The sequence below is a fragment of the Nocardioides sp. LS1 genome (genome assembly GCF_003865225.1).
GTDB classification, from domain to species: Bacteria; Actinomycetota; Actinomycetes; order Propionibacteriales; family Nocardioidaceae; genus Nocardioides; species Nocardioides ginsengisegetis.
In genome coordinates this window covers 1292137-1405777 of record NZ_BIFF01000002.1, presented here as the reverse complement: position 1 = coordinate 1405777, position 113641 = coordinate 1292137, and the positions used below count along the sequence as shown (strand labels likewise).

Genomic DNA, 113641 nt, shown 5'->3' with positions numbered 1-113641 from the left:
CCCGAGACCCGCGGCCGCGCGTCACGCAGCACCGACGACGTGGTGCTGACGATCCGCGGCCTCGACGCCGTGACCCCGCAGCCCGGCCCGGTCAACCTGCTGTGGGTGATCAGCCACCCCGAGGACGTCACGGCGGCCGAGTGCGCGGCGTACGACGTCGCGTTCGCCGCCGGCACCGCGTGGGCCGCGCACCGCAGCCGCGAGTGGGGCCTTCCGATCACCCCGCTCCTCCAGTGCACCGACCCGACCCGCTTCCACCCGGGCCTCGCCGACCCCGACACGGGCCCCCGGCTCCTGTTCGTCGGCGGCTCGCGCGGCGTCCTGCGCCCCGTCGTCGCGGCGGCCCGCGAGACCGGCGCCGACCTCACGCTCTACGGCACCGGCTGGGCCGAGTGGTGGCCCGACGTCGCTGGCACGTCGGTGCCCAACGAGGAGCTCGGCCGGCTGTACGCCGGCGCCGGGCTGGTGCTCAACGACCACTGGGAGGACATGCGGACCGAGGGGTTCGTCTCCAACCGCGTCTTCGACGCGCTGGCCTGCGGGGCCCGGCTGCTCAGCGACGACGTGGCGGGGCTGAGCGACGTGGTGGGCGATTCGGTGCCGGTCTTCCGCGACGTCGACGACTTCCGGCGGCTCGCCACCGGCGACTTCGAGCGGCACTACCCCGATGCGGACGCACGCCTGGCCACCGCGCACCGGGTGGTGGCCGAGCACTCCTTCGACGCCCGCGCCGCCACGCTGCTCGACGCGGCGCTGCGGCAGCGCGCCGCCCGCTCGTAGACTCCCCCGCGTGAGCACCGACCTGCCGATGGACATCCCGCTTCCGCCCGGCCCGCTGCGCATGGGCGGCGCGCACTTCAAGAAGGACCAGGACTTCATCGAGGCCGGGATCCGCGACGTGCGGATGCTGCGTCGTACGGCGGGCCTGACCCGCCGCAAGACGCTGCTCGACTGGGGCTGCGGCGCGGGCCGCCTCGCCGTCGGCGTCAAGCACCTGCTCGGCCACGTGGCCGACTACCACGGCGTCGACGTCCAGCCCGAGCTGCTCAACTGGGCACGGGACCACCTCAGCGACGAGCACACGCGCTTCACGCTGGTGGACCAGAAGAACGCGCGCTACAACCCCGACGGCGACGAGACCTACGACATCCCGGCGGAGCCGGGCAGCGTCGACGTCCTCTACTCCTACTCGGTGTTCTCCCACATGCTCACCGAGGACATCGCCGGCTACGGCCGCACGATCGCCAGGATCCTGTCGCCCGAGGGCCGCGCGTGGATGACCGCGTTCGTCGAGGAGGACGTCCCCGACTGCGTCGAGAACCCCACCGACTACCTCAAGCTGGACTGGAAGGGCGCGCTGCACTGCGTGCGCTTCGACCGCCGCTTCTTCGAGGCGACGCTCTGGGACGCCGGGCTCGCCGTCGAGCAGTACGTCCACGGACGCGAGACCGACGGGCAGTCGATGTACGTCCTGCGGCGTCGATGAGGGACCTGTCCTACCTGTTCGTCATGACCTACGGCCGGTCGGGCTCCACCCTGCTCTCCGGCCTGCTGAACGCCCAGCCGGGCTGGCTCATCCGGGGCGAGAACCACGACGCCGTGCACCACCTCTACGACTTCCACCGGGCGATGGAGCGGGCCAGCGAGGCCGGCCCTACCGATGCCCTCCGGATGCGCACGCACCCGTGGTTCGGCGCCGCCGACTACCCGCGCCGCAAGGCGCTGGCCAAGACCCGCCGGCTCGTCCTCGACACGGTGCTGCGGCCCAAGGAGGACACCCGGGTCACCGGCTTCAAGGAGATCCGCTGGTACCAGCCGGACCTCCCGGAGTACGTCGCGTGGCTGCGTGAGGTCTTCCCCGGAGCCCGGTTCCTGGTCAACACCCGTGACCACGCCGACGTCCTCAAGAGCAAGTGGTGGGCCGACGGCGACAAGTCCGACCAGCTCGCCGGCATCGAGCGGCGGATCCTCGACGTCGCCGACGACCTCGGCGACGCGGCGTACCGCGTCCACTACGACGAGTACGTCGCCGACCCGTCGACGCTCGCCGGCATGTACGCCTGGCTCGGCGAGCCCTACGACGAGCAGCAGGTCCGCGCGACGATGGCCGTGCGGCACTCCACCTGATCGAGCACACTCGACGCATGACGTCCCAGGGCCGCGTGCGCGAGTGGCACCGCGACGACGGGTGGGGCGTCATCGACTCCGCGGCCACCCCCGGCGGCTGCTGGGCGCACTTCGGCGTGGTGCGGGTCCGTGGCTACCGCACGCTCGACGCCGGGCAGGACGTGGAGTTCACCTTCGAGACCGCCGACCAGGACGGCTACGCGTTCAGCGCCACCGCCGTGTGGCCCGCAGGCGCGGACCCGTCCCCGCCGGAGGAGTCGACAGAGCCCTCCGAGGCCTACCGCAGCTCGCTCAGGCTGGAGTTCGACGACACCCAAGCGGCCGACTGACGCAGGGCCTGGTGCGCCGCCGTCGGGTGCGGGTGGCCGCGCCTACGGCGCGGTTCAGAGAATTACGTGGTCACCGCGGGGCTCGCACGAGGTGCCTCCGGGCCCTGCTTGCCGGCTTTCGGTCGCCCGGCTCGACCGTCGTGATCAAGGTTCACAGAATTGGTCGTACGTCGGCCTATGTCCGCCTGGTGAAGGCGACCTTCCCGCCGGCCTGTTTGGTCATCGTGAACTTCGGGTCATGGGCCCGGGCGTGGTGGTGCGGGCAGAGCAGCATCCCGTCTTTGTTGGTCTCCCCGTCCTGGCTCCAGGGGATCGGGTGGTGCCCGTGACACAGGCCCGGCGGCCAGTCACACCCTTCGGCGTTGCAGCCGCCCTGCTCGATGGCCATCGCGATCCGCTGGGACTCGCTGTGGAAGCGACGCTTGCGTCCCAGGTCGAGCACCTGGGACTTCCCACCCAGGACGGCCGGGATGATCCCCGCCTCGCACGCGAGCCTCCTGGCTTGCCCGGCGGTGATCCGCTCACCGGTGTCCAACGACGCCGCCTTCAACCCACCCATCAACGTCGAGATGTCCATCGTGACCACGACCGTGGCGGAGACGCCGCCGGCCTTGGGGAGCAACTTGGTCGGGTAGCGCTCGATCAGCTCGCAGAACGCCTGCCCCCTCCGCTCCGCCGACGGACGACGTTCCCCAACTGAAGCGTCGACCGCGGCGCGGTGCTTGGGCGCGGCGAACGCCAGCAGCGCCTTCTTCAACATCGCGGCCTGCGCGGACGGCAACGTGAACCGTCCGTGCACCTTGCCGTGCCCGTCATCGGTCATCGTCAGCTTGGTCGACCGGGCGGCGTCGCGTTCCTCGTCCTCGAGCTGCTTCGCCTCATGCGCCTCGGCGGCCTCGGGGTCCAGGAAGTCCAGGATCCGCCGGCCCAGCACCTTCAACGCCTGCGCGTCGTGCTCGGCGGCGAACTTGATCAGCATCGCCTCGGCTTCATCGCGGTGCTCGGCCGGGAGCACCTCGACGGCGTCGACGATCACCCGCGCCTGATCGACCAGCACATCGCCCGCGGCGACCGCCGTCCGCAGCGCCAGCCGCGCCGCGAGCGCGACGGCGAGCCGCATCTTCCCGTGCGCCGCGGTCCGGGTCTGGTGGGTGGCGTGCGCCCAGAAGTTCGAGGTCGAGGTCGCCCCGACCGACTCACCGACGCCGACGGTCCTGGCGTGCTCGGCGACCCGCATCTCGATCTCCTGCGCCCGGGCGACCATCCGGGTGGCCTCAGCCAACGTGGCGGCTGTCTCCTCGGCCGACATCGACCACAGCGAGGAATCGGAGACCTCGTCGAACTGTGAATGGACAGCGGCAACAGCGCGCGACACCTGGTGGCTAGGCGGCTGCTGGACCATCGCTGTCATGGATCAATTCCAGCAGGGACCACCGACAAAACCGCAGGCCAGAGCCCCTATTTCGACCAGAGAAAGGTAAAGAATGAAGAGAAATCTTGAACCCTGATCACAGCGGTCGAGCCAAGTGACCGAAAGCCGGGAAGCAGGGCCCGGAGGCACCTCGTGCGAACCCTGCGGCGACCACGGAAATCAAAGTAAATACGCGCCGAAGGCGCGAGGTCCCGCACCCAACGTCGGCGCGCAAGCCCGCACATCCGGCAGTTGCGCCGACTCGGCTACCCGACCGACTTGGTCTGCGCCGCGATCGTGTCGGCGTACCACTGGAACGAGCGCTTCGGCGTGCGCTTCTGCGTCTCGTAGTCGACGTGGACCAGCCCGAACCGCTGCGTGAACCCCTCGGCCCACTCGAAGTTGTCGAGCAACGACCACGTGTAGTAGCCGCGCACGTCGACGCCGCGCTGGACGGCGGTTGCGACGGCGCGCAGGTGGGCGTCGAGGTAGTCGATGCGGGGCTGGTCGTCCACCACACCATCGGCGTCGGGACCCATGCCGTAGGAGCAGCCGGACTCGGTGATCATGATCGGCGGCAGGGCGGCCCGGAAGCGGGCGCGGAAGGTGATCAGCCACTCGCGCAGCGCGTCGGGGACGACCGGCCAGCCGAAGTCGGTGGTCGGGTAGCCGAGCAGCTCACCCAGGAGGAACGGCATCTCGGAGTCCTCCGGGGCCGCCGCGACCTTCATGGGGTTGTAGTAGTTGACGCCGTAGAAGTCGAGGGGCTGCCGGATCGTGGCCATGTCGCCGGGCTCGATGTTGTTCGCGAGCAACGGCTGGAGGTCTGCCGGGTAGCGCCCGAGCAGCATCGGCTCGAGGAACATGCCGTTCCAGATCGCGTCGAAGAGCTTGGTCGCCCCGACGTCCTCGGGCAGGTCGCTGGCCGGCCACATCGGGGCGTGGTTGTTGGCGCAGCCGATGCTCGTGGCGCCGGCGGCACGCAGCGCGATCGCGGCGCGTCCGTGGCCGAGGAGCAGGTGGTGGGCGACAGGCAGGGCGTCGAACATCAGGGTCCGGCCCGGCGCGTGCACCCCGGTCGCATAGCCCATCATCGTGACGACGTTGGGCTCGTTGATCGGGATCCAGTGCTCGACCCGGTCGGCGTAGCGCTCCCCGACGATGCTGGCGAAGTCGGCGAAGCGGTCGATGGTGGCTCGGTTGATCCAGCCGCCGTCGTCCTCGAGGGCCAGCGGCAGGTCCCAGTGGTAGAGCGTGACCATCGGCTGCACGCCCGCGTCGAGGAGCGTGTCGATCAGCCGGTCGTAGAAGTCCAGGCCCTTCTCGTTGGGCCTGCCGGCGCCCGTGGGCTGGATCCTCGGCCAGGACAGCGAGAAGCGGTAGCCGCCGACACCGAGCTGTTTCATCAGCGCGACGTCCTCGGCGTACCGGTGGTAGTGGTCGCAGGCCACCTCGCCCGTGGACCCGTCCTTGATCCGTCCGGGCTGCGCGGCGAAGGCGTCCCAGATGCTGGGGCCCTTGCCGTCCTCGTGGGCGGCGCCCTCGATCTGGTACGCCGCGGTGCTGGTGCCGAAGCGGAAGCCGGGAGGGAGCTCGGGGTGGCTCTCGGGGTGAGGCGGGGGCACGCGACAATCATGCCCGTGACTGTTGAGATCCGTCGGGCTACCCAGCGATTCCGTACCCGAGATCGGGGACGGGACACCCGCCACTCGTTCGCCTTCGGCGAGCACTACGACCCCGAGAACCTGGGCTTCGGCGCCCTGGTCTGCCACGACGAGCACCTGCTCGGCCCGGGGGTGGGCTTCCCCGAGCACCGGCACTCCGACCTCGAGATCGTCACCTGGGTCCTCGACGGCGCGGTCGAGCACACCGACTCCACCGGCGCGGCCACGCTCGTGCGCCCCGGGATGGTGCAGGTGCAGTCGGCCGGCACGGGCATCACGCACGCCGAGGTGGCCGCGACCGGCGTCGGGCCGACCCGCTTCGTCCAGGCCTGGCTGCGCCCCGAGACGTCGGGCGGCGAGCCGTCCTACGACGTGCATGAGGTGGCGCTGGTGTCCGGCGAGCTGGTCGAGGCGGCGGCCGTCGCCGGCGGACGCTTCCTGGTCGCCAGGCTCGCAGCCGGCGACACGCTGACCCTCCCGGACGACCCGCTGCAGCACGTCTACATCGGCAAGGGCGCGCTGATCCGCTCGTCGCTGGCCGAGCCGCTGTCGCAGGGCGACGCGTTCCGGTTCACCGACGTGCCCGGGGTCGAGGTGACCGCGGCCGTGCCGACCGAGCTGCTCGTCTGGACGTTCCCCGGATAGGACGTTCTCCGGATGGACGTCAGGCGATGACGGCCAGCGCCCCCGGCAGCACCTCGACGGTCGCCGGCTGGTCGGTCAACCCCGGCAGGTGACCCAGCGGCTCGCCGTCACCGCCGACGGGGATCGGCGTGCGGGCGCGGCCGCGGATCTCGACGCGGCGGCCGGTGAGGATGGTGACCTCGGGCCGGTCGACGTGCGCGCCGTCGTACACGGTCGGCAGCGAGCGCATCAGCTCGAGCTTGGACGCGGCCTCGATCACGACCACGTCGAGGATGCCGTCCTCGACGGAGGCGGACGGCGCGATCTTCATGCCCTTGCCGTAGTAGGCGGAGTTGGCGACGACGACGGTGGCGGCGGAGTACTCCCGCTCGACGCCGTCGACGCTGACGCGGTAGCGGCCGGGCTGGTAGGCCGCGAGCGAGCGCAGGGCGGCGTAGGGGTACTGCAGCTTCCGCGGCAGCCAGTGCGCCCGGTCGACGATCTCCGAGGCCCGGGCGTCCACGCCGGAGTAGACCGAGCCCGCGACCAGCCGCGGCTCGGCGCCGGGGAGGGTGAGGGCGAGCAGGTCCACGCGGCGTACGTCGCCCTCGAGCAGCAACCGTGCCTGCGCGTCGGGGGCGTCGGGCAGCCCGAGCATCCTCGCGAAGTCGTTGCCGCGACCGGCCGGAAGCACGGCCAGGGTGCCGCCGCCCGTGGAGACGGCGCCGGCCAGCGAGGAGAGCATCCCGTCGCCGCCGACCGAGACGACCACGTCGCCGCGCTCGATGGCTGCGGTGACGATGGCGCCCATCGCCCGAGGGCCGGGCGAGTAGGTGACGTCGACGGTCGAGCCGGCCTCGCGGAGCAGCCGCGCGACGGGCACGACGGCGTCCGGGGCGGCCCCGCCGCCGGACGCGGGGTTGACCAGGAAGGTGAACGAGCGGGTCTGGAGGCTCACGGGATCAGGACCCCCGGGTTGAGGATGCCGGTCGGGTCGAGCTCGGCCTTGACCGCGCGCAGCACCTGCACGCCCACCGGTCCGATCTCCTGGGCCAGCCACGGCTTGTGGTCCGTGCCGACGGCGTGGTGGTGGGTGATCGTCGCGCCCGCCGCGATCATCGCGTCGCTGGCCGCGACCTTGGCGGCCTGCCACTGGGCGAGCGGCTCCTCGGCCTCCTTGGTGGCGACGGTGAAGTAGAGCGAGCAACCGGTCTCGTAGACGTGCGAGATGTGGCAGAGCACGATCGTGCCGGCGCCGAGCGAGGTCTCGAGGGCGGACTTCACGCTGGTGTAGAGGGTGTCCATGTTGGACCAGAACGTCGCGGTCTCCAGCGTCTCGACCAGGACGCCGACGTCGAGCATGGAGTCGCGGAGGTAGGGCGCGTTGAAGCGGCCGTGCGCCCAGGCCTCGCCCGGGCCCTCGCCCAGGGCGGTGCCGCCCAGCCCATCCAGGACAGCCGTGACGGCGGCGCGCTTGGCGTCGACCGCGGCCTGCTCGCCCTCGTAGCCGGTGATCATCAGGCACCCGCCGGCGGCCTCGCCGCCGATCTCCTCGGGGCGGGCAAGGTTGATCGCGGTCTCGGACTCGTCGGAGAGCCGGATGACCGTGGGCAACATGCCGGTCTGCGCGAGGGTCCGCATCGCGGCGGCCCCCTCGGCGAAGGAGGCCCAGCGCCAGCCCTCGTAGAGCTTGACCTCCGGCAGCTTCCGGACCCGGACGGTGACGGCGGTGATCACGCCGAAGGCGCCCTCGGAGCCCAGCAGCAGCTGGCGCAGGTCAGGGCCGGCCGCGTTGGCGGGCGCCGAGCCGAGGGTCAGGTCACCGGTGGGGGTGGCCACGGTCAGGCCCACGACGAGCGCGTCGAAGCGGCCGTAGCCGGCGCTGGACTGGCCCGAGGAGCGGGTCGCGGCGAAGCCGCCGATCGAGGCGTACTCGAACGACTGCGGGTAGTGGCCCAGGGTCAGGCCGTGCTCGGCGAGCAGCGCCTCGGCCTCGGGTCCGCGCAGGCCGGGCTCGAGGGTGGCGGTCATCGAGACGGGGTCGACCGCCAGCAGCGACTTCATCCGGACCAGGTCGAGCGAGACGAGCCCGGCGTAGCCGTCGCGGCGCGCGGCCAGGCCACCCGTGACCGACGTACCGCCGCCGAAGGGGACGACGGCCACGTGGTGCTGCACGGCCCAGGCCAGCACGGCCACGACGTCGGCGTGGCCGCCGGGGCGCACGACCGCGTCGGGGGCGTCGGACAGGTCGCCGGTGCGGGCGCGGATCAGATCGGGGGTCGACTTGCCGCGGGTGCGGAGCCGGCGGGTCTCGTCGTCGGTGAGGACGTGCTCGGCCCCGACGACGTCGCGCAGCCCGTCGAGCAGGGACGGCTCGATCGCCGGAGCGGGCAGCGCCGGGGACTCCAGCGCGGGCCGCTCGTCGACGCCGAAGGCCATCTCGACCAGGCCGCGCGCCGACTCGGGCAGGGCGGCCGCGCGGTCCGGGCTGCCCCAGCGCTGGGGGTGCATCTCGGTCTGCTCGAAGGGCAGCCCCGGGGCTGCTGCGGGGGAGGTCGTCGAGTCCGTCATGTGTTACAGTGTGACATATGACGTCACTTCGTCACAACAGCGGATCGGAGAGCGATCCCCGCGACGCCTACCTCGACGCCGCCCGCGCCTGCATCCTCGACGTCGGCTGGCGTCGTACGACGCTCACCGAGGTCGCGCGCCGGGCCGGCGTCTCGCGGATGACGATCTACCGCTCGTGGTCGGACATGCAGCAGCTGCTCGGCGACCTGATGACGCGCGAGTGGTCCGGCGTGGTGACCGCGATCGTGGCCGACGAGGACGCTTCCGCGTCGCCCGTCGACCGGCTGGTCTCCGACATCGTCGGGACGGTCCGCACGCTCCGCGAGAACGAGCTGTTCCTCCGGATCGTGGAGCTCGACCCCGAGCTGCTGCTCCCCTACCTGCTCGCGCGCCGCGGCCGCTCGCAGGACGCGATCCTCGCGCTCACGACCGAGGCGATCCGGGCCGGCCAGGCCGAGGGCCGGATGCGCGGCGGCAACCCCGTCGCGATCGCCCGCGGCCTGCTGCTGGCCGCCCACGGCTTCGTCCTCTCCGCCCACACCATGGTCGACGGCGACGCCTCCGAGGACGAGCTGGACGCCGAGCTCACCACCCTGCTGACCCGGAGCCTCACGCCATGACCGGACCCGCCACCCTCATCACCCCCGGGCTCGCCGACGCCCCCACCGACGTCGACCTCGTCGTCATCGGCCTGGGCATCACCGGCGTCGGGGTCGCGCTCGACGCGGTCACCCGCGGCCTGACCGTGCTGGCCGTGGACGCCCACGACCTGGCCTTCGGCACGTCGCGCTGGTCGAGCAAGATGGTCCACGGCGGGCTCCGCTACCTCGCCCAGGGGCAGGTCGGCGTCGCCCACGAGAGCGCCGTCGAGCGCGGCATCCTCATGGAGGTCACCGCCCCGCACCTCTCCCACGCGATGCCGATGCTGGTGCCCCTCAACTCCAGCGTGACGACGTTCCAGGCCGCCGTCACCCGTGCCGGCCTGATCGCGGGCGACGTGCTCCGCCGCGGCGCGCGCACCTCGGCCGAGACCCTCCCCCGGCCCCGCCGCGTCTCGGCCACCGAGGCGCTCGCCCTGGCGCCGCCGCTGCGCCCGTCCGGCCTCCGCGGCGGCCTGCTGTCCTGGGACGGCCAGCTCGAGGACGACGCCCGCCTCGTCACGACCATCGCCCGCACCGCCGCCCAGCACGGCGCGCACGTCCGCACCCGCGCCCGCGTCCTGTCCGCCACCGGCAGCCAGGTGCACCTGCGCGACGAGCTGACCGGCGCCACGTCCACCGTCACCGCCCGGGCGGTCGTCAACGCCACCGGCGTCTGGGCCGGCGAGCTGGTGGAGGAGGTCACCCTCCGCCCCAGCCGCGGCACCCACCTCGTGCTCCGCGCCGAGAGCCTCCCCGGCCTCCAAGTGAGCGTCTTCGCCCCGGTCCCCGGCTCGACCAGCCGCTTCGTGCTGGTCCTGCCCCAGCCCGACGGGACGGTGTACGTCGGCCTCACCGACGAGCCGACCGACGGCGACATCCCCGACGTGCCCGAGCCCACCGAGCCCGAGATCGGCTTCCTCCTCGACGTCGTGTCGGCCGCGTTCGCCCGGCCGTTGCGCCGCGACGACGTGGTCGGCGCCTTCGCCGGCCTGCGCCCGCTCATCGACGCCGGCGACGGCTCGACCGCCGACCTGTCCCGGCAGCACGCCGTCCTGACCTCGGCCTCCGGCGTCGTCACGATCGTCGGCGGCAAGCTCACGACCTACCGCCAGATGGCCGAGGACGCCGTCGACGCCGCGGTCGCCCAGGGCCACCTCGGGGCGGGCCCCTGCCGCACCCGCAACCTGCCGATCAGCGGCGCCGACACCCGCGCCCGGCTCGCGCTGCTCGAGCAGCCGGCCCGGCTCGTGCGCCGCTACGGCACCGACGCCGAGCTGGTCCTCGCCAACGCCCGGGAGGTCACCGGGCTCCCCGACGAGGAGCTGCTGGCCCCGGTCAGCGACCGGGTGCCGGTCACCCTGGCCGAGCTGGTCTTCGGCGTCACCCACGAGGGTGCGGCCGACGTCGACGACCTGCTCGACCGGCGCACCCGCGTGGGCCTGGTCCCCGAGGACCGGGCCACCGCGCTGCCCGCCGCCGTACGCGCCCTGGAGCTGGTCGAGGAGCACCGCGCCGGGCACCGATGAGTCCGGCCCGTTCCGCTGGTCTGTCCCACGAGGCAGACTGGACGAGGACGAGGGAGCGACCATGACCGCGGGCACGAGCACCACCAGCACCACCACCAGCACCACCACCAGCACGGACGAGCTGCAGGACTTCCCCACGCTGACGGCGCGCTACCAGCGTGAGCTGCTCGCGCACTGCTACCGGATGAGCGGCTCGGTCCACGAGGCCGAGGACCTCGTCCAGGAGACCTTCCTGCGGGCGTGGAAGGCCTCGGCCGACTTCCAGGGCCGGTCCTCGGTCCGCACCTGGCTGTACCGGATCGCCACCAACGTCTGCCTCACTAACCTCGAGGGCCGACCCCGCCGCCCGCTCCCGACCGGCCTCGGCACCGCCGACGCGCTGCCCGGCGACGAGCTCCGGGAGAACGGCGAGATCGCCTGGCTGGAGCCGGTCCCCGACGCCGCCGTCGTGGTCGCCGAGCGCGACTCGATCCGGCTCGCCTTCGTGGCCGCGCTCCAGCACCTGCCCGCCCGCCAGCGGGCGGTGCTGATCCTGCGCGACGTGCTCCGCTGGACCGCCGCCGAGGTCGCCGAGGCCCTCGACACCACCGTCGCCGCGGTCAACTCCGCGCTGCAGCGCGCCCACGCCCAGCTCGCCGCCCGCGGACTCACCGAGGACACCGTCCAGCCCGACCTCACCCCCGAGCAGCGCGAGCTGCTGGACCGCTACGTCGAGGCCTTCTGGCGCAAGGACGTCGACACGATCGTCTCGATGCTGACCGCCGAGGCGGTCTGGGAGATGCCTCCGTTCACGAGCTGGTACGTCGGCCCCGACCACATCGGCGACCTGATCGGCAACCACTGCCCGGGCGGCAGCTTCGACATGCCGATGCTGGAGACGTCCGCCAACGGCCAGCCGGCGTTCGGCCTCTACATGCGCACGCCCGAGGGCGACTTCGCGCCGTTCCAGCTCCAGGTGCTCGAGCTCGACGACACCCGCGTCCGGCACGTCAGCGCCTTCTTCGACACCAGCCTGTTCGCCACCTTCGGCCTCCCCGCCCGGCTGCCGGCCGACTTCCGGGACGCCGCGGACCACCGGTGACCCCGCGGCTCGAGGCCGCGGTCGAGCTGCTCGGGCGGTCCCTCGTCTACACGCGCGGGGCGCTCGAGGGCGTGGGCCCCGACCTCCTCGACCGGCCCACGCCCTGCTCGGCCTGGACCCTGGACCAGCTGCTCAGGCACATGGAGGACGCCCTCGACGCGTTCACCGAGGCCGCGGGCGGCGCGGTCTCCGTCCGGCGTCCCGCGAGCCCCGTGCCCCGGGTCTCGACCCTGCAGGACAAGGCCTGCGCGCTCCTGGGCGCCTGGTCGCACGCGGCGCGGGCCACGGGGTCCGACGTGGTCGTCGGCGACGTCGGGGTCGCCAGCGAGGTGCTCGTGTCCACCGCCGCCCTCGAGATCACCGTCCACGGCTGGGACGTCGCCCAGGCCACGGGACGCCGTACGCCGATCCCCGCCGATCTCGCCGCCGACCTGTTGCCGGTTGCGCACCGGGTGGTCGACCCGACCGACCGCGGCCTGCGCTTCGACCGGGCCCGGGCCGCCGCGGACGACGCGGGGGCCGACGTCCACCTGCTGGAGTTCCTGGGCCGACACCTATCTGGTCCAGCTCGGCAAAATCGCGACGGAACGAGCCCGCATCCGGACGCCGCTTCCTAACCTTCGAACATGCAGGCCCCGGACGCGACCGAGACCGACGCCACCCGCGTCACCGCGGTCATCGGGCTGGCCCGGGCCGGGCAGGTCACCGAGGCCCTGGCCGAGCTGGACGCGCTCCGGGCGTCCGGACCGCTGCCACCCCGCGAGCAGGTCATGCTGCTGGCCATCGGCCTGGAGTGCCGGCTCGCCCGCGGGGACGTCGGGGACGCGCTGGCGCTCGGGGAGGAGCTCGGGGACTTCCTCGAGGCGACCGGCCCGGTCGGGGCCATCGCCCACCACGCGCGGGGCGAGCTGGCGTCGGCGCTCAACGAGCTCGAGTCCGCCCTGCACCACTTCGAGGAGGCGGGTCGCCGGATCGGGCCGGACGACGACGACCCCGAGGTGCTGCCGTGGCGGGCCGGCCTGGCGCTGGCGTCCCTCCGGCTCGGACGGCGCCGGGACGCCGCCGAGCTGGCCCTGGAGCACCTCGGGCAGACCCGCCCGTCGGGGTCGGCGTACGCCCGGGCGCAGGCGCTGCGGACCCTGGCCACCGCCGACGCCGCCGGCGACCGGGTGGCGCTGCTGCGCGAGGCCCGCGCCGTGATCGACGGCACCGGTGCGCGGCGGCTCGGCGCCCAGATCGACACCGACCTGGCGGGTCTCCTGCTCCTGCAGGGCAACACCCACGAGGCCGAGGCGCTGGCACTGCTCCGCTCCGCCGAGGAGTACGCCGGACGGCAGGAGCTGTGGCCGCTCCAGGGTCGCGTGCGTCGGCTCCTCGAGCGCCTCGGCGAGACGCCGCGCCGCGTGCAGGGCGAGGCGCTCGCCGCGCTCACCATGTCCGAGCGGAAGGTCGCCCGGCTGGCCGCCCAGGGGCTGACCAACCGGCAGATCGCCGAGGAGCTCGTGGTCACCGTGAAGGCGGTGGAGTGGCATCTCTCCCACGTCTACCGCAAGCTCGGGATCCGCTCCCGGACCCGGCTCGCGGCCACGCTCGGCAGCCTCGGCTGACCGGAGCGGTCTAGCCGAACCACCGCATCGACCGGCCGTGGCCGTGCGTCCACGCCACCACCTGCCCGTCGACGCCGAGCACGAAGGTCGGCCGCTCCGCGGCCACGTCCGGGCCGGTCGCGGTCACGCGCGGCAGCACCCGCTTGCCCTCGTTGGAGACCCAGTGGCAACGGCCCTCGGCCACCAGCCCGGTCATCAGGTCGTGGAAGCGCTCCCGGTCGTCCGGCTCGAGGTAGGCGATCACGGCCGAGTGGAACACCACGACCGGCGCGTGCGCGGCGGCGCGCTCGACCAGCGCGGGCAGCTCCTCGAGGAGGTCGCCGCGGACCAGCTCGGGCGGGTCGGTGCGGGCCATCTCGATGGCCGTGACCAGCCGCTCCCGACGGTCGTCGTGCTCGGGCCAGACCAGGGTGGTCAGCCAGCCCATCTCGTCCTCGTCGGTGACGTCGAGCGGGTTCAGGTCGATGCCGCCCCGCCACGCCACGGACGGGATCCCGACCGGACCGGTGAGGTCGCCCTTCACCCGGCAGGACAGGCGCGGGCCGACGCCGGCCTCGACCACCTCGTCGACCTCGCCCTCACCGACGGACCAGGCGTAGGACCAGCGATCCGGGTAGAGGCACAGGCCCGCGCTCGCGCCCACCTCGAGCAGCGCCACCGGACGACCCCGCGCCACCCGCGCGAACGCCGGCACGAGCGTCGCCAGCCGGCCGACCTCGTTGGTCTGGGTGGCGCGCGCCAGGATCGTGGCGCGGATCGAGCCGTCGTCGCCGAGCAGGGCGTCACGGAGGCCGGCGTACGGGCCGGGGGCGGGGACGCCGTGCCAGCGCGCGGCGGCGAAGACCAGGTTGGGCTGCTGCTTGATCTGCGGCAGGCCGCCGATCCAGGCGAGCACGTCGGGATCCTCGACCACGCCCCGGGCCCACGCCTCGAAGCACGGGGAGTCCCCGGCGTACGACGCGAAGTCGGCGTACTGATCGGCCACCTCGGCCCACAGCTCCATGGCGCCATCCTGCCCGGGGGCCGGCCTCAGCCGGCAGGCAGGTTGACGTACGTCGTCTCGAGGTACTCCTCGATGCCCTCGAAGCCGCCCTCGCGCCCGAACCCGCTGGCCTTGACGCCCCCGAAGGGTGCCGCCGGGTTGGAGACCAGGCCGGTGTTGATCCCGACCATGCCGTAGTCCAGCGACTCCGCCAGCCGGATCGTGCGGGCCAGGTCGCGGGTGTAGGCGTAGGACGAGAGGCCGTACTCGGTGTCGTTGGCCCGCGCGACGGCCTCCTCCTCGGTGTCGAAGGTGGTGATGGGCGCGACCGGCCCGAAGATCTCCTCCGCGTTGATCGCCGACTCGGCCGGCACGTCGAGCAGCACGGTCGGGGGGTAGAAGAAGCCGGGGCCGTCGGGGGCCTGGCCGCCGCAGACGACGGTCGCCCCGTCGTGGATCGCGTCGGTGACCAGCTGGCTGACCGACTCGACCGCCTTCTCGTCGATGAGCGGACCGACGTCGACGCCGTCGTCCTGGCCGCGGCCGACGGTCAGCGCGCCCATCCGCTTGCCGAGCTTCTCGGCGAACTCCGCGGCCACCGAGCGGTGCACGAGGAAGCGGTTGGCGGCCGTGCAGGCCTCGCCCATGTTGCGCATCTTGGCCAGCATCGCGCCGTCGACGGCCGCGTCGACGTCGGCATCCTCGAAGACCAGGAACGGCGCGTTGCCGCCGAGCTCCATGCTGACCCGCAGGAGCTGCTCGGCGGACTGGCGGACCAGCACCTTTCCGATGCCGGTCGAGCCCGTGAAGCTGACCTTGCGCAGGCGGTCGTCGGCCATCAGCGCCTCGCTCACCCCGGCCGCGTCGGTGGTCGGCACGATGTTGAGCACGCCGTCGGGCAGGCCGGCCTCGGCGAGCACGCCGGCCAGCGCCAGCATCGTCAGCGGCGTCTGGTGAGCGGGCTTGACCACCATCGTGCAGCCGGCCGCGATGGCCGGGCCGATCTTGCGGGTGCCCATGGCGAGCGGGAAGTTCCAGGGCGTCACGAACAGGCACGGTCCGACCGGCTTCTTCAGGGTCAGCAACCGGCTGCCGCCCGCCGGGGCCTGCATGTAGCGGCCGTGGATGCGCACCGCCTCCTCGGCGTACCACCGGAAGAACTCGATGCCGTAGGCCACCTCACCGCGCGCCTCGGCCACGGTCTTGCCCATCTCCAGGCTCATCAGGGCCGCGAACTCGTCGGCCCGTGCCGTGACCAGCTCGAAGGCGGTCCGCAGGATCTCGCCACGCTCGCGCGGCGGCGTCCGGGACCACGAGCGCTGGGCCGCGACGGCCGCGTCGAGGGCCTCGATCGCCTCACCCGCCGAGGCGTCGGCGACGGTCGTGATGACCGACCCGTCAGCGGGGTCGATGACCTCGAACCGGTCGCCGCTGTCGGCCTCGCGCCAGCTGCCGCCGATGAGGATGCCGCGCTGGTCCGGAGCCAGCAGGTCGAGTGCAGGAGTGTGAGCGGTCATGGGGCCACCCTTGCACCCCAGAGGTTGGCCGAAACAGGGGACAGCGTCGGCGGGTTCGTGGGATTCTTCGGTTGTCGACCTCGGAGGGAGCACCCTGTCGTCGGCAATGAACCCCTTGCTGACCCCATGCAGCGAGGGGTTCACCCTCGCTCGGCCCCGGGCACGTCCCCACGCATCCGGGCCAGCCATGCACGCACGCGGGGTCGACCGGCCGCTGCCCGGTCCCCCGCGTGCGTGTGCGTGCCCGCTTTCCCCAAATCCCCCCTTGCGCGCGGGCTCCAACAGGAGTTGCCTCGGAGACACGGCACCCGCACCCGGCCGGTGCCGGGTCGGAGGTGCGTGATGGCCGAGAAGGGAAGCTCCCGGAGAGCATCGGGCCACGATCTGGAGGCGAGCAGCCCCGATCGGATCCGCAACGTCGTGCTGGTGGGCCCGAGTGGCTCCGGCAAGACCACGTTGGTCGAGACCCTGCTCGCCGCCTCGGGCGCCGTCACCCGCGCCGGCTCGGTCCGTGACGGCACCACCGTCTGCGACTTCGAGGAGTCCGAGCAGGCCCACGGCCGCTCCATCTCCCTCGCCGTCGCTCCGCTCGTGCACGCCGGCACCAAGGTCAACCTCGTCGACACCCCCGGGTACGCCGACTTCGTGGGCGAGCTCCGGGCCGGGCTGCGGGCCGCCGACTGCGCGCTGTTCGTCGTGGCCGCCAACGAGGGCGTCGACGAGGCGACCCGCGTGCTGTGGGCCGAGTGCGCCGAGGTCGGCATGCCGCGCGCCGTGGTGGTGGCCAAGCTCGACCAGGCTCGCGCCGACTACGACGGCGTGCTCCGCCAGACCCGGGAGGCGTTCGGCGAGCGGGTGATGCCGCTCTACGTCCCCGTCCGCTCCGGCGACGAGGTCGTCTCCCTGACCGGCCTCCTGCCCCCCGGCGACGACGAGCACGAGGAGCTCCGCGGCGAGCTCATCGAGGGCGTGATCGAGGAGTCCGAGGACGAGACCCTGATGGACCGCTACGTCGGCGGCGAGGTGATCGGCGAGGACGTGCTGACCTCCGACCTCGAGCGGGCCGTGGCCCGGGCGACGTTCTTCCCGGTCGTGCCGGTCTGCTCGACCAGCGGGGTCGGCTGCACCGAGCTGCTCGACCTCGTGGTGCGCGGCTTCCCCTCCCCTGTCGAGCATCCCGCTCCGGAGGTCTTCACCCCCGCCGGCAAGGCCGCCGGCACCCTCACCTGCGACCCCGAGGGCCCGCTGGTCGCCGAGATCGTCAAGACCACCAGCGACCCGTACGTCGGTCGCCTCAGCCTGGTCCGGGTCTTCTCGGGGACCCTGCGCCCCGACCAGCCGGTGCACGTGTCGGGCCACGTGACCTCGTTCTTCGGCGACGGCCACGGGCACGAGGACCACGACGAGGACGAGCGGATCGGCGCGCTGGCGCACCCCTTCGGCCGGGCCCAGGTGCCGGCCGGCCGGATCATCGCCGGCGACCTGTGCGCGATCGGGCGGCTGACCCGGGCCGAGACCGGCGACACCCTGTCCCCCATCGAGGAGCCGCGGGTGCTGCGGCCCTGGACGATGCCGGAGCCGCTGCTGCCGGTCGCGATCGTGGCGCACAGCAAGGCCGACGAGGACAAGCTCTCCCAGGCGCTGGCGCGCCTCGGCGCCGAGGACCCGTCGCTGCGGATCGAGAACAACTCCGAGACCCACCAGCTCGTGCTCTGGTGCATGGGCGAGGCGCACGCCGACGTGGTGCTCGAACGCCTCACCTCGCGCTACTCCGTGCACGTCGACCAGGAGCCGTTCCTGGTCTCGCTGCGGGAGACGTTCTCCGGACCCGCCAAGGGCCACGGCCGGCACGTCAAGCAGTCCGGCGGGCACGGCCAGTTCGCCGTCTGCGACATCGAGGTCGAGCCGCTGCCCGAGGGGTCGGGGTTCGAGTTCGTCGACAAGGTGGTGGGCGGGGCGGTGCCGCGGCAGTTCATCCCGAGCGTGGAGAAGGGCGTCCGGGCGCAGATGCAGCGCGGGGTCCGCAACGGCTACCCCGTCGTCGACCTCCGGGTCACCCTCACCGACGGCAAGGCGCACAGCGTCGACTCCTCCGACATGGCGTTCCAGACCGCCGGCGCGCTCGCCCTGCGCGAGGCCGCCGCGACGACCACCGTCACGATGCTCGAGCCCTACGACACCGTGACCGTCGTGGTGCCCGACGAGCTGGTCGGGCCGGTGATGAGCGACCTGTCCGCACGCCGGGCCCGGCTGCTCGGGACCGACCAGGCGGCCGACGAACGCACCCAGGTGCTGGCCGAGGTGCCGCAGACCGAGCTGGTCCGCTACGCCGTCGACCTCCGCTCGGCCACCCACGGCGCCGGCACGTTCACCCGCACCTTCGCCCACTACGAGGCCATGCCCGACGACGTGGCGCGCTCGATCGGCCCCAAGTGATCGACTTCGGGGCGCCGGTGCAGTAGAACTGCCGGGTTCCCGGCGCCGTCGGGTCACCACCGCGTGTCCCTGGGGGGAGCTCGAATGTTCGGTTACGTCGTCAAGCGGATGCTCGCCGGGATGGTCGTGGTCGTCCTGGTCTCCATGGCGATCTTCGTGCTGTTCTGGTACGGCCCCTCGAGCCCCGCCCAGCCGATCTGCGACCGCGAGACCAGCAACCGGTGCACCCCGGTGCGGCTCGAGCGGTTCGAGCACTCGCTGGGCTACGACAACCCGATCTACGAGGAGTACGGCAGGTACGCCCGGGGCATCTTCGTCGGGCGCACCATCACGATCGGCCCCACGGCGTACACGTGCCCCGCTCCGTGCCTGGGCTTCTCCTACCGCACCAAGGTCCCGGTGTGGACCGAGATGAAGAGCCGGCTCCCCGCCACCTTCTCCGTGGCCGTCGGCGGCGGCTTCCTCTACCTCGCCTTCGGCATCCCGATCGGGGTGGCGGCCGCCCGGCGTCGCGGCAGCGTCGCGGACAAGGCGCTGGTCTCGAGCTTCCTGGTCATCAGCTCGATTCCCTACTACCTCTTCGCCCTGCTCGCGTGGCTCTACTGCACCGTCATCTTCGAGGTGCCGGGGTTGGGCAACCCCGGCTACCACCCGATCACGGCGAATCCCGCGAAGTGGTTCTCCGGCATGATCCTGGCCTGGGTGGCGCTGGGCATCTACGGCTGCACGGAGTTCACCCGCTTCAGCCGCGGCGCGATGGTCGAGGCGCTCAGCGAGGACTACGTGCGCACGGCCCGGGCGAAGGGCCTGACGCCGCGGAGCGTTGTCTACAAGCACGCCCTGCGGTCGGCGCTGGTGCCGGTCGTGACGATCTTCGGGCTCGAGTTCGGGGGGCTGCTGGCCGGCACGATCTTCACCGAACGGATCTTCGACATCCAGGGCATCGGCTTCTGGAGCGTCCAGGCGGTCGGCGCCCGGGACCTGCCGGTCGTGTCGGCCACCGCGCTCTTCAGCGCGGTGGTGCTGATCGTCTCCAACATCCTGGTCGACGTCGTCTACGGCATCCTCGACCCGCGCGTGCGGCTGTCCTGATCCCGCGGGTCGCCCGCGTCAGCGGGCGGCCCGGAGGAACGCCTCGAGGATCGGGCCGGCGGTGCCGGAGCCGGACTCGCCGATGTCGACGAAGACCGCCACGGCCAGATCGCCCTGGGCGGCGATCATCCAGGCGTGGGTGAGCACCTTGCCGCCGTCGGACTCGAACTCCGCGGTGCCGGTCTTGGCGATCACCGGCGGGCCGGGCACGTCGAGCAATCCGCGGCCGCTTCCGTTGAGCACCACGCCACGCAGCATGGACTTCAGCGCGGCACCCTCCCCGGACGTCAGCTTCTCAACCCCGTCGGGCGGCGCCACGTCGACCGACTCCACCAGCCGCGGCACCACGAGCCGGCCGGACTGGACCGAGCCGATCACCGCGGCCATCGCCACCGGCGAGGCGAGGATCGTGCCCTGCCCGATCATGTCGGCGGCGGCCTCGGTCTCCGACGCGGGCGGCTCGACGTTGCCGAAGTACGCCGGGAAGCCGAGGTCGTGGTCGACGCCAAGCCCCAGCGACGCGGCGGCGTCGACGAGGCCCGACCGGCCGAGCTTGCCCGCCTGGCTGATGAAGGCGGTGTTGCAGGAGTTGGCCAGCGCGGTGCGCAGGGGGATCCGGCCGATCCCGGTCGCGGGGTAGTCGGAGTAGTTCTTGAAGGTCTTGCCGTCGACCGTGATCGTCGGCGTGCACGGCACGACGCTGTCGGGGGTGAGCCCGGCCCGGAGCAGCGCGAGGCTGCTGACGCTCTTGAACGTCGACCCGGGGGCGAACTGCCCGTAGGTCGCCATGTTGTAGCCATTCGTGCCCGGACCGTTGGCCGCGGCCAGGATGTCGCCGGTCGAGGGCCGGAGGGCGACGATCGCGCTCGCCGGACCGACGTCGGCGAGCAGTCGCTCCGCCTCCAGCTGGAGGTCGACGTCGAGGCTCAGCCGCAGCGGTGTGCCGGCCTGCGCCGCGACCCGGAACAGCTCGGTCCCGCTGCCCTGGCCGTCGACCCGCTCGACCACCGCGCCCTGGACGCCGCGGAGCTGGTCGTCGTAGCGGGCCTGGAGTCCGGAGGTGCCGGCCTCGTCGCCCGGGTGGTAGGTGTCCGGGTCGTCCTTGATCATCTCGGCCGTCACCGGGCCGACGCGGCCCAGGATCGGCGCGGCGAACTCCTTGGTCGGCGCGAGCGGCAGCTCGCCGGAGACCGACAGCACCCCGGGGATGTCGTCGACGCGCGCGAGCGCCCGCGGCACCTCGCCCTGCCGGTAGACGATCGCCTCGACGAAGGCCTTGTCCCCCGAGGCCTCGACCAGCTTGGCGTAGGCCTTCGGGTCGATGCCGACCAGCGCGGCCAGGCGCCGCGCCGCGTCGCCGGCCTTCTTCGCCGGCACCTGCGAGCGGTCGATCCCGAACCGCATCACCGGCCGGTCGGTGACCAGCTTGGTCCCGTGGGCACCGACGACGGGCCCGCGCCGGGCCGCGATCGGCGTGACGTCGAGCCGCTGCCCGTCCTCGAGGTCGCCCTGCACGACGGCGGGGTCCCAGTCCACGAGCCACTCGTCGTCGACGAGGGTCCAGTCGGCGGTCGTGGTGTAGGTCCACTCGTCGCCGGCGATCGGCCAGGTCCACTGCAACGTGGCCTTCGCGGTGTCGCCGGACTCCACCACCTCGCTCGCGGCGACCGACGGGGTCACCTCGCCCATGCCGGCGACGAGCGTCGCGTAGTCCTGGGTGACCGCGTCGGGGGTGCCGCCGTGAACGCCGACGTCGCCGAAGTCCCCCGAGGACAGCGCGCCCGCCAGGGTGTCGGCGGCCTCGCTCGCGTCCGGTCCGGTGACCTTCTGGGCCGCGTCGCAGCCCCCCAGCAGGCCGACGGCGAGCAGCCCGGCGGCGAACGTGGCGGTGGCGGTCCTGGTGTGGCGACGCATGGCCCGGTTCTACCAGCCGTCGCCGACGCAGCGACGATCAGCGGCGCGTCGGCACCACCGGCGCGCGGAACGACTCGGGCTCGATGGCGGCGTCGAGGTCGGCGTACCGCCGCTGTTGTACGGCGATGGCCGGTCCCTGCGCCCTGGCCGCGGCGACCGTGGCGGCGGTGACCGTCAGCGGGGCGCCGGTGAGCAGCGGGCTGACCAGCGGGGCGTAGCCGGAGGAGTGCCCGGACCGGTTGGGGTGGTAGCTCTCGCTGATCGGGTTGGACAGCCCGTTGAGCCACTCCACGCTGTCGCAGACCGCGTGGCCGATGAACGCGTTGGTCGGGTTCGCGAAGGCGAAGCCCCGGGCCGACGCGGCGCTGGCCAGCTTGGAGTTGAGCAGGTCGGCGGTCTGGTTGAGCCGGGTCTCCTCGGCCGGGCTGAACCACGTCGCGGCGTTGCAGTCCTCGCCCTGGAAGAGCCGCGGGTAGCCCACGACGACGACCTTCGCGTTGGCCGCCCGGGACCGGATCGAGGAGTAGAGCGTCGCGAGCGCGCCCGGGAGCGTGTTGTTGATGTAGGCCTGCGCGGTGTTGATGGCGCCGTCGCAGTTGCTCGACCACCAGGGCTGGGCGCACTCGGTGAGCACGTCGCTGAACCCGGCGTCGTTGCCGCCGACCGAGATCGTCACGTAGCTCGTCGACGCCGTCAGCGCCGAGAGCTGACTGTTGGTGACGTCGGGGATCTTCGCGCCCGAGCAGGCCCGGAAGTTCAGGGCGTAGCCGCGGGCCGCCGCGATCAGGCTCGGGTAGGCGTAGGTCGAGCGCTGGCACGACGTGCCGTCGCTGATGTAGCTGCGGGTGCCGACGCCCGAGGAGTAGGAGTCGCCGAGGGCGACGTACACGGGAGCGGCGGCGGTGGCCGGCGCGGCCGGGACGAGCAGGGTCGCGACGGACGAGGCGAGGAAGGCAGCGGTGGCGAGAAGACGCGGGCGGACACGCACGAGGACCTCCGAGAACGATCGAGCGGCCACCCGATGTGACCGGGATCACTCAAGCACCCGTCGGCCCAGCTGACCAGAGGCAGGTCGGCGTGGTCTGGGCGAGGATGTCGGGCATGGGTCACGGACACTCGCACCGCGCCGGTCGCGACCACCACGGGGACGACGGCGTCACGGTCGCCCGCACGCCGCGCACCGTCCTCCTCACGATCCTCGTGGCCGTCGCCGCCGCGACGATCGCCGGGCTCGTCCTCCTGTGGCCCGACGCGGGCAAGGCCGACGCGATCACGAAGTCGGTCGCGTACGCCGCCCCGGGCGCGACGTTCCCCGACGCCACGGTCGTGTCGGTCGAGAAGCCCTGCGCCCGCGACGGGTCCGGCGACCAGACCGCGTGCGGTCATCTGAGCGCCACCGTCGCCAGCGGCAAGGACACGGGCACCAAGGTCTCCGTGGTCGTCCCGCCCCAGGTCGCCGCGGCCGGCCTGTCGGCCGGCGACACCGTGCAGCTGCTGCGGTCCCCGCCCGCCCAGGGCCAGCCGGCGCAGTTCTCCTACGTCGGCACCGAGCGCTCGGGACCCCTGTGGGTGCTGGCGATCGCCTTCGCCCTCGTGGTCGTGGCGGTCGCGCGGCTCCGCGGCCTGCTCGCGCTCGTGGGGCTGGGCGTCAGCGGGGTCGTGATCTGGAAGTTCGTGCTGCCCGCGCTGCTCACCGGCGAGTCCGGTCTCCTGGTCGGCCTGGTCGCCTCCGCCGCGATCATGTACGTCGTCCTCTACTCCACCCACGGCCTGTCGATGCGGACGAGCGCCGCCCTGGCCGGCACCCTGGCCGGCGTCGCGATCACGGCCGGGATCGGCGTCTGGTCGGTCGGGGCGACCCACCTGACCGGCGTCGACGACGAGAGCGGCAGCGTCCTGAGCGGCTTCGTCAACGACCTCGGTTACCAGGGGCTGCTCACCTGCGCGATCGTGATCGCGGGGCTCGGCGTGCTCAACGACGTGACGATCACCCAGGCCTCGGCGGTCTGGGAGCTGCGCGGCGCCGCGCCCGAGATGCGGCGCCGCGCGCTCTTCGCCAGTGGCATGCGGATCGGGCGCGACCACATCGCCTCGACGATCTACACGATCGTCTTCGCCTACGCCGGCGCCGCCCTGACCGTGCTGCTCGTCATCCAGCTCTACGACCGGTCGCTCGTCGACCTGCTCGTCACCGAGGAGATCGGCCAGGAGGTCGTGCGGGCGCTCGCGAGCAGCATCGGCCTGGTGCTGGCCGTGCCGCTGACGACGGCGATCGCGACGCTGACGGTGCCGGGAGCCCGGCGCCGCTCGTAACGCCGGGTGACGCTCAGTGGCGCGGCTTGCGGCGCGGCTTGCGGTCCTCGAAGTCCCGCGAGCCGCCGGAGCCGTTGTCGAGCTCGATCTCGATCAGCTTGCCGGAGATCCGGGTGGTCGACAGCTTGTCGAACACGTCGGCGCCGAGGCCCGCGGGCAGCTCGACGAGCGAGTGGTCGCCGCGGATGTCGATGTGGCCGAAGTCCTGACGGCCCAGGCCGCCCTCGTTGGCGATGGCGCCGACGATCTGTCGGGGCTCGACCTTGTGGCGCTTGCCCACCGAGATCCGGTACGTCGCCATCGGCACGTCGGTGCGGCCGCGCGGCTTGCGCGCCGGGCGGTCGCCACGGTCGGCACGGTCGAACCGGTCGCCACCGCGGTCGTCGCGACGCGGGCGCTCCTCGCGCACGGGCGCGGGCTCGTCACGCGGGTCGAGCAGCAGCGGGGTCTCGCCCTGCGCGACCACGGCCAGCGCGGCGGCGACGTCGACCTCGGGCACGTCGTGCTCGCTGACGTAGTGCTTGATGATGTCGCGGAACTTGTCGATCCGGCTCGTCTGCGACAGCGCGGTGGTGATCGCGTCGTCGAAGCGGCTCAGCCGCGTGACGTTGACGTCCTCGACCGACGGCAGCTGCATCTGGGTGAGCGGCTGGCGGGTCGCCTTCTCGATGTGCTTGAGCAGGTAGCGCTCGCGCGGGGTCACGAACGAGATCGCCTCACCGCTGCGGCCGGCGCGGCCGGTGCGGCCGATCCGGTGCACGTAGGACTCGGTGTCGGTCGGGATGTCGTAGTTGATGACGTGGCTGATCCGCTCGACGTCGAGGCCGCGGGCGGCGACGTCGGTGGCCACGAGGATGTCGAGCTTGGCCGCCTTGAGCTGGTTGACCGTGCGCTCGCGGACGTTCTGCTGCACGTCGCCGTTGATGGCGGCCGCGGAGTAGCCGCGGGCGCGCAGCTTCTCGGCCAGCGTCTCGGTCTCGTTCTTGGTGCGGACGAAGACGATCGTGCCCTCGAAGTTCTCGACCTCGAGGATGCGCGTGAGGGCGTCGACCTTCTGGGGGTAGCTCACCATCAGGTAGCGCTGGGTGATGTTGGGCGCCGTGGCCGTCGTGTTCTTGACGGTGATCTCGACGGGGTCCTTGAGGTACTGCTGCGAGATGCGGCGGATCTGCTTGGGCATCGTGGCCGAGAACAGCGCGACGTTCTTGTCCACCGGGGTGTCGGCGAGGATCGTCTCGACGTCCTCGGCGAAGCCCATGTTGAGCATCTCGTCGGCCTCGTCGAGCACCAGGAAGCGCAGCTCGGACAGGTCGAGCGTGCCCTTCTCGAGGTGGTCCATGATCCGGCCCGGGGTGCCGACGACGATGTGGACGCCGCGGCGGAGCGCGGAGAGCTGCACGCCGTAGCCCTGGCCGCCGTAGACGGGGAGGACGTGCACGCCCTTCATGCGCGCGGCGTACTTCTCGAACGCCTCGCAGACCTGGAGCGCGAGCTCACGGGTCGGCGCGAGGACCAGCGCCTGCGGGGTCTTCTGGGACAGGTCGAGGCGCGACAGGATCGGCAGCGCGAACGCCGCGGTCTTGCCGGTGCCGGTCTGCGCCAGGCCGACCACGTCGCGCCCCTCGAGGAGCGGCGGGATGGTCGCGGCCTGGATCGGCGAGGGAGTCTCGTAGCCGACGTCGCGCAACGCCTTCAGCACTGCCTCGTCGAGTCCGAGGTCCACGAAGCTCGGGGTCGCCTCGCCGGTGGGCTCGTTCTCGTCGTTGCTCATGGACACCGACGTTAGTGGGTGTTGCGCCTCACGCGGGATTCCAGGTCGCGGAGTCCTTCGTCACGCCCGGACCGGCTTCACTCGACGGTGACCGACTTGGCCAGGTTGCGCGGCTTGTCGATGTCGTGGCCGAGGTGGAGCGCCGCGTGGTAGGCCAGCAGCTGCAGCGGCACCGTCAGCAGGATCGGGTCGAGCTCCCGCTCGTTGCGCGGTACGTCGATGCGCAGCGCGGCCACGTCGCCGAGGTCGACGTCCTCGTGGGTGATGACCACGAGCGGGCCGCCCCGGGCCGCGATCTCGTGCAGGGCGCCGACGTTGCGGTCGGTCAGCTCGTCGGAGGGCACCAGCGCGACGGTCGGCACCTCCTCGCTGATCAGCGCGAGCGGGCCGTGCTTGAGCTCGGAGGTCTGGTAGGCCTCGGCGTGCCGGTAGGAGATCTCCTTGAACTTCTGCGCGCCCTCACGGGCGACCGGGAAGCCGCGCACCCGGCCGACGAAGAACAGGCTCTCGGCGTCGGCCAGCGTCCGCGCCACCTCGGCCAGCTCGTCCTCGCGGTCGAGGATCGCCTGGATCTGGTCGGGCAGCCGGGTCAGGCCGGCGATCAGCCGCTTGCCGTCGGCGATGGACAGGTCGCGCACGCGGCCGAGCTGGAGGGCCAGCAGCGAGAACCCGATGAACATGTTGGTCAGCGCCTTGGTCGAGGCGACCGCGACCTCGGGGCCGGCGTGCAGGTAGATGCCGCCGTCGCACTCGCGCGCGATCGCGCTGCCGACCACGTTGACCAGGCCGATCACCCGGCCGCCCTTGCGGCGGATCTCCTGCACGGCCAGCAGGGTGTCCAGGGTCTCCCCCGACTGGCTGACCGCGACATAGAGGGTGTCCGGCTCGATGATCGGGTTGCGGTAGCGGAACTCGCTGGCCGCCTCGGCGTCGGCGGGGATCCGCGCCAGCTCCTCGATCAGGGCTGCCCCCATCTGCCCGACGTAGTAGGCCGACCCGCAGCCCAGGATCTTCACGCGGCGGATCGCACGCGTCTCGCGCGCGTCCATGTTGAGGCCGCCGAGGCGGGCCGTCCCGAACCGCTCGTCGAGCCGGCCGCGCAGGACCCGGTCGGCCGCGGCCGGCTGCTCCTGCATCTCCTTGTGCATGAAGGAGTCGTGCTCGCCGGCGTCGTACGACGCGGGGTCGACGTCGACGTGCTCCGCGAGCTTGTGCGTCGTCGACAGGTCCTGGCGGTAGGTCGTGAAGCCGCCGGCCGTGAGTGTCGCGAGCTCACCGTCGTCGAGGTGGGCGACCGTGGTCGTGTAGCGGACCAGCGCGGCCAGGTCGCTGGCCACGTGCATCTCCTTCTCGCCCACGCCGATGATCAGCGGGCTGCCGTTGCGCGCCACGACGATGCGGTCGGGGAAGTCGGCGTGCAGCACGGCCACGCCGTAGGTGCCCTCGATGGCGGCCAGCGCGTCGCGGACCTTGCCCTCCAGGGTGTCGGCGCCGGAGCGGGCGACCAGGTGGGCGAGCACCTCGGTGTCGGTGTCGGAGGTGAGCTCGACGCCGTCGTCGGTCAGCTGCTGCCGGAGCGCCGCGGCGTTGTCGATGATCCCGTTGTGGACCACCGCGACCCGCTGGGCCTCGTCGGTGTGCGGGTGCGCGTTGGCGTCGTTGGCCGGCCCGTGGGTGGCCCACCGGGTGTGGCCGATGCCGACCTGGCCGGTGAAGCGCTTGGGCAGGCCCTCGGTCAGGTCCCGCACCCGGCCGGCCTTCTTGGCGACCTTGATCCCGCTCCCCCCGAGCACGGCGACGCCGGCCGAGTCGTAGCCGCGGTGCTCGAGCCGGGTCAGGCCCTCCAGCAGCAGCGGCGCGGCCTGCTGGGTGCCGATGTAGCCGACGATTCCGCACATCTGTGGTTCTCCCTCATCCATACACGAGTCGGCGCAACTGCCGCTCGCTGAGCTGCGGAGCGGCCACCACGCGGGCGGCCAGCTCCTCGGCGATCCGGGCGAAGATCTCGGGGTTCTTCGCGCCGTAGGTCTTCAGGTCCGCGTGCCGCCGCCGGACGTAGTCCTCCACCGGCTCGGCGTGGAAGGCGACCACGTCCTCCACCACGCGGGTCGCCTCGGCCGGGCTCAGTCCGGTCGTGGCGACCAGGTGGGAGATCAGCGCGGCGTCGACGGGCACGCACCGATGGTGGACCGGACCAGTCGCAACGGCAACTTCCTGCCCGAAATCGGGCAGGAATCGACACATGTGGTCCAGATCCCCCGTACGGCGGTATGTGGCCGACCCCCTGTGGATGCCCGAAAGGGAGCAAGGAGGCCCGTGTGAGCCGCCTGCGGCGGTCCAGATGGAGCAAATGTGCCGACATTCGCCGAAATGTCACCCCCCGGGTGGGTGTGCGCTACTCTTGGTGAACAGAAGGTGAACGAAAGGTGTCCCATGATGAACACGCAGATGACCGCCGGTCTCGTCCAGACCTGGGTCAGCGTCGTCGACGCGCGTGGTCGCGAGCACCTCGAGGCTCGCTGGGTCAGCCCGGCCCCGCAGGCCCCGGCGCAGACCCACGTCCACGCCGCCTGACGCACCCACCCAGCACCGGAGCCGCGACCCCCACCGGGGGTCGCGGCTCCTGCACTTCCGGGGGCGCCATGATGGGCGCATGACCCGCACCCCGCTCTCCCTGCTCGACACCGACTCCCTCATCGGCGACGACGACCGCGCGATGCGCGACACGGTCCGCTCCTTCGTGGAGGAGCGGCTCAAGCCGGAGATCGCCGGCTGGTACGAGAACGCCGACGTCCCGGTCCGCGACCTCGCGCTCGAGTTCGGCAAGCTCGGCCTGCTCGGCATGCACCTCGAGGGCTACGGCTGCGCGGGCACCAGCGCCACGGCGTACGGCCTGGCCTGCCTGGAGCTCGAGGCCGGCGACTCCGGACTGCGCTCGATCGTGTCGGTGCAGGGCTCGCTGGCGATGTACGCGATCTGGAAGCACGGCTCGGACGCCCAGAAGGACGAGTGGCTGCCGCGGATGGCCACCGGCGAGGCGATCGGCTGCTTCGGGCTGACCGAGCCCGACTTCGGCTCCAACCCCGGCGGCATGCGCACGCGGGCCAGGCTGGACGCCCCGGGAAATCCGCAGAGTGACTGGGTGCTGACCGGCAACAAGATGTGGATCACCAACGGCACCGTCGCCGACGTCGCGGTCGTCTGGGCGCGGACCGAGGACGGCGTGCGTGGCTTCGTCGTCCCGACCGACACCCCGGGCTTCACCGCGACGGAGATCAAGCACAAGATGTCGCTGCGGGCGTCGGTCACCGCCGAGCTCTCCCTCGACGAGGTGCGGCTTCCCGCCTCCGCGATGCTTCCGGAGGCCCGGGGCCTGTCCGGCCCGCTGTCCTGCCTGACCGAGGCGCGGTTCGGCATCATCTTCGGCTCGCTCGGCGCGGCCCGTGACTGCCTGGAGACGACCATCGCGTACGCCGCGGAGCGCGAGATCTTCGACCGCCAGCTGTCGTCCTACCAGCTCACGCAGGCCAAGCTCGCCGACATGTCCGTCGAGCTCGGCAAGGGCATGCTGCTCGCACTGCACCTGGGGCGACTCAAGGACGAGGGGCGGCTGCCGGCCGAGGCGATCAGCATCGGCAAGCTCAACAACACCCGCGAGGCGATCGCGATCGCGCGGGAGTGCCGGACGATCCTGGGCGCCGCCGGCATCACGCTGGAGTACCCGTTGATGCGGCACGCCAACAACCTCGAGTCGGTGCTGACCTACGAGGGCACGTCCGAGGTGCACCAGCTCGTCATCGGGCAGGCCCTCACCGGGGAGTCCGCCTTCCGCTGACCCGATTGCTCGTGAGTGTGGTCCAGATCACAGTCTGCCGGGAATGAACCGGACCGAGGTCCGGTTCTACTGATTGAAAGTTGTACAAAGACCCCGACAAGGCAGACCAGGAGCACCCCCATGAACTTCTTCAACCGCAGCAGCAAGACCGCCGTCCTCGACCACGCCTTCGACGCCCCCACCACGGTCGTCGAGGACATCACCGGCGACTACACGATCGACCCGACCCACACCCGCCTCGGCTTCAGCGCCCGCCACGCGATGGTCACCACCGTCCGCGGCCAGTTCACCGACTTCGCCGGCACCGCGCACATCGACACCGCGAACCCGGCCGCCTCGAAGGTCGAGCTCACCATCCAGACCGCCAGCATCGACACCGGTGTCGCGGACCGCGACGGCCACCTGAAGTCCCCCGACTTCTTCGACGCCGAGGCCAACCCGACCATCACCTTCGTCTCCACCAAGGTCGAGCGCGACGGGGACGACTGGACCATCGCCGGCGACCTGACCATCAAGGGTGTCGCCAAGCCGGTCACCATCGAGTTCGAGTCCACCGGCTCGGCCCAGGACCCCTTCGGCAACCTGCGTGTCGGCTTCGAGGGCGCGACCTCGATCAACCGCAAGGACTGGGGCCTGAGCTGGAACGCCGCGCTCGAGACCGGCGGCGTGCTCGTCTCGGAGAAGGTCAAGCTCGAGTTCGACGTCTCGGCGATCAAGAACGCCTGATCTGCGGGGCCGGTCAGGACCACCGCACGGGTCGCCCATGAAAATGGGCGGCCCGTTCGGCACTTCTGTGGCTTCATACCTCCCATGAGCATCCCGTCCGGCTACACCACGCGCCCGCTCGAGCAGGGCGACGCCACCGCCGTCTTCGAGCTGATGGCCGCGCAGGAGCGGCACGACATCGGCGAGGCCGTGATCGAGGAGGCCGACATCGTCGGCGACTGGGCCCGCCCCAGCCACGACCTCGGCGCCAGCTCGCTCGGCGTCTTCGACGGCGACCACCTCGTCGGCTACGGCGAGGTCGTCGGCCACGAGCGCGGTGACGCCGCCGTCCACCCCGACCACCGCGGCCGCGGCCTCGGCACCGCCATCGCCACCTGGATGCAGGACAAGGCCCGCGAGCGCGGCTACTCCGTCATCGGCATGCCGGTCCCGGCGGACTCGCCCGGGGACCGTCTCCTCGAGGCCCTCGGCTACCACGTCCGCTGGAACAGCTGGGTGCTCCAGCTCCCCGAGGGCGCGACCATCCCGGACCGCGAGCTCCCCGAGGGCTACGCCGTCCGCGCCGCCGAGGAGTCCGAGTACGCCGCGTGCTGGACCGTCCAGGAGGACGCCTTCCTCGAGTGGGCCGACCGGGACCGCGAGCCGTTCGAGGACTGGCGGGCCGAGATCGTCGGCCGCCCGGGCTTCGAGCCGTGGCAGCTGCGCTGCGTCACCGACGCCTCGGGCGCGGTCGTGGCGATGGCCAACGTCCAGCTCGGGCCCGGCGGCGGCTTCATCGCCCGGCTCGCGACCGACAAGAACGAGCGCGGCCGCGGCCTGGCGCAGTGCCTGCTCGTCGACTCCTTCCGCGAGGCCGTCGCGCACGGCGCGAAGAGCTGCGAGCTGTCCACCGACTCCCGCACCGGCGCGCTCAGCCTCTACGAGAAGGTCGGCATGGTCGTGACGTCCAACTGGGTCAACCGGGCGATCGCCCTGTAGGCCTCAGACCTCGATGGTGCTGACCACGCGGGTGACCGACGGGCGCCGCGGGGCGGAGCTGAAGCCGTAGCGGCACGGCGGGTCGACGGGGGCGAGGTCGCCCAGGTCGGCGCCGTCGAACGAGCCGCTGGCCCCGGTGAGATCGTGCAGGTCGGTGGCGCCGTACCACTCGCGACGACCGCCGCGCGCCGAGCCACGGGTCCGGACCCCGCGCATCACGATCCGGGCGCCGGGGTCGGTCACCGTGCACCACGCCGGGTGCTCGGCGATCCGGCGCGGCACGGCCCGCAGCACGTGGCCGACGGGCCGGCGGCGGCCGAAGACCAGGTCCAGCGCCAGCGAGGGCGACCGGACGTCCCAGCCGCGCGGGGAGTCGGTGACGGCGAAGGGCTCGACGCGCACCTCGTCGAAGAAGTACGTCGCGTCGAGCAGGTCGGCCACCTCGCGGTTGGGCGCGAGGAGGACCCGATGCCCGTCGGGGGTCTCGACCATGGCGTCGGCGAACGCGCCGTACGGCGTGTCCTCCCAGCGGCCCACGACGACGCGCGTGCCGCTGGTGGAGCCGAGACCCGCGATCCGGCCGGCGAAGCGGAGCCGGGTCACCGGATCGGGGCGCCCGAGATGGCGCGGGCGATGACCAGGCGCTGGATCTCCGAGGTGCCCTCGAAGATGGTGTAGATCTTGGCGTCGCGGGCCATCCGCTCGACGGGGTACTCCCGGGTGAAGCCGTTGCCGCCGAGGATCTGCATGGCGCGCTCGGTGACCTTCACGGCCGTCTCGCCGGCGAAGAGCTTGGACATCGAGCCCTCGGCCTGGTCGAAGCGCTTGCCGTTCGCCGCCAGCCACGCTGCACGCCACACCAGGAGGCGGCTGGCCTCGATGGAGGTGGCCATGTCGGCGAGCATGAACGCGATCGCCTGGTTCTCGATGATCGGCTTGCCGAACTGCTCGCGGGTCTTGGCGTAGTCCAGGGCCACCTCGTAGGCGGCGCGCGCGATGCCGATCGCCTGGGCGCCGACCGCCGGGCGGGTCCGCTCGAAGGTCGCCATGCTGGCGTTCTTGCCGCCGCTGGAGCCGCCCTCGCGGGCCCGGCCGAGGCGGGCGTCGAGCTTGTCCTTGCCGCCGAGGAGGCAGCGGCCCGGGACGCGCACCTGGTCGAGGACGACCTCGGCGGTGTGGCTGGCGCGGATGCCGTGCTTGTGGAACTTCTGGCCCTGGCTGAGCCCCTTCGTGCCCGGCGGCACGATGAAGCTGGCCTGGCCGCGGGTGCGCAGCTCGGGGTCGACGACCGCCGTGACGACGTGGATGTCGGCCAGGCCCCCGTTGGTGGCCCAGGTCTTGGTGCCGTTGAGGACCCACTCGTCGGTGGCCTCGTCGTACGTCGCCCGGGTGCGCATCGCGCCGACGTCGCTGCCGGCGTCGGGCTCGGAGGAGCAGAACGCGGCCAGCTTGAGGTCACCCGGGCTCCCGAACATCTGGGGCACCCACTCGCCGACCTGCTCGGGGGTGCCGTTGGAGCTGACCCCGGCCGCGGCGAGGGCGGTGCCGACGATGGACAGGCCGATGCCGGCGTCGCCCCAGAAGATCTCCTCCATGGCGATCGGGATGCCCAGGCCCGTCTCGTCGAAGCTCTGGGTGGCGAAGAAGTCGATCGAGTAGAGCCCGATCTTGGCCGCCTCCTCGAGGACCGGCCACGGGAACTCCTCGCGCTCGTCCCACTCGGACGCGGCTGGTCGGATCACCTCCGCCGCGAAGTCGTGGACCCAGGCCTTCAGGTCGAGGTGGTCCTGGCCGAGTTCGAACGATGGGGTCGTCACGTCCTCGACCATACCGATCCGGGTCAGGCGTGCACCGGCGCGTGGACGTCGAGCTCCTCGGCGACACCCTCCTCACCGACGTCGGCGGTGTAGTCGTCGGCGTGCGTCTGGTCGACGCCCGCCCCGACACCGGCGGCGCGGAGCACCACGGTCAGCACGACGGCCACGAGCAGGTTGGCCAGGAAGGCGATCAGCGCGATGTAGACCTTCGTGTCGGTGCCCGGGAAGAGCACCAGCGGGCCGCCGAAGTGGCTGGACGGGTCGGTCGGCAGCGGGACGCCGTACGCGAGCCAGGTGCCGTAGGCCATGCCCACGGCCCAGCCGGCCAGCACCGCCCACCGGTGCAGCCAGCGGGTGTAGAGCCCGACCACGATCGCCGGGAACGTCTGGAGGATCCAGACACCGCCCAGCAGCTGCAGGTTGATCGCGAACTGGTCGGACAGCGCCAGCACGAAGACCAGCGCGCCGAACTTCACCAGCAGCGAGACCACCTTGCTCTGCGTCGCCTCCTGCTTCGGCGTCGCCGCCGGGTTGATGAAGGCCTTGTAGACGTTGCGCGTCCACAGGTTGGCGGCCGCGATCGACATGATCGCCGCGGGCACGAGCGCGCCGATGACGATCGCCGCGAAGGCGACGCCGGCGAACCACGCGGGGAACTCGTTCTCGAACAGCTGCGGCACCGACTGCTGCGGGTTGTCGACCTTCACGCCGGCCGCGATGGCGACGAACCCGAGCAGTGCGAGCAGCCCCAGCAGGAAGGAGTACGCCGGCAGCAGGGCCGCGTTGCGCCGGATCACGCTGCGGCTGCGGGTGGAGAGGACGCCGGTGATCGAGTGCGGGTACATGAACAGCGCCAGCGCCGACCCGAGGGCGAGCGAGGCGTAGGCCCACTGGGCGGCACCCGGCGGGATGGTGCCCTTGCCCGGCACCGTGCCGGCCGCGACCGCGTCGGCGTTGTCGGTGTTGAACGAGTTGAAGCTGTCCTGGGCTGCGCTGAAGATGTGGCTCCAGCCACCGACCTGCGAGGGCAGGTAGAAGACCGCCACGAGGATCACGATGTAGATCAGCGTGTCCTTGACGAAGGCGATCAGCGCGGGAGCGCGCAGCCCCGAGGAGTAGGTGTAGGCCGCGAGCACGGCGAACGCCAGGAACAGGGGCAGGTCCTGGACGAACCAGTTGTCGCTGCCGGTGCCCAGGCCCATCACCTCGAGCACCACCTGCATGCCGACCAGCTGGAGGGCGATGTAGGGCATCGTCGCGAGCAGGCCGGTGACGGCGACCGCCAGGCCGAGCCCCTTGGAGTCGTAGCGGCCCTGCACGAAGTCGGCCGGCGTGACGTAGCCGTGCTTGTGCGAGACCGACCAGAGGCGCGGCAGGAAGAGGAAGATCAGCGGGTAGATCACGATCGTGTAGGGCACCGCGAAGAAGCCGACCACGCTGCCGGCGTACAGCGTCGCGGGGACCGCGATGAAGGTGTACGCCGTGTAGATGTCGCCGCCGATCAGGAACCACGCGACGAACGTGCCGAAGCCGCGGCCACCCAGCCCCCACTCGTCGAGGCTGTCCAGCGACTCCGCCCGGCGCCAGCGCGCGGCCGCGAAGCCGAGCACGGTGACCAGCAGGAACAGGAAGACGAAGACTCCGACCACCACGCCGTTCATCGCCGGTCCCTCCGCTCGAGGCGGGCCGCGCGGTCGCGGGCGTCGGCCTTGGTCGACACGACGTAGGCGCTGAGCGTCAGGATCGCCGCGCCGATGATCAGCGCGAACTGGAACCAGTAGTAGAAGGGGAACCCGAACAGCGTCGGGTCGGCCTTGTCGTAGAGCGGCACCAGCAGCGGGACGACCACCGCGGGGACGAGCAGGCAGTAGATGAGGACCCAGAGTCCTCGCGAGGATCCGCCGTTCGGGCGGTCGGACGCGTCGGTCATGTGCACCTCCGAGATAGGTGACCGACGTGTACCCCGACCCCGGGCCACCAAAACCGGGTCGCCCCGGGGCCGACGTGCTCCTAGGGTCTGCTGCGTGCCGACTGATCTCTCCCGCTACGACGACTGGCTGGCCTGGCTGGCCGCGACCGGCGAGTCCGACCCCGACGTCCTCTGCATCTGGGTCGGCGGCTCCGCCGCCACCGGCGGGTACGACGAGTGGTCGGACCTCGACCTCGACGTGCTCTGCACGCCGGGAACGGTCAACGACGTCTACGACCGGCTGCTCACGCGGATCCGTGCCGACTTCGACGTCGACCACGTGTGGGAGCTGCCGCTCTCGGCCTGGCCCGACGGACGCCAGTGCTTCGTCAACCACGCCCCGGACCCCGGTGCACTGACCGCGCCGACCCGGATCGTCGACCTGCACCTGTCGGACCTCTCCGACGAGCACCGGCACGTCGACGTACGCCGGCACGGCACGCCCATCGTCATCCACGACCCGGAGGGGCTCGTGGTGCTGCGGCACGACGACGAGGAGGCGCTGCAGCGGTCGATCGAGGAAGCCGTCGACCAGATCGCCCAGCGCACCGCGACGTCGGAGTGGCTGGTCAACCGGGCGATCCGGCGCGGGCAGGCGGCGGAGGCGACCCAGTTCTACCTGGCGTTCGGCTTCACCCCGCTGGTCCGGCTGCTGCGCGTGAAGCACTGCCCGTGGCGGCACGACTTCGGGCTGCGCTACCTGCACACCGACCTGCCGGCCGACGCGGCCGAGCGGCTGACGGCGCTGCTCCCGGGCGCGGGCGACCCGGAGGAGCTCTCGTCCGCCTGTTTCACGTGGACCCGGGAGCTGCTGCGCGAACGCGCATGACCGACCCCCTGCCCGATGCGGGGGGAGCTTCGGGCAGGGGGTACGGCGCGCTGCGGTGGCGCTCCTGCCCGAGACCGGCCGACGCCCCCGACGTCCGGCAATCGGACGGTAACCCCGGGGGTGGGGGTGGCGGAAGCCTCGTCGTGAGGTGGTCTCGACCGGCTGGAGCTCAGCCGTTCTGGTCGTACGCCGCCCGCGCCAGCGCCTCGACCTCGTCGGTGAGGTCGTCGGTGCTCGTCAGCCCGATCTTGTGGGTCGACTGGCCGGGGGCGGTGGCGGGCGTCAGCAGCGGCGCATCGGGGGCGTCGGTGAACCGCAGCCCGAGGTCGACACGCGTGCGGGTGGCCGCCGCGACGGCCGCGAACTGCCGGCGCCGGACGAACGGCGTGTAGCCGCCGCGCCCCTCGACCGACACGTCGTCGCCGAGCGACTCGAGCACGGCCCGGACCGCGTCGAAGACCGACCGCATGCCGGCCTTGGGGCCGGCGTACTGGCTGTCGATGTAGCCCTCGACGTCCGGCTCGACCCACCCGTTGCGGCGGGCCGCCTCGAAGGCGATCGCCCACTGGGTGTTCTGCAGGACGCCGTGCGCGTCCTTGAGCCAGGCGCGCACCGCCTTCTGGTCGAGCGGGTCGACCCCGCTCGCCTCGACCGCGGCGACCCACTCGTCGAGCGTGCGGCCGGTGCGCTCGGCCATCGACTCGGTGACCGCAGCCATCATCTGCTCGGGGGACTTGGCGCTCATGGCGCCGAGCCTAGGGCGTTCGTCAGCAGCGACGCCCGCGGGCGAGCGGGTGGTGGCGGTGGTGGCGGGTCGACACGAACCACCACACCAGCAGCCCGAGCACGATCAGCGGCAGGTGCGTCACCACGGTGAAGACCAGCAGGATCGCCAGCACCACGAAGACCGGACCCGGGATGCCCCGGCGGAACGGGCCGCCGCGGCGGACGTCGTACGACGGGCGGCGCGGGGCGGTGAACGGCGCGCGCTGCTGGGTGCGGCCGAACTGTCCGGGCAGGTCGGCGAAGATCGGGGTCAGCTCGCCGCGCGTGCGGGCCGCCCAGACCTGGTCGAGCCGCTCGGCGTGCTCCTCGGCGGTGAGCCGGCCCTGGGCGTAGTGCTCGCCCAGCTCGGACGCCGCCTGCTCGCGCTCGGCGTCGCTCATCCGCAGGTGCTGCTCGCTCACTGTTCCTCTCCGTTCTCCTCGGCGTCCGCGGCGTCGCCCTCGGCCAGCAGGCCGTAGAGCTTGCGGCGGGTCTCGATGAGGACCTCGATCGCGTCGCGGCGCTGCTTGTCGGTGCCGGTGGTGACGATCTGCCAGACCGCGCCCATGACCTGGCCGATCTCCGGCTTGAGGTCGCCGTAGTCGGGGCGTCGCTGGCTGCGCCGCTCGAACGGCGCCCACACCGAGGCCAGCTCGTCGGGGTTGGCCTCGACGTACGCCGCACCCTCGTCGGTGAGGTGGAGCGTGACCCGCCCGCGGACGTCCTCGGTCCGGATCAGGCCCTCGTCCTGGAGCTGCTGGATCGTCGGGTAGACCGAGCCCGGGCTCGGCCGCCACTCCCCGCCCGACCGCTCGGCGATCTGCTGGATCACCTGGTAGCCGTTCATCGGCTCACCGGACTCGGCGCCCGTGGCGACGACGTCGATGATGGCGGCGCGTACGTCGCCCCGACGGACCCTCGGTCCGCGCTGCTGCTCGCCCTGGGCCAGCCCGAAGAGGCCGGCGACCCACGGCGGCGGGCCCTGGCGTCCGGAGCGGCCGAAGCCGTCCGGTCCACCCGGCCCGAAGCCGCCCCAGCCGCCGCGGTTGCGGTGCTGGCACCACTCCTGCTCGGCGTGGGCGGCCCACTGTCGGTTGAATCCCTTGTGTCCCATGACAGGACTCCTTTCAATGGTTCGGAGTATCGCGTCACGGCGACTGTTCGGCGACTGTCGGCGACTGTTCGCGATATATCGTTATCGTAGATCGCGGTCGGGGCGCACACAAGGGCATTCCGAGGCCTCGTTCGCCGACGTGTGGCTGCGGGACCTCGCGCCTTCGGCGCGTATTTCTAGAATTTGGGTGGTCACCGCAGGGTTCGCACGAGGTGCCTCCGGACCCTGATTCGCGGCTTTCGGTCGCTTTGCTCGACCGCTCGATCGAGGTTTCTAAATTCTTTCGATTCTTTACCTTTCTCCGGCCGAAATAGGGGCTCTGGCCTGCGGTTTTGTCGGTGGTCCCTGCTGGAATTGATCCATGACAGCGATGGTCACCCAGCCTCCTCGACACCAGGTGTCGCGCGCTGTCGAGACCATGCAGTCGAAGCTTTCGAAGCTTTCGGAGCTGGCGGATGTGGCGTTGTGGTCGATGTCGCCCGAGGAGTCCGCGGCGACCCTGACGGCGGTGACCCGGCTGTCCGCCCAGCTCGCCGAGCTGGAGATGCGGGTCGCCGAGCACGCCAAGACCGTCGGCGTCGGGGAGTCAGTGGGGGCGACGTCGACGGCGAACTTCTGGGCGCACGCCACCCACCAGACCCGGACCGCCGCGCACGGGAAGATGCGCCTCGCGGTCGCGCTGGCTGCGCGTCCGGCGTTGCGTTCGGCGGTCGCCGCGGGCGACGTGCTGGTCGACCAGGCGAGGGTGATCGTCGACGCGGTCGAGGTCCTCCCGGCCGAGCACCGCGACGAGGCCGAGGCGATGCTGATCAAGTTCGCCGCCGAGCACGACGCGCAGGCGTTGAAGAGGTTGGGTCGGCGGATCCTGGAGCTCCTCGACCCCGAGGCCGCCGAGGCACACGAGGCCAAGCAGCTCGAGGACGAGGAGCGCGCTGCCGCGATGTCGACCAGGCTGACCATGACCGACGACGGACACGGCAAGGTCCACGGCCGGTTCACGCTGCCCTCGGCGCAGGCGGCGATGTTGAAGAAGGCGCTGCTGGCGTTCGCCGCCCCGAAGCATCGCGCCGCGGTCGACGGTTCAGTTGGGGAACGTCGGCCGTCGGCGGAGCGGATGGGACAGGCCTTCGTCGAGCTGATCGAGCGGTACCCGACCAAGAAGCTTCCCAAGGCCGGCGGCGTCAGTGCCACGGTCGTGGTGACGATGGACATCTCGACCCTGATGGGCGGGCTGAAAGCTGCCTCGTTGGACACCGGTGAGCGGATCACCGCCGGCCAGGCGCGCCGCCTCGCCTGTGAGGCGGGGATCATCCCCGCCGTGCTCGGCGGGAAGTCCCAGGTCCTCGATCTGGGCCGGAAGCGCCGGTTCCACACCGAGTCGCAGCGGATCGCGATGGCCATCGAGCAGGGCGGCTGCAACGCCCAGGGATGTGACTGGCCGCCGGGCCTGTGTCACGGGCACCACCCCATCCCCTGGAGCCAGGACGGGGAGACCAACAAAGACGGGATGCTGCTCTGCCCGCACCACCACGCCCGGGCGCATGACCCGAAGTTCACGATGACCAAACAGACCGGCGGGAAGGTCGCCTTCAACCGGCGGACATAGGCCGACGTACGACCAATTCTGTGAACCTTGATCACGGCGGTCGAGCCAGGCGACCGAAAGTCGGCAAGCAGGGCCCGGAGGCACCTCGTGCGAGCCCTGCGGTGACCACGTAATTCTCTGAACCGCGCCGTAGGCGCGGCCAACTGCACCCGACGGCGGTGAACCAGGCCCCGGGTCTGCGGCGGACATGAACCCGCCTGGTCGTGCAGGATGCGCTCACGCGTCGTTCCAGCTCTCGGGGGTCCTCATGCTCAACGGAAAGTCGGCTGCGCCGTGGCGCGGTGGCTCACGGATGCGACGGGTCTCGGGCGCAGGCGCGTCCGTCCTCGTCCTGAGCTGGGCGGCCACCTCACCCTGGTCGACGCCGCCGATGCTGGGGGGCCCGCTCGGGCCCGGGGGTGACTCGGCCACGTCGTGCATGGCGAAGCACAACGCGACCGACATGGTGGTCGGGCTCGATGTCGTCCAGAACGCCTCGGACGAGCCCGTCACACTGGACCGCGCCCAGCTCGTCGGGGCCACGGGAGTCACCCTCACGGCGGCACGTGTCGCCGACGTGAGCGGCGACCAATCGCTGTTGGGGCACGTCCAGGGGGACCCTCCGCGGGAGATGAGCGACGAGCAGCGCCTGCTGGTGCGGTCCAGCCGGCCGTTGAGGGGCTTCGCCCTGGCCCCCGCGTCGACCGGCGCTGTCGACAACGTGCTCATGTACCTCCACCTGGGCGATCCCGAGGTGACCGCCGAGATCGAGCACCCTGCGGGTCTACTACCACCAGGGCTCCCGCCACTACGTCTGGCAGGACAACGCGCACTTCATCCTCGCCGCCGGGCCGGGGTGCGCCGCCCTGCCGTCGTAGTCGCAGGCGCTACCGCGCCAGCCAGGCGGCGTACGCGTCGAAGGTGTAGGGCCGGCCGAGGAAGTCCGCGACGAGGTCGGCGGCGTCCTTGCTGCCACCCGGGGCGAGGACCCGGTCGCGGTAGCGGCCGGCGACCTCGGGGTCGAAGAGGTTGGCGGGGTCGAAGGCGCTGAAGAGGTCCTTGGCGATCACGAGGGACCACATGTAGGTGTAGTAGGCCGAGGAGTAGCCGCCGAGGTGCCCGAAGCTGGCGAAGAAGTGGGTGCCCTCGATCCACGGGAACGGCGCGTACTTCTCCTGCAGCGCCACCATCGCCGAGGTCAGGTCGGCGGGCCGGTCGGTGTGGAACCAGTAGGACACCGCGGCGTAGAACATCTGGGTGCGGGCCTGGTAGCCCTTGCCGAAGTCGTCGGCCGTGCGCATGCGCTCGACCAGGTCGGCGGGGATCGGCTCGCCCGCGGCGTTGGTCGCGAAGCTGCCCAGGATCTCGGGGTCCCACGCCCACTCCTCGAGCATCTGGCTCGGCGCCTCGACGAAGTCCCACTCGGTGGCGACACCGGAGAAGCGGGTCCACTCCTGGCCGCCGCCGAGCACGTGGTGCACGAGGTGGCCGAACTCGTGGAAGAGCGTGACGACGTGGTCGTGCTCCATGAGCCCGCGGGAGAAGTTGCAGACCAGGACGCCCTCCGCGAGCTGCCGGCCGGCCACGCCGTCGGCGAGCGTGAACTGGGCGGCGTGCTTGTACTTCCCCTCGCGGGGGTGGAGGTCGAGGTAGATGCGTCCGAGCGGTGCGGTGGCGTCGAGCGCGAAGACGTCGTATACCGCCACGTCCTCGTGCCAGACCGGGACGTCGACCGGCTCGTAGCGCACCCCGAACAGCCGGCCGGTCACGTCGAGGAGTCCCTGCCGCACTCGGGTGAAGTCGAAGTAGGTCCGCACCAGCTGCGCGTCGACGTCGAGCTGCTCCTTGCGGACCAGCTCCTCGTAGTACGACGCGTCGGCCGCGGTCAGCGCGTCCGCGTCGGGCACGTCCTGGCGGTAGCGGGCCAGCAGCACGTCGAGGTCGCGGCGTGCGGGCTCGGCGGCCGCGTCGGCGATCCGGTCGATGAAGGCCGGGATCGCCGGGCCCTCCTTGATCATCTTCACCTCGGCGTCGTACGACGCCCAGTCGGCGTAGCCCACCAGCGTGGCGAGCTCGTGCCGCAGCGCGAACATCTCGGTGAGCAACGGCTCGTTCCGCGGGTAGCCGCGCGACTGGAACGCGACCGTCACGTCGCGCCGCACGTCCGGGTCGTGCGCGAACATCCGCGCCGGCACCGCGTCGGGGTAGTCGGTGGTGACCGCGACCAGCCCGTCCTCACCCGCGGGGTGGGAGTCCAGCCAGTCCTGCGGCAGCCCGGCCAGCCGCTCGGGTGCGACCCGCACGGTGCGGACGTCGTCGCGGATGTTGCGGCTGAAGTCCTGGCCCAGCGTGGTCAGTCGCTCGTTGATCTCGGTCAGCCGGGCTCGGGTCGCGTCGTCGCGGTCGACGCCCGCGCGGGTGAAGTCGCGCAGCGTCTTGTCCAGCAGCCGGGCCGCGCCGGCGACGAGCCCGGCCGGGTCGAGGGCGGCGAAGACGTCGTACAGCGCCCGGTCCTGGCGCAGCTCGGTCGCCAGCTTGTCGACGGCGACCTCGGCCTGCTCGCAGGTCGTGCGGACGTCCTCGAGCGGGTGCACGTTGGACAGCAGCGACCCGACCGCGGCCACGTTGCTGAGCCGCAGGGTGACCTCGTCCCACTGGCGCAGCACGCCGAGGGCGTCGGCCGGCGGGGACGTGCGCAGCGCCTCGACGAGGGCGCGGACGCCGTCGAGTCCCTCGCGGGTGCGGGTCTCGACCCAGTCGCGGGTGGCGTCGGCGGCCGGCAGCTGCAGGGGCTGGGGAGTCCTGGAGTCGCTCATGGCGCCAGACTGCCACGCCTCCGGCTGAGGTAGGCGCGCTCCGCGTCGTTGTCGGTGGCCGCGATCGCCGCGTCGTACGCCGCCCTCGCCTCGGCGCTGCGGCCGAGCCGGCGCAGCAGGTCGGCGCGGGTCGCGTGCCAGGCGTGGTAGCCCTCCAGGGGCAGCCGGTCGACCATCGCCAGCGCCACGTCCGGGCCGTCGAGCTCGGCGACGGCGACCGCGCGGTTGAGGGTGACGACGGGGCTGGGCGCGAGCGCCTCGAGCTGGCCGTAGAGCGTGGCGATCTGGCCCCAGTCGGTGTCGCCGGCGGCGGGGGCGTCGGTGTGGACGGCGTTGATGGCGGCGAGCAGCTGGTAGCGGCCCGGGCGTCCGGCGGCCAGGCAAACCCGGACCAGGGCGTGGCCCTCGGCGATGAGGGCGCGGTCCCAGCCGCCGCGGTCCTGCTCGTGCAGCGGCACGAGCTCGCCGCCGGCCACCCGCGTCGTACGTCGTGACTCGGTGAGCAGCATCAGCGCCAGCAGCCCGGTGACCTCGGGGACGTCGGGGAGCAGCTGCCGGAGCACCCGCCCGAGCCGGATCGCCTCGCCGGTGAGCTCCTCGCGGATCGGGGCGTCGCCCGAGCTGGCGAGGTAGCCCTCGTTGAAGACGAGGTAGACCACCGCGAGGACCGCGCCGAGCCGGGCGGTCAGGTCCTCGGGGCCGGGCACCCGATAGGGGATGTGGGTGTCCTTGATCTTCTTCTTCGCGCGGGTGATCCGCTGGGCCATGGTCGTCTCGGGGACGAAGAAGGCCTGCGCGATCTCCGCGACGGTCAGGCCGCCGAGCAGCCGCAGGGTCAGCGCCACCCGCGCGTCCGGGGCGAGCGCGGGGTGGCAGCAGGTGAAGATCAGCCGCAGCCGGTCGTCCTCGACGATCCCGGTCGGCTCGTGGGGGGTGTCGTCCTCCAGCATGAGTGCCGCCTGGTGCTTGGCGTCCCGGCTCGACTCCCGCCGGATCCGGTCGATGGCCCGGTTGCCCGCCGTCGTGGTCAGCCAGCCGCCCGGGTTGGGCGGTACGCCGTCGACGGGCCACTTCTCGACGGCGACCAGCAGGGCCTCGCCGGCCGCCTCCTCGGCGATGTCGATGTCGCCGAAGCGGCGGACCAGCGAGGCGACCACGCGGCCGTACTCCTCGCGGTAGATCCGCTCGATCGCCTGCGCTTCCTGCATCCGGGCGCTCAGGCCTCCGGCTCGTCCTGGAAGGGACGGACCTCGACCTTGCCGGCGCAGGCCTTCGAGCCCGCCGTCGCCCAGGCCAGGGCGGCGTCGAGGTCGGCGGCCTCGATCACCCAGAAGCCGCCGAGCCACTCCTTGGACTCGCTGAAGGGCCCGTCGGTGATGACCGGCTGGTCGCCGGTGTAGTCGACGGTGGTGGCCGACTCGATCGGGTGCAGGCCGCCGGCGAAGACCCACGCCCCTTCGGCGCGGAGCTTCTCGTTGAACGCGTCGACGGCCTCGAAGATCGGCTGGATCTGCTCGGGCGTCAGGTCGAACATCGGGTCGTTCGGGGTGTGGTGGACCGAGAGCAGGTACTGGGACATGGGATTTCCTCCTGTGGGTGGGACCGCCCGCGCGGTCCCTCACCCCCGCAACGATCAGGGAGTGGTCGATACGACAACCCTTTCCGAAACTGCCTCGACTTTCTAGGGTCGGCGCATGACCGCCTTGACGTTCCGGCTGTCCAACACCGTCCTCGGCGCCCCGGACCCCTGTGCGCTGGGCCGCTTCTACCGCGAGCTGCTGGGCTGGGAGCTGCGCGAGGAGGAGCCGGAGTGGGTGGTCCTGAAGCCGCCGGGAGGGATGATCGGTCTCGCCTTCCAGCGCGAGGACGGCCACGTCCCGCCCACCTGGCCCGCCGGCCCCGGCGACCAGCAGATGCAGGCCCACCTCGACATCGGCGTGGCCGACCTCGAGGCCGGGGTGGCCCACGCCGAGTCGCTCGGTGCGACGCAGGCGGGGCACCAGCCGCAGGACGACGTACGCGTGATGCTGGACCCGGCAGGCCACCCGTTCTGCCTCTTCACCGACGCCTGAACGGGCCATCGGGCGCCCCCACGATGGACCATGGCCCGCGTGCGGCGGGAGCCGCAGACTCGAACGATGGTCCCCCTCCAGCTGGACGCCAGCCTGGCCAGCGAGTTCTCCGTCGGCCCGGCCGCGGACGTCGGGGTCGACGAGGCCTTCGCGCTGGTCGAGGCCGAGCTGACGGCGACGTTCGGCTTCTGCCCCGCCACCACGGAGGACATCCGGTCCTACCTCCAGCTCCCCGCGACCACGCGGTCCGACCAGCTGGTCGTGCGGGACCGGACGGGCCGGCTGGTGCAGTGGTGCTACGCCCTGCGGGACTCGGGCGCGACGATGTTCTTCGCCCGGGTCCGCACGCATCCCGACCTGCCCGGGCGCGTCGGGGACCTGCTCGCCGGGGCGGGGTACGACGCCCTGCTCGGCTGGGTCCGCGACGAGGCGGCCGGCGAGGGCCAGGTCGTGGTCCAGTCGATGATGGCGCGGGGCGACCTGGCCGCGGAGCGCCGGCTGCGGGCGGCCGGCTTCGTCCACGAACGCACGCTCTGGGAGATGGTCGCACCGGTCGCCGCCGTCCCGGACGGGTTGCGCGAGCACGAGGGCGTGATCGTCACCGCGGGAGCCGATCCCGCGCTGGTGCACCGGGTGCTGGACGACGCGTTCGCCGGCGAGTGGGGCTACGAGCAGATGGGGTACGCCGACTGGATGGCCTTCCACGAGTCGCTGCCCGGGCACGACCCGGACCTGTGGGTCCTCGCCGAGGTGGACGGCGTCCCCGCCTCCGCGATGATCCTGAGCCGGCGCAACGCCGAGCACGGCGGCCTGCACGTCCTCGAGCTCGCCACCTCCCGGTCCCACCGGCGACGCGGGCTGGCCAGCGTCCTGCTCCGGCACGCCCACCACGTCGCGGCCGGCGAGGGGCTGACGACGCTGACCCTGATGGTCGACGGCGACAACCCGCACGACGCCCCCGCCCTCTACCGCCGGGCGGGCTTCGAGGTGCGGACCGCGTCGTACGTCTTCACGCGCACGCTCACGGCCTGACCCTCGCGCGCGGCCCCGGGCCGGGCCTAGGGTCGGTCGCATGACGGACTGGGGACAGCTCTACCGCGACAACGTCCGTGCGGTCGCCGCACTGGCCGCCGACCTCGACGAGGAGCGGCTCGGCCGCACCGTGCCGGCGACGCCCGCCTGGACGGTGCGCGACGTCTACGCGCACCTCGCGGGCGGACCGGCCGATGCGGTGTCGGGCCGGATGGAGGGGGCACCCGGGCCGGAGTGGACCGCGCGCCACGTCGGCGAGCGGCAGGCGGTCCCGCTCGCGGACCTGGTCGCGGAGATGCAGGCCAACGCCGGCGCCGTGGCTGCCACGACGGTCGACAACCCGCGGCCCGCCCTCGTCTGGGACATCAGCGTCCACCACGCCGACCTCCACGAGGCACTGGACCTCGGCCGGCTGCCCGACCCCCTGTGGTCCCCCGTCCTCGAGGCGATCGCACCGCGGATGCTCGGCGAGGAGTACGACACCATCGACGTGCCGGCCTACGAGCTCTACCGGGGGTTCTTCTCGCGACGCTCCCGGACGCAGATGCGCGCCTGGGGCACGCCGCTGGGCGACGAGCGGCTCGACGGCCTCTGCATCTTCGGTCCGCGCGAGGACGACCAGCCGATCCCCGCGTGACCCGATTCGGCCACGCGGGCGGGACCCCCGACCTACCCTGAGGACCGTGCTCCCTCGCGCCCGGACCCTCGGCGCCGGCGTCGTGCTGACCCTGGTGGCGTCCCTGCCTGCCGTCAGCGCGGTGGGGGCCGGCACCGACCGGTCCCCTGCCCACGCCCCGGCTGCGCTGGCCAAGGACCCCCGGCTCACCCGCGGGCTGTTCGTCGACCCGGACATGCCCGCGGCCCGGGCCGCCGCGCACAACGACGTCTTCGCGCCGATCGGCCGCACCGCGCAGGCGCTGTGGATCACCGACTACTACGCCACCGACCAGGTCAAGGCGGCCGTGGCGGCCTACACCAAGGACGCGAACGACGCCGACAAGACGCCCGTGATGTCGATCTACGCCATCCCGGGCCGCGACTGCGGCCTCTACTCCGCCGGCGGGCTGCCCGACGCGCCGTCGTACAAGGCCTGGGTCAAGCAGGCGGCGGCCGGGATGAAGGACCAGCACGCGATGGTCGTGCTCGAGCCGGACGCCGTGCCGTTCATGGGCAACCCCGAGTGCGACGCCGACAAGATCGCCGAGCGGTCCGGGCTGCTGCGCTTCGCGACCCGGACGTTCACCGACGCGGGCGCGTGGGTCTACATCGACGCCGGCCACTCCGGGTGGCGCACGCCCGAGGACATCGCCCGGCTGCTCAAGGCCTCGGGCATCGCGCTGGCCCGTGGCTTCAGCACCAACGTCGGCAACTACCGCAAGAGCCCCGACGAGATCGCCTACGCCAAGGCCGTGGTCGGCGAGCTGAAGAAGCTCGGCATCACCGGCAAGCGCTACGTCACCGAGACCGCCCGCAACGGCGCCCCGCGGGCCGACATCGTCGACGGCGACGTCTGCAACCCGACCTGGGCGCGGATCGGCCGCAAGCCGCGGCTGCTGTTCACCCATGACGCGGCCTACGGCCCGCTCGACGGCTACGTGTGGGTCAAGCACCCCGGCGAGTCCGACGGCCAGTCCAGCGACGACACCTGCCACGGCGGCCCGCCGTCCGGCGAGTGGTGGCCGAAGGGCGCCAAGCGCCTGCTCGGCAAGGGCTGAGCGCTACCAGCCCATCGAGCCGGGCTCGCCCTTGAACGGCCCGACGACCCGGCTGGTCACCCAGCCGCCGTAGAAGCCGCCCGCCTGCGGGACGACCGTCTCGCCGTCGACGGTGCACCGCTCGACGAGCGCAGGCATCACCGCCAGCGCGTGCGCGATCGGCTCGAACCCCGGTGTCGGCTGCGGGTAGGTCCAGGCGGCCCGCGGAGCCACGACCCCGTCGGACAGCAGGTCGTAGTGGGCGGCGCGGCCCTTCCACTCGCAGTACGACGACCCCTCGGCGGGACGCAGCACGCCGGGAGCGAACGCCTCGTGCGGCAGGTAGTACGTCGGCGGGTGACTGGTCTCGAGCACCCGCCACCCGTCCCGCGTGCTGGCCACGACGGCGCCCCCGAGCCAGACCTCCAGCAGGGCCGTGGTGGTCTCCAGGCGCGGCGGGCGGGGGTAGTCCCAGACCGACTCCTGGCCCGGCCCGACCGGGTCGGGTTGCGGCCAGGGGCGGGCCCTCACGCGAGCTTGCCGAGCGCGGCCGCGAGCCCCTCCTCGGCGTGGTCGCCGAGCCTGGTCAGCGCCGGGCGGAGCAGGGGGGCGAGGTACTTCGCGACGCCCTTGAACGTGAAGTCGGCCGTGTAGGTCACCCGCGTCCCGGCTCCTTCGGGGTGGACCTCCATCGTGTCGTGGGCGACGACGGTCTTGTTCTCGCCGCGCAGGGCGAAGCGGGTCGGCGCGATCCGCTCGACGACGGTGTAGGTCAGCTCGGACTCCCGGCCCAGGAACGAGGACACGTTGCGGTAGGTCGTGCCGACGCCGCCGTCGCCGGAGAGCAGCACCGTCGAGACGGTGCCGGGGTCCCACTCGGTGGTGGTCGTGAAGTCACTGAGGTAGTCGAAGACGACGTCGGGGCTGGCCGTCGTGCGGACGGTGCGCTGCAGCTGCATGTCGTCACGCTAGCCGGAGGCCGGTCAGCGGGCGTTCTCCCGCAGCGTCGCGCCGCGCGCACCCCGCACGGTCAGCCCGGCGCTGGCCAGCGCCACCGTCCCGAACACCAGCGCGGTGGCGGCGGTGAGCAGCAGCAGCCGCGGCACGTCGACGGCGGCGACGAGGGCCGGTGTCGAGAGGTTCTCGACGTAGCCGAGCGTCACGGTGCGGAGGACGACGTACTGCGCCAGGGTGCCGGCGGCGAGGCCCGCGACGGCGGTGCCGCCGAGCACGACCGCGAACTCGCGGATCACCGCGGACATCACCGAGCCACGGGGCACGCCGACGACGCGCAGCGCCGCCGCGTCCCGGCGCCGCGCGGGCAGCTGGACGGCGGTGCTGACGAAGAGGCCGGCCAGGGCCATCAGCAGCACGAGCACCGCGACCACGGCGTAGAGCCGCAGCGCCAGCGCGTAGGCACCCTGGTCGAGGGTGTGCTGCACCTCGGCGAACGTCGTGGAGATCGAGGCGCCCCGGTCCTGCAGGCCCTGGGTGATGGCCTTCGGCGCATCGCTGCGGGCGAGCACGTAGACGGTGGACTTCTGCTCGTAGATCGTCCGGTCGGTGGTGAGCATCTTGTAGTCGATCAGGAGCCCGTTGGGGCCGAGGAACGGCACGCTCTGCGCGGTGAGCACCGGGTCGACGGCGAACTCCGTCGAGCTGGTGCTGCCGAACGAGCCGGCCTGCGCCGAGGTCGGGGCGTCCACGCCCTTGACGACCGGGAGCGCGGTGGGCAGCGCGCCGGAGGCGAGCTGGGCGATGACCCGGTCGCCGCCGGAGTCGATGTCGACCTCGAGGCTGTTGCCGGAGCTGCGGATGTCGGTGACGGCCTCGGCGGCCGACGAGTCGGGCGCACGCACCCAGCCCGCCCCGTCGATGCCGCCCGCGACGGGCGTGCCGTCGGCCTCGATGCCGCTGATGGTCAGCGTGCCCTTCATCTGCGCGGTCAGCGCGGCCGGGCCGCCGATGGTCATGCCCTCGAGGTCGCAGCCCTTCGAGCAGTACGGCGCGGCGCCGGCCCTGCTGGAGGTGCCGGCCCCGAACGGGCCGAGGAAGACGTAGTGCGCGCGGTCGCCCTCGACGCCCAGCCGCAGCCGGACGTAGACGTCGCTGTCGCTCTGGAGCTGCTGGTCGACCGTGATCCCGATCCTGCGACCGGTCACCCGCGGCACGTCAGCCTTGAGGGCGAGCGCGGCGGCCACCTGCTCGACCGAGACGCCGGGGGTCCACTGCTCCTGCCAGGACGAGACACGTGCCAGGCGCGAGGTGTCCGCGACGGTGTAGGTCGGGCCGAGCGTGTTGAGCCGGCTGACCGCCATCAGGTAGCGGCCGTCGGGGTCCAGGGTGTGGGTCAGGGCGACGGTGCGGTTCATCGGCAGCGGCGAGGTCCACACCACCGGCGCGGGAGCCGCGGTCGCGGCGACGCTGGCCCGCCACTGGGCGGCCGATCCGTAGACGCCGGCACCGAAGACGCAGATCGCGATCGCCGCGGTCACCGGGAGGATCACCAGCGTGCCCTCCTGGCGGCGGCTGATCGCCCGGGCGGCGACGAAGCTGGCCAGCGAGCGGGTCCGGCGACGGGCCCGGGTCCACCAGGTGGCTCCTCCGGCGGTGATCCGGGTCGCGGCCACACCGGCGACCACCGCGAGCAGCACCGGCAGGACCAGGTCGGTCACGTCGGGGTCGCCGGGCTTGCCGCCCGACAGCTTGCTCACGAGCACGGCGATCGCCCCGGCCACCAGCACCAGCTGCACGATGAGGCCGGTGCGGGAGGTCTCGCGGGGGCGACGTACGCCCGTGAGCTGCTCGGACAGCGAGACCCGCAGGACGAGCCCCACCGCCAGCACGGCCACGCCGATCGCGGCGAGCGCGACGGCGCCGCCGGCCAGGATGGCCGTCCACGGGAGCGGCAGCGGCAGGCCCGGGACCAGCCACCAGCGGACCAGTCCCAGCGCGAGGCCGACGCCGACCACCGCACCGGTCGGGACGGAGAGCAGCAGGAGGGTGAGCGGCTCGGACAGGCCGAGCGCCCACATCTGCCGGCGGGACAGGCCGCGCAGGGACGCGAGCGCGAGCTCGGGCAGCCGCAGGTCGGCTGCGGCCATCAGCAGCCGCAGCAGCAGGGCGAGCGCGACGAGCACGAGGGACAGCACGGCCGGGGCGATCGAGGCCTTGGCCGTGCGCTGCTGGGCGCGGACCTCGGCGGCGATCGCGCGGATGTCGTTGATGGAGGTGCTGCTCAACCGACCGCCCTCGACCTCGGTGGGCCGCTGGGTCGGCAGGGCGTCGGCGGCCGCCTGGGCGTCGTCGATGTCGGCGATCGTCAGGTCCGCCGGGGCGACCAGGCGCCGGTCGACCCGCACGCTCCAGGCCGACACCGGCAGCTCCCCGAAGGACGCGGGCACCGTGACGAACGGCGCCGGCGTGTAGGGCGTGACGACGCCCGTGCGCTCGTCGGTGCGGCGCGGGGTGCTGGCGAAGCGGCCGAGGTCGAACCAGTAGTCCTCGGCGGTCGGCGGCACCCGGTAGCTGCCGACCACGACGACGTCGCCCAGGGGGTCGCCCATCGTGATGGTGTCGCCGACCGCGTGGCCGGTGTCGCGCAGGTCGCCGGCCAGCATCAGCACCTCGCCCGGCTGCTGCGGGCAGGCGCCGGTGACCTCGAGGTGGGCGCAGGCACCGCCGTCGGGCGTGGCGAGGAGCATCGCGATGCCGCCCAGGGCCGACGCGCGCACGGACTCCAGCGAGGTCTGCGGCGCCGCGTAGGGGCCGGGGCCGCCGTCGGTGGCGTCCACGGCGTGCCGCACGGCGTCGTACGTCGTCCGCGTGGTGCCGGGGCTGGGGTCGAACGTCCAGGTCAGCCCGGTGAGCTGGTTGGGCGCCTCGTCGAGGCGGGTGACGAGGTAGGAGCTGGTGACCGCGACCTGGAAGATCGGACCGAGCACGGCGGACCCGATCGCCAGCGCGGTGAGCAGCACCGACCCGGCCGAGAGCAGGCCGCGGGCCCGGAGACCGCGGACGACGGTGGCCAGCATGGTCCTCATGCCGAGCCCTCCTCACGCAGGATGGCCGGACGGGTCCGGTCGGGGTGCAGCGCCCGACCGCGGCCGTTGACGACGAGCACGACGCCCGCGACCACGACGGCGGCCACGACGAGCGGCCAGGCGGCCACGCCGGTGACGAGCGGCACCGAGTGGGCGGGGACGTCGACGAGGGAGAGGTGCGCGAGCAGGAGGCGTACGGCGAGCAGCGCGCCGCCGACCGTCGCGAGCACCGCGGCGGTGGCGAGCCAGAGGATCTCGAGGCGGCCCGAGCCACGCAGCGTGGCCAGGTCGACGCCGACGACCCGCAGGGCCGCGACCTCGCGCGCCCAGGCCGCCCGCTGGCGACCGACCGCGGCGGCCAGCACCAGCAGGGCGGCCACGAGGCAGAAGACGGCCATCAGGGAGTAGACCCGGGCCTGGGTCGCGCCGGTCTCGTCGGCGACCGCGGCATCGACCTGGTTGAGGGTGCGCGGGTCGTGTCCGGCCGCGTCGGTCAGCTGCGCGAGCAGCGCAGCCGGGGTGTCGGCCCGGGCCAGCACCATCACCTGCGCGGCCGGGACGGTCGGCGGCGCACCGGCCGCGGCGCGCGGCAGGTCGGCGAGCAGGCCGTCGGCCTCGACGAGCGGGAGCGCGGGCAGCGTGGCGAGCACCTGGGCCGGGCGCTCGTCGCCACCGGTGGAGTCGAGCTGGGGGCGGCCGTCGAAGGTGACGCTGGGCGTGGCGAGCACCGGCATCTTCGGGCCGCTCGAGAGCGGCTCGGCCACCAGCGGCCGGTCGCTGGCCGGCGCGAGCAGGCCCTCGTCGACCACGACCGGACCGCCGGGCTGGCCGAAGCGGCCCGGGAAGGCGGGCTTCCACGTCGTGGTCATCGCGTCGGTGCCGCCGAAGTCGAGCGCGGTCAGCACCCACGGCAGCGTGCGGTCGCCGCGGGTCCGGGCGAGCGTGACCGAGGTGATGACGCAGCCGCCGTCGCAGCCGGTCAGCGCCGCGCTGCCGGTCTGGGCGGCGCCCGTCAGCGGCAGGTCCACGCCGATCTCGGCACGCTGGTCGGTGCCGTGCTCGTCGAGGTAGGCCACGACGACGCGCGGGCGCATCACGCCGCTGGTCCGGGCGCTCACGCCCTGCACCGTCGCGGTCACGGTGTCGCCGGAGGCGACCGAGGAGTCCGCGCCGCCCAGGCCGTCCACCTGGTCCGCGATCGCCGCGGCCGGGGTGCCGGCGTAGAAGTCGCCGAGGACCGCGGCGTAGCGGCTGGTGTCGAGGAACGCCCGCCTGGCCGCCGCGCTCCCCTCACCCGGCACCAGCACCGCGGCCAGCAGGTAGCGGCCGTCCGGGTCCAGGTCACGGGTCAGGGCCAGGGCGCCGACGGCGTCCTCGTCGACGTCGACCCGGAGGGGTGCGCCGCTGCGCAGCCGGGCGGTGTCGTCGGTCCAGCCGTTGACCTCGGTGGCGCCGGTGAGGGCGAGGGCGGCGACCACGGCGGCCGCGACCAGCGCCCGGATCGGGGTGGCGGCGTCGGCGACGCGCGCCAGGCGGCGTACGCCGAGGAAGCCGGTCAGGCCGCCGTTGGCGGTGCGCCCGACGGCGAGCCGGGCGCTGATCCGGACCAGCCAGACGATCAGCTGGCCGATCGCCAGGCCGACGAGCGCCGGACCGGCCAGGACCAGCACGTCGGGGTGGCCGGGGTCGGCCACGCCGCTGCGGTAGACCGCGACGACGGCGCCCACGACGATGAGGACGTCGGCGAAGATCGCGCCGGTGCCGGCCGGGTGCGGCCGCGAGGCGATCGAGACCTGCAGGTTGAGCGGCTCGCGCAGCGCGCTGAGCATGCCGAGCATCGTGGCGACCAGGCCGACCGCGACGATGCCGAGGCCGGCGAGGACGGCGGTGAGGCCGGGCAGCCCGCCGGGCCCGTCGGTCCAGACGGCGGTCGCCAGCCACGACCCGGCGCTGCCGAGCACGAGGCCGGCCGCGCCGCCGGCGAGCAGCACGAGCAGCGGCTCGACGGCGAGCAGGGTGGTGAGCTCGCCGCCCTGGAGGCCGCGCAGCCGGGCGATCGCGATCTCACCGCGCCGGGCGGCGGCGAGCTCGCGACCCGTGGCGGGCACGGCGAAGGCTCCGAGCACGAACAGCGGGACGGCGAGGGCCGCCGAGGTGTTGGCGTGCTGGGCGAAGCCGATCGTGGTGACGGCACCGGTCACGACGACCATGGTCAGGAGGAGGAGCGGCAGCAGCGTCCCCCTCCGGGACCAGGCGCCCCGGAAGGTGCGGATCACGAGTCGGTGGAGGGACGGCGGAAGGCGGCGTCTGCGTCGGCGGGCGTCTCGACCAGGACCGGCTCACCCGTGGGCTCGGCCGGCTCGGTCACCGGCTCGGGCGCGGGCTCCTCGTCGAAGTGCGGCGGCGCCGCCTCCTCGATGATCCGGCGCTCCGGGTGGTCGAAGTGGTGCAGGTCGATCGGCTCGATGTGGTCGACCAGCTTGCCCTCGTCGAGCACGTAGTGCCGGTCACAGGCGTCGACCACGGCCGGGTCGTGGGTGGCCACGACCACGACGGCACCCCGGTCGGCCTCCTTGCGGAGCTCGGCCAGCACCAGGCCCCGGTTGCCCTCGTCGAGCTCGCTGGTCGGCTCGTCGGCGAGCAGCACCTGGGCGTCGACGCACAGGCCGCGGGCCAGCGCGACGCGCTGCATCTGCCCACCGGACAGCTCCTCGACCTGGCGGTCTCCGAGGTCGGCGATGTGGAAGCGGGCGAGCGCGGCCTCGGCGCGCTCGTCGGCGTCGGCCGGCTTCACGCCGCGGGCGCGCAGGGCGACCGAGACGTTCTCGCGGGCGGACAGGATCGGGACCAGGCCGTAGACCTGCAGCACGAAGGAGACCTCCGGGCGCGGGTCGCCGGTGCCCTGCCACATCGACGCCCCGGCGTACGACGCCGTGCCCGACGTGGCCTCGACGAGGCCGCCGGCGATGGAGAGCAGGGTGGTCTTGCCGGAGCCGCTGGGCCCCGACAGCGCGGTCAGCTCGCCGGCCCTGAACTCCAGGTCGACGTCGTCGAGGAGGGTGCGGGACACGACGTAGGTGACGTGGTCGAGCTTCAGGCTCATGCCAGCTCCTCGGTCGTGCTGGCGGCGTGGTCGGCGGCGTGGTCGGCAGCGTGGCCAGCCGGTGCCTCGGGCGTGTCCGAGGGCCGGGAGACGACGAGCCGGTCGACGTCCTCGGGCTCGATCCGGACCAGCGTGCCCTGCGGCCACTGCTCGGCGAGGTGGGTCGGGAGGTGGACGACGCCCTCGGCGCCGATGACGACGTACTCGGCGCCGTCGCGGCCCTCGGCGCCGACCCGGCCGCCCTTCATGGTCACGGTCCGCGGGAAGGTCGCGGCGACCTCGGGCTGGTGGGTGACGACCACGATGGTGGTGCCCAGGTCGTCGCCGAGGTTGTGGATCAGCTCGATGACGTGGTCGCGGTCGTCGTGGCTGAGCTGGCTGGTCGGCTCGTCGGCGAGCAGCAGCTGCGGGCCGGTCGAGACGGCGCACGCGAGGGCGAGCCGCTGGCGCTGGCCGCCGGACATGGTCGAGACGACCTGGTCGATCTGCTGGTCGAGCCCCACGACGCGGAGCAGGTCGATGTCCGCCACGGCGTCCTTGCGCTCCGCCGAGGTCATGGCGAGGCGGGCGAAGGCGATGTTCTGGCGGGCGGTCGCGTAGGGGAGCAGGTTGCGGGTCGAGCCCTGGAGCATGGTGCTGACGCGGCGGGAGCGGATCCGGGCGAGGTAGCGCTCCCCCATCCGCGAGATCTCCTCGTTGCCGAGGAAGATTCGGCCGGCGCTGGGCTTCTGGATGCCGCCGAGCAGCGTGAGGAGGGTCGACTTGCCCGAGCCGCTGGGGCCGAGGAACGCGACGCGCTCGCCGGGCTCGATGGTCAGGTCGACGCCCTGGAGGGCGACCACGTCGTGCCCCTCGAAGGTCCGGTAGAGGTGCACGACCCCCTGGCAACGAATGCCGATGCCCCCCGGCCGACCGAGCTCGCCGATGTCGTAACGGACGTCCCGCCCGCTGTCCAGCGTGGTCACTTCACCCTCCCGCTCGGACCCCCCTGGTCCGGTGCACAGGACACCGTAGTGCTGCACGTCAACGCAATTGCGTCGAGCGGTTCGTTAGCCGGTTGTGACACACCGGCCTCCGGGCGGCACGGGGCCGTCACGCTGGACGCGGTTGGGGCGCAGGCCGGGTTCGGACGTAGGTTCTGGACCGTGGCGAGGTTCCGGGACGGCATCAAGGACCTGGTGGCGGACACGCGGCCGCTGCAGAACCCGCACTTCCGGCGCCTGTGGACGGCCAACATCATCACGGTGATCGGCGCCCAGCTGACGGTCGTCGCGGTCCCGGCGCAGATCTACGCCGAGACCCACTCCTCGGCGTACGTCGGCCTCACCGGGCTCTTCGGCCTGGTCCCGCTCGTGGTCTTCGGGCTGTGGGGCGGGGCGCTGGCCGACGTCTTCGACCGGCGCACCATGCTGATCTGCACGACCGCGGGCCTGATCGGCACCAGCGCGCTGTTCTGGCTGCAGGCAGCGCTCGGCGGCGGCCACGTGTGGCTGCTGCTCGGGCTCTTCTCGGTGCAGCAGGCGTTCTTCGCGGTCAACCAGCCCACCCGGAGCGCGGTGCTGCCCAAGCTCCTGCCGCTCGAACAACTGCCGGCCGCCAACTCGCTGAACATGACGATCATGCAGGCGGGCGCGATCGCGGGTCCGCTCGTCGCCGGCACGTTGATCCCGGTGCTCGGCTTCTCCTGGCTCTACCTGCTGGACACGCTCACCCTCTTCGCCACCCTCTCCGCCGTGGTCCGGCTCCCCCGACTCGCCGTCGAGGGCGCACCGACGACCACGCCCGGGCTGCGGTCGGTCGTCGAGGGGCTGGCCTACCTGCGTGGCCACCCGGTGCTGCTGATGTCCTTCGTGGTCGACCTGATCGCGATGGTCTTCGGCATGCCGCGCGCGCTGTTCCCGCAGATCGCCCACGAGGGCTTCGGCGGCCCGTCGGGCGGCGGCCTGGCGTTCGCGCTGCTGTTCGCCGCGATCCCCGCGGGCGCCGTCGTCGGCGGCGTCTTCTCCGGCTGGGTCTCCCGGGTCGACCGGCAGGGCCGCGCGGTGATCGTCTGCATCCTCGTCTGGGGGCTGGCGATGGTCGGCTTCGGCGTCGCCGTCGGGCTCGCCGGCCACTGGCGCACCCCGATGCTCGTCGCCGCGGTCGCGATGCTGGTGCTCGGCGGGGCGGCCGACATGGCCTCGGCGGCGTTCCGCACGAGCATGCTGCAGAGCGCGGCCGCCGACTCGGTCCGCGGCCGGCTGCAGGGCGTCTTCATCGTCGTGGTCGCCGGCGGGCCGCGGATCGCGGACGTCGCCCACGGGGCCACGGCCGCGGCGGTCGGCACGGCCGCGGCAGCCGCCGGCGGCGGCGTGCTCGTCGTGGTCGGGACGGTCGTCGCGGCGATCGCCGTACCGTCCTTCGTGCGCTACCGGATCACCCGGCCCGCCGCCGAAGCGGTCTGAGCGACCTCCCACGCCTACCATCGACCGGTGAATCCGAGCAGCACCGACGATCTCGACGCCGCCCTCGACGCCGCCCTCGACCCGGCTCTGGCCGCCGAGGCGGGCGTCGACCCCGAGGACCTCGCGACCACGGTGCGGGTGCTGCAGCAGCTGCACCACCTGCCCGAGGACCACCCGGACATCCGGACGGTCAAGCACGCGGCCTCGCACATGTACAAGGCGCTCAAGCGCGAGCGCCGCACCCGCAAGCGCGCCGCCGAGCTGGCGGCAGACCGGGCCGTCACCGAGCGCACCGCGACGGGCTCGCCGATGCGGATCGACGACGAGACCCAGGGCATCCCGCTGGTCTCGTCGGTGAAGGGCGCCTTCGCGGGCGAGCTGATCAACCCGCGCGGCTGCTACATCTGCAAGAACGACTACACGCTGGTCGACGCGTTCTACCACTACCTCTGCCCCACCTGCGCGGCCTTCTCCCACACCAAGCGCGACCAGCGCACCGACCTCAGTGGCAAGCGGGCGCTGCTGACCGGCGGCCGGGCCAAGATCGGCATGTACATCGCGCTGCGGCTGCTCCGCGACGGCGCCCACACGACCATCACGACGCGCTTCCCCAAGGACGCCGTACGCCGGTTCGCCGCCCTCGAGGACAGCGCCGACTGGCTGCACCGGCTCAAGATCGTCGGCATCGACCTGCGCGACCCCACCCAGGTCGTGTCGCTCGCCGACGAGGTCGCCGCCGCGGGTCCGCTCGACATCCTGATCAACAACGCCGCCCAGACCGTGCGGCGCTCCCCGGGCTCCTACAGCCAGCTGGTCGAGATGGAGTCGGCGCCGCTGCCCGACCACAGCGAACTGTTAGGGCTGCCGGAGATGGTCACCTTCGACCGGATCAGCGAGGCCCACCCGGCCGCGATCGCCGGCACCCTGCGCCAGCACGCCGTGGCCCACCACGAGGGCGAGTCGGTCGAGGAGGCGATCGCGGCGCAGACCGCGGCCTCGATGACCGCGCTGGCCCTGACCGCCGGCAACGCCAGCCTCGAGGCCCACCTCGCCGGGACCGCCGTCGACGCCGGCGGCCTGCTGCCCGACCTGCAGACCGAGAACTCCTGGACCCAGAAGGTCGAGGAGGTCGACCCGCTCGAGCTGCTCGAGGTCCAGCTCTGCAACGCGACGGCGCCGTTCATCCTGATCTCGCGGCTGCGGCCGGCGATGCGGGCCGCCCGCGCCGCCGGGGCGCGGCGGACCTACGTGGTCAACGTGTCCGCGATGGAGGGGCAGTTCTCCCGGTCCTACAAGGGCCCCGGCCACCCGCACACCAACATGGCCAAGGCCGCGCTCAACATGCTGACCCGCACCAGCGCGGGCGAGATGTTCGAGACCGACGGGATCCTGATGACGGCCGTCGACACCGGCTGGATCACCGACGAGCGCCCGCACCAGGAGAAGCTGCGGATCGCGGCCGAGGGCTGGCACGCGCCGCTCGACCTGGTCGACGGCGCGGCCCGCGTCTACGACCCGATCGTGATGGGCGAGGCGGGGCAGGACCTCTACGGCTGCTTCGTGAAGGACTTCAAGCCCAGCCCCTGGTGATCGGGGGGGTGATCAGGTGCCGGTCCGGTCCTGCCGGGCGACCTTCCGGTCGGTCAGCACGATCCAGCCGGCCAGCGCGGCGCCGGCGAGCACGGCGAACATGAAGAACCCCATCGCCAGCGCCGGGTAGCCCCAGATCCGGTGGTCGGTGGGCACCCGCATCATCAGGGCGGCGCCCAGGACGGTCGCCGCGATGATGATGCCCAGGGTGACCCGGTTGGCGACCCGTTGCAGCACCCGGTGGAGCCGCTCCTCGTCCATCGCCTGCACGCGCACGGAGAACTCGCCCTCGGCGAGGGCGTCGAGGATCCGGTTGGCGCGCTTGGGCAGCAGGGAGGTGAACTCCTTGGCCTCGATCGCAGCCGCCATCACCCCGGCCGGGCTCACCTTGAGCCCGCTGGCGAGCAGGTCGCCGACGTTGCTGCGGATGGCCTGGGCGGGGTCGAAGTCGGGGTCGAGGTGCAGCGTGACCCGGTCCAGGTTGAGCAGCGCCTTGCCGACCATGGACATCTCGGCCGGCGGCCGGAGCCCGTGCTGTCCGGAGGTGCGGCTCAGCTCCATCAGCACGGTGCCCGCCTGCACGTCGGACCCGGCGACGGCCGCCTCGGTCACCAGGTGGGCGACCTCGTCCCGGAAGGCGGCAGCGTCGTAGTCGTCCAGGGGGTGGCCCATCCCGGCCAGCACGGCGGCGGCCTCGTCGCCGTCGCCGTCCCCGATCGCCAGGAGCAGCCGGACCAGGCGGTCCTGGAGCCGCCCGGGGACCGTGGTGACCATGCCGAGGTCGAGCAGGCCGAGCCGCCCGTCGTCGGTGAGGAGGACGTTGCCCGGGTGCGGGTCGGCGTGCAGGACGCCGTCCTGGAGCATCAGCTTGAGGTAGCAGGCGAAGAGCTGGTCGACCATCGGCCGCGCCTCGACCTCGAGCAGGCCGAGCGGACCGACGTCGGTGACCTTGCGGCCGTCGAGCCGCTCCATCGTCAGCACCCGCGAGCTGGAGTGGTCCGGGACCGGCTCGGGGACGACCAGCAGGTCGTAGCCGGCGCACAGCTCCCGGAACTTCGCCAGGTTGCGGGCCTCGCGCCGGTAGTCCAGCTCGCCCGCCAGCGAGCGCCGGAACTGCGTGAGCAGGTCGCCGAAGCCGTAGCGACGGCCGGCCCCCGTGTGGCGGTCCGCGAGCCCGGCCAGCTTCGCGAGCACCTCCATGTCCTCGCGCGCCTGGTCGCGCGCGTCGGGACGCTGCACCTTCACCACGACGCGGCGCCCGCTCGGGAGGGTGGCCCGGTGGACCTGCCCGAGCGAGGCGACGGCCATCGGCTCGGGGTCGAAGTCGGCGAAGAGGTGCCGGATCTGGCCGCCCAGCTCGCCCTCGACGATCTCCTGCACCTGCGCGAAGGGGAACGGCTCGGCCGCGTCCTGGAGCCGCGCGAGCGCGGTCGTGTACGCCGTGGGCAGCAGGTCGAAGCGCGTGGACAGCAGCTGCCCGAGCTTCACGTAGGTGGGCCCGAGGTTCTCGAGGTCGCGGGCGAACGCCTCGGCCTCGTCGACGTCGCCCGCCGGCATGTCGTCGTCGATCGAGAACTCGTCGAGCCCCGCCCCGGCGAGCAGGTCGGAGCGGCCGTGGCGGACGAGCAGGCGGGCGAGCGCGGCGTACCGCTGGGTGCTCGACGTCGGGGTTCCCATGGGGCCAGCATGCCCCGGGGACGGGCGCGCCGGACCACCCGGCCGGTTGCCGCCTCGTCAGCGGGCCAGCAGGCCGCGCACGAACTTCGCCTGACCGAGGTGCTGCAGCCCGTCGCCCGTGACGCTGACCAGCCGGACGCCGAGCGTGACCGGCGGGTCCCAGCGCTCGTCGACGACCCGGTCGAGGTCCGCCTCGGTCACGGTCTTGAGGAACGCCACGGACTGCTCGTGGACGGCGGTCAGATAGGCGGCGAGCAGGCCCGCGGACGCCCGCACCCGGCCCGCCTTCTCGCGGCTGTGGCCGTAGCCGGTGTCACCGGTGTCGAAGGGGAAGTGGAAGCGCGCGTTGAAGCCCTGCTCGGTCCACACCTGCTCGGTCCCGGCGACCTCGGCCACGTGGTCGTCCTGGATCCGGGCGAGGTGCCAGACGAGCCAGGCGATCGAGTTGGCGTCGGGCCCGACCCGGTGAGTCAGCTCGTCGGGCTCGAGGCCCTCCACGACGGCGCACCCGCCCTCGGCGATCCGCCCGAAGGCATCCAGCAGGAGCTCGGCAGGGGTCATGCCCTCGAGGCTATGCCGCGGTCGGCGCCGAGCCCATCCCACAGATCGGTGACCACGGCTGTCATGATCCGGCCGTGGACAGGTCCCGGGCGTCGTACGCCGTGCTCGCGCTGCTCGTCGCCGCCTCGCTGGCGATGACGGTCTGGGTGGTCGGCGCGCGCCACGAGCTCGACCAGGTCGAGGCGCACTGGGCCGGGGCGCCGGCCTGCACGGGGGCGACCGTCAAGCCCTACCGGGACGGCTGGATGATCGGCGCCCGACCGGCCATGAGCTGCCGCATCACCCTGGCGGTCACCAACCGCTCGGGGCGCGACGTGCTCGTCGACAGCGTCGTCGCGCCGGGTCTCGGGAGCATGGCGGGGGGCACCGCCGTCGCCCTGACGAAGGCCGACACCAACCCCGACGGGCTCGACGCCGAGCTCCCCGTCGACCGGGTCCTGCCCGACGGGCGGACCGTGAAGGTCGCCCTCGAGATCGGCTTCCGCGACGGCGCCTGCGGTGGTGACGACGCCGGCGGGCTCCTGTCGGTCGCGCACTGGCCCGAGGTCGGACTCTCGCTGTGGCAGCGCACCGCGCTCGTCCCCGCCGACCGCACCCTCTACGTCCGCGACGCCAGCGGCTCGTCCTGCCCCTGAGTCAGGCCAGGAGGTCCCGGGTGATCTCGTCGACCGTGGAGACCCCGGTCAGCGCCATCGTCAGGTCGAGCTCGGCGAGCACGTGCTCCATGACGGCCTGGGCGCCGGCGGCGCCACCGAGCGCGAGGCCGTAGACCCACGGCCGTCCGACCAGGACCGCCGAGGCGCCGAGCGCCAGCGCCTTGAAGGCGTCGGCGCCGCTGCGCACGCCGGAGTCGAACAGCACCGGGATCCGGTCGCCGACCTCCTCCACGATCCGCGGCAGGGCGTCGAGCGAGCCGATCGCGCCGTCGACCTGGCGGCCACCGTGGTTGGAGACCACGATCCCGTCCATGCCGTGCTCGATCGCGAGCGCGGCGTCGCGCGGGTCCTGGATGCCCTTGAGCAGGATCGGCAGGGAGGTGCGCGAGCGCAGGTAGTCGAGGTTGTCCCAGGTCAGCGAGGACCGCGAGAACACGTCGAGGAACGTCTCGACCGCCGCCCGCGGCACCGGCGAGCGCAGGTTGTCGACGAACCCACCGGGGTAGTGCCGGGCCATCGAGAACAGCGCCCTGACCGCGGACAGCGTCGGCCGCGGCGTGGGCTCGGACGACGGGGTCGCCGCGCGGGCCTCGGCGAGCGCGCGGAACGCCGGGTCGCTGGTGTACTGCGCGATGCCCTCGGCCCGCGCGAAGGGGAGGTAGCCGAGGTCGAGGTCGTGCGTCCGCCAGCCGAGCACGTGGGTGTCGAGGGTGACGACGATGGCCTCGCTGCCGATCGCCTCGGCCCGCCGCACGAAGGAGTCGACGACGGAGTCGTCCCGGCTCCAGTAGAGCTGGTACCAGCGCGGGGAGTCGCCGAGCGCCTCCGCGGTCTCCTCCATCGGGATCGAGCCCTGCGTCGAGATCACCATCGGCAGCCCCAGCGACCGGGCCGCCGCGGCGACCGCGCGCTCGGCCTCGGGGTGGGCCATCTCGAGCACGCCGATCGGCGCGAACAGGACGGGCGCGGGGATCCGGCGGCCGAACAGCTCGACCGACAGGTCGCGGTCCTCCACGTCGACCAGCATCCGCGGCACGATCCGGTGCTTGTCGAAGGCCTGCAGGTTGGCCCGCACCGTGCGCTGCTGCCCGGCGCCGCCGGCGACGTAGGCCCACGCCTCGGGGCTCATCCGGCGCTCCGCCTCGGCCTCGAGCGCGGCCGGCTCGACCGGGACGACGGGCCGGCGACCGAAGACGCCCTCGCGGTAGATCCGGCTCTGCACCGCGCGGCCGACGGAGATCGCGGCCTGGGCCGCTCGGGCGGTCAGCGGGTCGGTCTTGGTCTCGGTCACGCGCACTCCTCAGGAGGTGGGTCGGTCCAGGGCCAGCTTCTCCAGCCGACCGGTCAACGCAGCAGCGCGGTGGGCGTTACCGTGCAGCCCCACGTAGCGCTCGCGGAACGCCGCGAGGAGCGCGTCGTCGAGCCGGCGCACGGCGCCCGGCGGGTAGCGGTAGTCCATCCGCGCGGTGAGGTCGAGCGCCTCGACGGTCCGCAGCACGTCGGCCAGCTCGACCAGCGAGGTGACCCCGAGCTCGAGCAGCAGCCCGGAGATCCAGGTGTAGTGGTCGGTGCGCGACCAGCCGGCATCGGCGTACTGCCCGGCCAGGAAGGCCGCCAGCTCGCGCGGGTCGATGCGCGGGTCGTCGTCCTCCGGCGCGCTCGGCTCGCTCGCCGCCACCTGGGTGGTCAGCCGGTCCCGGATCGTGGAGAACTCGCGGTCGGCCAGCTCCAGCAGCCCGGCCGCGAGGGTGAACCGTCGGTCGAAGTCCGGCACGTGCTCGTCGGGGATGGTGCCCTTGTAGCGGATGTCGTGCTCGAACTCCGCCCACGCGTGCTGCAACACCGTCCGGATCTGCACCTGCGCGCGGAGCCCGGCGAGGGCGGCGTACGCCGGCTCCCCCTCCCGCGTCGCGTCGAGCCCGATCAGCAGGTGCCGCGAGGCGTAGCCGAAGCGGCCCTGGCTCGCGGTCTCCTGCCCCATGTCGCGGTCGTCGTGGATCACGACCTGGTCGCCGAGCAGGTCGGCGACCGCGGCGACGTCGCTGTGCACGTAGGTGATGACGCGGATGCCGATCGTGTCGGTGATGTCGCGCAGCGGGTCGACGAAGACCGGGACGCCCTCGACGGTGCGGGCCGCCTTGGCCGCGAACGAGGACACGCTCTTGGCCCGGCCGGTGACGCTCAGGTAGTTGATGCCGGCCTCGTCGAGGACCGACTCGACGAGCTCGACGAATGCGGCGCCGGCCTCGCGCAGCTCGGCGTGGCGCGCGGCGTACTCGCTGATGGCGGTCTGGACGACCTCCTGCCGCGCGAGGTCCTCGGTGCGCAGCGAGGGGGTCACGATGTAGCCCTCGGTCAGGTAGGCCTCGGGGTTGCCGTAGGTCGTGGTGCGCTCGGGCCAGCGATGCGCGAAGAGCGCGACGTAGGCGCACACGACGGCGTCGACCTGGTCCTCGACGACCCGCAGCTCGGCCTTCTTCGTCGCGGTCTCCACGGCCCGGCGCAGCGCCGACCACGCGCCGTTGGTGCGTACGACGCCCTCGACGAAGCCCATCAGCACGAGCAGCTCGGACTGCAGCTGGTCGAAGGAGCGGCCGGGCTTGTCCTTGTACTTCAGCGTCCGGGGCAGCCCGAACAGCACGACGGTCGCGGGGTGCGGGTAGACCTCGATCGCGCGCCGGTCGCGGCCCGACCGCGGGTCCATGTCGAGGCCGAGCCGGGCGACCAGCCGGCCGCCGCGGGAGCCGTGGGCAAACTCCGGCTTGCCGGTGTTGGAGGGGTGCGTGCCCGCCTCGAAGCGGCGGAAGTCCTTGCTCAGCGCGCGCTCGGCCGGCCGCGACCCGGTCGGGTTGGTGACGACCAGGGGCGCGTCGATCGCGACCAGGCACGGCCCGTCGACCCAGGAGCCCAGGGCCTCGACGATCTCGTCGTCGTTGCCCGCCGCCTGGACGTGCACGAGGGCACCGTCAGCGTCGAGGACCGCCAGCCCGGTGGGCTTCTTCTCCCCCCAAGCGAGGTCCACGCCGACGAAGTGCATGTGCGCAGCCTGCACCATCGGCGCCCGCTCGGCACGGGTACACCGTCCGCCGGCCCAGCCAGACCGCCAGCGCCGCGATCGCCAGCCCGGCGACGTCGTCGACGGCGAAGTGCCAGCCGAGGTAGACCGTGGCGACCAGGGTGCCGGCGAGGAAGAGCGTCATCGCGCGGGTCGCGCGGCGCATCCCGTAGTGCCGGACCATCAGCAGGATCACCGTCGTCACCCCGACGTGCAGGCTCGCGAACGCCGAGACCTGGGCGAAGGAGTCGTGCCAGCCCGGGTGCGCGAGCAGCTGGTCACGCTGTGCCAGGTAGCGGGCCTGGGTGTCGGTCACGATCGTGTGCGGCAGGCCCGCGAAGTCCTCCGGCGACTGGTGGAAGGGCCCGAGCGAGGGGACCAGGTAGTAGGTGCCGACCCCCAGGATCCAGACCCAGACCATCGAGGCGATGAAGAACCAGCCGTCCCGCACCCGGTCGGTCAGCGCCAGGGCCGCCACGAACGCCACCGACACCAGGGTCGGGAAGGACTCGTAGATCGCGATCAGGACGTACGCCGCGAGGTGCTGGCCGAGCACGTCGTGCAGCAGCACGGCCGGCGAGTGGCCCAGGAACAGCGTCTCGTCGACGCGGGTCAGCAGCGCGTCGCGCTCGGTGTTGAGGACGTCCCAGCTCTTGAGGTTGTGGTAGCAGAAGTAGACCGCGTGGTAGGCCGCCAACCCGGCCAGCACCAGCCCGGTCCGGGTCGGCGTCCAGCGCTCCCGGAGGGTCGCCCACACGGCCGCCGGCGTGCGGAGTCCGCGCGGCGTGCGACGTACGGCGTCGACTGCGGCGAGCGCCACCAGCAGCGCGAGCGTGATCGCGACGCGGGTCCGGAGGATCTCGCCGCCGGGGTCCCGGACCGGGATCCCGACCTCCCACGAGCGCCAGGCCGTGACCGCCGCGAAGGCCACCACGACCAGCCAGACCCGGCCCACCCAGCGCAGGTCGGGCTCGTCGGTCCCCGGACTGGTGGTCAGATCGGTGGCCGGTCCGTCGGCGTCTCGGGCAGGGGCGACGGCGCGCGGCCGGTCGTCGATGGAGGTCACGGCCGAAGGATGGCCGCCCGCGCCTGCACCCTGCCTGACCGGGGTCGACACGTTCAGGTGGCTGGCAGGCCCCACGCCGGACGATCGCGGCATGACCACCGCTGTCGTCGCCCCGGCCCGACCGGGCCCGTGGGCGGCCGCCCGCACCCTCGTCGTGGTGGCGGCCGTCGCGGCCCTGTTCGTGGTCGTGGTGCCGCGGGTCTCGGGCGCGCCGTGGGCCCTCGTCGGCCAGCAGCTCGCCCGTGTCCCGCTGCCGGAGCTGGGCCTCCTCGGCCTGCTCTGGGCCACCGGACTGCTCCTGCACACCATCACGCTGACCAGCGCCCTGCCCGGCCTCACCCACCGCCGCGCGTTGACCCTGAGCCTGACCGGCAGCGCGGTTGCCAACGTGCTGCCGCTGGGCGGCGCGGCCGGGATCGCCCTGAACTACCGGATGGTCCGGGCCTGGGGGCACGACCGGGCGGCCTTCGCGGCGTACACCGTCGTCACCAACACATGGGACGTCCTCGCCAAGCTGCTGCTCCCGCTGCTGGTGCTGCCGGTCGCGCTGCTGCTCGACCACGGCGCGCTCACGCGTTGGGCCGGTACGGCGACCGTCGCCACGGTGCTCCTTGCCGTCGCGGCCGCCGTCGTGGCGGTCCTGGCCGCCAGCCCCGTCTGTGCGGGGCGGACCGGCCGGGCCGTCGACCGGGCTGCCCGGCCGCTGCTGCGCCGGCTCGGCTCGACCCGCGAGCCGCACGTCGAGGCGTGGCTGCTCGGCCTGCAGTCGCAGTGCGGGTGGCTGGTCCGGCACCGCTGGCGCCAGCTGACGTTGGGGATGAGCGCCTACACCGCGATGCTCGCCCTGCTCATGCTCGCCTGCTTCGCCATCGCCGGCGTGGGGATCGGGCCGGGTGCGGTGCTGCTCGCGTTCGCCGTCGAGCGGCTGCTCACCCTGGCCGGGCTCACCCCGGGCGGCGCGGGCGTCGTCGAGGTCGGCCTGGTCGGCGTCGCGGTCGCGCTCGGTGGCGCGCCGGTGGCGGCGGTGGCGGGCGTGCTGCTCTACCGCGTCTTCACGTTCGGCATCGAGATCCCGGTCGGCGGCGCCGGGCTCGCGGCGTGGCTGTGGGCCCACCGGTGAGGCGGGTCCTGCACGTCACCGACTGCTACCTGCCGCGGCTCGGGGGCATCGAGATGCACGTCTCCGACCTGGTGGCCCACCAGCGCGCCGCCGGCGCGGACGCGCGGGTGCTGACCACGACGCCCGACCCCGGGGCCGCCGACCCCGCCTGGGTGCACCGGCTCCCCGCATCGGGGCCGCTCGCGCTCGACGCCGCCATCGCCGAGGTGCTCGCCGCTCAGCACCCCGACGTGGTCCACGTGCACGTCTCGGTCTGGTCGCCGTTCGCCAGCATCGCCGCGCGCCGGGCCGCCGCGCTCGGCATCCCCACGCTCGTCACCATCCACTCGCTGTGGACCTACCTCGGTCCGCTCCCCGCCATGGCCCGCGGCGTCCTGGGCCTGCGCGACTGGCCCGTGCACTGGTCGGCGGTGAGCGACCGCGCCGCCGGGCCGATCCGCGCGATGCTCGGCCCGGACGTGCCGGTCGACGTGCTCCCCAACGCGGTCGACCCGGCCGACTGGCGGCTGCCCCCGGCACTGGTGGACGTGCCGACCCTGGTCACCGTCGGCCGGCTCGCCTGGACCAAGCGGCCCCTCGCGCTGGCCCGGATGCTGCGTGACCTGCGAGGTCGGCTGCCCGAGGACATGCCGGTCCGCGCCGTGGTCATCGGGGACGGCCCGCAGCGCCAGCGCCTCGAGGCCTACCTGCACCGGCACGGCATGGCCGACTGGGTCTCGGTCCCGGGCCGCCTCGAGCGGAGCGCGATCCGTGACCACCTCGCCGCCGCCTCCGTGTACGTCGCCCCCGCGGTCCTCGAGTCGTTCGGCATCGCGGCCCTCGAGGCGCGCTGCGCCGGCCTGCCGGTCGTGGGCAGCAGCCGCAGCGGCCTCGGCGAGTTCGTCACCCACGGCGTCGACGGCCTGCTCGCGGACTCCGACGACGGCATGGTCGACGCACTCGTCGAGCTCCTGACCACGCCCGGGCTCCGGGCCGACATCGCCGCCCACAACCGGCAGGTCGCCCCCGACCTGGGCTGGGACGTGGCCCGGGCCCGCACCGACGCGCTCTACGACCGGGCCGTCCTGCGTGCCGGCGATCGACGTACGGCGGTGGCCGGATGAGCTGGACGGTCGTCTCGTTCCACGCCCATCCCGACGACGAGGCGCTGCTCGTGTCGGGGACGCTGGCCCGGGCCGCGGCGCAGGGGCACCGGGTCGTGGTCGTGGTCGCGACCGCCGGCGAGGCCGGTCTGGCCGAGGACCGCACCGACCTCGGCGACCGTCGCCTCGCGGAGCTGGAGGCCTCGGCCGCCGCCATCGGCGCGGCCCGCGTGGAGGTGCTCGGCTATGCCGACTCCGGCTGGCCGGCACCGATCCGCGGACGGGGCACGACGTTCGCGACCACGGACGCGCGCCGGGTCGCGGAGGACCTCGCGGCGATCCTCGTCGAGGAGGAGGCCGACGTCCTCACGATCTACGACCCCGCCGGCGGCTACGGCCACCCCGACCACGTGCAGGTGCACCGCGCCGGGCTGGTGGCCGCCGCCATCGCCGGCACGCCCGTCGTCCTGGAGGCCACGATCGACCGGCAGTCGCTGCAGCGCGCCGTGGGCTGGCTGGCCCGGCTCGCCCGGGTCCTGCCGCTGCCCGCGCTGCCGACGCTGGACGCGGCCTACACCGCCCGCGCCGACCTCACCCACCGCGTCGACGTCCGCGACCACCTCTCGGCCAAGCGGGCCTCGATGCGGGCCCACGCGTCCCAGGCTACCGGGGACGGCGGCGCCCGGACCCTCGCGCTGCTGCTCCGGCTGCCGGCACCGCTGGCCCGGCGCGTGCTCGGCACCGAGTGGTTCCGCGAGGTCGGCCGCGCGCCCGGACGGCCGCTGCTCGACGACGTCTTCGCCTCCCTGCGCTGAACCTGCAGCATTCAGGTTGTCTGCAGCCACTCCGAGCCACCCTTCGACCATGACCGCGATGCTCGAGGGCCCGGCGACCGCTTCCCCGTCGCTGTGGCGCTCGCGCCCCCGCGGGCCCGGCTTCCCGTTCCTGGACCCTCAGGACGGACCGGCCGAGGTGCACATCGTCTCGGGGAGCTTCGGGGCCGGCCACGACGCGGCCGCCCGCGAGATCGCCATCCGGCTGACCGCGCAGGGCCACCTGGTGCAGATGTGGGACGTCGTCGACCTGTTCCCGGCGGCGATCGGCCGGATGCTGCGCGCGGCGTACCTCAAGCAGCTCGAGGTGAGCCCGGCGTCCTGGGGCGTGCTGCTGCGCCACCTCCAGCCCGGCGGTGTCCTGCACCGGCTGGTCACGCGGGCGCTGGCCATCACCTCGCGACGGCTGCTCACGATGGCCCGCGGCTCCGACCTGGTCGTCTCGACGCACCCGTTCGCGAGCCAGGCCCTGGGTCGGCTCCGGATGCGCGGCCGGCTCACCACGCCGGTCGTCACCTACCTCACCGACCTCTCCGTCCACCCCCTGTGGGTGCACCGCCACGTCGACCACCACCTCGCGCTGCACGACATCGCCGCCCGCCAGGCCGTCGCGCTGGGCGGCCGCGCCACCGTCATCGAGCCGCTCGTCCCGCACGTCGACCCGGACGTCGTCGCCCCCGAGGGCACCCGCGCCGCCTGCCGCGCCGCGTGGGGGCTCGACCCCGGGACCCGCCTCGCCCTGATCGCCGGGGGGTCGCTCGGCATCGGCGAGCTGACCGCCGCGGCCCTCGACGTGGTCGCGACCGGGCTCGCCGTGCCGGTGGTCCTCTGCGGACACAACGCCGTCCTGCAGCGTCGGCTCGAGATGGTCACCGGCGTGGTCGCGCTCGGCTGGCGCGACGACCTGCCGACCCTGCTGCGCGCCGTCGACCTCGTCATCCAGAACGCCGGCGGGTTCACCTCCCTCGAGGCGCTCGACGCGGGCGTCCCGGTGCTGACCTACCGCTGCCTGCCGGGCCACGGCATGACCAACGCGGCCGCCCTCGAGGAGGCCGGCCTGGTCCCCTGGGTGCGGTCCCCCGAGGAGCTCGCGCCCGCCCTGGTCGAGGCCTTCGCCCAGCCGCAGGCGCCGCTGCCGGCGCCCACCCGCCCCACTCTCGTCCACGCCCTGGCCACCCAGCGGGTGCCGGCATGAAGCGGGCCGCCCTGGCGGCCGCCGCCGTCGTGACACACGCTCCGGCGCTCGCCTCGATCGGCCCGTTGCGCCGCCACCTGCTGCCCGGTCTGTCCGGCGTCGGCCCGGGCCCGCACATCGCCCTGACCTACGACGACGGCCCCGACCCGGACACGACGCCGTACTTCCTCGACCTGCTCGAGGCCCATGGCCGCACCGCGACCTTCTTCCTGCTCGCCGCCCACGCGGCCCGGCACCCCGTGCTCGTGGCCGAGATGGCGGCCCGCGGCCACGAGCTGGCCGTGCACGGCTGGGACCACACCTGCGTCGCCCTCAAGCGGCCGGGCACTCTCGCGCGGGACCTCCGCGAGAGTGCCCGGCTCCTCGAGCAGCTGACCGGGGAGACCCCGCGGTGGTACCGCCCGCCCTACGGCGTCCTCACCACCCCGGCCCTGTACGCCGCCAGGGCGGCCGGGCTGCGCACCGTGCTGTGGACCGCGTGGGGTCGGGACTGGGAGGCCGGCGCGACCCCGGCCCGGATCGTGCGCACCGTCGAGCGACGGCTCGCCCCCGGCGGCACCGTGCTGCTCCACGACACCGACCGCACCTCGGCGCCCCGCTCCTGGGAGCGCACGCTCGCCGCGAGCGCGATCCTGCTGGACCGTTGGGACCGGGCCGGACAGGACCTTGGACCCCTGCGCGACCACGGCTGCGACGCGAGACTGGCCGCGGAGGCAGCCCCATGAGCTCGCTCACCCATGTTCACCCTCCCGGTCACGGGACCCGCGACCGGGCGCGGCAGGCGCCGTGGTGGTCGCCGCGACCCGTCCCGTGGGGCGTGCTGGTCGCGGCCCTCGCCGGTGCGGCCGCGTGGGCGCCGTACGTCACCAAGCCGCTGAGCCCCGACGAGGGCGGCTTCCTGATGGTCGCCGCGCAGTGGTCCCCCGGCACCTCGCTCTACGGCGACTACTGGGTGGACCGGCCGCCGCTGCTGATCCAGCTCTTCGACCTGGCGGGCGGCGCCGTCGGGCTCCGCCTCATGGGGATGCTCGCCGTGGTCGTCACCGTCCGGCTCGCGGGCCGGGTCGGGCACCAGCTCGCGCCGTGGAGCCGCTCGGTCCCGGTCTGGTGCGCGGCCACCGCCGCGGTCTTCCTCTCCACCCCGCTCTTCGGGATCGGCGAGGTCGACGGCGAGGTGCTGGCCCTGCCGTTCGTCATGGCCGGCCTGGCCGCCGCCCTCCAGGCGTACGCCGATCCCGTCGGCCGCAACAGCCGCACCTGGTGGCTGCTCGCCGGGGCGTCCGGGGCCTGTGCCGCGCTGGTCAAGCAGAACCTCCTCGACGTCTTCGTCGCGGTCGCGGTGCTGACCGTGCTGATGGTCCGGTCGGGGGCGGGCCGGGACGTCGTCCGGCGGTCGGCGTACTCCGTCGTGGGCGCGGGGGTCGTGACCGCGCTCGCCGTCGGCTGGGCGGCCGCCCGTGGCACGGACCCGGTCGAGCTGTGGGACGCGATGGTGACGTTCCGCTTCCAGGCCGCCGCGGTCATCCACGCCTCGTCCACGTCCACCACGCCGGGGCGCGCGATCGGGATGACCCTGGCGGCGCTGCTGTCGGGCGCTCTCCCGATCGTGGTGCTGCTCGGCTCCACGTTCCTGCTCCGGCGACGGTTCACGCGGGCGCACGCGCTCGCCGTGGCCCTGCTGGCGTGGGAGGTCGTCGGCGTCGTGGGCGGCGGCAGCTACTGGCTGCACTACCTGATCGGCGCGGTCCCCGGACTGGTCGTCGCCGTGGCGGCGACCCTCACCCACTCCCGGCTGCACCGCTTCGCCACCCGCGCCCTCGTCGCACTCGCAACCGTCTCGGCCGTGGTCTCCCTCGGCCTGGCCGTGCACGCCCACCCCGGCTGGCGCGAGGACGCCGCCGTCGAGTCCTACCTGCGCACCCACGCCCACCCGGGCGACACCGGCGTGATGGCCTTCGGGCACCCCGACGTGCTCCAGGCGGCCGGGCTGGCCAGCCCCTACGACGAGCTGTGGAGCCTGCCGGTCCGGGTCCGCGACCCGCAGCTGGCCGAGCTGACCCGCGTGCTGGAGGGACCGGCGCGGCCGACCTGGGTCGTGGTGAGCGGCTCGACCCTGGCCACCTGGGGCGTCGACGAGCGCACCGCCCAGGCCGCGCTCGTCCGGCTCTACCACCCGGTGACCGCGCTCGACGGCTACACCGTCTACCTGCTCGACGGCATCCCCGGGCAGCGCTGACCTCTACGAGCCGAGGCCGTCCTCGCGCTGGCGCAGCAGCGCCTCGACGATCCGCGCCACCAGCGGCAGCGGCAGCTCGCGGTCGAGCGGGAACCGCGCGGTGGCCTTGGTGGCCCGGTAGGGCCTGAGCTCCCGCTCGAGGGCGCCGTCGGTGCCGTCCTCGGCGGGCGTGGGGTAGAGGCTGAGGTAGCTCGTCCAGCCGGCGAAGTGGACCAGCGCCCGGCCGTGCAGCTTGTAGGTCGGCATCCCGTAGGAGATCAGCTCGACGGCCGCGGGCGCCGCGGCCCTGACGGTCGCCCGCATCGCCTGCAGCTTCACCTGCACCTCGACGGGGAACGACGCGACGTACTCGTCGACCGTGTCGTACCTCTGTGCCACGCCGTCCTCCTGCCGCCACATCCCCGCGGGCCTACGATCCACCACGTGAGCCGGCTGATCCACCTCAATGGTCCTCCCGGGATCGGGAAGTCGACGCTGGCACGCCGCTACGTGGACGAGCACCCGGGTGTCCTCGACTGCGAGATCGACGTCCTCCGCACCCTCGTCGGCGGGTGGGAGGCGGACTTCCGCGGTGCCGGGACCCTGGCCCGTACGGCGGCGCTCGCCCTCATCTCCGAGCACCTCGCCACCGGCCACGACGTGGTGCTGCCGCAGCTGGTGGCACGGCTGAGCGAGCTGGAGCGGTTCGAGGCGGCCGCCCGGCAGTCCGGCGCGGACCACGTCCACGTCCTGCTCACCGACAACCCCGTCGCCGCGGTCGACCGGTTCCACCGGCGCGTCACCCGCGACCCCTGGCACCACCACGCCAGGCAGGCCGTCGCGGCGATGGGCGAGGCCGGCCTGATCGCCCAGCACCGGGCGCTGTTCGACTTGGCCGCGCACCGCGCGCACACGGTCATCATCCGCAGCACCGACGGCGATCCCGACACCACCTACGCGCGTCTCCTGGAGGCCCTGCAGTGACCGGCTCGAGCGATCCCGTGCCCGTCCAGGACCTGTCCGCCGTGCCCTGGCCCGTGCGGACCGGGCGACTCACGATCCGGCCGGCCACGATGGCGGACCTCGAGGCCACGTGGGAGTTCCGCCGGCGGCCCGAGGTCAGCGAGTGGCTGACCTCGCTGCCCAGCGACCTCGAGGCCTACCGCGACCGCTTCGACCAGCCGCACCGGCTCTCGCGCACGCTGGTCATCGAGCTCGGCGAGCCCGGCGGCCCGGTCGTCGGCGACCTGATGCTCTGGCTCAAGGACGCCTGGGCGCAGTCGGAGGTCGAGGAGCAGGGCCGTCGGCAACAGGTCGAGCTCGGCTGGGTGGTCCACCCCGACCACGCCGGTCGCGGCATCGCCACCGAGGCCGTCGCCGCGCTGCTCCACGTCTGCTTCGAGGACCTCGGCGTGCACCGGGTCGAGGCGCTCTGCTTCGCCGACAACGAGGCGTCGTGGCGGCTGATGGAGCGGGTCGGCATGCGGCGCGAGGCGCACTACGTCGCCGAGTCGCTGCACCGTTCCGGCCGCTGGCTGGACAGCTACGCCTACGCGGTGCTCGCCGACGAGTGGCGGAGCCGATGAGATTCGTCCGGCGGGGTTGTCGGATCCGGCAGCACGCCGTTCGTCGTCCCCACGACACCAACTCGAAGGTCCCACCGAAGGAGACCCCATGCGCTACCTGATGTTCGTCGTCGCCGACCCCGCCCTCGCCGCCGAGGCCGACCCGGACGCCGACGACCTCACGATCGACGAGTGGCTGGCCGAGGTCGAGGGCAAGCGGGTGATCGGGGACCGGCTCGAGCGCCCCGACGCCGCCAAGACCGTCTGGGTCAGCAAGGGCGAGGTCCTCGTGACCGACGGCCCGTTCACCGAGAGCAAGGAGTGGATCGCCGGCTTCGACGTCATCGACGCCGACTCGCTCGAGGACGCGATCCGGATCGCCTCGCGGCACCCGCAGGCCAACGGCGGCAAGCTCGAGCTCCGTCCGTTCTGGACCGACGAGGACTGACCCTGCCCACCACCGACGCGGCCGTGGCCGCGGCCCTCGACGCCGCGGCCACGGAACGCGCCACGATCGTGGCGACCCTGATCCGGGTCACCGGGGACTGGGACCTCGCCGAGGACTGCGTCCAGGACGCCGTCGAGCGGGCCCTCGCCCGCTGGCCCGAGGACGGCGTACCCCACAACCCCGCCGCGTGGCTGACCACGGTGGCCCGCAACCGGGCGATCGACGTGCTGCGCCGACGACAGACCGAGCGCGCCCGGCTCCAGGAGGTGGCGATCATGGCGGACACCGACCCCGAGGCCGATCCCCAGACCGGCACCGACGACCTGCTCCGGCTGCTCTTCACGTGCTGCCACCCGGCGCTGGCGCTCGAGAGCCGCGTCGCGCTGACGCTCAGGACGGTCGCCGGCCTCAGCACCCAGGAGATCGCCCGGGCCTTCCTCGTGCCGGAGGCGACGCTGTCGCAGCGGCTGCTCCGGACCAGGCGGAAGATCACGGCCGCGGGGATCCCCTACCGCGTGCCGCCGCCCGAGGCGCTGGCCGAGCGCACCAGCGGTGTCCTGGCCGTGGTCTACCTGGTCTTCAACGAGGGCTACGGCCGCCGGGCCGACGACCTCGCGCTCGAGGCCCACCGGCTCGCCACGCTGCTGGCCGACCTGATGCCCGACCACGACGAGGCGCGCGGGCTGCTCGCGTTGATCACCTTCCAGCTGTCCCGCCGGGCGACCCGCTTCGACGAGGCCGGCGACCTGGTGCCGATGGAGGAGCAGGACCGCTCCCGCTGGGACCCCGACCTGGTGCAGCAGGGCCGTCAGCGCCTCGCCCGCGCGGCGCGCACCGGCAGGCCGCCCGGCCCCTACCGCCTGCAGGCGATGATCGCCGCCTGCCACGCCCGCGCCCGCACGGCCGAGGAGACCGACTGGGCCGCGATCGTGATGGTGTACGACGGCCTGCTGGCCGCCCACCCCTCGCCCGTCGTTGCGCTCAACCGGGCGGTGGCGATCGGCTTCCGCGACGGCCCCGAGGACGGCCTCGCGGCGCTCGCCCTGCTCGACGACCCGGCGCTGGCCGGCTACTACCTGCTGCCCGCGGCGCGGGCCGACTTCCTGCGGCGGCTGGGCCGGCACGACGACGCCGCCGCGGCGTACCGCCACGCCCTCGACCTCGCCGCCGCCGACGGCCCCGAGCGCCGGATCCTGCTGCGCCGGCTCGGCGAGGTCGGCTGACTCCCTCCACCCACCTCACGCCACCCCCTCTCACCCCAGGAGCACCCATGAAGTACGTCATGTTCGTCGTCCACGAGGAGGACGCCACCGACGCGGACCACGCGTCCGCCCCCGACGTCGAGGCGTGGTTCGCCGAGATGCGCGACCGCGGCACCTACGTCAGCGGCACGCGTCTCCACGAGCGCGAGACCGCCACCACCATCCGCGTGCGCGGCGGCGAGATGGTCGTCTCCGACGGCCCGTTCACCGAGGCCAAGGAATGGGTCGCGGGCTTCGCGGTCCTGGAGTGCGCCGACCTCGACGAGGCGATCGAGGTCGCCTCGAAGAACCCGGCCGCCCACTACGGCCGGGTCGAGGTGCGGCCCATCCACTCCTCCGACACCTTCGAGTAGGACCGCTGCTCAGACCTCGTGGATCGGCTCCGCGGGCAGCTTCTTGACCTTGCGCGTACGCCGGCGACGGCTCGGGATCATCGAGCGCATCTCCTCGAGCTTGCCGAAGCTGAGCAGCCGGTCCCCGGCCTCCAGCACGTGCCGGTCGCTCGGGTTGGGGATCACGTTGGTGCCGCGCTGCAGGGTCAGCGCCGAGATGTCGCGCTCCCTCAGTCCGGACTCGCCCAGCGTCTTGCCGACGAGGTCGGAGGCGGCCTGCACGAGGATCTCGGCCACGCCGTACCCGGTCGAGACCGTCAGCCGCTGGCGCACGTCGATCTCGGGGAAGGCGACCTGGTTGTCGATGTAGTCGATGATCGAGCCGGCCACGTCGAGCAGGGTGGCGCGCTCGATGCCCTCCAGGCCGGGCGAGGAGTTGACCTCCATCACCAGCGGGCCGTCGTTGCCCTCGAGCATGTCCACACCCGCGACCCGCAGGCCCATGATCTGGGCGGCGCGCACGGCGGCCTTCTCGAACTCCGGGTCGAGGTCCACCGGCTCGACGGAGCCGCCGCGGTGCACGTTGGAGCGGAACTCGTCGCCCTTCGCGACCCGGCGCATCGCCGCGACGACCCGGTCGCCGACGACGAGGGCGCGGATGTCGCGGCCCTTGCTCTCCTTGACGAAGTGCTGGATGAGGACGTTCTGCTTGGTGCTCTGCAGCGTCTCGATGATCGCCTCGGCGGTCTTGATCTCGGGGGCGAGGATCACCCCGATGCCCTGCGTGCCCTCGAGGAGCTTGATGACGACCGGCGCCCCGCCGACCCGTTCGATGGCGGGGATCACGTCGGCGCGGCCCTGGACGAACGTCGTGGCCGGCATGCCGATGTTGTGCTTCGACAGGATCTGGGTGGCCCGCAGCTTGTCGCGCGAGTTGGAGATCCCGTAGGAGGTGTTGGGCGTGTAGACGTCCATCTGCTCGAACTGCCGCACGACGGCGGTGCCGAAGTAGGTGATCGAGTTGCCGATCCGCGGCAGGACGGCGTCGTAGTGCGAGAGGGTTCTCCCGCGGAACTGCAGGTCCGGCTCGTCACCGGACAGGTCGATGCTGAACCGCAGCGTGTTCAACACCTTGACGTCGTGGCCCCGGTCGAGGGCGGCGGTGCGCAGGCGCTGCGTACTGTACGAGCGGGGCGCACGGGACAGGATCGCGATTTTCATGTTCCCCCGAAGAGAGGACGGACGTGTCAGCAGAACCTTCCTACACCGTTGCAGGTTGGCGCGAGTGGGTGAGTCTCCCCGGCGCCGGGGTGCCGTGGGTGAAGGCCAAGCTCGACACGGGTGCCCGCTCGTCGTCGATCCACGCCTTCGACGTCGAGGAGAGCGAACGGGACGGGAAGCCCTGGGTCCGCTTCTCGATCCACCCGTGGCAGAAGTCGGACGCCGACGTCGTCGAGGTCGAGGCCGAGGTGCTCGACGTCCGCGCCGTGCGGAGCTCCTCGGGCCAGAGCGAGGACCGGATCGTGGTGCCGATGGAGGTCACCCTGATGGGCCGCACCATCACCACCGAGATGACCTTGAGCCGTCGTGACGAGATGGGCTTCCGGATGCTCGTGGGCCGCGAGGGCCTGCGCCAGGGGTACGTCGTGGACCCCGGCAGCTCCTACCTCGGCGGCCGCCCGCCGGTGGCGATGCGTCGCCGGAACCGGGGTCGCTGATGGCCCGCGCGTCCTTCGAGATCGGCGGCGTCCGGGTCCGGGCCGGCAAGTCCCAGTCGCTGTCCCTGCCCATCACCCGGCTGGTGACCGGGGCCGACGTCGAGCTCCCGGTCCGGGTCGTGCACGGCCGCGAGCCCGGCCCCACGGTCTGGATCGACGCGGCGATCCACGGCGACGAGGCCGTCGGCGTGGAGGTGGTCCGCCAGGTGCTGGCCGCCCTGGACCCCAAGACGCTGTGCGGCACGCTGATCGCGGTGCCGATCGTCAACGTGCTCGGCTTCATGACCGGCAGCCGCTACCTGCCCGACCGTCGCGACCTCAACCGGTCCTTCCCCGGCTCGGCCCGCGGCTCGCTGGCCTCCCGGATCGCGCACCTGATGATGACCGAGGTGGTGGCCAAGTGCGAGGTCGGCATCGACCTGCACACCGGCTCGGACCGCCGCTCCAACCTGCCCCAGATCCGCACCGACCTCGAGGACCCCCGCACCCGCGAGCTGGCCGGCGCCTTCGGCGCTCCCGTCATGCTGCACGCCAAGCTCCGCGACGGCTCGCTGCGGCACGCCGCCCGCGAGCAGGGCGCCAAGGTGCTGCTCTACGAGGCCGGCGAGGCCTGGCGGATGGACGCCTGGGCCATCGACGCCGGCGTCCGGGGCGTACGCCGGGTGCTCGCCGCCCTCGGCATGACCGACCCGGTCGACGAGGAGCCGCCCCCGCCGAGCGCGGAGTCCTGGCGCAGCAGCTGGGTCCGCGCCCGCGGCACCGGCATGCTCCACCTCGAGGCCGACCTGGGTCAGCGGGTCGAGGCCGGCGAGCGCCTCGGCGGCCTCTTCGACTCCTTCGGCAAGCGGGTCCGCCTCGTGCACGCCGACCGCGCCGGCATCGTCATCGGCCGCACCGAGGCGCCGCTGGTCAACAGCGGTGACGCGGTCGTCCACCTCGCCGAGGTCGAGCCGTCCCCCGAGCCCCCTCCGGGACCACCGGCCCCGGAGGGGTGACTCTCGGCCCTGACGGCCGCTCCGCCGCGGGACGCAGACTGCAAGGGACCGGAGACGTGCGGTCCCGGTCAGTGGCACCCGAGAGGAGGAGCCATGGTCATCGGTATGGGTCTGGTCCTGATCGGCACCCTTGTCCTGCTGGTCGTCGCCGGCTGGGGCCTGCGTTCCCTGGGTCGCAGCACCGCCGCCACCGAGGCGCACCTGCACGACCCGCACACGCCCACCGTCGCCTACGTCGTGCCCGAGGGGCAGGACCCGGTGCCGCTGATGGCCGAGCTGAGCCTCAGCGGCTTCGTCTCGGTCGTCGACACCAGCGGGGGCGCCGAGCGGCTCCTGGTCGAGTGCGCACCCGCCCAGCGGTCGCAGGTGCGTGAGGTGATCGGGCACGTCGCCCAGCGCGACATCGACGGCACCGTGCTCCCCGCCGCCCGGGTCCGCTTCGAGGACGAGGCCTGAGCCCGGACCGGGCCTCAGCTCGGGGAGGAGCTCGACTCGACGAGGGTCAGGTGCGGGCCCACCGGCTGCTCGGTCGGGGCCTGCCCCACGGCCTGCTCCGCCGACCTCCGACGGCTGCGCATCCACACCAGCGCCCCGGCCAGCTCGGTGACGAGCAGGGCCAGCAGCAGCCCGGCGGGCAGCTGTCCCCAGACGTCGGCGACGAGGGCGACCACGGAGGCCAGCGTCAGCAGCACGACGACGCCCGCGCCGACGATCAGCGCGCGCGACAACGGGTGCGGTCGGTGCAGGTGGTGCAGGTCCATCGGTGTTCCCCCAGGTGTGACAGGCAGGAGGTGTGACAGGTCAGTGGGCCATGTCGACGAAGCGTGAGTAGTGGCCCTGGAACGCGACGGTGATGTCGCGGGTCGGACCGTTGCGGTGCTTGGCCACGATCAGGTCGGCCTCGCCGGGGCGGGTCGACTCCTTCTCGTAGACGTCGTCGCGGTGCAGCAGGATCACCATGTCGGCGTCCTGCTCGAGCGATCCCGACTCACGCAGGTCGCTCATCATCGGGCGCTTGTCGCCGCGCTGCTCGGGACCACGGTTGAGCTGGGACAGCGCGATGATCGGGAGCTCGAGCTCCTTGGCGAGCAGCTTGATCTGGCGGGAGAACTCCGAGACCTCGAGCTGGCGGGACTCGACCTTCTTGCCCGAGCTCATCAGCTGCATGTAGTCGATGACGATCAGCTGCAGGTCGTGGCGCTGCTTGAGGCGACGCGCCTTGGCCCGGATCTCCATCATCGTCATGTTGGGCGAGTCGTCGATGAACATCGGCGCCGAGGAGACCTCCCCCATCTTGCGCGCGAGCTTGGCCCAGTCGTCGTCGTTCATCTGGCCGTTGCGGATGTGGTTGAGCGGCACCTTCGCCTCGGCCGAGAGCAGGCGCATGGTGATCTCCGAGCGCGTCATCTCCAGGCTGAAGAAGCAGCTGGTCAGGTTGTTGTGGATCGACGCCGCCCGGCAGAAGTCGAGCGCCAGGGTGGAGTTGTGCGTGGGGATCATGGATCGACCGGCGAGGTAGAGGTGGTCCTCGTTGTCGACCTGCACACACCGCACGGGCACGCTCTTGACGCGACGGGCGGCCGTGATGTAGCGCCGACCGATCCGCGCGGTCGTCAGGGGACGCTCCTCCTTGTGGGCGACCTGCTTGCGGAAGAGCCTGAAGACCGTGTCGGTGGTCGAGAAGTTGAGGATGTAGCAGGTCGAGGTCTCCTCGGACCTGCCCCGCACGCTACGTGAAGTGCGACCGCACTTGTAGCCGAGGCTGACGATCAGCTCGTAGACGTCGTCGGCGAGCCTCTTGCTGGTCACCGCGAACTGGCACGACCCCACGCCCTTGACGACGGTGCCGTCGGTGTCCATGAGGCCGGCGAGCAGCTCTCGCCGCATGGCTTCCGACGCCCGGAGGTAGCTCGCCGGGATGTGCTTGTTGTCGAGCACGTCGACCTTGCGCAGGAGAGCGGTGAAGGTCCCGTGGTCCGCGTGGCACGCGGGGCAGAGACGACGCTTGGCCGCGGCGGCGCCGCAGTCCGCACAGACGCCCGGCACGTCGTCGTCCCGGGACAGGTTCGGCAGCTTGAGGGAGTAGAGCATCGCGCCCTGGTGGTGCACGTCGACCCCGTATCCCTCGAGGTACATCGGGATCTCGTCGGACTCGCACGTGATGCGGTTGCCCGCCGAGTGGCCATCACCCAGCCAGGCGCCCAGCACGTAGGGCGGCACGGGCAGCGCGGCACGCGAGCCCTCGAGGGGTGCGGCGTTGAGGACCGCATGGTTGGCCCGCTGGTCCGCCCCCACGGTCAAGGTCGCGGCGATCTGCTCGGTGGTGACGACGCCGGGCAAGATCCGCTGGTTCCGCGAACGGTTGTACTGGCGGTCCGCGGCCCACTTGGACTTCCGCGCGGCGCGCGTCTCGGTGAGCCACTGGTGCTCCCCGTCGGCGACGATCCGCGAGCCGTCGGAGAACTCGACCTCGTAGCACGGACGGTCGGTCATCACGTCGGTCGCCGCAACAACCCGGGTCGGGCGACCCTGAGCGTCGTACAGCTCGTCCCCGACCTGCACCTCGCCCATCGTGGTCCACCCCGACGGGGTCGGCAGCGGGGTGTCGAGCGCCAGCGCCTTTCCCATGGCGGGGCGAGCCGCGACGATGATCATCTGGCCGGAGTGCAGACCGTTGGTCAGGTCGTCGAGGTCGGCGAAGCCGGTGGGCACGCCGTAGAGGCCGGCCTCGCGGTTGCCGATCGCCTCGATCTCGTCGAGGACGCCGTCCATGATGTCGCTCAGCGGGACGTAGTCCTCGCCGGAGCGCTTGTCGGCGATCTTGTAGACCTCGGCCTGCGCCTGGTCGACCACGTCGTCGACCTGGCCCTCGCCGGCGTAGCCGATCTGGACGATCTTGGTGCCGGCGTCGACCAGCCGCCGCAGGATGGACTTCTCCCGGACGATCTCGGCGTAGTAGCCGGCGTTGGCGGCGATCGGCACGTTGGCCGACAGCGTGTGGAGGTAGGGCGCCCCGCCGATCTTCTGCAGCTCGCCGCGGCGCTGGAGCTCGGCGGCGACGGTGATCATGTCGACCGGCTCGCTGCGGCTGTAGAGGTCGATGATCGCGTCGTGGATCGTCTCGTGCGAGGGCCGGTAGAAGTCGGTCCCGCGCAGCACCTCGGCCACGTCGGCGATGGCGTCCTTGGAGAGCAGCATCGAGCCCAGGACGGACTGCTCGGCGGCCATGTCCTGGGGCGGCGTGCGGTCGCCGGGACTCGTGGGCCGCTCACCGGGGGCGTACGCCGCGGGGCCGTCGCCCCAGTGGTCGGTCGGCGGCTCGGGGAAGCTCCTCGAGTCGTGCTCGGTGACGCTCATCGTGTCTCCTGAATCGTTCCCGGTCGACCCCTCGGACGCGTTGCCCCGACGGTAGCCACGACCACCGACACTCCCGCCCGCGACCCCCTGCGGAGCCCGCCGCCCGGACCGGATCCGGGGCCGGACGGGCCCCCGTCACCGGTGGGCGACTCGTGGACCGTACGCGTCCGGAGGGGGCTGGGGACAGCCGGTTGTCCACAGGCTCTGTGGATAACTGTGCAATCCCCGTGGACGACACGCGCGTTGGTGTGCACAGCTTGGGGAGTTCGCTGTGGACAGGTAGTCAGGTTCGGCACCTACCACGTCGCTGACCTGCATGAATGCGTTTCCACACCTGTGGAGAGAAAATCCCTCCCAACTAATTTCGTTCACCTGGCAGACACGCTCGGTACGCCGGAGGGTTTATCGACAAAGCGCTGACAACCGGGGATTCCCACAGGTATGGGGTAGTTACCCACAGGCAATCTCGGACTAGTCCCGTTGGGGACAGTTGGCCGATCTGACTCTTACTATGACTAGACTCACGCCATGGCCCACGCCCACGACCGCGAGATCCTCCGCCTCGCGGTGCCGGCGTTCCTCGCGCTGGTCGCCGAGCCGCTCTTCCTCCTGGCCGACGCCGCGATCGTCGGCCACCTCGGCACCGCCCCCCTCGCGGGCCTCGGCATCGCTGCCGCGGTGCTCCAGACCGCCATCGGGCTGTGCGTGTTCCTGGCCTACGGCACCACCGCCGGCGTGGCCCGCCACGTCGGCGCCGGCGACCTCCGGGGCGCGATCGCGCAGGGCGTCGACGGCGTCTGGCTGGCCGTCGCCATCGGCAGCCTGACCACCGTCCTCGGTGTCGTCCTCACCGAGCCGCTGGTCCACGCGTTCGGCGCCGACGCCAGCGTCACCGCGCCCGCCGCGACCTACCTCCGCATCGCCTTCCTCGGCACCGTCCCGCTCCTGGTCATGCTCGCGACGACCGGCGTCCTGCGCGGCCTCCAGGACACCCGCACCCCGCTCGTGGTCGCCGTCGCGGGCAACGCCCTCAACGTCGTGCTCAACCTCGTGCTGGTCCACGGCATCGGGGGCTGGGGCGGCCTCGGCATCGCCGGTTCGGCCCTCGGCTCGGTCCTCGCCCAGGTGGCCAGCGCCGCCGGCCTGCTCGGCGTCGTCGTGCGGGCCGCCCGTCGCGAGGGTGCGTCGCTGCGCCCCGACCTGCCCGGCATCCGGGCCGCCGCGCACGCCGCGGTCGCCCTCGTCGTCCGCACCCTCACGTTGCGTGCCGCCCTGCTCGTCACGACGTACGCCGTCACGGTCGCCGCCACCACCGCCCGCGACCAGCAGGTCGACCTCGCCACCCACCAGCTCGCGATGACACTGTGGACGTTCCTCGCGTTCGTGCTCGACGCCATCGCGATCGCCGCCCAGGCGATCACCGGCCGCTACCTCGGCGCCGGGGACGTCGCCGGCACCCGCGCCGTGACCCGCCGGATGGTCACCTGGGGGGTCTACGGCGGGGTCGTGACCGGACTCCTGCTCGCCACCGCCAGCCCCTTCCTCGGCGCGCTGTTCACCGGCGACCAGGCGGTGCGCGACCTGCTGGTGCCCGTCCTCCTCGTCGCCGCGCTCTTCCAGCCGGTCGCCGGCGTCGTGTTCGTCCTCGACGGCGTGCTGATCGGCGCCGGCGACGGCGCCTACCTCGCCCGCGGCGGCCTGGTCACCCTCGTGGTCTACGCACCCGTGGCGCTGCTCGTCGCCTCCGCCGCGGCCGGCCTGACCCTCCTCTGGGTCGCCTTCGCCGGGCTCTTCATGCTCGCCCGCTTCGCCGTGCTCGTGCAGCGGGCCCGGGGCGACGCCTGGCTGGTCACCGGGACGTAGATTGGCGCGCATGAAGCCGCTCCAGTCGATCGCCATGGGGCTGCTCGTGGTCGTGCTCTCGGCCCGCTTCCACGGCTACGACGCGCTCGCCGACCCCCTCGGCTGGCTGCTGGTGCTGCTCGGGCTGCGCGACCTGCCGGCCGACGTCGTCCACCGGTCCCGGCTCATCTCGCTGGCCGTCCTGGCGGGCGCCGTCTCCGTCGTGCTGTGGTTCCCGGCGGCCACCGACGCGCTCTACGACCAGGACGCCTCGCTGGGCTGGGCGGCCAACCTGCCGCAGGTCGGGTTCATGGCGCTGCTCTGCCACGCGCTCGCCGCCCGCGCCGCGGCGGGCGGCGACACCCGGGCAGCCCGCTGGCTCGGCCTGCTCCGGACCGGGTCGATCGTGGTCGGCCTGCTCCCCGTCCTCGTCTTCGGCGCCGGCATGGACTCCCTCGAGGATCCGACGTACCTCGCCGCCGGGATGGTTGCGGTCGCCCTGATCTGGGGACTCTTCTCCTGGAACGCCCGTCCCTGGGCGCTCGCCGGAGTTCAGCAATCAGCAGCAGGTCCTCCGGCCACTTCGTAGCCTGAGGTCGCCCGGCGCGTTGTCCGGGCAGAGCAGGGCAACCACGGGGAGACGCCGATGACCACCACCCACCACGTCCGGCACCGCGCGGCCGCGACCGCCGCCGTGCTGTGCGCCTCGCTCCTGCCCGTGCTGGTGGCGGGAGCTCCCGCCCGCGCCGACGCCGGGTGCACGTCCGAGCAGCCGACCAACCCGACCCCGGTCACGATGGCCTACTGCGACGACTCCTCGGCGCCGGAGACCACGATGGGGGCCACGTCCCCCACGCCCAACGGGCGCGGCTACATCAAGGTCGACCACGTCTCGTTCAGCTTCTCCGGCGCCTACACCGACGCGGATGCGGACCCGATCACCTACCAGTGCCAGTTCGGCACCGCGACCGAGCCGGTCGAGGCGAGCTGGGAGGCCTGCAACGGCACCGACGGCAGGTCCGCCAGCTACAGCAACCTCCAGGACTCCGGTGCGCTGCCCTACCGGTTCTTCGTGCGGGCCGTCGACTCGGTCGACAACGCGATCACGGTCAACACCGCCTGTGCGCTCCCCGATCCGTTCTGCACCCAGCCGGCCACCGACACCCCCGACTACGACGAGAGCCCGGCCACCGCCACGGTCAGGGTCGACACGGTGACGCCGAGCACCTACGTCTTCCTGCAGTCCAAGACCTACGAGGTGTACGGCGACGACTCGACCAACCCGATGGTCGGCTCCCCGACGGTCCAGGTCCGGCTCGCCAGCAACGAGGGCGACGCCGACCACCCGGTGAAGTACGCCTGCACCCTGGACGACGCCTCGGTGGAGTGCGCCGACGGGATCACCACGCTGACCAAGGTGGGCCCGGGCCGGCACCGGTTCGAGGCCGCCGCCACCGACCAGGCCGGCAACACCGACCCCACGCCCGACTCGGTCGTCTTCTACTCCCCGCGCAACCTGACCGGGAGCGCTCCGTGGCGCACCGTCCGCCAGGGCGGCTACTACGCTGGCGACTTCCTCCAGACCGACCAGGTCGGCGCGCAGCTCAAGGCCCCGGGCAAGAACGTCCGGGTGCTGCGCCTGATCGCTCCGGCCGGCCCGCAGCTGGGCAAGGTGGAGGTCCGGATCGGCCACAGCATCTGGCGCACCGTCAACCTGGCCGCGACGACCTACGAGCGCTTCCACATCTACAAGGTCCGCGACGCCTACGACCCGCTGGTCTCCGGCACGATCCGGATCCGGGTCAAGTCCGTGCCGCGCAACGGCTTCGTCCGCGTCGACGCGGTCTACACCCGGCAGTAGGTCGGCACCAGGTCGGGAAGCAGAACGAGCCCGCCCCCCGAGGGGGACGGGCTCGTTTCGCGTTGCTTCGCCGCTGCGCTGCCGGCGTCAAGCCGGGATGACGTTGAGGGCCACCGTGGCGGACACCTCGTCGTGCAGCTTGACCGAGACCTGGTGCGAGCCCAGGGACTTGATCGGGTTGCCGAGCACGATCGTGCGCTTGTCGACGGCCTCGCCCGAGGCGTCGGTGAGCGCACCGGCGATCTCGGCGACGGTGACGGCGCCGAAGAGGCGGCCGCCCTCGCCCGAGCGGACCTTCACCGAGACCGGGTTGGCCTCGAGCTTGGTCTTGATCTGCTCGGCGTGGTCGTGGTCACGGACCGCACGCGAGGCGCGCGCGGACTTGATCGACTCGACGGTCTTCTCCGCACCGCGGGTCCAGCGGATGGCGACACCGCGCGGGACGAGGTAGTTGCGGCCGTAACCGTCCTTGACCTCCACCACGTCGCCGGGGGCGCCGAGGCCGGTCACTTCCTGGGTCAGGATGAGCTTCATCTGCCTGGCTCCTTTCAGCGACCGGTCGAGGTGTAGGGCAGCAGGGCTACCTCACGGGCGTTCTTGACGGCAATGGCGACGTCGCGCTGGTGCTGGACGCAGTTGCCGGTGACCCGACGCGCGCGGATCTTGCCGCGGTCGGAGATGAACTTGCGGAGCAGCGTGGTGTCCTTGTAGTCGACACCGGTCGCCTTCTCCTTGCAGAACTGGCAAACCTTCTTCTTGGGCTTGCGAATCACTGCCTTGGCCATTGTGGTGCTTCCTTTCTAGAAGCCCGGCTTGCGCCGGAATGGTTGAGGGATTCGGTTGGGTGGTTCGTGGTTCTTCGAGATCAGAACGGGGGCTCGTCCGAGCCCACGCCGGGAGCGCCCCACGGGTCGTTGCCGCCCGCGGGCTGGCCGCCGCCGAAGCCGCCGCCACCACCCGACTGGGGTGCCGGGGTGGCCCACGGGTCGTCCCCGCCGGCCGGAGCCTGCGGACGGGACTGGCCGCCCTGGCTGCCGCCACCGGAGAAGCCGCCGCCACCGCCGCCGCCCTGACGGGAGGCGCGGGTGACCTTGGCCGTGGCGAACGCCAGGGAGGGGCCCACCTCGTCGACCTCGAGCTCGACGACGGTGCGCTTCTCGCCCTCACGGGTCTCGTAGGAGCGCTGCTTCAGGCGACCCTGCACCACGACACGCATGCCGCGCTGGAGGGACTCGGCCACGTTCTCCGCGGCCTGGCGCCACACCGAGCAGGAGAGGAACAGCGCGTCGCCGTCCTTCCACTCGTTCGCCTGTCGGTCGAACGTGCGCGGCGTCGACGCGATCCGGAAGTTGGCCACGGCCGCACCCGAGGGGGTGAAGCGCAGCTCCGGGTCGTCGACGAGGTTGCCGACCACGGTGATGACGGTCTCGCCTGCCATGCGATCTCCTAGCTAGTTCTGATCAGGTCCGCGCCCATCGTTGCCGGTGGCACCGACAGGCGAAAGGGTCAATCCACAGGTCGACGCCTCACTTGGCGTCGGGGCGGATGACCTTCGTGCGGAGGATCGACTCGTTGAGGCTGAGCTGGCGGTCGAACTCCTTGACCGTGGCAGGCTCGGCGTTCAGCGAGATGACGGCGTAGATGCCCTCGGCGTTCTTCTTGACCTCGTAGGCCAGCCGGCGACGTCCCCAGACGTCGACGGACTCGACCGATCCACCATCCTTGCGGATGACGTTGAGGTACTTGTCGAGCGACGGCTCGACAGTGCGCTCTTCAAGGCTGGGGTCGAGGATGACCATCACTTCATAAGCACGCATAGCGGGTCTCCACCTCCTCTGGACTAAGGCGACCACGGTCTCTCCGTGGCAGGAGGGCTGTGCGTTCCCCGCGCGCGCCGGAGGTCCGGTCTGCGCGTGGGGGCTCCCCGCGGCCGGGTCCCCGTCGGTGGGGGCGGACACGAAGAACGCCCAAGGCTATCAGCGGTGCGGGGCAGCGCAGAATTCGCCGAGACCCGGCCGGGACGACGTCCCCGCGCCTTCCTACGATGGCCGCATGACTGTCCCGATCGGCGCCCACGTGGACCAGACCGACCCCATCGCCGAGGCGAGGGCCCGCAACGCCCCGCTGGTGCAGTTCTTCCTGGGCGACCCGCAGGGCTACAAGGGCCCGGAGTTCGCCTACGCCGGCGGCGCCGAGGGGCTGCGCGCCGACGCGGAGGCGGCCGGCATCGACCTCTACGTCCACGCCCCCTACATCGTCAACGTCGCCACGACCAACAACCGGATCCGCATCCCCAGCCGCAAGCTGCTGCAGCAGCACGTCGACGCGGCGGCCTCGATCGGCGCCAAGGGCCTGATCGTCCATGGCGGCCACGTGAACAAGGACGACGACCCTGAGAAGGGCTTCGACAACTGGCGCAAGGCCATCGAGGCGACCGACCTCAAGCTGCCGCTGCTCATCGAGAACACCGCGGGCGGCGACAACGCCATGACCCGCCACCTCGACCGGATCGGGCGGGTCTTCGACGCGATCTCGAGCGCCGAGCAGTCCGACCTGGTCGGCTTCTGCCTCGACACCTGCCACGCCCACGCCGGCGGCAACGCCCTGGAGACGGTCGTCGACGACGTACGTCGCATCACCGGCCGCATCGACCTGGTCCACTGCAACGACAGCCGCGACGACTTCGACTCCGGCGCCGACCGGCACGCCAACTTCGGCGCGGGCCGGATCGACCCCGACCTGCTGGCCGCCGTCGTCCGCGACGCCGGCGCGCCGGTGGTGTGCGAGACGCCCGGCGGTGCCGCCGAGCACACCGCCGACTTCGCCTGGCTGGCCGAGCGCCTGTGAGCGGCCCGGACACCGGTACTCTCGGCGGCGTGCCGAGCGCCCCCGCCGTCCGTGAGATCTCCGAGACGGAGCATCTCGACTTCATCCGCGCGCAGCGCTCCGCGAGCTTCCTGCAGACGCCGGCCTGGGGCCGGGTCAAGTCCGAGTGGCGCCGCCAGTCGCTGGGCTGGTTCCGCGACGGCGAGATCGTCGGCGCCGCGCTCGTGCTCTACCGCCAGCTGCCGAAGGTCCGCCGCTACCTCGCCTACCTCCCCGAGGGCCCGGTCATCGACTGGGACTCCGAGGACCTCGGCACCTGGCTCGCGCCGCTGACCGCCCACCTGAAGGCCGAGGGCGCCTTCGGCGTCCGGATGGGCCCGCCCGTGGTCACCCGCCGGTGGAGCGCCGCGCAGGTCAAGGAGGGAATCGCCGACGAGTCGGTGCGCACCCTCGGCGACCTGCCGCCCACCGAGCGCGGCCACACCGGTGCCCGCGTCGTCTCCCAGCTCCACCAGCTCGGCTGGCGGCCCCAGTCGGTCGAGGGCGGCTTCGCGGCCGGCCAGCCGCAGTACAACTTCCAGATCCCGCTGCGCGACGCCGACGGCACCGCGCGCACCGAGGACGACGTCCTCAAGGGGATGAACCAGCTCTGGCGCCGCAACATCAAGAAGGCCGACAAGCAGGGGGTCGAGGTCAGCACCACCGAGGGCGTCGTCGGGCCCACCGATCTCCAGGCCTTCCACGACCTCTACCTCCACACGGCCGAGCGCGACCACTTCACCCCGCGGCCGCTCTCCTACTTCCGCACCATGACCGAGGCCCTGGGCGCCGAGGAGCCCGACCGGATCCGGCTCCACTTCGCCCGCCACGAGGGCGACCTGGTCGCGGCCACGATCTCCATCCGGGTCGGCGCCCACGCGTGGTACTCCTACGGCGCCTCCTCCACCGACAAGCGCGAGGTCCGCGGCTCCAACGCCGTGCAGTGGGCGATGATCCGCGAGGCGCTCGCCGCGGGCGCCGACGTCTACGACCTCCGCGGCATCACCGACACCCTCGACCCCGACGACTCCCACGTGGGCCTGATCCAGTTCAAGGTCGGCACGGGCGGCGAGGCCGTCGAGTACGCCGGCGAGTGGGACCTGCCGATCAACAAGCCGCTCTACAAGGCGTTCGAGCTCTACATGAAGCGGCGCGGCTGACCATGAGCCTGACCCTCACCGTCACCGGCGACCGCTGGCGCACCCACCTGCGCGCGGTGGCCGCCGCCAACCCCGGCATCGTCCCGGTCGCCAAGGGCAACGGCTACGGCTTCACCCTGGGCCGCCTCGCCCGCAAGGCGCAGTGGCTCGACGACCAAGGCCTGGGCGTGGACACCCTCGCGGTCGGCACCTACGACGAGCTGCCGCACGTCGCGCAGCGCTTCGGCGGCGACCTGCTCGTGCTCACCCCGTGGCGGCCCTTCGGCGCCGCCCTCGAGGTCGACCCGTCCCTCGCCGACCGGGTCGTCCACACTGTCAGCCGGGTCGAGGACGTCACGGCGCTGCTGGCCCGCCAGCCCGATGCCCGCTTCGTGCTCGAGCAGGTCACCACGATGCTGCGCCACGGGCTGACCTCCCGCGAGCTGTGGGCCGTCGCGCCGATCCTGGCCGACCACCCGGGGGCGCGGCTCGAGGGCATCGCGATGCACCTCCCTCTTGCCCAGGGCTCCCACCTCTCCCAGGTGGACCGGCTGCTCAACGACGTCGTCGCGAGCGGGCTGTCGACCACCACGGTCTGGGTCAGCCACCTCACTCCCGACGAGCTCACGCAGCTGCGTTCGTCGTGGGGCGACTTCACCATCCGCCCCCGGATCGGCACCGACCTCTGGCTCGGCGACCGCGGCGCGCTGTCGGTGACCGCCACGGTCCTCGACGTCCACGAGGTCGAGCGCGGCGACGTCTTCGGCTACCGCGGCCGGACCGCCCCCAAGCACGGCCACATCCTGGTCGTCAGCGGCGGCACCGCCCACGGCATCGGCCTCGAGGCGCCCACCGGCGACGGCTCGCTCAAGGCGCGCGCGGCCACCCTCGCGCGCGGCGGACTCGACGCGGTCGGCTTCGTCCGCTCGCCGTTCTCGATCGACGGCAAGCAGCGCCTGTTCGCCGAGCCCCCGCACATGCAGGCCTCGATGCTGTTCCTCCCCCACGGCGCGCACGTGCCCGCCGTGGGCGACCAGGTCGACGTGCGGGTGCGCTACACCGCCACGGCGTTCGACCGGGTCGTCGTCGACTGACCCGGAGCCACGGACTCGGCCGGCTCGTCGGGCTCGACCGGCAGCCGCGCGTGCCGGGCCGGGTCGTGCTCGGGGTGCAGCACGTCGCGCACCACCATCGCGACCAGGAAGAGCTCCCCGGCCATCCGGAGCAGGATCGCGACCCAGTAGAAGCCGGCGTCACCGCCGGCGGCCGGGGCCAGGAAGCCGCCGAGGTACCACCACACGCTGGCGAAGTAGAAGACCTCGGTCGACTGCCACACGAGCTGGTCCCGCCACCGCGGTCGCGCGAGCACGGCCAGCGGCAGCAGCCACAGGACGTACTGCGGCGAGTAGACCTTGTTGACCAGCAGGAAGCCGGCCACCACCAGGTAGCCGAGCTGGGCCAGTCGCGGCGTCAGCGGCGCCCGCATCCCCACCACGAACACCCCGATGCACCAGGTGCCGAAGACCAGCCAGGACCAGGTGTTGATGGTGTGCGCCTGGAAGGCGAAGGGACTGGCGGGGGTGTCCTTGATCTGCTGGAGCACCAGCCAGATCGACCCGAGGTCCGCACCGCGGTCGCTGTTGAAGTGCCAGAAGACCTTCCACTCCGCGGCGCCGGTGAGGTAGGCCGGCGCGTTGACCAGCACCCACGACACGATCGCGGCCGACACCGCGCGGACGAAGGCGTCGGCGCGGCGGTCGCGCAGGCAGATCACGAGGAGCCCGCCGAGCAGGAAGAGCGGGTAGAGCTTGGTGGCCGTGCCGAGGCCGATCAGCACGCCGGTCAGCCCCGGCTTGCCGCGCGCCCAGGCCCACAGGGCACCGGCCGTCGCGGCGACGGCGAGCAGGTCCCAGTTGACCAGGGCGTTGAGCGCGAGCGCCGGTGAGAGCGCGAACAGCAGTGCATCCCAGGGACGCAGCCGGTCCAGCGAGGCGAGGAACCAGGCTGCCAGCAGGGCGGCAGCGGCCAGCCCGAGGGCACTGACGACCACGAAGAGCCGGACCTCGCTGCGGACCGGCGCCTCGGAGAAGAGGTAGTCCACGGAGTGCCCGAACCGCTCGGTGATGTCCGGAGACCCGCTGCCCCAGTGGGTCACCCACGCGGCGGCGTAGGCGAAGTAGGAGATCCCGACGGGGTACTCCATGACCTCGTAGCGGGCCCGCACCTGCGGGTCGCCGGTGTAGGGCCAGTTCAGCTCCGCGAACCCGCGCCCCGTGTAGAGGTAGGGCATGTCGGAGTAGCACATGTGGGAGTAGCGCGACGTGCCGTTCTGCCAGGTCTGGGCGTAGCAGCTGCTCTTCTGGACCATGCCGAGCGCGAAGCACAGCGCGGTCAGCAGCAGCACCACCCGCACCGGCGTCCACCAGCGGTGGCCGCGGCCGTGCGCGCCCATCGGTCCCCCGATGCCCTCGCTGAGGGCGGTGGCGACCGGGTCCTCCCGGGTGGGGTGCACCCGGTCGTCCCGGTCGCCGTCCGTCGTCACCAGGCGTACCAGAAGGGCTCGCGCGCCGCCGTCCCGCTCACGTGGTTGCCGTGCGACGCCGGCGGCGAGTTGCTCGGCTGAGGTGACGACGGGCTCGACGACGGCGTGGCCGAGTCGGACGGGGTCGGCGACTGGCAGCCGCCCAGCACGGTGCAGGTCGGCGTCGGCGACTGGGACGGGGTGTCGCTCGGCGTCTCGGTCGGCGTCGCCGAGGGGGTCTGGCTCGGCGTCTGGCTCGGCGACCTCGACGGCTGCGCGGTGCGCGTCGGCGAGGGCGGCGGCGTGTAGGGGTCGTGTCCGCTGGTCGGCGCCGTCCCGTCGACGTTGGCCGGCGGCGGGAACTCCTCGACCGGGAGGCCCTCCATGTCCCGCTTCATCACGTCGGTCCAGGTCTGGGCCGGGTAGTCCGCACCGAAGTACGACGGCAGCCAGCCGTCGAGCTGGTTGTCACCGTCGCCGCGGACGTACATGACCGCCGTCGCCAGCTGCGGGGTGTAGCCCACGAACCACGCCGAGGACACCTCGTCCTTGCTGTTGGTCGCGGTGCCGGTCTTGCCGGCGGCGGGGCGGCCCAGCGCCAGGGCCGCCTGGCCGGTGCCCTGCTGCACGACCTGCTGCAGCGCGTAGGACGTGTCGGCCGCGATGTCCGAGCTCATGGCCTCGGTGGTCGACTGCTTGTAGTCGTAGAGCGTCTCGCCGTTGCGGGTCACCTTGTCGATGACGTGCACGTTGGCGCGCTTGCCGCCGTTGGCGATCGTGGCGTAGGCGTTCGCCATGTTGATCGCACTGATCCGGGCCTTGCCCAGGGTGATCAGGGCGTCGGCATCGAAGTCGCGGCTGGTGCTCGGGATGCCGGGGTACTTCTTGGTGGCCTTGGCGGGCGGGATGCCCATCGCGTTGGCCATCGCGGCGATCTTGTCCGGGCCGTCGGGGATCGAGTTGGACATGTCGACGTACGCCGTGTTGATCGACTGCTCCAGCGCGTAGGTCGCATCGACCGCCGAGCCGTAGTCGTTGCCCTGCCCGTCGGAGCCGGTGCCCTCGTTGCGGACCGTGAGGCCGTCGGGGAACGTGTAGGGCGAGTTGCCGTCGAAGGTGTCCTTGAGGGAGTAGCCGTTGTCGAGCGCCGTGGCGAGGGTGATCGGCTTGAAGGTCGAGCCGACCATGCCGCCCGCGACCGACCAGTTGATCTGCGACTGGAGGTAGTCCTGGCCGCCGTAGAAGCCGCGCAGGGCGCCGGTGCCGGGCTCCACGCTGGCCACCGCGATGTGCAGCTCCTTGTCCCCGAAGCCGTCGGGCTTGCCCTCCAGCACGCCCTGCTCGGCGGCGTCCATCGCCTTGGGCGTGAAGGTGGTCGTGACCCGCAGGCCGCCGCCGTCGATGTCCTCGTCGGAGAAGCCGAGCGCGTGCAGCTCGGTCTTGACCAGGCTCAGCATGTGGCCCTTCTGGCCGCCGTACTGGCTCTGCGCCTGGATCTTGGGGAACTTCGGGAGCCGCTTCTCGGCCTTGGTGGCCTGGTCGGCGGTGATGTTGCCGGCGCTCGCCATGCCGTCCAGGACGTAGTCGTAGCGCTCCTTGAGGTCCTTCCTGGAGGACTTGCCGTTGGCCGGGTCGAAGTGCGTCGGGTTGTTCAGCACCGAGGCGAGGACCGCCGACTGCGAGAGCGTGAGGTTCTTGGCGTCGGTGTTGAAGTAGGCGCGCGAGGCCGCCTGGATGCCGTAGGCGCCGCGGCCGAAGTAGATGGTGTTGAGGTAGCCCTCGAGGATCTGCGACTTGCTCTGCGAGCGCTGCATCTTCAGCGACAGGATCGCTTCCTTGAGCTTGCGCGTGTAGGAGCGCTCCTGCGAGAGGTAGAGGATCTTGACGTACTGCTGGGTGATCGTCGACGCCCCCTGCGTCGCGCCGCCCGACGCGTTGCTGAACGCCGCCCGGAGGATGCCCTTGGGGTCGATGCCCTTGTCGGTCCAGAAGCTGCGGTTCTCCGCGGCCACCACGGCGTCCTGGATCGTCTGCGGCATCTCCTTCAGCGAGATCGACTCACGGTTCTGGGTGGCGTACTGCCCCAGCGCGGTCTTGCCGTCGGCGTAGTAGACGAACGAGGTCTGGGTCTGGAAGTCCTTGTTCGGGTCCGGGATGTCGGTGGTCTTGTAGAGGTAGGCGAACGCCGCGACGAGGAAGAGCGCCCCGACCAGACCGGCGATCAGCAGCCACTTGAGGACCTTGAGGACCCGCTGCCTGGCAGTGACCGGTTGCTTCGGCCTCGTCTTGACGGCGGGGCCGTCGGCCCTGCGCTTTGCACTCAAACTTCGGCTCTCCAGTGTCGACTCGGGGGGCTACGGCGCGCACGAGCCGCACGTGCGGGGCGCGCGCCGTCCACAGGGTACGCAAGGGACCGTGGCCAGACGATCTCTCGCGACGAGGCTCACGCCGGAGGCCTGCCAGCAGCCTGACCGACCCCGACACGTCGCGCATTGTTCACGTCACGTGGATATATCGGTACGATAGGTCGCATGGCACGTCGTGCAGAGACCATCGAGCTGGCAGTCCTCGGACTGCTGCACGAGGGACCCATGCACGGCTACGAGCTGCGCAAGCGGCTCAACCTGATGCTCGGCTGGGGTCGCGTGCTGTCCTACGGCTCGCTCTACCCCACCCTGAAGAAGATGCTGCGCGGCGCCCTCATCGAGGAGACCGCGACCACGCTCACCCCGGTGACGCGTCGGCCCCGCATCGTCTACCAGGTCACCGAGGCCGGCCACCGCGAGTTCGAGCGGCTGATGTCGGAGGTCGGTCCCACGGCGTGGGAGGACGACAACTTCGACATCCGCTTCGCGTTCTTCGGGCGGACCGACATGGAGATCAGGCTGCGCGTCCTCGAGGGGCGTCGTACTCGGCTCCAGGAGCGGCTGGACCGCGTCCAGAACCAGCTCTCGATGACGCAGAAGGAGGTCGACCGCTACGCCGCGGAGCTCCAGCGCCACGGCGTGGAATCGGTCGAGCGTGAGGTCCGGTGGCTCTCGGACCTCATCACCGCCGAGCGCACGCAGGGGGAGATGGGTCCCGACATGGGCAACCCGCCACCCCCTCGTGACTCACCACACGAGTCCCCCCACGAGTCCTCCGCGACTCCCCTCAACAGCCAGACCTGAGCGGCTCACCTGCAGCACAGGTCCGCACGTCACAGATCTCCAGAAGTTGGACTAGGAAGGAAACCCCGATGGGTTCGGTACGAGTAGCAATCGTGGGAGTCGGCAACTGCGCCACCTCCCTGATCCAGGGCGTGGAGTACTACAAGGACGCCGACCCCAGCGGCACCGTCCCGGGTCTCATGCATGTCCTCTTCGGTGACTACCACGTCAAGGACGTCGAGTTCGTCGCCGCGTTCGACGTCGACGCCAAGAAGGTCGGCTTCGACCTGTCCGAGGCCACCCAGGCCTCGGAGAACAACACCATCAAGATCGCTGACGTCCCGCCGCTCGGCGTGACCGTGCAGAAGGGCCCGACCCTCGACGGCCTCGGCAAGTACTACCGCCAGACCATCGAGGAGTCCGACGTCGAGGCCGTGGACGTCGTCCAGGTCCTCAAGGACACCCAGGCCGACGTGATGGTGTCCTACCTCCCGGTGGGCTCCGAGGAGGCCGACAAGTTCTACGCCCAGTGCGCGATCGACGCCGGCGTGGCCTTCGTCAACGCGCTGCCCGTCTTCATCGCCTCCGACCCGGTCTGGGCCAAGAAGTTCGAGGACGCCGGCGTCCCGATCGTCGGCGACGACATCAAGTCGCAGGTCGGCGCCACCATCACCCACCGCGTGATGGCCAAGTTGTTCGAGGACCGCGGCGTGGCGCTGGACCGCACCTACCAGCTCAACGTCGGCGGCAACATGGACTTCAAGAACATGCTCGAGCGCGAGCGCCTGGAGTCCAAGAAGGTCTCCAAGACCCAGGCCGTGACCTCCAACCTGCACGGCTCGCTGGCCGACAAGATCAACGACCGCAACGTGCACATCGGCCCGTCGGACTACGTCGCGTGGCTCGACGACCGCAAGTGGGCCTACGTCCGCCTCGAGGGTCGCGCCTTCGGTGACGTCCCGCTCAACCTCGAGTACAAGCTCGAGGTCTGGGACTCCCCGAACTCCGCCGGCATCATCATCGACGCGATCCGCGCCGCGAAGATCGCCAAGGACCGCGGCATCGGTGGCCCGATCATCTCGGCGTCGTCGTACCTCATGAAGTCGCCGCCGGTGCAGCTGCCGGACGACGAGGGCCGTCGCCGCGTCGAGGCCTTCATCAAGGGCGAAGAGTGACCTACGCCTGACGAGTGTGGCCCGGTGGGACTTCGGTCCCGCCGGGCCTTTCTCATTTCCTGCCCACCACCTGCCCGGCACCTGCCAGCACTCTGTCCGTCACCTGTCCAGACCAGTTCGTAACCCTCCTCGGCACCCCGTCGTTCACGGGGCATCGCGTCGCGCCATCCGCGACCCAGCACTCCGAGGATGCCCATGCCTGTCCTGCCTCCGCGACGCCTGCGCACCGCAGCGGTCACCACCGCACTGGTCGCCGGCCTCGCCACCGGTCTCGCCGCCCTCCCCGTCACGTCCGCGCAGGCCGCCGGAGCGGGGCGCGGTCTCGCGGCGGCCGTCCGCCCGTCCGCACCCTCGGTCAGCACCGTCACCGTGGGCGGCCTGGAGGTGGAGAACAGCTTCGTGTCCTCGGTCGGCTGGGTGAAGCCCGGCCAGGACTACCCCTCCCGGATCATCGTCACCAACCCCGCCGACCCGGCCGTGCCGACCAACCTGCCGGTCACCGGCGCCACGGTCACCGTCACCGCGCCGGTGGGCTCGACGATCGTCGGCGCCGGCTCGGGCGCCACCGTGGCCCCCGGCGGCCACACCGCGACCTGGACCGTGCCGCCGGTCGCGGCCGGCACGAAGCAGACCCTGGTCCTCGACAGCGTCGCCGACACCACGACGCAGAACCCCGAGATCGTCTGGCGCGACCTGTCCAGCACCGCGGAGGTGACCCTCGGCGGCACCACCATGGCCGCCACCAGCCACGGCCCGAAGGTGATCCCGCCGTCGGACGCCTTCGACACCGCGCGGTACGGCGACCGCCCGTTCCCCGTCGTGCCGGTCCAGTTCCGCGACCGCGCCTACCAGCCGACCCACTCCGGCGGCGACCTGGACAAGGTCATCAACGACCCGGCGCGACCGGGCTCCACGTTCAACCTCTACCAGGAGATGTCCCTGGGACAGCTCTTCCCCCACGGCACCGTGCCCTCCACGGGGATCGCCTCCCGCGACTTCACCTACGGCCCGGGGTTCAGCTTCACCCAGATCCAGCCCGGCCAGACCTGCCACGGGCTCACCCAGACCGGGCCCGTGCCGGCCCCGGGCACCGTCGGCGGGCCGGCGTACACCGAGCGGATCACCGACGGCATCTACAACCTGCCGGGCAACACCGACTACTACGGCGACGACGCCAACGGCTCGGCCATCATCGGCTCGCTGGCCGGCGTGGGCGCGCTGCAGAGCATCGACGGGGGCTGCGGGTCCCCCGGCAAGCTGGTCTACGACGCGGCCGCGATCGCGGACCCGGAGATCGACTACTCCGACTACGACACCGACAAGGACGGCGTGGTCGACTTCTTCATGGCCGTCTTCGCCGGCTGCGGCGGCAACGGCTCCTCCCAGCTGTCCGTCGCCGGGTGCGACCTGCCCAACCCGAACACCGGCACCCCGGACGCGCCGTACGACAACCCCTGGCCGCACTCCTCCTCGCTGGAGTACTACTACACCGACCCGGTCACGGGGCTGGCCGGCTACACCACGGACGACCAGCTCAAGGACCTCGAGGACCGGCCGCTCTGGTACACCGACGCCACCCGCAAGACCATGACGACCACCGACAAGGGCGACGCCCTGAAGGTCTTCGTCCGGGTCGGTCCCTACAACATCAACCCCGAGACCGCGATCGACAAGGCCTCGGTCATCTCCCACGAGTACGGCCACTCCCTCGGGCTGCCGGACTTCTACTCCACCGGCAGCCGGGAGACCTACGGCGACTGGAACCTGATGGCGACCGACAAGTCGCAGAACATGGACGCCTTCTCCCGCCAGGAGCTCGGCTGGGTCGTCCCGCAGGTCCTCGAGCCCGGGACCAGCAAGACGGTCAGCGGCTGGACCGACTCCAAGCAGGACACCGGCACCATCGTGTGGCAGCGGCCCGACGGCACGCCGTACACGCTGGTCAACGGGACCGACGGCATCGTGCACAACTCGGAGATGTTCGTGGCCAAGCTTCCCGGGCGGCAGCTGCTCGACCCGGCGGTGTTCGACACCGGTGACAAGGCGAGCAAGTCGCACGCCTGGTGGTCGGGCTCGGGCAACGACTTCGGCTGCGCGCCCAGCGGCGGCCGCAACCTCGACCTGTCGATCCCGGCGCTGGCCACGCTCCCGGCCGGCACGAAGGTCAACCTCTCCTTCAAGTCCAACTGGGACGCGGAGTGGGACTTCGACTACGGCTTCGTGCTCACCACCACCGACGGCGGCAAGACCTACACCTCGCACGCCTCGGAGAACGGCTACACGACCTCCAACACCGACCCCCTGGCGGGCAACCCCAACCAGAACGCCTGCCAGCAGCAGTACGACAACGGCATCACCGGCACCAGCGGCTCCTACGCCGCCGGCAGCGAGGCGACCGACCGCAAGCTGGGCAACACCCCGGCCCCGGTCTTCCTCCAGGACAGCTACGACATCAGCGACCTCGTGGGCAAGGCCCAGGGTGCGCTGCGGTTCAGCTACGCCACCGACCCGGGCGTGGCCCGGCCCGGCTGGTTCATCGACGACGTCGTGGTCACCGCGACGACGCCCAGCGGCGACAAGGTCCTGCTCAAGACCGACTTCGAGTCCGACGGCGGTCCGGACGACCCGCGGGTCTTCAACGGCGGCTGCCGCGAGGACCTGACCACCGCCCAGGAGTGCACGAAGGGCTGGAAGTACCTCCAGGCCGGGGCCGAGTCCGCGCAGGACCACGCCTACTACCTCGAGATGCGCGACCGCTCGGGCTTCGACCTCGACGGCCACGGCCAGATCGACCGCGACCCGATCGGCTGGGCTGCGGGCCTCTACCTCTCCTACACCGACGAGGCGCACGGCTACGGCAACGCCGGCACCGACGACCCGCCGGCGCAGTCCCCGCTCGACGCCGTCCCGGAGCCGGGCAACGAGACGCCCGACCTGAACGACGCCGCCTTCACCGCGGCGGCCGACCGGTCGACGTACTCCGACTCCGGCGAGGGGCACACCGACAACTACACGGACCCGGCCAACACGGTCGTGGACAGCCGGTACGCCGACGTCCCCAACCCGTGGCGCTTCCGCTACAACTGCCTGGGCTTCAAGGTCACCCAGATGAGCGGGCAGGCCGACGGCCCCGCCACCTCCGACGGCGACCTGACCGGCGCGGTGCAGTTCACGATGGGCAACGGGTGCGCTCCCTTCGACTACGGCTACACGCCGGTGACGGCTCCGGCCAACACCGCGCCGACCGCCACGGCGAAGGCCACCCCGCAGGCGGCGAAGACCGGACAGACCGTGACGTTCAGCGGGGTCGGCAGCACCGACGCCGAGACGCCGGACAACCTGGACTACAGCTGGGACTTCGACAACGGCGGCAGCACCAAGGACGCCGCCGGCCGCGACGTCAGCCACGCCTTCAACTCCCCCGGCACGTACGACGTGACGCTCCTGGTCACCGACCCCGGTGGCAAGACCGACACCGACACCGTCCAGGTCACGGTCAGCGACCCGCCGGGCAACCAGGCCCCGGTGGCGAAGTTCGAGGTGAAGCCCGGCTCGCCGTACATCACCACGAACACGCTGCTGAACGCCGCGGGCTCGGGCGATGCCGAGACCGCCGCGGGCGACCTCGTCTACCAGTGGAACTTCGGTGACGGTGGCGCCACGGTCGACGCGACCGGCCGCAAGGTCCACGCGAAGTTCAAGCAGCCCGGCTACCGGACGATCACCCTCACGGTCACCGACGAGGGCGGGAAGTCCGACACCGTGTCGCAGCGGATCCTGGTCCGCCGGGCGACCGCCTGCTGGTCGCCGCAGGTGTCGCGCACCGGCAGCTGGCGCCAGGTCAACCAGCGCCAGGCGCCCAAGGGCGACTACTGCGACAACGCCGGCAAGGGCGCGGGCGCCGACACCCTGACCCTGCACTTCAAGGGCCCGCAGGTCGACGTCTTCCACGGACGCTCGACCCGCGGCGGCGCGGCGACGGTCTACATCGACGGCGAGAAGGTGGGCACCGTGTCGTTCCACAGCGACGACACCGCCCCCCGGATCCGCTACCACCAGGTCTTCTCCGACCTCGGGGAGGGCGGCCACACCCTGCGGCTCGTCGTGACCCGCGGCCGGGCCTACCTGGAAGGGTTTGTCACCATCCGCTGACCCGTCGCTCATTGACGCAAGAACGCGCCGACCCGTCGTCAGTTGACGACGGGTCGGTGTGTTCCGGGGTCAAGAAACGACGGGTCGGTCAGGCCTCGGCCTCGGCCTTGATCCGCTCCAGGGTCTGCCGCATACCGGCGCGCAGCTCACCCGTGAACTTCGTCTGTCCACCCATGACGGCGGCGGTCAGCTTCAGCGAGATCGACGAGATGCCGTCGGGGGTCTCGCGGCGCTGCGTGATCCTCGTGCCGGTCCCGGTGGGCTCGAGGGTGAAGGACCAGATGGTGAAGTTGTCCTTGATCCGTACGGCGATCTCCGTGTGCGGGTCGAACCGCACGACCTTGGCCTGCGTGGGCCACACCAGGAGGCCGCGGCGGTTGATGTTGAAGGTGCGCGTGCCCAGCTCGACGGGGCCGCCGCCGCGGACGAAGGTCTTGACGACCTGGGGGCTCCACTGCGCCATCCGGGGCAGGTCGGAGACGAGGGACCAGACGGTGGCCGGAGTCGCGGCGACCTCGATGGTCTCCTCCAGCAGGGGCTCGATCTGGGCGGACGGATCGGTCGAGGTGCTCATGGGACGCTCCGGAGTCGGACGGGCAGGACAGGGTGGAACACGTTCCCGTCGAACCTACTGACAGATGTTCAACAGCGCACCGTGAGACCGGCCACTCCGGCGGCTCACCTCACACGAGTCACCTCAGGCAGCCGGGACGCCCGCCGCCACCAGCACCTCGGCGGTGCGCCGGGCCGCGGCCGCAGCCTCGATGTCCGCGGACAACGCCCCGTCCGCCAGCCCACCGTCGAGGAGCAGCGCCAGCGAGCGCGCCAGGCCGTCCGGGTCGACCGCCCCCGCCGCCGCCGTCAGCTCCCGCAGCCATGCCAGGACCGACTGCTTGTGCGCGACCGTCCGGTCGTGGACGGGCGTGCCCGGCATCGCCTCGGCGGCGGCGTTGATGAAGGCGCAGCCCCGGTAGCTCTCCCGCCGGCACGCGCTGGTCAGCGCGTCGAAGAGGCCCACCAGCTGGTCGACTGGGTCCGGCCCGGCGGCCTCGGCGGCCGCGCGCAGCTGTCCGCTCCAGATCCCGTCGACCCGGTCCAGGTAGGCGAGCACCAGCTCGTCCTTGGCCGGGAAGTGCTTGTAGAAGGTCGCCTTGGCCACGCCGGACTCGGCGATGATCAGGTCGACGCCGACGGCCCGGATGCCGCGGGCGTAGAAGAGCCCGAAGGCCGTGTCGAGGATGCGGTCCCGGGCCGACGGAGCAGTCACCCCTTGATAATAGACAGACCTGTCTGTTAACGTCCATGCCACGAGGTAGACAGACCTGTCTACCGTTGAACGGACTCACGAAGGACTCCCTATGAAGATCGCAGTTCTCGGCACCGGCATGGTCGGCCAGGCAGTGGCCGGTGGCCTCACGCGCGTGGGTCACCAGGTCGTCATCGGCACCCGCGACCCGCAGGCCACGCTGGCCCGCACCGACACCGACGGCATGGGCAACCCGCCGTTCTCCGCCTGGCACGCCGAGCACGGCGACGTCGAGCTCGCCACCTACGCCGACGCCGCGTCCGGTGCCGACCTCGTCGTGCTGGCCGGCAACGGGTTCGCCGCCCTGGACATGGTCACCGCCGCCGGTGCCGACAACCTCGCCGGCAAGGTGCTCGTCGACATCTCCAACCCGCTCGACTTCTCCGCCGGCTTCCCGCCGAGCCTGTTCGTCAAGGACACCGACTCGCTGGGCGAGCAGATCCAGCGCGCCTTCCCCGACGTCCGCGTCGTCAAGTCGCTCAACACGCTCACCGCGCCGCTGATGGTCGACCCGCGGCTGCTGGGTGAGAGCACCACCGTCTTCGTCTCCGGCGACGACGCCGACGCCAAGGCCACGGTCACCGACCTGCTGACCTCGCTCGGCCACGACGACGTCATCGACCTCGGCGGGATCGAGACCGCCCGCGGCACCGAGATGCTGCTGCCGCTGTGGCTGCGCACCATGGGCGCGCTCGGCACCGGCATGTTCAACGTCAAGGTCGTGCGCTGAGCCGGCTCAGCCCCGGGCGGCCCACCAGGTGAGCAGGGACTCCCGCGCCTCCTCCTCGGTCATCGGGCCGTGGTCCATCCGCAGCTCGAGGAGGTGGTGGTAGGCCTGGCCGACCTCGCGGCCGGGCCCGATCCCCAGGATCTGCATGATCTGGTTGCCGTCGAGGTCGGGCCGGATCGAGGCCAGCTCCTCCTCCTCCGACAGCCGGGCGATCCGCTCCTCCAGCTCGTCATACGTACGACGGAGCCGGTCGGCCTTGCGCTGGTTGCGGGTCGTGCAGTCGGCCCGGGTGAGGACGTGCAGCCGCTCCAGCTGGTCGCCCGCGTCCCGGACGTAGCGCCGGACGGCCGAGTCGGTCCACTCGCCGGTGCCGTAGCCGTGGAAGCGCAGGTGCAGCTCGACCAGCTTCGAGACCGCCTCGATGTCGTCGTTGGAGAAGCGCAGCGCCTTCATCCGCTTGCGGGTGATCTTGGCGCCGACCACGTCGTGGTGGTGGAAGGTCACGGTGCCGTCGTCGACGAACCGCCGCGTCCGCGGCTTGCCGACGTCGTGCATGAGCGCGGCGAAGCGGGAGACGAAGTCCGGGCCCTCCCCGGGCAGCCGCGGCTCGAGGTCGATGGCCTGCTCCAGCACGGTCAGCGTGTGCTCGTAGACGTCCTTGTGCCGGTGGTGCTCGTCCCGCTCCAGCGCCAGCGCGGGCAGCTCGGGCAGCACCCGCTCCGCCAGGCCGGTCTCCACCAGGAGCGCCAGCCCCAGGCGGGGGTAGGGCGCACACACCAGCTTCACCAGCTCGTCGCGGACCCGCTCGGCGGAGATGATCTCGATCCGGTCGGCCATGGCGGTCATCGCCGCGACCACGGACTCGTCGACGGTGAAGCCGAGCTGGGCGGCGAACCGCGCGGCCCGCATCATCCGCAGCGGGTCGTCGGAGAAGGAGTCCTCGGGACGACCCGGCGTCCGCAGCACCCGGTGGGCCAGGTCGACGACGCCGCCGTACGGGTCCTCGACCTCACGCCCGGGGACCCGCACCGCCATCGCGTTGACGGTGAAGTCACGTCGGCCGAGGTCGCCGACGAGCGAGTCGCCGAAGTCCACGTCGGGCTTGCGGGAGGAGGGGTCGTAGGACTCCGAGCGGTACGTCGTGATCTCGACCTGCCACTCGCCCTTGCGGCAGCCGATGGTGCCGAACGCGCGGCCCATGTCCCAGATCGCCTCGGCCCAGCCCTTGAGCAGCCGCTCGGTCTGCTCGGGCCGCGCGGACGTCGTGAAGTCCAGGTCGTTGTGGTGGCGGCCGAGCATCGCGTCGCGCACCGGGCCGCCCACCAGGGACAGCTCGTGGCCCGCGTCCGCGAAGCGGCGGCCGAGCTCGTCGATCACCGGCGCGATCCGGTCCAGCTCCGAAGCGACCGACCGTTGGACGTCGGTCAGCTGGAGTGGGGGCATCGGAGCGTCAGGCACGGGAGGCAACTCTATCGTCCGACCCGGCTCCGACGCCCCGGCGGACCAGCGGGGCGGGCGCCGACCCGGCCGATAGAGTCGACGCCATGGTCCGCCCCGCGTCGCTGCTGCCTGCCCTCGTGGCGGCCGCGGCGGCACTGGCGGGTCCCCTCGCGCTCGCGGGACCGGCCTCCGCGCTGCCCGTCCCCGAGACCAGCAGCATCGCCGCCCACGCCGCGGTCCGCACCGCCCTGCACGCCGCGGCGCCGCACCCCCGAGCCGGAGCGGCCCCGCGGTACGACGCCCCGCTCGCCGTCTCGATCGACACGCTGACCCCGGCCTACGTGCCGCGCCGCGGCCCGATCCGGGTCACCGGCTCGGTCACCAACAACTCCGACGAGGTCTGGACCGACGTCCGCACCTACTCCTTCATCTCCAGCACGCCGATGACCAGTGCCGAGGAGCTCAAGGACGCCGCGGCCGTCGACCCCGAGGAGTACGTCGGCGACCGGGTCACCGAGCCCGGCACCTTCGACACGATCGACCAGATCGACCCGGGCGCCAGCGCGCCGTACTCCATCAAGGTCCCCCGCAAGGACCTTCCGGTCAGCGCGGCCGGCGTCTACTGGTTCGGGGTGCACGCGCTGGGGGCGACGCCCGAGGGCCGCCTCGACGGCGCGGACGGCCGGGCCCGGACCTTCCTGCCGCTGGTGGACCCCACCCGCAAGAGCGTCCAGACGGCCCTGGTGGTGCCGTTGCGCCGCGACATCTCCTGGGCGCCCGACGGCAGCCTCGAGGACGGTCCGGGGTGGACCGCCGACCTCGCCCCCGGCGGGCGGCTCCGCTCCCTGGTCGACTTCGGGGCCTCGGCCGGCTCCCGGCCGATCACCTGGCTGCTCGACCCCGCCCTGCCCGACGCGGTACGCCGGCTGGCCGAGGGCAACGCGCCCCGCTCGATCGCCCCGACCGACGCCACCGGCCCGGGCGCGACGGAGTCCCCGAGCCCGTCCGACTCGGCCAGCCCGAGCGACGGGACCACCACCTCCGACCAGCAGGCCGCCGACAGCGCGGCCACCGTCGCCGGCGACGCCTGGCTCGACCGCCTCCACGACGCGCTGCGCAACAGCGAGATCCTCGCCCTGCCCTACGGCGACCTGGACGTCTCCGCCGCGGCGGCGAGCGATCCCGGCCTCTACGAGCGCGCCCGGCGGCGCAGCGGCACGACCCTCGCGCCCTGGGGGCTGTCCATGCACCCGGCCATCGGCGCACCCAGTGGCTACCTCTCCACCCAGGCCATCCACCTGGCCGACCCCTCCGACACGGTGCTGGTCACCGACCGGATGATCGACGGCGACGCCCCGACCGTGGCCCGCGCGCCCGGCCACACGCTCGTGACCACCTCCAACGCGGCGGCGACCGGCGGCCCCGGCCCGGAGGACCGGCTGACCTCGGTCGCGCTGCGCCAGCGGATCGTGAGCGAGGCCGCCCTGCGGCTGCTCGAGCCGGGCCGGCCCCCGCTGGTCGTGGTGCTGCCCCACGACTGGGTGCCCATCGACACCAGCGGCTTCTTCGAGGGCCTCGACATCCCGTGGCTCGACCTCACGACCGTCTCCGGAGCCGCGAGCCGCACCGGCCGTGCGGTCCCCGAGGACGCGCTGCACTACCCGCAGCGACAGGTCGACCGCGAGCTCGACGTCGCCAACTTCACCTCGGCCGAGGGGCTGGTCGACGCGGGCAAGACCCTCCAGAACGTGCTGACGCAGAACACCACCGTCGCCCGCGCGGTCGCGGACCAGGCGATGACCTCCACGTCGTACTCCGCCCGGCTGCACCCCGACGGCTCGCGGGCCTCGGCGGACCGCTCCCGGGAGTGGATCGACGGCCAGCTCGCCTCGATCGCCGTCGAGGCACCGAGCGCGGTGACGCTCTCCAGCACCACGGGCAGGTTCGCGGCGACGGTCAGCAACGGCCTCGACCAGCCGGTGACGGTCCGCATCAAGGCGCTCTCCGACCAGCCGATGACGATCGAAGGACCCCAGGAGGTCGTCGTCGCACCCCACGGCCGCAACACCGTCCTGCTCAACGCCCACACCAGCACCCTGGGCGTCCACAACGTCACGCTCGTGGTCACCGACCTCGACGGCACCCCGCTCGGGTCCTCCGACCAGCTCCCGATCCGCTCGGCCCAGGTCAGCACCGTGATCTGGGTGATCCTCGGCACCGGCGTCGTCCTGCTCTTCGGCGCGATCGCCGTCCGTCTCGTACGCCGCGTGCGCGCCGCCCGCCGCGCCCGCACAGCCGCAGGATCGGCCGCATGAGCGACCGGGTCGACGGGGAGGACCAGCAGGTCCTCGCCTCCAGCGCGCTCATGGCCGCCGGCACGGTGGTCTCCCGCCTCAGTGGCTTCGTGCGGTCGTTCCTGCTGGCCGCGGCGCTGGGCAACATGCTGCACGCCGACCTGTTCACGATCGGCAACACGATCCCGAACATGCTCTACATCCTGCTGGCCGGCGGCGTCTTCAACGCCGTGCTCGTGCCGCAGCTGGTCCGCGCCATGAAGCACGACCCGGACGGCGGCGAGGCCTACACCAACCGGGTGATCACGCTCGCCGCGCTCTTCCTGGCGGCCGTGTCGGTCGCGCTGGTGCTGGCGGCGCCGCAGGTGATGTCGCTCTACCTCGACAGCTCGTTCTCCTGCGCCAACCTCGCCGACCAGCGGGAGTCGGTCATCGACTTCGCCCGCTACTGCCTGCCGCAGGTCTTCTTCTACGGCATGTTCGTGCTGGTCGGGCAGATCCTGAACTCCCGCGGCCGGTTCGGCCCGATGATGTGGGCGCCGATCGCCAACAACGTCATCTCGGTGGCCGTGCTGGCGATCTACCTGCTGGCCTTCGGCCCGGTCCCGCAGACCCAGCTCTCCTCGGCGTACTCCTCCCACCAGGAGCTGCTGCTCGGCCTCGGCTCGACGCTCGGCATCGCGGCCCAGCTGTTCATCCTCGTGCCCTACCTGAGGAAGGCCGGCTTCACCTTCCGCCCGCGCTTCGACTTCCGCAACAGCGGCCTGGGCCACACGCTCCGCCTGGGCATCTGGACCGTGCTGTTCGTCGTGGTGAACCAGGTCGCCTACACCGTCGTGGTCAAGCTCGCCTCGGGCGGTACGTCGGCGGGCGGCTGTGGCCCGCACCCCGCGACCGAGGGCACCGGCTACACCGTCTACTCCTCGACGTTCCTGATCATGATGGTCCCGCACTCGATCATCACCGTCTCGCTGGCGACCGCGATCCTGCCGCAGCTCTCCCGCCGGGCCACCGACGGCGACCTCCCCGGCCTGGCCCGGTCCCTGGCCTCCACCCTGCGCACGGCCCTGTCGGTCGTGGTGCCCTTCGCGCTGCTGCTGCCGCTGATCGCGCTGGACCTGTCCCACGTCGTGTGGGGCCACGGCGCCGCGTCGTCCAACTTCGACCTCTACGCACCGTCGCTGGCGCTGTTCGGGCCCGGCCTGGTCTTCTTCACCGTCCACTACCTGATGCTGCGCGGCTTCTACGCGCTCGAGCGGACCCGCACCGTCTTCTGGATCCAGTGCGCCGTCGCCGGCTCCAACATCGTCGCCGCGCTGGTCCTCGTCGCCCGCACCGACCCCCGGCACACCTCGCCCGCCCTCGTGGTCGCCTACACGGTCTCCTACGTCGTGGGCTCCCTCATCTCGTACGCCGTCCTGCGCCGGCTCCTCGGCGGCCTCCGGACTCCCGAGCTGGTCCGGTTCGTGGTCCGGCTCGGCATCGCCGCCCTCGTCTCCAGCGCGGTCGCGCTGGTCGTCGCCTGGCTGCTGCACGGCCTCGCCGAGGATCCGTTCTGGGTGCTGGCGGCCCTCCGGGCCCTCGTCGTGACGGTCGTGGACGTCGCCGTCTTCGTCGTGATGGCCCGCGTCCTCCGGCTCACGGAAGTGACCTCCGTCATCGACACCGTCACCCGGCGGTTCCCCTCCGCCCGCAAGTCCTGACGCGCCCTACGATGACCGGGAGACAGCCCGAGCGGGGACGAGAGGAAGAGGGGAGCTGCGTGCCGAACTCCATCCGGCCCGGCGACGTCCTCGCCGACCGCTACCGACTCGTCGATCTCCTGGCCGAGAGCGAGGGCGGCCGGTTCTGGCGGGCCCACGACGAGGTGCTGCAGCGCCACGTCGCGCTCCACGTGATCGACGCCGACGACGAGCGGGCGCCCGGGCTCCTCGAGGCCGCCCGGCAGTCCGCGACGGTCCCGGACCGGCGGTTGCTGCGCGTGCTCGACGCCGACCAGGTCGACGGCGTCACCTACGTCGTCAACGAGTGGGGGTCGGGGCACTCCCTCGACGTCATGCTCGCCGACGAGGGCCCCCTCGCCACCCGCCGCGCCGCGTGGCTCGTCTCGGAGGTGGCCGCGTCGCTGGCCGCGGCCCACGCCGTCGGCGTCGCCCACGGCCGGCTGGTCCCCGAGAACGTCATCGTCGACCGCTCCGGCTCGGTGCGCATCATCGGCTTCTCCGTCGACGCGGCCCTGCACGGCCTCCCTCCGGGCCGGGTCTCCACCGATGTCGCCGACCTCGGCGGGCTGCTCTACTGCGCGCTCACCGGCCGGTGGCCGGGGGTCTCCCGCTCGAACGTGCCCGCCGCCCCCCAGGAGCACGGCCGGCTGCTGCGACCCCGCCAGGTCCGGGCGGGCATACCGCGCACCCTCGACCTGCTCTGCGACGCCGTCGTCAACCCCTACGCCGTGCCCTCGAGCCGCGACGGCCACGACCTGACCACGGCCCAGGGCATCCGCGACGCCCTCACCGACTTCGTGGGCGACCCCTCCGGGATGGCCGAGGCCGAGGTGACCAGCCGTGAGCGCCGCGAGGGCTCGCGCGGGCAGGAGACCACGCGGATGCCGGTCCTGCCCCCGCTGCCCGAGATGCCCGAGCCCGAGCCCGAGGCCGAGGAGGTCCCGGGCCCGGTGAGCGCGCCGGTGACCGACCCGGTCGACGAGTCGGTGCCCGACGACGCCGCCGCGATCACCGCCACCCACGACCAGCTGCCCGGGTCCGCGCCCGACGCGGTGCCCACCCCCTCGGTCGACCTGCCCACCCAGGCCGGACTGCCGATCTTCGACGACGCCACCGACGACGTGTCCTGGCTGTCCGCCCGCGCCGAGAAGGCCCCGCCGCCCCCGCCCTTCGAGCCGCACCCCGAGCGCCCGCTCTTCGCCCCCGACCCCGAGGACGGCCAGCCCGTCCGCAAGACCCGACCCTCGGCGGCGACCGGCGCACGCGACTACTGGCCCTGGGACACCAGCACCGGCACCGGGACGGGCGCGGTCCCGGTCCCCGACGAGGACGAGGACGACGAGGTCCCCGGTCGCAGCTGGCTGCGCCTGGCCTTCGGGATCCTGGCCGCCCTGGTGCTGCTCGTGGCCGTGCTGGTCGCCTACAACCTCGGCCGGGGCAAGACCCCGCTCGGCGCCGAGCCCGACGACTCGAGCTCCAGCAGCGCGAAGGGCACGCCGGTCGCCTCCAGCACCCCGATCACCACATTGACCGCCTCCGACTTCGACCCCCAGGGCGACCCCCCGGAGGAGAACCCCGACCTCGCTCCGCTCGCGGTCGACGGCGACGCCACGACGGCCTGGCGGACGATGACCTACGACCAGAACATGGGTCCCGGCGGCCTGAAGACCGGGGTCGGGCTCACCATCGACCTCGGCGAGAGCCACGACGTGTCCGAGGTCGACCTGACGCTCGTGGGTGCCGCCACCGGTGTGAGCATCTACGTCACCGACACCGCCCCCACCGGCGTACGCGGCCTGACGCCCGCTGCCAGCGTGACGGCCGCGGCCCGTCAGCGGGTCCCCCTCGACGAGCCGGTGACGGGTCGCTACGTCACCGTGTGGCTCACCTCGCTGCCCCAGATCGCGGGTGGCTACCGGGGCGAGATCGCCGAGGTGGGAGTCCGCGGATGACGCCGCCCGAGGACGGCCGCACCGACGCGGAGCTGCTGCACGCCCACGTCGACGGCGACCACGACGCGTTCGGCGTGCTCTTCGCGCGCCACCGGGACCGGCTCTGGGCCGTCGCCCTGCGCACCCTCGGCAACCCCGAGGACGCCGCGGACGGGCTCCAGGACGGCATGGTCGCCGCCTACCGGCGCGCCGGGTCCTTCCGTGGCGACGCGGCCGTGACGACCTGGCTGCACCGTGTGGTCGTCAACGCCTGCCTCGACCGGATCCGGGCCGCGCGCGTGCGCCGGGCCGACCCGCTGCCCGACGACCTCGAGGAGTACGGCAACCGCGGGTCGCTGGCCTCGGCCACCGACGCCGCCGAGGACCCCGCCGACCTCTCGGTCCGGGACGAGCGCCGTCGCGCCGTGCTCGCCGCGCTGCACTCCCTGCCGGCCGAGCAGCGGGCCGCGCTCGTCCTCGTCGACATGGAGGGCTACCCCGTCGCCGAGGTGGCGGTGATGCTCGACTGTGCGGTCGGGACGGTGAAGTCCCGCTGCTCCCGTGGACGTGCGCGACTGGCCGAGCTGCTCGACGTGCTGCGCCCCGACCGTGACCCGGACCACCCCGATCCGGGGAACCCGCCCCCGGGCGGGGCCGTCCGATCCCAGAAGACCCCCCGCGGGCCGCCGGCCTGACCGCCGGACCCCGACCGCCCGCCCGCACGCCCGCCGAGACCCCTGAGAGGAGGCGCCCCCATGAGCCGTGAGCCTCACGAGCCCGACCTGACCCCCGAGCAGGAGCAGGAGGTACGCCGCCTGCTCGCCGACGCGCGCCACTCCGCTCCGATCCCCGAGGACGTCGCCACCCGGCTCGACCGGGTCCTCGCCGACCTCGCCCGGGGCGAGCACCCCACCCCCGTCGTCGCCCCCGTCGTCCAGCTCGCCTCGCACCGTCGCCGCCGGGCTGCGAGCATGCTCGTGGCCGCGGCTGCCGTGGTCGCGGTCGGCGTCGGCCTGGGCCAGGTCGTGGGAGGCGGCGACTCCGGCTCCGGCTCGGGAGCGGCCTCCAGCGCCGACTCGGCGCGCGAGCTCCCCAGCACCGCCCAGAAGGACACCCCGTCCAGCGAGAGCGCGCTCGGCGGCAGCGCGGCCGGTGACTCGGTGGACTCCTACGCCCTCCCGCAGCCGGTCCGGGTGCGCGAGCAGCACTTCTCCGCCGACGTACGCCACGCCCGCCAGCTGCTGCGCAGCTCCCTGCGGTCCACCCAGGACCAGACCTCCGACGGCACCAGCGCGGCCACCGCCGTCGCCCCCTGCCCCCGGGGCGACTGGGGCTCCGGACGACTGGTCCCGGCCACCTACGACGGCCAGCAGGCGGTCCTGGTGTTCCGCGCCGTCGCCGGCGACACCCAGGTCGTCGACCTGTTCGCCTGCGGCAGCGACGTGGCCCTCCGCTCGATCACGCTGCCCGCTCCCTAGTCGGGCTGGTCGGGGCCCGGCCGGGAAGATTCCTCACCTACGATCGGTTCTACCAAGGCCCAGCACCGCGATCGAGGAGACATCGACTCCATGCCCGAGTCCCAGTCCGACACCCGCAACGTCATCATCATCGGCTCCGGCCCCTCCGGGTACACCGCAGCCGTGTACGCCGCGCGGGCCAACCTCCACCCCCTCGTCTTCGAGGGCTCGGTGACCGCCGGTGGCGCACTGATGAACACCACCGAGGTCGAGAACTTCCCGGGCTTCCGCGACGGCATCATGGGCCCGGCCCTGATGGACGAGATGCGGGCCCAGGCCGAGCGCTTCGGCGCCGAGCTGGTCGCCGACGACGTCGTCGAGGTCGACCTCACCGGGGACGTGAAGGTCGTCAAGACCGCCACCGACACCTACACCGCCCGCGCCGTGGTCCTGGCCACCGGCTCCGGCTACCGCAAGCTGGGCCTGCCCCGCGAGGAGGAGCTCTCGGGCCGCGGCGTGTCCTGGTGTGCGACGTGCGACGGGTTCTTCTTCCGCGAGCAGCACATCGCCGTCGTCGGCGGCGGCGACTCCGCCGTCGAGGAGGCCACCTTCCTGAGCCGGTTCGGCTCCAAGGTCTCGCTGATCGTGCGCCGCGACGAGCTGCGCGCCTCCAAGATCATGCAGGAGCGCGCATTCGCCGACCCCAAGATCGACATCCTCTGGAACTCCGCCGTCGACCAGATCAACGGCGAGGACCGCCTCGAGTCGCTCACCCTCAAGGACACCGTCACCGGCGAGACCCGCGAGCTCGACGCGACCGGCCTGTTCATCGCCGTGGGCCACGACCCCCGCTCGGAGCTCCTCGTGGGCCAGGTGGACCTGGACGACAACGGCTACGTGCTGGTCGACCAGCCCTCGACGCGGACCAACCTCGCCGGCGTGTTCGCCGCCGGTGACCTGGTCGACCACCACTATCGCCAGGCCATCACCGCCGCCGGCACCGGCTGCGCGGCCGCCCTCGACGCCGAGCGCTACCTCGCCGACCTCGACCACGCCGCCAGCACCCGGGACGCCGGCACCGCCGAGGTGCTGACCGAGACCGTGCAGACCGCGGGTCTCTGACTCCTCCGAGCCGTCACCGAGCGGCGCGGGAACAGATGTCCCCGGCGTCGTGTTCACTCATCGCAGACTTCAGCACCAGCACGCTTCACCGACAAGCACCAACCGAAAGGGAGTTCCCGTGGCGAACATCGCTGCCGTGACCGACGCCGAGTTCGAGGCGCAGGTCCTCAAGTCCGACAAGCCCGTCCTGGTGGACTTCTGGGCCGAGTGGTGCGGCCCGTGCCGCCAGGTCGCCCCGATCCTCGACGAGATCGCGACGGCCCACGGTGACAAGATCACGTTCCTGAAGATGAACGTCGACGAGAACCCCGTCACCCCGTCGTCCTACCGGGTGACCGGCATCCCGACGATCAACGTCTACCAGGGCGGCGAGGTCGTGAAGTCCATCGTCGGCGCCCGCCCCAAGGCGACGCTGCTCAACGAGCTCTCCGACTTCATCGCCTGAGCTGCCCGTCACAGGGCCTGGCGCCCGCTCCTCGTCGCCTTCGGCGTGGGGGCGGGCGCCTTCTGCTTGTGCGGGCGCACGACGCCCAGCAGCCGCTCCAGCGCAACCTCGAGCTCGTCCCTCCACGTCAGCGCCGAGCGCAGCTCCATCCGCATCCGCGGCGTCGTGCTGTGCGCGCGCTGGGTCTTGAAGCCCACTCCCCCCAGGAACGCCTCCGGCAGGACGCAGGTGCCGGCGTGCCGGCCGCGGGTGTCGCCGAAGGCCTCCACCGCCCGGAAGCCGCCCCGCTCGATCAGGTCGCGGGCCATCCCCTGCACGAGCATCCGGCCCAGCCCGCCGCCGGCGTGCGCCGGATCGACGTACGCCGTGGTCAGCAGCACCGCGTCGGGCGAGACCGGCGCGGTGGGGAAGCCGGCGGCGCCGGGCACGTAGGCCTCGGGGGCGTAGATGAGGTAGCCCACCGGCTGGTCGTCGACGAGGGCGATCCGCCCGCACGAGCCCCACTCCCTCAGCACCTGCGAGACCCAGGCGTCCTTCTCCCCGCACGGGTCGTCGACCCGGGCGCGGCGGACCGGGTCGAGCTCCCAGAAGAGACAGGAGCGGCAGGGTGAGGGCAGCGCGTCGAGGTGGTCCAGGGTGAGCCGGACGATCTTGCGCGACATGGCGTCCTCCCCGGCGCCCCTCGTGCCGGAACCATGCGGGCGCCTACGTCACCTCCCACCATAGGCCGCACCCCGAGGGCTCCGGGGAGTATCAGGCCGCGAGCCGGGCGGCGCGCCGCACCCGGGTCCCTGACAGGATGAGCGCGTGCGCCCGATCCGACAGAGCAGGAAGCTCCAGAACGTCCGGTACGACGTCCGCGGCCCGATCCTCGTGGAGGCCCAGCGGCTGGAGGCCGAGGGCCACCGGATCCTCAAGCTGAACATCGGCAACACCGCACCGTTCGGCTTCGAGGCGCCCGAGGCGATCCTGGCCGACATGATCCACCACCTGCCGAAGTCGCAGGGGTACGCCGACTCGCAGGGCATCTGGTCGGCCCGCACCGCCGTCGCGCACTACTACCAGTCCCACGGCCTCAAGGACGTCTCGGTCGAGGACGTCTTCATCGGCAACGGCGTCTCCGAGCTGATCTCGATGGTGCTGCAGGCCTTCCTCGACGACGGCAACGAGATCCTCGTGCCGGCGCCGGACTACCCGCTGTGGACCGGTGCGATCACCCTGTCCGGGGGCAAGGCGGTCCACTACCGCTGCGACGAGGCCGACGACTGGAACCCCGACCTCGCCGACATCGAGGCCAAGATCACCGAGAACACCCACGGCCTGGTGATCATCA

General features: G+C 72.5%; 104 protein-coding genes and 1 pseudogene (2 of these 105 running past the window's edge). 58 read left to right on the top strand and 47 right to left on the bottom strand.

Annotation, left to right across the window (positions count from 1 at the left end; all coding sequences use genetic code 11):
* The 4 genes in view from EJF31_RS11560 to EJF31_RS11545 are tightly spaced (at most 17 nt apart) and all read left to right on the top strand, a layout consistent with a single transcriptional unit that may run on beyond the window.
* Positions 1–780, top strand: the 3' end of a protein-coding gene (locus tag EJF31_RS11560) for a glycosyltransferase (protein WP_125037177.1). It extends 1125 nt beyond the left edge of the window; 780 of the gene's 1905 nt are visible here — the last part of the coding sequence; its start codon lies off the left edge, out of view; it ends in the stop codon at positions 778–780.
* Between the two features lie 10 nt (positions 781–790).
* Positions 791–1486 carry a class I SAM-dependent methyltransferase gene (locus EJF31_RS11555; protein ID WP_185736216.1) on the top strand — a complete coding sequence of 232 codons (696 nt, stop codon included), beginning with the start codon at positions 791–793 and terminating at the stop codon, positions 1484–1486.
* Complete coding sequence (locus EJF31_RS11550; protein ID WP_125037175.1) at positions 1483–2127, top strand: sulfotransferase; 645 nt, start codon at positions 1483–1485, stop codon at positions 2125–2127. Before EJF31_RS11555 ends, EJF31_RS11550 begins: the two co-directional genes overlap by 4 nt.
* 17 nt (positions 2128–2144) lie before the next feature.
* Entirely contained in the window at positions 2145–2456 is a 312-nt protein-coding gene (locus EJF31_RS11545) for a cold shock domain-containing protein (protein WP_125037174.1), read from the top strand.
* A 175-nt stretch (positions 2457–2631) separates the two neighbouring features.
* Here EJF31_RS11545 and EJF31_RS11540 read toward each other — a convergent pair whose 3' ends face one another.
* A complete protein-coding gene (locus EJF31_RS11540) occupies positions 2632–3867 on the bottom strand; it encodes an HNH endonuclease signature motif containing protein (RefSeq protein ID WP_125037173.1) in 1236 nt (411 codons plus the stop codon).
* Between the two features lie 266 nt (positions 3868–4133).
* Positions 4134–5492 (bottom strand): GH1 family beta-glucosidase, encoded by a 1359-nt coding sequence (locus tag EJF31_RS11535; RefSeq protein WP_125037172.1) that lies wholly within the window; start codon positions 5490–5492, stop codon positions 4134–4136.
* Between the two features lie 15 nt (positions 5493–5507).
* On the opposite strand from EJF31_RS11535, the gene EJF31_RS11530 reads away from it, so the two are divergent.
* Positions 5508–6176, top strand: a complete 669-nt coding sequence (locus EJF31_RS11530; RefSeq protein WP_185736215.1) for a pirin family protein — start codon at positions 5508–5510, stop codon at positions 6174–6176.
* Positions 6177–6195: 19 nt separating this feature from the next.
* Here the strand turns inward: EJF31_RS11530 and EJF31_RS11525 are convergent, their stop codons facing one another.
* Positions 6196–7113 (bottom strand): diacylglycerol kinase family protein, encoded by a 918-nt coding sequence (locus EJF31_RS11525; RefSeq protein WP_125037170.1) that lies wholly within the window; start codon positions 7111–7113, stop codon positions 6196–6198.
* On the bottom strand, positions 7110–8726 hold the full coding sequence (locus tag EJF31_RS11520; RefSeq protein WP_260430786.1) for an FAD-binding oxidoreductase: 1617 nt from the start codon (positions 8724–8726) through the stop codon (positions 7110–7112). The genes EJF31_RS11525 and EJF31_RS11520 overlap by 4 nt, the downstream gene beginning before the upstream one ends.
* Positions 8727–8743: 17 nt before the next feature.
* Here EJF31_RS11520 and EJF31_RS11515 point away from each other — a divergent pair, with 17 nt between their 5' ends.
* From EJF31_RS11515 to EJF31_RS11495, 5 genes are all read left to right on the top strand, one after another.
* The gene (locus EJF31_RS11515) at positions 8744–9346 is read left to right on the top strand and encodes a TetR/AcrR family transcriptional regulator (protein ID WP_125037169.1); all 603 of its coding nucleotides are present in this window, start codon (positions 8744–8746) and stop codon (positions 9344–9346) included.
* Positions 9343–10893 carry a glycerol-3-phosphate dehydrogenase/oxidase gene (locus EJF31_RS11510; RefSeq protein WP_125037168.1) on the top strand — a complete coding sequence of 517 codons (1551 nt, stop codon included), beginning with the start codon at positions 9343–9345 and terminating at the stop codon, positions 10891–10893. Before EJF31_RS11515 ends, EJF31_RS11510 begins: the two co-directional genes overlap by 4 nt.
* A 61-nt stretch (positions 10894–10954) precedes the next feature.
* Complete coding sequence (locus tag EJF31_RS11505; RefSeq protein WP_125037167.1) at positions 10955–11974, top strand: sigma-70 family RNA polymerase sigma factor; 1020 nt, start codon at positions 10955–10957, stop codon at positions 11972–11974.
* Positions 11971–12591 (top strand): TIGR03086 family metal-binding protein, encoded by a 621-nt coding sequence (locus EJF31_RS11500; RefSeq protein ID WP_125037166.1) that lies wholly within the window; start codon positions 11971–11973, stop codon positions 12589–12591. The genes EJF31_RS11505 and EJF31_RS11500 overlap by 4 nt, the downstream gene beginning before the upstream one ends.
* Before the next feature lie 9 nt (positions 12592–12600).
* Entirely contained in the window at positions 12601–13581 is a 981-nt protein-coding gene (locus EJF31_RS11495) for a LuxR family transcriptional regulator (protein WP_125037165.1), read from the top strand.
* Between the two features lie 10 nt (positions 13582–13591).
* Here EJF31_RS11495 and EJF31_RS11490 read toward each other — a convergent pair whose 3' ends face one another.
* On the bottom strand, positions 13592–14584 hold the full coding sequence (locus EJF31_RS11490) for a DUF2332 domain-containing protein (RefSeq protein WP_125037164.1): 993 nt from the start codon (positions 14582–14584) through the stop codon (positions 13592–13594).
* Positions 14585–14610: 26 nt separating this feature from the next.
* The gene (locus tag EJF31_RS11485) at positions 14611–16080 is read right to left on the bottom strand and encodes an NAD-dependent succinate-semialdehyde dehydrogenase (protein WP_125037163.1); all 1470 of its coding nucleotides are present in this window, start codon (positions 16078–16080) and stop codon (positions 14611–14613) included.
* Between the two features lie 342 nt (positions 16081–16422).
* On the opposite strand from EJF31_RS11485, the gene EJF31_RS11480 reads away from it, so the two are divergent.
* Complete coding sequence (locus EJF31_RS11480) at positions 16423–18516, top strand: elongation factor G-like protein EF-G2 (RefSeq protein WP_125037162.1); 2094 nt, start codon at positions 16423–16425, stop codon at positions 18514–18516.
* Positions 18517–18600: 84 nt separating this feature from the next.
* Entirely contained in the window at positions 18601–19608 is a 1008-nt protein-coding gene (locus tag EJF31_RS11475; RefSeq protein ID WP_125037161.1) for an ABC transporter permease, read from the top strand.
* 18 nt (positions 19609–19626) lie between these two features.
* Here EJF31_RS11475 and EJF31_RS11470 read toward each other — a convergent pair whose 3' ends face one another.
* Both EJF31_RS11470 and EJF31_RS11465 read right to left on the bottom strand, forming a co-directional pair.
* Positions 19627–21522, bottom strand: a complete 1896-nt coding sequence (locus tag EJF31_RS11470; protein ID WP_125037160.1) for a penicillin-binding transpeptidase domain-containing protein — start codon at positions 21520–21522, stop codon at positions 19627–19629.
* A 37-nt stretch (positions 21523–21559) separates the two neighbouring features.
* Positions 21560–22510, bottom strand: coding sequence for an SGNH/GDSL hydrolase family protein (locus tag EJF31_RS11465; protein ID WP_125037159.1), 951 nt, complete (start codon positions 22508–22510; stop codon positions 21560–21562).
* A gap of 113 nt (positions 22511–22623) precedes the next feature.
* Between EJF31_RS11465 and EJF31_RS11460 the strand changes: the two genes are divergently transcribed.
* On the top strand, positions 22624–23835 hold the full coding sequence (locus tag EJF31_RS11460; protein WP_125037158.1) for a YibE/F family protein: 1212 nt from the start codon (positions 22624–22626) through the stop codon (positions 23833–23835).
* A 13-nt stretch (positions 23836–23848) separates the two neighbouring features.
* Here EJF31_RS11460 and EJF31_RS11455 read toward each other — a convergent pair whose 3' ends face one another.
* The 3 genes from EJF31_RS11455 to EJF31_RS11445 all read right to left on the bottom strand — a co-directional run bounded on the left by EJF31_RS11455 (position 23849) and on the right by EJF31_RS11445 (position 27781).
* Positions 23849–25606 (bottom strand): DEAD/DEAH box helicase, encoded by a 1758-nt coding sequence (locus tag EJF31_RS11455; protein ID WP_125037157.1) that lies wholly within the window; start codon positions 25604–25606, stop codon positions 23849–23851.
* A 77-nt stretch (positions 25607–25683) separates the two neighbouring features.
* Positions 25684–27504, bottom strand: coding sequence for a glutamine--fructose-6-phosphate transaminase (isomerizing) (gene glmS, locus EJF31_RS11450; protein ID WP_125037156.1), 1821 nt, complete (start codon positions 27502–27504; stop codon positions 25684–25686).
* Positions 27505–27517: 13 nt separating this feature from the next.
* Positions 27518–27781 carry a hypothetical protein gene (locus tag EJF31_RS11445; protein WP_125037155.1) on the bottom strand — a complete coding sequence of 88 codons (264 nt, stop codon included), beginning with the start codon at positions 27779–27781 and terminating at the stop codon, positions 27518–27520.
* Between the two features lie 261 nt (positions 27782–28042).
* On the opposite strand from EJF31_RS11445, the gene EJF31_RS21850 reads away from it, so the two are divergent.
* The 4 genes from EJF31_RS21850 (at position 28043) to EJF31_RS11430 (ending at position 31145) form a co-directional block, all read left to right on the top strand.
* Entirely contained in the window at positions 28043–28180 is a 138-nt protein-coding gene (locus EJF31_RS21850) for a hypothetical protein (RefSeq protein ID WP_182541769.1), read from the top strand.
* Between the two features lie 79 nt (positions 28181–28259).
* Positions 28260–29441, top strand: coding sequence for an acyl-CoA dehydrogenase family protein (locus tag EJF31_RS11440; protein WP_125037154.1), 1182 nt, complete (start codon positions 28260–28262; stop codon positions 29439–29441).
* Positions 29442–29561: 120 nt separating this feature from the next.
* The gene (locus EJF31_RS11435; protein WP_125037153.1) at positions 29562–30167 is read left to right on the top strand and encodes a YceI family protein; all 606 of its coding nucleotides are present in this window, start codon (positions 29562–29564) and stop codon (positions 30165–30167) included.
* A gap of 84 nt (positions 30168–30251) precedes the next feature.
* Positions 30252–31145 carry a GNAT family N-acetyltransferase gene (locus tag EJF31_RS11430; RefSeq protein ID WP_125037152.1) on the top strand — a complete coding sequence of 298 codons (894 nt, stop codon included), beginning with the start codon at positions 30252–30254 and terminating at the stop codon, positions 31143–31145.
* 3 nt (positions 31146–31148) lie between these two features.
* Here the strand turns inward: EJF31_RS11430 and EJF31_RS11425 are convergent, their stop codons facing one another.
* The 4 genes from EJF31_RS11425 to EJF31_RS11410 are packed head-to-tail and all read right to left on the bottom strand — an operon-like array spanning position 31149 to position 34892.
* Positions 31149–31748, bottom strand: coding sequence for a hypothetical protein (locus EJF31_RS11425; RefSeq protein ID WP_125037151.1), 600 nt, complete (start codon positions 31746–31748; stop codon positions 31149–31151).
* Complete coding sequence (locus EJF31_RS11420; RefSeq protein WP_260430784.1) at positions 31745–32962, bottom strand: acyl-CoA dehydrogenase family protein; 1218 nt, start codon at positions 32960–32962, stop codon at positions 31745–31747. The genes EJF31_RS11425 and EJF31_RS11420 overlap by 4 nt, the downstream gene beginning before the upstream one ends.
* A gap of 23 nt (positions 32963–32985) precedes the next feature.
* Positions 32986–34623 (bottom strand): monocarboxylate uptake permease MctP, encoded by a 1638-nt coding sequence (gene mctP / locus EJF31_RS11415; RefSeq protein ID WP_125037149.1) that lies wholly within the window; start codon positions 34621–34623, stop codon positions 32986–32988.
* On the bottom strand, positions 34620–34892 hold the full coding sequence (locus EJF31_RS11410; RefSeq protein ID WP_125037148.1) for a DUF3311 domain-containing protein: 273 nt from the start codon (positions 34890–34892) through the stop codon (positions 34620–34622). Before EJF31_RS11410 ends, mctP begins: the two co-directional genes overlap by 4 nt.
* A 94-nt stretch (positions 34893–34986) precedes the next feature.
* On the opposite strand from EJF31_RS11410, the gene EJF31_RS11405 reads away from it, so the two are divergent.
* The gene (locus EJF31_RS11405) at positions 34987–35760 is read left to right on the top strand and encodes a hypothetical protein (protein ID WP_125037147.1); all 774 of its coding nucleotides are present in this window, start codon (positions 34987–34989) and stop codon (positions 35758–35760) included.
* A 169-nt stretch (positions 35761–35929) separates the two neighbouring features.
* On the opposite strand, the gene EJF31_RS11400 is transcribed toward EJF31_RS11405, so the two are convergent.
* Genes EJF31_RS11400 through EJF31_RS11390 form a run of 3 tightly spaced genes read right to left on the bottom strand, consistent with a single transcriptional unit; the run spans position 35930 to position 37639 of the window.
* A complete protein-coding gene (locus EJF31_RS11400) occupies positions 35930–36505 on the bottom strand; it encodes a DUF5655 domain-containing protein (RefSeq protein WP_185736214.1) in 576 nt (191 codons plus the stop codon).
* Positions 36506–36527: 22 nt separating this feature from the next.
* Positions 36528–36947, bottom strand: coding sequence for a DUF1707 domain-containing protein (locus EJF31_RS11395; RefSeq protein WP_221767529.1), 420 nt, complete (start codon positions 36945–36947; stop codon positions 36528–36530).
* Positions 36944–37639 (bottom strand): PadR family transcriptional regulator, encoded by a 696-nt coding sequence (locus tag EJF31_RS11390; protein WP_125037146.1) that lies wholly within the window; start codon positions 37637–37639, stop codon positions 36944–36946. Before EJF31_RS11390 ends, EJF31_RS11395 begins: the two co-directional genes overlap by 4 nt.
* Positions 37640–38057: 418 nt before the next feature.
* Between EJF31_RS11390 and EJF31_RS11385 the strand changes: the two genes are divergently transcribed.
* Entirely contained in the window at positions 38058–39245 is a 1188-nt protein-coding gene (locus EJF31_RS11385; protein WP_260430783.1) for an HNH endonuclease signature motif containing protein, read from the top strand.
* 866 nt (positions 39246–40111) lie between these two features.
* On the opposite strand, the gene EJF31_RS11380 is transcribed toward EJF31_RS11385, so the two are convergent.
* From EJF31_RS11380 to EJF31_RS11370, 3 genes are read right to left on the bottom strand one after another with little or no spacing between them, the layout of a single operon-like run.
* A complete protein-coding gene (locus EJF31_RS11380) occupies positions 40112–42040 on the bottom strand; it encodes a M3 family metallopeptidase (protein WP_125037144.1) in 1929 nt (642 codons plus the stop codon).
* Entirely contained in the window at positions 42037–43248 is a 1212-nt protein-coding gene (locus EJF31_RS11375; RefSeq protein WP_125037143.1) for an RNA polymerase sigma factor, read from the bottom strand. Before EJF31_RS11375 ends, EJF31_RS11380 begins: the two co-directional genes overlap by 4 nt.
* Before the next feature lie 8 nt (positions 43249–43256).
* Positions 43257–43619, bottom strand: a complete 363-nt coding sequence (locus EJF31_RS11370; RefSeq protein ID WP_125037142.1) for a YciI family protein — start codon at positions 43617–43619, stop codon at positions 43257–43259.
* 115 nt (positions 43620–43734) lie between these two features.
* Here EJF31_RS11370 and EJF31_RS11365 point away from each other — a divergent pair, with 115 nt between their 5' ends.
* The 4 genes from EJF31_RS11365 (at position 43735) to EJF31_RS11355 (ending at position 46859) form a co-directional block, all read left to right on the top strand.
* Positions 43735–44112 (top strand): VOC family protein, encoded by a 378-nt coding sequence (locus tag EJF31_RS11365; RefSeq protein ID WP_125037141.1) that lies wholly within the window; start codon positions 43735–43737, stop codon positions 44110–44112.
* Positions 44113–44178: 66 nt separating this feature from the next.
* Positions 44179–45144: a GNAT family N-acetyltransferase gene (locus EJF31_RS11360; RefSeq protein WP_125037140.1), complete on the top strand. Its 966-nt coding sequence runs from the start codon at positions 44179–44181 to the stop codon at positions 45142–45144.
* 40 nt (positions 45145–45184) lie between these two features.
* A complete protein-coding gene (locus tag EJF31_RS21845) occupies positions 45185–45781 on the top strand; it encodes a maleylpyruvate isomerase N-terminal domain-containing protein (protein ID WP_185736213.1) in 597 nt (198 codons plus the stop codon).
* Positions 45782–45827: 46 nt separating this feature from the next.
* Positions 45828–46859, top strand: coding sequence for a glycoside hydrolase family 6 protein (locus EJF31_RS11355; RefSeq protein WP_185736212.1), 1032 nt, complete (start codon positions 45828–45830; stop codon positions 46857–46859).
* 3 nt (positions 46860–46862) lie between these two features.
* Here the strand turns inward: EJF31_RS11355 and EJF31_RS11350 are convergent, their stop codons facing one another.
* From EJF31_RS11350 to EJF31_RS11325, 6 genes are read right to left on the bottom strand one after another with little or no spacing between them, the layout of a single operon-like run.
* Positions 46863–47369 carry a DUF427 domain-containing protein gene (locus EJF31_RS11350; protein WP_125037138.1) on the bottom strand — a complete coding sequence of 169 codons (507 nt, stop codon included), beginning with the start codon at positions 47367–47369 and terminating at the stop codon, positions 46863–46865.
* Positions 47366–47797: an SRPBCC family protein gene (locus EJF31_RS11345; protein ID WP_125037137.1), complete on the bottom strand. Its 432-nt coding sequence runs from the start codon at positions 47795–47797 to the stop codon at positions 47366–47368. The genes EJF31_RS11350 and EJF31_RS11345 overlap by 4 nt, the downstream gene beginning before the upstream one ends.
* A 24-nt stretch (positions 47798–47821) precedes the next feature.
* Entirely contained in the window at positions 47822–50881 is a 3060-nt protein-coding gene (locus EJF31_RS11340) for an FtsX-like permease family protein (RefSeq protein ID WP_125037136.1), read from the bottom strand.
* Positions 50878–53157: an FtsX-like permease family protein gene (locus tag EJF31_RS11335; protein WP_125037135.1), complete on the bottom strand. Its 2280-nt coding sequence runs from the start codon at positions 53155–53157 to the stop codon at positions 50878–50880. The genes EJF31_RS11340 and EJF31_RS11335 overlap by 4 nt, the downstream gene beginning before the upstream one ends.
* Positions 53154–53984 carry an ABC transporter ATP-binding protein gene (locus EJF31_RS11330; protein WP_125037134.1) on the bottom strand — a complete coding sequence of 277 codons (831 nt, stop codon included), beginning with the start codon at positions 53982–53984 and terminating at the stop codon, positions 53154–53156. The genes EJF31_RS11335 and EJF31_RS11330 overlap by 4 nt, the downstream gene beginning before the upstream one ends.
* Positions 53981–54949, bottom strand: coding sequence for an ABC transporter ATP-binding protein (locus EJF31_RS11325; RefSeq protein ID WP_260430782.1), 969 nt, complete (start codon positions 54947–54949; stop codon positions 53981–53983). Before EJF31_RS11325 ends, EJF31_RS11330 begins: the two co-directional genes overlap by 4 nt.
* A gap of 180 nt (positions 54950–55129) precedes the next feature.
* Between EJF31_RS11325 and EJF31_RS11320 the strand changes: the two genes are divergently transcribed.
* Positions 55130–56428, top strand: a complete 1299-nt coding sequence (locus EJF31_RS11320; protein WP_260430781.1) for an MFS transporter — start codon at positions 55130–55132, stop codon at positions 56426–56428.
* Positions 56429–56455: 27 nt separating this feature from the next.
* The gene (locus tag EJF31_RS11315) at positions 56456–58018 is read left to right on the top strand and encodes an SDR family NAD(P)-dependent oxidoreductase (RefSeq protein ID WP_125037133.1); all 1563 of its coding nucleotides are present in this window, start codon (positions 56456–56458) and stop codon (positions 58016–58018) included.
* Positions 58019–58030: 12 nt separating this feature from the next.
* Here EJF31_RS11315 and EJF31_RS11310 read toward each other — a convergent pair whose 3' ends face one another.
* Complete coding sequence (locus tag EJF31_RS11310; RefSeq protein WP_125037132.1) at positions 58031–59695, bottom strand: AarF/ABC1/UbiB kinase family protein; 1665 nt, start codon at positions 59693–59695, stop codon at positions 58031–58033.
* A gap of 57 nt (positions 59696–59752) precedes the next feature.
* Positions 59753–60256, bottom strand: coding sequence for a DUF664 domain-containing protein (locus tag EJF31_RS11305; RefSeq protein ID WP_125037131.1), 504 nt, complete (start codon positions 60254–60256; stop codon positions 59753–59755).
* A 74-nt stretch (positions 60257–60330) separates the two neighbouring features.
* On the opposite strand from EJF31_RS11305, the gene EJF31_RS11300 reads away from it, so the two are divergent.
* On the top strand, positions 60331–60891 hold the full coding sequence (locus tag EJF31_RS11300; RefSeq protein ID WP_125037130.1) for a hypothetical protein: 561 nt from the start codon (positions 60331–60333) through the stop codon (positions 60889–60891).
* 1 nt (position 60892) lies between these two features.
* Here the strand turns inward: EJF31_RS11300 and EJF31_RS11295 are convergent, their stop codons facing one another.
* The 3 genes from EJF31_RS11295 to EJF31_RS11285 are packed head-to-tail and all read right to left on the bottom strand — an operon-like array spanning position 60893 to position 65033.
* A complete protein-coding gene (locus EJF31_RS11295) occupies positions 60893–62203 on the bottom strand; it encodes an alpha-hydroxy-acid oxidizing protein (protein ID WP_260430780.1) in 1311 nt (436 codons plus the stop codon).
* A 9-nt stretch (positions 62204–62212) separates the two neighbouring features.
* Entirely contained in the window at positions 62213–63949 is a 1737-nt protein-coding gene (locus tag EJF31_RS11290; RefSeq protein ID WP_125037129.1) for a DUF429 domain-containing protein, read from the bottom strand.
* Positions 63879–65033 (bottom strand): phosphatase PAP2 family protein, encoded by a 1155-nt coding sequence (locus tag EJF31_RS11285; protein WP_260430779.1) that lies wholly within the window; start codon positions 65031–65033, stop codon positions 63879–63881. Before EJF31_RS11285 ends, EJF31_RS11290 begins: the two co-directional genes overlap by 71 nt.
* Positions 65034–65124: 91 nt before the next feature.
* On the opposite strand from EJF31_RS11285, the gene EJF31_RS11280 reads away from it, so the two are divergent.
* From EJF31_RS11280 to EJF31_RS11255, 6 genes are read left to right on the top strand one after another with little or no spacing between them, the layout of a single operon-like run.
* The gene (locus tag EJF31_RS11280) at positions 65125–66153 is read left to right on the top strand and encodes a lysylphosphatidylglycerol synthase domain-containing protein (protein ID WP_185736211.1); all 1029 of its coding nucleotides are present in this window, start codon (positions 65125–65127) and stop codon (positions 66151–66153) included.
* Positions 66150–67256: a glycosyltransferase family 4 protein gene (locus EJF31_RS11275; protein WP_125037126.1), complete on the top strand. Its 1107-nt coding sequence runs from the start codon at positions 66150–66152 to the stop codon at positions 67254–67256. Before EJF31_RS11280 ends, EJF31_RS11275 begins: the two co-directional genes overlap by 4 nt.
* Positions 67253–68050, top strand: coding sequence for a PIG-L family deacetylase (locus EJF31_RS11270; protein WP_125037125.1), 798 nt, complete (start codon positions 67253–67255; stop codon positions 68048–68050). The genes EJF31_RS11275 and EJF31_RS11270 overlap by 4 nt, the downstream gene beginning before the upstream one ends.
* Before the next feature lie 49 nt (positions 68051–68099).
* Positions 68100–69263 carry a glycosyltransferase gene (locus tag EJF31_RS11265; protein WP_125037124.1) on the top strand — a complete coding sequence of 388 codons (1164 nt, stop codon included), beginning with the start codon at positions 68100–68102 and terminating at the stop codon, positions 69261–69263.
* A complete protein-coding gene (locus tag EJF31_RS11260; protein ID WP_125037123.1) occupies positions 69260–69988 on the top strand; it encodes a polysaccharide deacetylase family protein in 729 nt (242 codons plus the stop codon). Before EJF31_RS11265 ends, EJF31_RS11260 begins: the two co-directional genes overlap by 4 nt.
* Positions 69985–71499: a hypothetical protein gene (locus EJF31_RS11255; RefSeq protein WP_125037122.1), complete on the top strand. Its 1515-nt coding sequence runs from the start codon at positions 69985–69987 to the stop codon at positions 71497–71499. Before EJF31_RS11260 ends, EJF31_RS11255 begins: the two co-directional genes overlap by 4 nt.
* Positions 71500–71502: 3 nt before the next feature.
* Here EJF31_RS11255 and EJF31_RS11250 read toward each other — a convergent pair whose 3' ends face one another.
* Positions 71503–71877 (bottom strand): iron chaperone, encoded by a 375-nt coding sequence (locus EJF31_RS11250; protein WP_221767528.1) that lies wholly within the window; start codon positions 71875–71877, stop codon positions 71503–71505.
* 45 nt (positions 71878–71922) lie between these two features.
* Here EJF31_RS11250 and EJF31_RS11245 point away from each other — a divergent pair, with 45 nt between their 5' ends.
* The 5 genes from EJF31_RS11245 (at position 71923) to EJF31_RS11225 (ending at position 75106) form a co-directional block, all read left to right on the top strand.
* On the top strand, positions 71923–72462 hold the full coding sequence (locus EJF31_RS11245; protein ID WP_185736210.1) for an AAA family ATPase: 540 nt from the start codon (positions 71923–71925) through the stop codon (positions 72460–72462).
* A complete protein-coding gene (locus EJF31_RS11240) occupies positions 72459–73064 on the top strand; it encodes a GNAT family N-acetyltransferase (RefSeq protein ID WP_260430777.1) in 606 nt (201 codons plus the stop codon). The genes EJF31_RS11245 and EJF31_RS11240 overlap by 4 nt, the downstream gene beginning before the upstream one ends.
* Positions 73065–73152: 88 nt before the next feature.
* Positions 73153–73491, top strand: a complete 339-nt coding sequence (locus EJF31_RS11235; RefSeq protein ID WP_125037119.1) for a YciI family protein — start codon at positions 73153–73155, stop codon at positions 73489–73491.
* 23 nt (positions 73492–73514) lie between these two features.
* Entirely contained in the window at positions 73515–74714 is a 1200-nt protein-coding gene (locus tag EJF31_RS11230) for an RNA polymerase sigma factor (RefSeq protein WP_260430776.1), read from the top strand.
* A gap of 47 nt (positions 74715–74761) precedes the next feature.
* Complete coding sequence (locus tag EJF31_RS11225) at positions 74762–75106, top strand: YciI family protein (RefSeq protein WP_125037118.1); 345 nt, start codon at positions 74762–74764, stop codon at positions 75104–75106.
* A gap of 9 nt (positions 75107–75115) precedes the next feature.
* Here EJF31_RS11225 and EJF31_RS22555 read toward each other — a convergent pair whose 3' ends face one another.
* Together EJF31_RS22555 and EJF31_RS11220 are read right to left on the bottom strand one after the other, a co-directional pair.
* Complete coding sequence (locus EJF31_RS22555) at positions 75116–75382, bottom strand: cation:proton antiporter regulatory subunit (protein ID WP_373994721.1); 267 nt, start codon at positions 75380–75382, stop codon at positions 75116–75118.
* A gap of 63 nt (positions 75383–75445) precedes the next feature.
* A pseudogene (locus EJF31_RS11220) lies at positions 75446–76306 on the bottom strand (RimK family alpha-L-glutamate ligase); the annotation flags it as partial.
* Positions 76307–76329: 23 nt separating this feature from the next.
* Between EJF31_RS11220 and EJF31_RS11215 the strand changes: the two are divergent.
* The 3 genes from EJF31_RS11215 (at position 76330) to EJF31_RS11205 (ending at position 78254) form a co-directional block, all read left to right on the top strand.
* Positions 76330–76803, top strand: coding sequence for a RimK/LysX family protein (locus EJF31_RS11215; protein ID WP_125037116.1), 474 nt, complete (start codon positions 76330–76332; stop codon positions 76801–76803).
* Complete coding sequence (locus EJF31_RS11210; RefSeq protein WP_125037115.1) at positions 76803–77798, top strand: succinylglutamate desuccinylase/aspartoacylase family protein; 996 nt, start codon at positions 76803–76805, stop codon at positions 77796–77798. Before EJF31_RS11215 ends, EJF31_RS11210 begins: the two co-directional genes overlap by 1 nt.
* A gap of 93 nt (positions 77799–77891) precedes the next feature.
* Positions 77892–78254 (top strand): hypothetical protein, encoded by a 363-nt coding sequence (locus EJF31_RS11205; RefSeq protein ID WP_125037114.1) that lies wholly within the window; start codon positions 77892–77894, stop codon positions 78252–78254.
* 14 nt (positions 78255–78268) lie between these two features.
* Here the strand turns inward: EJF31_RS11205 and EJF31_RS11200 are convergent, their stop codons facing one another.
* Together EJF31_RS11200 and dnaB are read right to left on the bottom strand one after the other, a co-directional pair.
* A complete protein-coding gene (locus tag EJF31_RS11200) occupies positions 78269–78559 on the bottom strand; it encodes a hypothetical protein (protein WP_125037113.1) in 291 nt (96 codons plus the stop codon).
* 40 nt (positions 78560–78599) lie between these two features.
* A complete protein-coding gene (dnaB, locus tag EJF31_RS11195) occupies positions 78600–81026 on the bottom strand; it encodes a replicative DNA helicase (RefSeq protein ID WP_221767574.1) in 2427 nt (808 codons plus the stop codon).
* A gap of 657 nt (positions 81027–81683) precedes the next feature.
* Here dnaB and EJF31_RS11190 point away from each other — a divergent pair.
* Genes EJF31_RS11190 through EJF31_RS11180 form a run of 3 tightly spaced genes read left to right on the top strand, consistent with a single transcriptional unit; the run spans position 81684 to position 84858 of the window.
* Positions 81684–83018, top strand: coding sequence for an MATE family efflux transporter (locus tag EJF31_RS11190; RefSeq protein ID WP_125037111.1), 1335 nt, complete (start codon positions 81684–81686; stop codon positions 83016–83018).
* Positions 83019–83028: 10 nt separating this feature from the next.
* A complete protein-coding gene (locus EJF31_RS11185; RefSeq protein WP_125037110.1) occupies positions 83029–83586 on the top strand; it encodes a hypothetical protein in 558 nt (185 codons plus the stop codon).
* 57 nt (positions 83587–83643) lie between these two features.
* Positions 83644–84858, top strand: coding sequence for a hypothetical protein (locus tag EJF31_RS11180; RefSeq protein ID WP_125037109.1), 1215 nt, complete (start codon positions 83644–83646; stop codon positions 84856–84858).
* Between the two features lie 87 nt (positions 84859–84945).
* Here the strand turns inward: EJF31_RS11180 and rplI are convergent, their stop codons facing one another.
* From rplI to rpsF, 4 genes are all read right to left on the bottom strand, one after another.
* Positions 84946–85392, bottom strand: coding sequence for a 50S ribosomal protein L9 (gene rplI, locus EJF31_RS11175; RefSeq protein WP_125037108.1), 447 nt, complete (start codon positions 85390–85392; stop codon positions 84946–84948).
* A 14-nt stretch (positions 85393–85406) separates the two neighbouring features.
* Complete coding sequence (rpsR, locus tag EJF31_RS11170) at positions 85407–85643, bottom strand: 30S ribosomal protein S18 (RefSeq protein WP_017933521.1); 237 nt, start codon at positions 85641–85643, stop codon at positions 85407–85409.
* Between the two features lie 80 nt (positions 85644–85723).
* Entirely contained in the window at positions 85724–86296 is a 573-nt protein-coding gene (locus tag EJF31_RS11165) for a single-stranded DNA-binding protein (RefSeq protein ID WP_125037107.1), read from the bottom strand.
* A gap of 88 nt (positions 86297–86384) precedes the next feature.
* Positions 86385–86675 carry a 30S ribosomal protein S6 gene (gene rpsF, locus EJF31_RS11160; protein ID WP_125037106.1) on the bottom strand — a complete coding sequence of 97 codons (291 nt, stop codon included), beginning with the start codon at positions 86673–86675 and terminating at the stop codon, positions 86385–86387.
* Between the two features lie 235 nt (positions 86676–86910).
* Here rpsF and EJF31_RS11155 point away from each other — a divergent pair, with 235 nt between their 5' ends.
* From EJF31_RS11155 to EJF31_RS11145, 3 genes are read left to right on the top strand one after another with little or no spacing between them, the layout of a single operon-like run.
* The gene (locus EJF31_RS11155; RefSeq protein ID WP_125037105.1) at positions 86911–87705 is read left to right on the top strand and encodes a deoxyribonuclease IV; all 795 of its coding nucleotides are present in this window, start codon (positions 86911–86913) and stop codon (positions 87703–87705) included.
* A 29-nt stretch (positions 87706–87734) separates the two neighbouring features.
* Positions 87735–88883: a peptidoglycan bridge formation glycyltransferase FemA/FemB family protein gene (locus EJF31_RS11150; protein WP_125037104.1), complete on the top strand. Its 1149-nt coding sequence runs from the start codon at positions 87735–87737 to the stop codon at positions 88881–88883.
* 2 nt (positions 88884–88885) lie between these two features.
* Positions 88886–89956 (top strand): alanine racemase, encoded by a 1071-nt coding sequence (locus EJF31_RS11145; protein WP_125037103.1) that lies wholly within the window; start codon positions 88886–88888, stop codon positions 89954–89956.
* On the opposite strand, the gene EJF31_RS11140 is transcribed toward EJF31_RS11145, so the two are convergent.
* Positions 89917–91404, bottom strand: a complete 1488-nt coding sequence (locus EJF31_RS11140; RefSeq protein WP_260430772.1) for a glycosyltransferase family 87 protein — start codon at positions 91402–91404, stop codon at positions 89917–89919. The genes EJF31_RS11145 and EJF31_RS11140 overlap by 40 nt on opposite strands.
* Positions 91401–93707 (bottom strand): transglycosylase domain-containing protein, encoded by a 2307-nt coding sequence (locus EJF31_RS11135; protein WP_125037102.1) that lies wholly within the window; start codon positions 93705–93707, stop codon positions 91401–91403. Before EJF31_RS11135 ends, EJF31_RS11140 begins: the two co-directional genes overlap by 4 nt.
* A gap of 207 nt (positions 93708–93914) precedes the next feature.
* On the opposite strand from EJF31_RS11135, the gene EJF31_RS11130 reads away from it, so the two are divergent.
* From EJF31_RS11130 to EJF31_RS11120, 3 genes are all read left to right on the top strand, one after another.
* On the top strand, positions 93915–94553 hold the full coding sequence (locus EJF31_RS11130; protein ID WP_246378467.1) for a PadR family transcriptional regulator: 639 nt from the start codon (positions 93915–93917) through the stop codon (positions 94551–94553).
* A gap of 68 nt (positions 94554–94621) precedes the next feature.
* Positions 94622–95707 carry an inositol-3-phosphate synthase gene (locus tag EJF31_RS11125; RefSeq protein ID WP_125037101.1) on the top strand — a complete coding sequence of 362 codons (1086 nt, stop codon included), beginning with the start codon at positions 94622–94624 and terminating at the stop codon, positions 95705–95707.
* A 195-nt stretch (positions 95708–95902) separates the two neighbouring features.
* The gene (locus tag EJF31_RS11120) at positions 95903–99859 is read left to right on the top strand and encodes a PKD domain-containing protein (protein WP_125037100.1); all 3957 of its coding nucleotides are present in this window, start codon (positions 95903–95905) and stop codon (positions 99857–99859) included.
* An 88-nt stretch (positions 99860–99947) separates the two neighbouring features.
* On the opposite strand, the gene EJF31_RS11115 is transcribed toward EJF31_RS11120, so the two are convergent.
* Positions 99948–100433: an SRPBCC family protein gene (locus EJF31_RS11115; RefSeq protein ID WP_221767527.1), complete on the bottom strand. Its 486-nt coding sequence runs from the start codon at positions 100431–100433 to the stop codon at positions 99948–99950.
* A gap of 123 nt (positions 100434–100556) precedes the next feature.
* The gene (locus EJF31_RS11110; RefSeq protein ID WP_125037099.1) at positions 100557–101126 is read right to left on the bottom strand and encodes a TetR/AcrR family transcriptional regulator; all 570 of its coding nucleotides are present in this window, start codon (positions 101124–101126) and stop codon (positions 100557–100559) included.
* A 91-nt stretch (positions 101127–101217) separates the two neighbouring features.
* Between EJF31_RS11110 and EJF31_RS11105 the strand changes: the two genes are divergently transcribed.
* Positions 101218–101895 (top strand): NADPH-dependent F420 reductase, encoded by a 678-nt coding sequence (locus EJF31_RS11105; RefSeq protein WP_125037098.1) that lies wholly within the window; start codon positions 101218–101220, stop codon positions 101893–101895.
* A 6-nt stretch (positions 101896–101901) separates the two neighbouring features.
* Here the strand turns inward: EJF31_RS11105 and EJF31_RS11100 are convergent, their stop codons facing one another.
* Positions 101902–103338 (bottom strand): CCA tRNA nucleotidyltransferase, encoded by a 1437-nt coding sequence (locus EJF31_RS11100; RefSeq protein WP_125037750.1) that lies wholly within the window; start codon positions 103336–103338, stop codon positions 101902–101904.
* Between the two features lie 101 nt (positions 103339–103439).
* On the opposite strand from EJF31_RS11100, the gene EJF31_RS11095 reads away from it, so the two are divergent.
* The 7 genes from EJF31_RS11095 to trxA all read left to right on the top strand — a co-directional run bounded on the left by EJF31_RS11095 (position 103440) and on the right by trxA (position 112308).
* Complete coding sequence (locus tag EJF31_RS11095; protein ID WP_125037097.1) at positions 103440–105650, top strand: DUF6049 family protein; 2211 nt, start codon at positions 103440–103442, stop codon at positions 105648–105650.
* Positions 105647–107332: a murein biosynthesis integral membrane protein MurJ gene (murJ, locus tag EJF31_RS11090; RefSeq protein WP_125037096.1), complete on the top strand. Its 1686-nt coding sequence runs from the start codon at positions 105647–105649 to the stop codon at positions 107330–107332. Before EJF31_RS11095 ends, murJ begins: the two co-directional genes overlap by 4 nt.
* A gap of 59 nt (positions 107333–107391) precedes the next feature.
* The gene (locus tag EJF31_RS11085; RefSeq protein WP_125037095.1) at positions 107392–109305 is read left to right on the top strand and encodes a protein kinase family protein; all 1914 of its coding nucleotides are present in this window, start codon (positions 107392–107394) and stop codon (positions 109303–109305) included.
* Positions 109302–109979, top strand: coding sequence for an RNA polymerase sigma factor SigM (gene sigM, locus EJF31_RS11080; RefSeq protein ID WP_125037094.1), 678 nt, complete (start codon positions 109302–109304; stop codon positions 109977–109979). Before EJF31_RS11085 ends, sigM begins: the two co-directional genes overlap by 4 nt.
* A 60-nt stretch (positions 109980–110039) precedes the next feature.
* Positions 110040–110762, top strand: coding sequence for a hypothetical protein (locus EJF31_RS11075; protein ID WP_125037093.1), 723 nt, complete (start codon positions 110040–110042; stop codon positions 110760–110762).
* Between the two features lie 90 nt (positions 110763–110852).
* Positions 110853–111863 (top strand): thioredoxin-disulfide reductase, encoded by a 1011-nt coding sequence (gene trxB / locus EJF31_RS11070; protein ID WP_125037092.1) that lies wholly within the window; start codon positions 110853–110855, stop codon positions 111861–111863.
* A 118-nt stretch (positions 111864–111981) separates the two neighbouring features.
* Positions 111982–112308, top strand: coding sequence for a thioredoxin (gene trxA / locus EJF31_RS11065; RefSeq protein ID WP_125037091.1), 327 nt, complete (start codon positions 111982–111984; stop codon positions 112306–112308).
* Between the two features lie 8 nt (positions 112309–112316).
* On the opposite strand, the gene EJF31_RS11060 is transcribed toward trxA, so the two are convergent.
* Positions 112317–112970: a GNAT family N-acetyltransferase gene (locus EJF31_RS11060; protein WP_125037090.1), complete on the bottom strand. Its 654-nt coding sequence runs from the start codon at positions 112968–112970 to the stop codon at positions 112317–112319.
* A 145-nt stretch (positions 112971–113115) separates the two neighbouring features.
* Between EJF31_RS11060 and EJF31_RS11055 the strand changes: the two genes are divergently transcribed.
* Positions 113116–113641: the 5' portion of a pyridoxal phosphate-dependent aminotransferase gene (locus EJF31_RS11055; RefSeq protein WP_125037089.1), read on the top strand. 689 nt of this gene lie beyond the right edge of the window; the window shows 526 of its 1215 coding nt (coding positions 1–526); the start codon lies at positions 113116–113118; its stop codon lies off the right edge, out of view.

Bases quoted from the DNA above. Each gene is read 5' to 3' on its own strand.
- EJF31_RS11550 (WP_125037175.1), top strand. From the start codon at position 1,483: ATGAGGGACCTGTCCTACCTGTTCGTCATGACCTACGGCCGGTCGGGC.
- EJF31_RS11545 (WP_125037174.1), top strand. From the start codon at position 2,145: ATGACGTCCCAGGGCCGCGTGCGCGAGTGGCACCGCGACGACGGGTGG.
- EJF31_RS11540 (WP_125037173.1), bottom strand. From the start codon at position 3,867: ATGACAGCGATGGTCCAGCAGCCGCCTAGCCACCAGGTGTCGCGCGCT.
- EJF31_RS11520 (WP_260430786.1), bottom strand. From the start codon at position 8,726: ATGACGGACTCGACGACCTCCCCCGCAGCAGCCCCGGGGCTGCCCTTC.
- EJF31_RS11515 (WP_125037169.1), top strand. From the start codon at position 8,744: ATGACGTCACTTCGTCACAACAGCGGATCGGAGAGCGATCCCCGCGAC.
- EJF31_RS11510 (WP_125037168.1), top strand. From the start codon at position 9,343: ATGACCGGACCCGCCACCCTCATCACCCCCGGGCTCGCCGACGCCCCC.
- EJF31_RS11505 (WP_125037167.1), top strand. From the start codon at position 10,955: ATGACCGCGGGCACGAGCACCACCAGCACCACCACCAGCACCACCACC.
- EJF31_RS11495 (WP_125037165.1), top strand. From the start codon at position 12,601: ATGCAGGCCCCGGACGCGACCGAGACCGACGCCACCCGCGTCACCGCG.
- EJF31_RS11490 (WP_125037164.1), bottom strand. From the start codon at position 14,584: ATGGAGCTGTGGGCCGAGGTGGCCGATCAGTACGCCGACTTCGCGTCG.
- EJF31_RS11485 (WP_125037163.1), bottom strand. From the start codon at position 16,080: ATGACCGCTCACACTCCTGCACTCGACCTGCTGGCTCCGGACCAGCGC.
- EJF31_RS11480 (WP_125037162.1), top strand. From the start codon at position 16,423: ATGGCCGAGAAGGGAAGCTCCCGGAGAGCATCGGGCCACGATCTGGAG.
- EJF31_RS11475 (WP_125037161.1), top strand. From the start codon at position 18,601: ATGTTCGGTTACGTCGTCAAGCGGATGCTCGCCGGGATGGTCGTGGTC.
- EJF31_RS11470 (WP_125037160.1), bottom strand. From the start codon at position 21,522: ATGCGTCGCCACACCAGGACCGCCACCGCCACGTTCGCCGCCGGGCTG.
- EJF31_RS11460 (WP_125037158.1), top strand. From the start codon at position 22,624: ATGGGTCACGGACACTCGCACCGCGCCGGTCGCGACCACCACGGGGAC.
- EJF31_RS11455 (WP_125037157.1), bottom strand. From the start codon at position 25,606: ATGAGCAACGACGAGAACGAGCCCACCGGCGAGGCGACCCCGAGCTTC.
- glmS (WP_125037156.1), bottom strand. From the start codon at position 27,504: ATGTGCGGAATCGTCGGCTACATCGGCACCCAGCAGGCCGCGCCGCTG.
- EJF31_RS21850 (WP_182541769.1), top strand. From the start codon at position 28,043: ATGAACACGCAGATGACCGCCGGTCTCGTCCAGACCTGGGTCAGCGTC.
- EJF31_RS11440 (WP_125037154.1), top strand. From the start codon at position 28,260: ATGACCCGCACCCCGCTCTCCCTGCTCGACACCGACTCCCTCATCGGC.
- EJF31_RS11435 (WP_125037153.1), top strand. From the start codon at position 29,562: ATGAACTTCTTCAACCGCAGCAGCAAGACCGCCGTCCTCGACCACGCC.
- EJF31_RS11430 (WP_125037152.1), top strand. From the start codon at position 30,252: ATGAGCATCCCGTCCGGCTACACCACGCGCCCGCTCGAGCAGGGCGAC.
- mctP (WP_125037149.1), bottom strand. From the start codon at position 34,623: ATGAACGGCGTGGTGGTCGGAGTCTTCGTCTTCCTGTTCCTGCTGGTC.
- EJF31_RS11410 (WP_125037148.1), bottom strand. From the start codon at position 34,892: ATGACCGACGCGTCCGACCGCCCGAACGGCGGATCCTCGCGAGGACTC.
- EJF31_RS11400 (WP_185736214.1), bottom strand. From the start codon at position 36,505: ATGAGCGCCAAGTCCCCCGAGCAGATGATGGCTGCGGTCACCGAGTCG.
- EJF31_RS11390 (WP_125037146.1), bottom strand. From the start codon at position 37,639: ATGGGACACAAGGGATTCAACCGACAGTGGGCCGCCCACGCCGAGCAG.
- EJF31_RS11385 (WP_260430783.1), top strand. From the start codon at position 38,058: ATGCAGTCGAAGCTTTCGAAGCTTTCGGAGCTGGCGGATGTGGCGTTG.
- EJF31_RS11380 (WP_125037144.1), bottom strand. From the start codon at position 42,040: ATGAGCGACTCCAGGACTCCCCAGCCCCTGCAGCTGCCGGCCGCCGAC.
- EJF31_RS11375 (WP_125037143.1), bottom strand. From the start codon at position 43,248: ATGCAGGAAGCGCAGGCGATCGAGCGGATCTACCGCGAGGAGTACGGC.
- EJF31_RS11370 (WP_125037142.1), bottom strand. From the start codon at position 43,619: ATGTCCCAGTACCTGCTCTCGGTCCACCACACCCCGAACGACCCGATG.
- EJF31_RS11365 (WP_125037141.1), top strand. From the start codon at position 43,735: ATGACCGCCTTGACGTTCCGGCTGTCCAACACCGTCCTCGGCGCCCCG.
- EJF31_RS11360 (WP_125037140.1), top strand. From the start codon at position 44,179: ATGGTCCCCCTCCAGCTGGACGCCAGCCTGGCCAGCGAGTTCTCCGTC.
- EJF31_RS21845 (WP_185736213.1), top strand. From the start codon at position 45,185: ATGACGGACTGGGGACAGCTCTACCGCGACAACGTCCGTGCGGTCGCC.
- EJF31_RS11345 (WP_125037137.1), bottom strand. From the start codon at position 47,797: ATGCAGCTGCAGCGCACCGTCCGCACGACGGCCAGCCCCGACGTCGTC.
- EJF31_RS11340 (WP_125037136.1), bottom strand. From the start codon at position 50,881: ATGAGGACCATGCTGGCCACCGTCGTCCGCGGTCTCCGGGCCCGCGGC.
- EJF31_RS11330 (WP_125037134.1), bottom strand. From the start codon at position 53,984: ATGAGCCTGAAGCTCGACCACGTCACCTACGTCGTGTCCCGCACCCTC.
- EJF31_RS11310 (WP_125037132.1), bottom strand. From the start codon at position 59,695: ATGGGAACCCCGACGTCGAGCACCCAGCGGTACGCCGCGCTCGCCCGC.
- EJF31_RS11305 (WP_125037131.1), bottom strand. From the start codon at position 60,256: ATGACCCCTGCCGAGCTCCTGCTGGATGCCTTCGGGCGGATCGCCGAG.
- EJF31_RS11290 (WP_125037129.1), bottom strand. From the start codon at position 63,949: ATGCACTTCGTCGGCGTGGACCTCGCTTGGGGGGAGAAGAAGCCCACC.
- EJF31_RS11280 (WP_185736211.1), top strand. From the start codon at position 65,125: ATGACCACCGCTGTCGTCGCCCCGGCCCGACCGGGCCCGTGGGCGGCC.
- EJF31_RS11270 (WP_125037125.1), top strand. From the start codon at position 67,253: ATGAGCTGGACGGTCGTCTCGTTCCACGCCCATCCCGACGACGAGGCG.
- EJF31_RS11265 (WP_125037124.1), top strand. From the start codon at position 68,100: ATGACCGCGATGCTCGAGGGCCCGGCGACCGCTTCCCCGTCGCTGTGG.
- EJF31_RS11260 (WP_125037123.1), top strand. From the start codon at position 69,260: ATGAAGCGGGCCGCCCTGGCGGCCGCCGCCGTCGTGACACACGCTCCG.
- EJF31_RS11255 (WP_125037122.1), top strand. From the start codon at position 69,985: ATGAGCTCGCTCACCCATGTTCACCCTCCCGGTCACGGGACCCGCGAC.
- EJF31_RS11235 (WP_125037119.1), top strand. From the start codon at position 73,153: ATGCGCTACCTGATGTTCGTCGTCGCCGACCCCGCCCTCGCCGCCGAG.
- EJF31_RS11225 (WP_125037118.1), top strand. From the start codon at position 74,762: ATGAAGTACGTCATGTTCGTCGTCCACGAGGAGGACGCCACCGACGCG.
- EJF31_RS11210 (WP_125037115.1), top strand. From the start codon at position 76,803: ATGGCCCGCGCGTCCTTCGAGATCGGCGGCGTCCGGGTCCGGGCCGGC.
- EJF31_RS11205 (WP_125037114.1), top strand. From the start codon at position 77,892: ATGGTCATCGGTATGGGTCTGGTCCTGATCGGCACCCTTGTCCTGCTG.
- EJF31_RS11200 (WP_125037113.1), bottom strand. From the start codon at position 78,559: ATGGACCTGCACCACCTGCACCGACCGCACCCGTTGTCGCGCGCGCTG.
- dnaB (WP_221767574.1), bottom strand. From the start codon at position 81,026: ATGGCCGCCGAGCAGTCCGTCCTGGGCTCGATGCTGCTCTCCAAGGAC.
- EJF31_RS11190 (WP_125037111.1), top strand. From the start codon at position 81,684: ATGGCCCACGCCCACGACCGCGAGATCCTCCGCCTCGCGGTGCCGGCG.
- EJF31_RS11185 (WP_125037110.1), top strand. From the start codon at position 83,029: ATGAAGCCGCTCCAGTCGATCGCCATGGGGCTGCTCGTGGTCGTGCTC.
- EJF31_RS11180 (WP_125037109.1), top strand. From the start codon at position 83,644: ATGACCACCACCCACCACGTCCGGCACCGCGCGGCCGCGACCGCCGCC.
- rplI (WP_125037108.1), bottom strand. From the start codon at position 85,392: ATGAAGCTCATCCTGACCCAGGAAGTGACCGGCCTCGGCGCCCCCGGC.
- rpsR (WP_017933521.1), bottom strand. From the start codon at position 85,643: ATGGCCAAGGCAGTGATTCGCAAGCCCAAGAAGAAGGTTTGCCAGTTC.
- EJF31_RS11165 (WP_125037107.1), bottom strand. From the start codon at position 86,296: ATGGCAGGCGAGACCGTCATCACCGTGGTCGGCAACCTCGTCGACGAC.
- rpsF (WP_125037106.1), bottom strand. From the start codon at position 86,675: ATGCGTGCTTATGAAGTGATGGTCATCCTCGACCCCAGCCTTGAAGAG.
- EJF31_RS11155 (WP_125037105.1), top strand. From the start codon at position 86,911: ATGACTGTCCCGATCGGCGCCCACGTGGACCAGACCGACCCCATCGCC.
- EJF31_RS11145 (WP_125037103.1), top strand. From the start codon at position 88,886: ATGAGCCTGACCCTCACCGTCACCGGCGACCGCTGGCGCACCCACCTG.
- EJF31_RS11130 (WP_246378467.1), top strand. From the start codon at position 93,915: ATGGCACGTCGTGCAGAGACCATCGAGCTGGCAGTCCTCGGACTGCTG.
- EJF31_RS11125 (WP_125037101.1), top strand. From the start codon at position 94,622: ATGGGTTCGGTACGAGTAGCAATCGTGGGAGTCGGCAACTGCGCCACC.
- EJF31_RS11120 (WP_125037100.1), top strand. From the start codon at position 95,903: ATGCCTGTCCTGCCTCCGCGACGCCTGCGCACCGCAGCGGTCACCACC.
- EJF31_RS11115 (WP_221767527.1), bottom strand. From the start codon at position 100,433: ATGAGCACCTCGACCGATCCGTCCGCCCAGATCGAGCCCCTGCTGGAG.
- EJF31_RS11105 (WP_125037098.1), top strand. From the start codon at position 101,218: ATGAAGATCGCAGTTCTCGGCACCGGCATGGTCGGCCAGGCAGTGGCC.
- EJF31_RS11100 (WP_125037750.1), bottom strand. From the start codon at position 103,338: ATGCCCCCACTCCAGCTGACCGACGTCCAACGGTCGGTCGCTTCGGAG.
- EJF31_RS11095 (WP_125037097.1), top strand. From the start codon at position 103,440: ATGGTCCGCCCCGCGTCGCTGCTGCCTGCCCTCGTGGCGGCCGCGGCG.
- murJ (WP_125037096.1), top strand. From the start codon at position 105,647: ATGAGCGACCGGGTCGACGGGGAGGACCAGCAGGTCCTCGCCTCCAGC.
- sigM (WP_125037094.1), top strand. From the start codon at position 109,302: ATGACGCCGCCCGAGGACGGCCGCACCGACGCGGAGCTGCTGCACGCC.
- EJF31_RS11075 (WP_125037093.1), top strand. From the start codon at position 110,040: ATGAGCCGTGAGCCTCACGAGCCCGACCTGACCCCCGAGCAGGAGCAG.
- trxB (WP_125037092.1), top strand. From the start codon at position 110,853: ATGCCCGAGTCCCAGTCCGACACCCGCAACGTCATCATCATCGGCTCC.
- EJF31_RS11060 (WP_125037090.1), bottom strand. From the start codon at position 112,970: ATGTCGCGCAAGATCGTCCGGCTCACCCTGGACCACCTCGACGCGCTG.